The organism is Pseudonocardia sp. 2-7, from assembly GCF_056341085.1.
The window spans coordinates 113770-226439 of sequence record NZ_CP094507.1 but is presented as its reverse complement, the minus strand read 5'-3'; the positions used below and the strand labels follow the sequence as shown (position 1 = coordinate 226439).

108 protein-coding genes, 3 tRNA genes and 2 pseudogenes (2 of these 113 only partly in view) are annotated in these 112670 nt (G+C 74.4%); 61 read left to right on the top strand and 52 right to left on the bottom strand.

Translation table 11 applies throughout. The features are described from left to right. Together MTO91_RS01130 and MTO91_RS01125 are read left to right on the top strand one after the other, a co-directional pair. Positions 1–4165, top strand: partial view of a Pls/PosA family non-ribosomal peptide synthetase gene (locus tag MTO91_RS01130; RefSeq protein ID WP_476653389.1) — the 3' portion only. It extends 296 nt beyond the left edge of the window; only the last 4165 of its 4461 coding nucleotides appear in the window; its start codon lies off the left edge, out of view; the stop codon is at positions 4163–4165. A gap of 92 nt (positions 4166–4257) precedes the next feature. Further along, on the top strand, positions 4258–4659 hold the full coding sequence (locus tag MTO91_RS01125; RefSeq protein WP_062399423.1) for a group I truncated hemoglobin: 402 nt from the start codon (positions 4258–4260) through the stop codon (positions 4657–4659). 43 nt (positions 4660–4702) lie between these two features. Here MTO91_RS01125 and MTO91_RS01120 read toward each other — a convergent pair whose 3' ends face one another. The 3 genes from MTO91_RS01120 to MTO91_RS01110 form a co-directional block, all read right to left on the bottom strand. Beyond that, positions 4703–6160: an MBL fold metallo-hydrolase gene (locus MTO91_RS01120; protein WP_476653387.1), complete on the bottom strand. Its 1458-nt coding sequence runs from the start codon at positions 6158–6160 to the stop codon at positions 4703–4705. A gap of 77 nt (positions 6161–6237) precedes the next feature. Continuing rightward, positions 6238–6405: a hypothetical protein gene (locus MTO91_RS01115; protein WP_476653385.1), complete on the bottom strand. Its 168-nt coding sequence runs from the start codon at positions 6403–6405 to the stop codon at positions 6238–6240. Positions 6406–6489: 84 nt separating this feature from the next. Beyond that, positions 6490–7380 carry a LysR family transcriptional regulator gene (locus MTO91_RS01110; protein WP_476653383.1) on the bottom strand — a complete coding sequence of 297 codons (891 nt, stop codon included), beginning with the start codon at positions 7378–7380 and terminating at the stop codon, positions 6490–6492. Positions 7381–7451: 71 nt separating this feature from the next. Between MTO91_RS01110 and MTO91_RS01105 the strand changes: the two genes are divergently transcribed. Continuing rightward, the gene (locus tag MTO91_RS01105; RefSeq protein WP_476653382.1) at positions 7452–8621 is read left to right on the top strand and encodes a TDT family transporter; all 1170 of its coding nucleotides are present in this window, start codon (positions 7452–7454) and stop codon (positions 8619–8621) included. Between the two features lie 99 nt (positions 8622–8720). Here MTO91_RS01105 and MTO91_RS01100 read toward each other — a convergent pair whose 3' ends face one another. The 4 genes from MTO91_RS01100 to MTO91_RS01085 all read right to left on the bottom strand — a co-directional run bounded on the left by MTO91_RS01100 (position 8721) and on the right by MTO91_RS01085 (position 11136). After that, complete coding sequence (locus MTO91_RS01100; protein WP_476653380.1) at positions 8721–9584, bottom strand: sulfite exporter TauE/SafE family protein; 864 nt, start codon at positions 9582–9584, stop codon at positions 8721–8723. Then, positions 9581–9922, bottom strand: coding sequence for a rhodanese-like domain-containing protein (locus MTO91_RS01095; RefSeq protein ID WP_476653378.1), 342 nt, complete (start codon positions 9920–9922; stop codon positions 9581–9583). Before MTO91_RS01095 ends, MTO91_RS01100 begins: the two co-directional genes overlap by 4 nt. Further along, positions 9919–10728: a GntR family transcriptional regulator gene (locus tag MTO91_RS01090; protein WP_476653376.1), complete on the bottom strand. Its 810-nt coding sequence runs from the start codon at positions 10726–10728 to the stop codon at positions 9919–9921. The genes MTO91_RS01095 and MTO91_RS01090 overlap by 4 nt, the downstream gene beginning before the upstream one ends. A 186-nt stretch (positions 10729–10914) precedes the next feature. After that, on the bottom strand, positions 10915–11136 hold the full coding sequence (locus MTO91_RS01085) for a hypothetical protein (protein ID WP_476653374.1): 222 nt from the start codon (positions 11134–11136) through the stop codon (positions 10915–10917). A 665-nt stretch (positions 11137–11801) separates the two neighbouring features. Between MTO91_RS01085 and MTO91_RS01080 the strand changes: the two genes are divergently transcribed. Together MTO91_RS01080 and MTO91_RS01075 are read left to right on the top strand one after the other, a co-directional pair. Continuing rightward, entirely contained in the window at positions 11802–13172 is a 1371-nt protein-coding gene (locus tag MTO91_RS01080; protein ID WP_476653372.1) for an MBL fold metallo-hydrolase, read from the top strand. A gap of 9 nt (positions 13173–13181) precedes the next feature. Continuing rightward, complete coding sequence (locus MTO91_RS01075) at positions 13182–13799, top strand: class I SAM-dependent methyltransferase (protein ID WP_476653371.1); 618 nt, start codon at positions 13182–13184, stop codon at positions 13797–13799. A 6-nt stretch (positions 13800–13805) separates the two neighbouring features. Here the strand turns inward: MTO91_RS01075 and MTO91_RS01070 are convergent, their stop codons facing one another. Further along, a complete protein-coding gene (locus MTO91_RS01070) occupies positions 13806–14954 on the bottom strand; it encodes a cysteine--tRNA ligase (protein ID WP_476653370.1) in 1149 nt (382 codons plus the stop codon). Positions 14955–15100: 146 nt separating this feature from the next. Then, complete coding sequence (locus MTO91_RS01065) at positions 15101–15502, bottom strand: hypothetical protein (RefSeq protein WP_476653368.1); 402 nt, start codon at positions 15500–15502, stop codon at positions 15101–15103. 133 nt (positions 15503–15635) lie between these two features. On the opposite strand from MTO91_RS01065, the gene MTO91_RS01060 reads away from it, so the two are divergent. The 7 genes from MTO91_RS01060 (at position 15636) to MTO91_RS01030 (ending at position 21180) form a co-directional block, all read left to right on the top strand. Further along, a complete protein-coding gene (locus MTO91_RS01060; RefSeq protein ID WP_251783176.1) occupies positions 15636–15902 on the top strand; it encodes a metal-sensitive transcriptional regulator in 267 nt (88 codons plus the stop codon). Between the two features lie 30 nt (positions 15903–15932). After that, positions 15933–16532, top strand: a complete 600-nt coding sequence (locus MTO91_RS01055) for a rhodanese-like domain-containing protein (RefSeq protein ID WP_476653367.1) — start codon at positions 15933–15935, stop codon at positions 16530–16532. A gap of 72 nt (positions 16533–16604) precedes the next feature. Next, a complete protein-coding gene (locus MTO91_RS01050; RefSeq protein ID WP_476653365.1) occupies positions 16605–16946 on the top strand; it encodes a hypothetical protein in 342 nt (113 codons plus the stop codon). Between the two features lie 190 nt (positions 16947–17136). Continuing rightward, positions 17137–17760: a TetR/AcrR family transcriptional regulator gene (locus tag MTO91_RS01045; RefSeq protein ID WP_476653364.1), complete on the top strand. Its 624-nt coding sequence runs from the start codon at positions 17137–17139 to the stop codon at positions 17758–17760. A gap of 78 nt (positions 17761–17838) precedes the next feature. Then, positions 17839–18678, top strand: coding sequence for an SDR family NAD(P)-dependent oxidoreductase (locus MTO91_RS01040; protein ID WP_476653362.1), 840 nt, complete (start codon positions 17839–17841; stop codon positions 18676–18678). 70 nt (positions 18679–18748) lie between these two features. After that, a complete protein-coding gene (locus tag MTO91_RS01035) occupies positions 18749–20410 on the top strand; it encodes a flavin monoamine oxidase family protein (protein ID WP_476653360.1) in 1662 nt (553 codons plus the stop codon). Next, entirely contained in the window at positions 20410–21180 is a 771-nt protein-coding gene (locus MTO91_RS01030; protein ID WP_405420390.1) for a carbon-nitrogen hydrolase family protein, read from the top strand. The genes MTO91_RS01035 and MTO91_RS01030 overlap by 1 nt, the downstream gene beginning before the upstream one ends. Here the strand turns inward: MTO91_RS01030 and MTO91_RS01025 are convergent. Next, the gene (locus MTO91_RS01025) at positions 21171–21542 is read right to left on the bottom strand and encodes a cupin domain-containing protein (RefSeq protein ID WP_346102483.1); all 372 of its coding nucleotides are present in this window, start codon (positions 21540–21542) and stop codon (positions 21171–21173) included. The two genes, MTO91_RS01030 and MTO91_RS01025, sit on opposite strands and share 10 nt — an antisense overlap. 102 nt (positions 21543–21644) lie before the next feature. Here MTO91_RS01025 and MTO91_RS01020 point away from each other — a divergent pair, with 102 nt between their 5' ends. Then, positions 21645–22607 (top strand): sugar-binding transcriptional regulator, encoded by a 963-nt coding sequence (locus MTO91_RS01020; protein ID WP_405420391.1) that lies wholly within the window; start codon positions 21645–21647, stop codon positions 22605–22607. 22 nt (positions 22608–22629) lie between these two features. Here MTO91_RS01020 and MTO91_RS01015 read toward each other — a convergent pair whose 3' ends face one another. Then, on the bottom strand, positions 22630–23076 hold the full coding sequence (locus MTO91_RS01015; protein ID WP_405420393.1) for a winged helix-turn-helix transcriptional regulator: 447 nt from the start codon (positions 23074–23076) through the stop codon (positions 22630–22632). 102 nt (positions 23077–23178) lie between these two features. On the opposite strand from MTO91_RS01015, the gene MTO91_RS01010 reads away from it, so the two are divergent. Beyond that, entirely contained in the window at positions 23179–23571 is a 393-nt protein-coding gene (locus MTO91_RS01010) for a tautomerase family protein (protein WP_476653359.1), read from the top strand. Between the two features lie 48 nt (positions 23572–23619). Here the strand turns inward: MTO91_RS01010 and MTO91_RS01005 are convergent, their stop codons facing one another. The 5 genes and pseudogenes from MTO91_RS01005 to MTO91_RS00985 all read right to left on the bottom strand — a co-directional run bounded on the left by MTO91_RS01005 (position 23620) and on the right by MTO91_RS00985 (position 28514). After that, a complete protein-coding gene (locus MTO91_RS01005) occupies positions 23620–24879 on the bottom strand; it encodes an acyl-CoA dehydrogenase family protein (RefSeq protein ID WP_476654985.1) in 1260 nt (419 codons plus the stop codon). Between the two features lie 41 nt (positions 24880–24920). Continuing rightward, complete coding sequence (locus MTO91_RS01000) at positions 24921–25178, bottom strand: helix-turn-helix domain-containing protein (RefSeq protein ID WP_476654983.1); 258 nt, start codon at positions 25176–25178, stop codon at positions 24921–24923. Between the two features lie 208 nt (positions 25179–25386). Further along, positions 25387–25923: pseudogene (locus MTO91_RS00995) on the bottom strand (AraC-like ligand-binding domain-containing protein); the annotation flags it as partial. Positions 25924–26169: 246 nt separating this feature from the next. Next, positions 26170–27588, bottom strand: coding sequence for a serine/threonine-protein kinase (locus MTO91_RS00990; RefSeq protein ID WP_476653358.1), 1419 nt, complete (start codon positions 27586–27588; stop codon positions 26170–26172). A gap of 65 nt (positions 27589–27653) precedes the next feature. After that, positions 27654–28514: an endonuclease/exonuclease/phosphatase family protein gene (locus MTO91_RS00985; RefSeq protein WP_405420403.1), complete on the bottom strand. Its 861-nt coding sequence runs from the start codon at positions 28512–28514 to the stop codon at positions 27654–27656. 84 nt (positions 28515–28598) lie between these two features. Here MTO91_RS00985 and MTO91_RS00980 point away from each other — a divergent pair, with 84 nt between their 5' ends. Then, positions 28599–28835: a CsbD family protein gene (locus MTO91_RS00980; protein WP_476653356.1), complete on the top strand. Its 237-nt coding sequence runs from the start codon at positions 28599–28601 to the stop codon at positions 28833–28835. A 136-nt stretch (positions 28836–28971) separates the two neighbouring features. Here MTO91_RS00980 and MTO91_RS00975 read toward each other — a convergent pair. From MTO91_RS00975 to MTO91_RS00960, 4 genes are all read right to left on the bottom strand, one after another. Further along, positions 28972–29044: transfer RNA gene (locus MTO91_RS00975), tRNA-Arg, on the bottom strand. 69 nt (positions 29045–29113) lie between these two features. Then, positions 29114–29203, bottom strand: a tRNA-Ser gene (locus MTO91_RS00970). 99 nt (positions 29204–29302) lie between these two features. Further along, entirely contained in the window at positions 29303–31309 is a 2007-nt protein-coding gene (locus MTO91_RS00965) for an acetoacetate--CoA ligase (protein WP_476653355.1), read from the bottom strand. A 91-nt stretch (positions 31310–31400) separates the two neighbouring features. After that, complete coding sequence (locus MTO91_RS00960) at positions 31401–32447, bottom strand: aldo/keto reductase (RefSeq protein WP_476653353.1); 1047 nt, start codon at positions 32445–32447, stop codon at positions 31401–31403. 89 nt (positions 32448–32536) lie between these two features. Between MTO91_RS00960 and MTO91_RS00955 the strand changes: the two genes are divergently transcribed. Next, complete coding sequence (locus MTO91_RS00955) at positions 32537–33154, top strand: TetR/AcrR family transcriptional regulator (RefSeq protein ID WP_405420408.1); 618 nt, start codon at positions 32537–32539, stop codon at positions 33152–33154. On the opposite strand, the gene MTO91_RS00950 is transcribed toward MTO91_RS00955, so the two are convergent. After that, positions 33126–33827 carry a dienelactone hydrolase family protein gene (locus MTO91_RS00950; protein ID WP_208818646.1) on the bottom strand — a complete coding sequence of 234 codons (702 nt, stop codon included), beginning with the start codon at positions 33825–33827 and terminating at the stop codon, positions 33126–33128. The genes MTO91_RS00955 and MTO91_RS00950 overlap by 29 nt on opposite strands. A gap of 59 nt (positions 33828–33886) precedes the next feature. Between MTO91_RS00950 and hisC the strand changes: the two genes are divergently transcribed. Further along, positions 33887–34939, top strand: a complete 1053-nt coding sequence (gene hisC / locus MTO91_RS00945; protein WP_405420409.1) for a histidinol-phosphate transaminase — start codon at positions 33887–33889, stop codon at positions 34937–34939. Positions 34940–34948: 9 nt separating this feature from the next. Here the strand turns inward: hisC and MTO91_RS00940 are convergent, their stop codons facing one another. Beyond that, positions 34949–35623: a response regulator transcription factor gene (locus MTO91_RS00940; RefSeq protein WP_218899298.1), complete on the bottom strand. Its 675-nt coding sequence runs from the start codon at positions 35621–35623 to the stop codon at positions 34949–34951. 544 nt (positions 35624–36167) lie between these two features. Between MTO91_RS00940 and MTO91_RS00935 the strand changes: the two genes are divergently transcribed. Further along, positions 36168–37745 (top strand): glycoside hydrolase family 16 protein, encoded by a 1578-nt coding sequence (locus MTO91_RS00935; RefSeq protein WP_476653350.1) that lies wholly within the window; start codon positions 36168–36170, stop codon positions 37743–37745. Between the two features lie 69 nt (positions 37746–37814). Here MTO91_RS00935 and MTO91_RS00930 read toward each other — a convergent pair whose 3' ends face one another. Genes MTO91_RS00930 through MTO91_RS00915 form a run of 4 tightly spaced genes read right to left on the bottom strand, consistent with a single transcriptional unit; the run spans position 37815 to position 42418 of the window. Further along, positions 37815–39845, bottom strand: coding sequence for a M3 family metallopeptidase (locus MTO91_RS00930; protein ID WP_476653349.1), 2031 nt, complete (start codon positions 39843–39845; stop codon positions 37815–37817). Between the two features lie 26 nt (positions 39846–39871). Beyond that, positions 39872–40447, bottom strand: a complete 576-nt coding sequence (locus MTO91_RS00925; protein ID WP_476653347.1) for a GNAT family N-acetyltransferase — start codon at positions 40445–40447, stop codon at positions 39872–39874. Further along, positions 40444–40923 carry an SRPBCC family protein gene (locus MTO91_RS00920; RefSeq protein ID WP_251783200.1) on the bottom strand — a complete coding sequence of 160 codons (480 nt, stop codon included), beginning with the start codon at positions 40921–40923 and terminating at the stop codon, positions 40444–40446. The genes MTO91_RS00925 and MTO91_RS00920 overlap by 4 nt, the downstream gene beginning before the upstream one ends. Then, the gene (locus tag MTO91_RS00915; protein ID WP_476653346.1) at positions 40916–42418 is read right to left on the bottom strand and encodes a GMC family oxidoreductase; all 1503 of its coding nucleotides are present in this window, start codon (positions 42416–42418) and stop codon (positions 40916–40918) included. The genes MTO91_RS00920 and MTO91_RS00915 overlap by 8 nt, the downstream gene beginning before the upstream one ends. 19 nt (positions 42419–42437) lie before the next feature. Here MTO91_RS00915 and MTO91_RS00910 point away from each other — a divergent pair, with 19 nt between their 5' ends. Further along, complete coding sequence (locus MTO91_RS00910; RefSeq protein WP_476653344.1) at positions 42438–43694, top strand: M18 family aminopeptidase; 1257 nt, start codon at positions 42438–42440, stop codon at positions 43692–43694. A gap of 9 nt (positions 43695–43703) precedes the next feature. On the opposite strand, the gene MTO91_RS00905 is transcribed toward MTO91_RS00910, so the two are convergent. Beyond that, positions 43704–44111, bottom strand: coding sequence for a YccF domain-containing protein (locus MTO91_RS00905; RefSeq protein WP_476653343.1), 408 nt, complete (start codon positions 44109–44111; stop codon positions 43704–43706). Between the two features lie 111 nt (positions 44112–44222). Between MTO91_RS00905 and MTO91_RS00900 the strand changes: the two genes are divergently transcribed. From MTO91_RS00900 to MTO91_RS00890, 3 genes are read left to right on the top strand one after another with little or no spacing between them, the layout of a single operon-like run. Next, a complete protein-coding gene (locus MTO91_RS00900; RefSeq protein ID WP_476653342.1) occupies positions 44223–45053 on the top strand; it encodes an oxygenase MpaB family protein in 831 nt (276 codons plus the stop codon). 60 nt (positions 45054–45113) lie between these two features. Further along, the gene (locus MTO91_RS00895) at positions 45114–45581 is read left to right on the top strand and encodes a DUF2975 domain-containing protein (protein ID WP_208818653.1); all 468 of its coding nucleotides are present in this window, start codon (positions 45114–45116) and stop codon (positions 45579–45581) included. After that, a complete protein-coding gene (locus tag MTO91_RS00890; RefSeq protein WP_208818654.1) occupies positions 45581–45850 on the top strand; it encodes a helix-turn-helix domain-containing protein in 270 nt (89 codons plus the stop codon). Before MTO91_RS00895 ends, MTO91_RS00890 begins: the two co-directional genes overlap by 1 nt. On the opposite strand, the gene MTO91_RS00885 is transcribed toward MTO91_RS00890, so the two are convergent. Then, positions 45834–45983 (bottom strand): hypothetical protein, encoded by a 150-nt coding sequence (locus MTO91_RS00885; RefSeq protein WP_405420432.1) that lies wholly within the window; start codon positions 45981–45983, stop codon positions 45834–45836. The two genes, MTO91_RS00890 and MTO91_RS00885, sit on opposite strands and share 17 nt — an antisense overlap. A 30-nt stretch (positions 45984–46013) precedes the next feature. On the opposite strand from MTO91_RS00885, the gene MTO91_RS00880 reads away from it, so the two are divergent. Next, positions 46014–46415, top strand: a complete 402-nt coding sequence (locus MTO91_RS00880; RefSeq protein WP_208818656.1) for a DUF6924 domain-containing protein — start codon at positions 46014–46016, stop codon at positions 46413–46415. Between the two features lie 62 nt (positions 46416–46477). Here MTO91_RS00880 and MTO91_RS00875 read toward each other — a convergent pair whose 3' ends face one another. Then, complete coding sequence (locus tag MTO91_RS00875) at positions 46478–46978, bottom strand: DinB family protein (RefSeq protein ID WP_208818657.1); 501 nt, start codon at positions 46976–46978, stop codon at positions 46478–46480. A 94-nt stretch (positions 46979–47072) separates the two neighbouring features. On the opposite strand from MTO91_RS00875, the gene MTO91_RS00870 reads away from it, so the two are divergent. After that, positions 47073–47510, top strand: a complete 438-nt coding sequence (locus MTO91_RS00870) for an SRPBCC family protein (protein WP_405420436.1) — start codon at positions 47073–47075, stop codon at positions 47508–47510. 53 nt (positions 47511–47563) lie between these two features. Continuing rightward, positions 47564–47986: a DUF6194 family protein gene (locus MTO91_RS00865; RefSeq protein ID WP_405421630.1), complete on the top strand. Its 423-nt coding sequence runs from the start codon at positions 47564–47566 to the stop codon at positions 47984–47986. Positions 47987–48041: 55 nt separating this feature from the next. On the opposite strand, the pseudogene MTO91_RS00860 reads toward MTO91_RS00865, so the two are convergent. Together MTO91_RS00860 and MTO91_RS00855 are read right to left on the bottom strand one after the other, a co-directional pair. Further along, a pseudogene (locus tag MTO91_RS00860) lies at positions 48042–49368 on the bottom strand (ISL3-like element ISPfr2 family transposase). Between the two features lie 284 nt (positions 49369–49652). Then, positions 49653–49964, bottom strand: coding sequence for a putative quinol monooxygenase (locus MTO91_RS00855; protein ID WP_476653338.1), 312 nt, complete (start codon positions 49962–49964; stop codon positions 49653–49655). Positions 49965–50071: 107 nt separating this feature from the next. On the opposite strand from MTO91_RS00855, the gene MTO91_RS00850 reads away from it, so the two are divergent. Together MTO91_RS00850 and MTO91_RS00845 are read left to right on the top strand one after the other, a co-directional pair. Continuing rightward, positions 50072–51013, top strand: a complete 942-nt coding sequence (locus MTO91_RS00850; RefSeq protein ID WP_476653337.1) for a GlxA family transcriptional regulator — start codon at positions 50072–50074, stop codon at positions 51011–51013. A gap of 343 nt (positions 51014–51356) precedes the next feature. Beyond that, the gene (locus tag MTO91_RS00845; RefSeq protein WP_476654982.1) at positions 51357–51944 is read left to right on the top strand and encodes a tyrosine-type recombinase/integrase; all 588 of its coding nucleotides are present in this window, start codon (positions 51357–51359) and stop codon (positions 51942–51944) included. Positions 51945–52031: 87 nt separating this feature from the next. On the opposite strand, the gene MTO91_RS00840 is transcribed toward MTO91_RS00845, so the two are convergent. Beyond that, a tRNA-Ser gene (locus MTO91_RS00840) sits at positions 52032–52117 on the bottom strand. Positions 52118–52140: 23 nt separating this feature from the next. Next, on the bottom strand, positions 52141–52857 hold the full coding sequence (locus MTO91_RS00835; RefSeq protein WP_476653336.1) for a class I SAM-dependent methyltransferase: 717 nt from the start codon (positions 52855–52857) through the stop codon (positions 52141–52143). Between the two features lie 81 nt (positions 52858–52938). Between MTO91_RS00835 and MTO91_RS00830 the strand changes: the two genes are divergently transcribed. Together MTO91_RS00830 and ypfJ are read left to right on the top strand one after the other, a co-directional pair. After that, entirely contained in the window at positions 52939–53805 is an 867-nt protein-coding gene (locus tag MTO91_RS00830) for an AraC family transcriptional regulator (RefSeq protein ID WP_476653334.1), read from the top strand. A gap of 80 nt (positions 53806–53885) precedes the next feature. Beyond that, a complete protein-coding gene (ypfJ, locus tag MTO91_RS00825; RefSeq protein WP_251783211.1) occupies positions 53886–54821 on the top strand; it encodes a KPN_02809 family neutral zinc metallopeptidase in 936 nt (311 codons plus the stop codon). On the opposite strand, the gene MTO91_RS00820 is transcribed toward ypfJ, so the two are convergent. Further along, on the bottom strand, positions 54818–55510 hold the full coding sequence (locus MTO91_RS00820) for a GNAT family N-acetyltransferase (protein ID WP_476653331.1): 693 nt from the start codon (positions 55508–55510) through the stop codon (positions 54818–54820). The two genes, ypfJ and MTO91_RS00820, sit on opposite strands and share 4 nt — an antisense overlap. Positions 55511–55564: 54 nt before the next feature. On the opposite strand from MTO91_RS00820, the gene MTO91_RS00815 reads away from it, so the two are divergent. From MTO91_RS00815 to MTO91_RS00790, 6 genes are all read left to right on the top strand, one after another. Continuing rightward, positions 55565–56551: an NAD(P)H-quinone oxidoreductase gene (locus tag MTO91_RS00815; RefSeq protein WP_346102419.1), complete on the top strand. Its 987-nt coding sequence runs from the start codon at positions 55565–55567 to the stop codon at positions 56549–56551. Positions 56552–56566: 15 nt separating this feature from the next. Then, the gene (locus tag MTO91_RS00810) at positions 56567–57115 is read left to right on the top strand and encodes a bacterial proteasome activator family protein (RefSeq protein ID WP_224403916.1); all 549 of its coding nucleotides are present in this window, start codon (positions 56567–56569) and stop codon (positions 57113–57115) included. Positions 57116–57202: 87 nt separating this feature from the next. Continuing rightward, on the top strand, positions 57203–58069 hold the full coding sequence (wzm, locus tag MTO91_RS00805; protein WP_083657999.1) for a galactan export ABC transporter permease subunit Wzm/RfbD: 867 nt from the start codon (positions 57203–57205) through the stop codon (positions 58067–58069). A 6-nt stretch (positions 58070–58075) separates the two neighbouring features. Continuing rightward, positions 58076–58828, top strand: coding sequence for a galactan export ABC transporter ATP-binding subunit Wzt/RfbE (wzt, locus tag MTO91_RS00800; protein WP_083657998.1), 753 nt, complete (start codon positions 58076–58078; stop codon positions 58826–58828). Then, positions 58825–59730, top strand: a complete 906-nt coding sequence (gene glfT1 / locus MTO91_RS00795) for a galactofuranosyltransferase GlfT1 (protein WP_073573814.1) — start codon at positions 58825–58827, stop codon at positions 59728–59730. The genes wzt and glfT1 overlap by 4 nt, the downstream gene beginning before the upstream one ends. Before the next feature lie 177 nt (positions 59731–59907). Continuing rightward, positions 59908–60921: a hypothetical protein gene (locus MTO91_RS00790; protein ID WP_405420445.1), complete on the top strand. Its 1014-nt coding sequence runs from the start codon at positions 59908–59910 to the stop codon at positions 60919–60921. 24 nt (positions 60922–60945) lie between these two features. Here the strand turns inward: MTO91_RS00790 and MTO91_RS00785 are convergent, their stop codons facing one another. Beyond that, positions 60946–61401, bottom strand: a complete 456-nt coding sequence (locus tag MTO91_RS00785; protein ID WP_308215814.1) for a GtrA family protein — start codon at positions 61399–61401, stop codon at positions 60946–60948. Between the two features lie 160 nt (positions 61402–61561). Here MTO91_RS00785 and MTO91_RS00780 point away from each other — a divergent pair, with 160 nt between their 5' ends. Genes MTO91_RS00780 through MTO91_RS00765 form a run of 4 tightly spaced genes read left to right on the top strand, consistent with a single transcriptional unit; the run spans position 61562 to position 64093 of the window. Continuing rightward, positions 61562–62173: a hypothetical protein gene (locus MTO91_RS00780; protein WP_476653329.1), complete on the top strand. Its 612-nt coding sequence runs from the start codon at positions 61562–61564 to the stop codon at positions 62171–62173. Continuing rightward, entirely contained in the window at positions 62170–62487 is a 318-nt protein-coding gene (locus MTO91_RS00775) for a transcriptional regulator (RefSeq protein WP_073573850.1), read from the top strand. The genes MTO91_RS00780 and MTO91_RS00775 overlap by 4 nt, the downstream gene beginning before the upstream one ends. Beyond that, complete coding sequence (locus MTO91_RS00770) at positions 62484–63356, top strand: ABC transporter ATP-binding protein (RefSeq protein ID WP_100879196.1); 873 nt, start codon at positions 62484–62486, stop codon at positions 63354–63356. The genes MTO91_RS00775 and MTO91_RS00770 overlap by 4 nt, the downstream gene beginning before the upstream one ends. Further along, positions 63353–64093: an ABC transporter permease gene (locus MTO91_RS00765; protein WP_476653327.1), complete on the top strand. Its 741-nt coding sequence runs from the start codon at positions 63353–63355 to the stop codon at positions 64091–64093. The genes MTO91_RS00770 and MTO91_RS00765 overlap by 4 nt, the downstream gene beginning before the upstream one ends. A 15-nt stretch (positions 64094–64108) precedes the next feature. Here MTO91_RS00765 and MTO91_RS00760 read toward each other — a convergent pair whose 3' ends face one another. Next, on the bottom strand, positions 64109–64711 hold the full coding sequence (locus tag MTO91_RS00760) for a DUF1707 SHOCT-like domain-containing protein (RefSeq protein ID WP_062399264.1): 603 nt from the start codon (positions 64709–64711) through the stop codon (positions 64109–64111). Positions 64712–64728: 17 nt separating this feature from the next. Next, positions 64729–66525, bottom strand: a complete 1797-nt coding sequence (locus MTO91_RS00755; protein ID WP_476653326.1) for a hypothetical protein — start codon at positions 66523–66525, stop codon at positions 64729–64731. A 52-nt stretch (positions 66526–66577) separates the two neighbouring features. On the opposite strand from MTO91_RS00755, the gene MTO91_RS00750 reads away from it, so the two are divergent. Both MTO91_RS00750 and MTO91_RS00745 read left to right on the top strand, forming a co-directional pair. After that, positions 66578–67984: an FAD-binding protein gene (locus MTO91_RS00750; protein WP_476653325.1), complete on the top strand. Its 1407-nt coding sequence runs from the start codon at positions 66578–66580 to the stop codon at positions 67982–67984. Between the two features lie 20 nt (positions 67985–68004). Beyond that, complete coding sequence (locus MTO91_RS00745) at positions 68005–68760, top strand: decaprenylphospho-beta-D-erythro-pentofuranosid-2-ulose 2-reductase (protein ID WP_476653323.1); 756 nt, start codon at positions 68005–68007, stop codon at positions 68758–68760. Positions 68761–68773: 13 nt separating this feature from the next. Here the strand turns inward: MTO91_RS00745 and MTO91_RS00740 are convergent, their stop codons facing one another. The 3 genes from MTO91_RS00740 to MTO91_RS00730 all read right to left on the bottom strand — a co-directional run bounded on the left by MTO91_RS00740 (position 68774) and on the right by MTO91_RS00730 (position 72532). Beyond that, complete coding sequence (locus tag MTO91_RS00740; RefSeq protein ID WP_476653322.1) at positions 68774–69424, bottom strand: nitroreductase family protein; 651 nt, start codon at positions 69422–69424, stop codon at positions 68774–68776. Positions 69425–69434: 10 nt separating this feature from the next. After that, positions 69435–70121 (bottom strand): class I SAM-dependent methyltransferase, encoded by a 687-nt coding sequence (locus MTO91_RS00735; RefSeq protein ID WP_405420461.1) that lies wholly within the window; start codon positions 70119–70121, stop codon positions 69435–69437. Positions 70122–70384: 263 nt separating this feature from the next. Next, on the bottom strand, positions 70385–72532 hold the full coding sequence (locus tag MTO91_RS00730; RefSeq protein ID WP_476653321.1) for an acyltransferase family protein: 2148 nt from the start codon (positions 72530–72532) through the stop codon (positions 70385–70387). 330 nt (positions 72533–72862) lie between these two features. Here MTO91_RS00730 and MTO91_RS00725 point away from each other — a divergent pair, with 330 nt between their 5' ends. Both MTO91_RS00725 and MTO91_RS00720 read left to right on the top strand, forming a co-directional pair. Further along, the gene (locus tag MTO91_RS00725; protein ID WP_476653319.1) at positions 72863–76087 is read left to right on the top strand and encodes an arabinosyltransferase domain-containing protein; all 3225 of its coding nucleotides are present in this window, start codon (positions 72863–72865) and stop codon (positions 76085–76087) included. Positions 76088–76142: 55 nt separating this feature from the next. Continuing rightward, the gene (locus MTO91_RS00720; RefSeq protein WP_476653317.1) at positions 76143–78047 is read left to right on the top strand and encodes a glycosyltransferase; all 1905 of its coding nucleotides are present in this window, start codon (positions 76143–76145) and stop codon (positions 78045–78047) included. Here the strand turns inward: MTO91_RS00720 and MTO91_RS00715 are convergent. The 5 genes from MTO91_RS00715 to MTO91_RS00695 form a co-directional block, all read right to left on the bottom strand. After that, positions 78004–78663, bottom strand: a complete 660-nt coding sequence (locus tag MTO91_RS00715) for a hypothetical protein (protein ID WP_405420469.1) — start codon at positions 78661–78663, stop codon at positions 78004–78006. The genes MTO91_RS00720 and MTO91_RS00715 overlap by 44 nt on opposite strands. A gap of 62 nt (positions 78664–78725) precedes the next feature. Then, positions 78726–81653 carry an arabinosyltransferase domain-containing protein gene (locus MTO91_RS00710; RefSeq protein ID WP_476653315.1) on the bottom strand — a complete coding sequence of 976 codons (2928 nt, stop codon included), beginning with the start codon at positions 81651–81653 and terminating at the stop codon, positions 78726–78728. Continuing rightward, positions 81650–83653: a glycosyltransferase gene (locus MTO91_RS00705; RefSeq protein WP_476653314.1), complete on the bottom strand. Its 2004-nt coding sequence runs from the start codon at positions 83651–83653 to the stop codon at positions 81650–81652. The genes MTO91_RS00710 and MTO91_RS00705 overlap by 4 nt, the downstream gene beginning before the upstream one ends. A 181-nt stretch (positions 83654–83834) precedes the next feature. After that, positions 83835–84950 (bottom strand): iron-containing alcohol dehydrogenase family protein, encoded by a 1116-nt coding sequence (locus MTO91_RS00700; protein WP_476653313.1) that lies wholly within the window; start codon positions 84948–84950, stop codon positions 83835–83837. Beyond that, positions 84947–86059 carry a mandelate racemase/muconate lactonizing enzyme family protein gene (locus MTO91_RS00695; RefSeq protein WP_476653312.1) on the bottom strand — a complete coding sequence of 371 codons (1113 nt, stop codon included), beginning with the start codon at positions 86057–86059 and terminating at the stop codon, positions 84947–84949. The genes MTO91_RS00700 and MTO91_RS00695 overlap by 4 nt, the downstream gene beginning before the upstream one ends. Positions 86060–86228: 169 nt before the next feature. Between MTO91_RS00695 and MTO91_RS00690 the strand changes: the two genes are divergently transcribed. Further along, on the top strand, positions 86229–87011 hold the full coding sequence (locus tag MTO91_RS00690) for an IclR family transcriptional regulator (RefSeq protein ID WP_251783230.1): 783 nt from the start codon (positions 86229–86231) through the stop codon (positions 87009–87011). Here the strand turns inward: MTO91_RS00690 and glf are convergent, their stop codons facing one another. Next, entirely contained in the window at positions 87012–88238 is a 1227-nt protein-coding gene (glf, locus tag MTO91_RS00685; protein ID WP_476653310.1) for a UDP-galactopyranose mutase, read from the bottom strand. 110 nt (positions 88239–88348) lie between these two features. Here glf and MTO91_RS00680 point away from each other — a divergent pair, with 110 nt between their 5' ends. The 4 genes from MTO91_RS00680 to MTO91_RS00665 all read left to right on the top strand — a co-directional run bounded on the left by MTO91_RS00680 (position 88349) and on the right by MTO91_RS00665 (position 95423). Beyond that, entirely contained in the window at positions 88349–90433 is a 2085-nt protein-coding gene (locus MTO91_RS00680; RefSeq protein WP_476653308.1) for a DUF6541 family protein, read from the top strand. A 134-nt stretch (positions 90434–90567) separates the two neighbouring features. Beyond that, on the top strand, positions 90568–92784 hold the full coding sequence (locus MTO91_RS00675; RefSeq protein WP_476653306.1) for a DUF6541 family protein: 2217 nt from the start codon (positions 90568–90570) through the stop codon (positions 92782–92784). A 27-nt stretch (positions 92785–92811) separates the two neighbouring features. Beyond that, positions 92812–93576, top strand: coding sequence for a class I SAM-dependent methyltransferase (locus tag MTO91_RS00670; protein ID WP_073573795.1), 765 nt, complete (start codon positions 92812–92814; stop codon positions 93574–93576). Positions 93577–93578: 2 nt separating this feature from the next. After that, a complete protein-coding gene (locus MTO91_RS00665; RefSeq protein ID WP_476653304.1) occupies positions 93579–95423 on the top strand; it encodes an arabinofuranosyltransferase in 1845 nt (614 codons plus the stop codon). Between the two features lie 4 nt (positions 95424–95427). Here the strand turns inward: MTO91_RS00665 and MTO91_RS00660 are convergent, their stop codons facing one another. Further along, complete coding sequence (locus MTO91_RS00660) at positions 95428–95826, bottom strand: VOC family protein (RefSeq protein WP_476653302.1); 399 nt, start codon at positions 95824–95826, stop codon at positions 95428–95430. 308 nt (positions 95827–96134) lie between these two features. On the opposite strand from MTO91_RS00660, the gene MTO91_RS00655 reads away from it, so the two are divergent. Next, positions 96135–97187 (top strand): IS110 family RNA-guided transposase, encoded by a 1053-nt coding sequence (locus MTO91_RS00655; protein ID WP_345647661.1) that lies wholly within the window; start codon positions 96135–96137, stop codon positions 97185–97187. Between the two features lie 44 nt (positions 97188–97231). Next, positions 97232–98833 carry a hypothetical protein gene (locus MTO91_RS00650; protein ID WP_476653300.1) on the top strand — a complete coding sequence of 534 codons (1602 nt, stop codon included), beginning with the start codon at positions 97232–97234 and terminating at the stop codon, positions 98831–98833. Here MTO91_RS00650 and MTO91_RS00645 read toward each other — a convergent pair. Further along, on the bottom strand, positions 98826–99713 hold the full coding sequence (locus MTO91_RS00645; RefSeq protein WP_405420499.1) for a glycosyltransferase family 2 protein: 888 nt from the start codon (positions 99711–99713) through the stop codon (positions 98826–98828). The genes MTO91_RS00650 and MTO91_RS00645 overlap by 8 nt on opposite strands. A gap of 72 nt (positions 99714–99785) precedes the next feature. Here MTO91_RS00645 and MTO91_RS00640 point away from each other — a divergent pair, with 72 nt between their 5' ends. Continuing rightward, complete coding sequence (locus MTO91_RS00640) at positions 99786–100853, top strand: hypothetical protein (RefSeq protein ID WP_405420502.1); 1068 nt, start codon at positions 99786–99788, stop codon at positions 100851–100853. Between the two features lie 10 nt (positions 100854–100863). Here the strand turns inward: MTO91_RS00640 and MTO91_RS00635 are convergent, their stop codons facing one another. The 3 genes from MTO91_RS00635 to pseB are packed head-to-tail and all read right to left on the bottom strand — an operon-like array spanning position 100864 to position 104391. Beyond that, positions 100864–102264, bottom strand: a complete 1401-nt coding sequence (locus tag MTO91_RS00635) for a lipopolysaccharide biosynthesis protein (protein WP_405420504.1) — start codon at positions 102262–102264, stop codon at positions 100864–100866. A 13-nt stretch (positions 102265–102277) separates the two neighbouring features. After that, positions 102278–103408, bottom strand: coding sequence for a DegT/DnrJ/EryC1/StrS family aminotransferase (locus MTO91_RS00630; protein ID WP_476653299.1), 1131 nt, complete (start codon positions 103406–103408; stop codon positions 102278–102280). Continuing rightward, a complete protein-coding gene (pseB, locus tag MTO91_RS00625; RefSeq protein ID WP_100879171.1) occupies positions 103408–104391 on the bottom strand; it encodes a UDP-N-acetylglucosamine 4,6-dehydratase (inverting) in 984 nt (327 codons plus the stop codon). The genes MTO91_RS00630 and pseB overlap by 1 nt, the downstream gene beginning before the upstream one ends. Before the next feature lie 78 nt (positions 104392–104469). Here pseB and MTO91_RS00620 point away from each other — a divergent pair, with 78 nt between their 5' ends. The 10 genes from MTO91_RS00620 to MTO91_RS00575 all read left to right on the top strand — a co-directional run bounded on the left by MTO91_RS00620 (position 104470) and on the right by MTO91_RS00575 (position 112645). Then, positions 104470–105195, top strand: a complete 726-nt coding sequence (locus tag MTO91_RS00620; protein WP_476653297.1) for a cytidylyltransferase domain-containing protein — start codon at positions 104470–104472, stop codon at positions 105193–105195. A gap of 2 nt (positions 105196–105197) precedes the next feature. Beyond that, positions 105198–106721: a GNAT family N-acetyltransferase gene (locus MTO91_RS00615; protein ID WP_476653296.1), complete on the top strand. Its 1524-nt coding sequence runs from the start codon at positions 105198–105200 to the stop codon at positions 106719–106721. Between the two features lie 70 nt (positions 106722–106791). Next, positions 106792–107373, top strand: a complete 582-nt coding sequence (locus tag MTO91_RS00610) for a biotin transporter BioY (RefSeq protein ID WP_073573787.1) — start codon at positions 106792–106794, stop codon at positions 107371–107373. Next, positions 107370–108695: an AMP-binding enzyme gene (locus tag MTO91_RS00605; protein ID WP_476653294.1), complete on the top strand. Its 1326-nt coding sequence runs from the start codon at positions 107370–107372 to the stop codon at positions 108693–108695. The genes MTO91_RS00610 and MTO91_RS00605 overlap by 4 nt, the downstream gene beginning before the upstream one ends. Continuing rightward, on the top strand, positions 108692–109819 hold the full coding sequence (locus tag MTO91_RS00600; protein ID WP_476653293.1) for a thiolase family protein: 1128 nt from the start codon (positions 108692–108694) through the stop codon (positions 109817–109819). Before MTO91_RS00605 ends, MTO91_RS00600 begins: the two co-directional genes overlap by 4 nt. Beyond that, on the top strand, positions 109816–110493 hold the full coding sequence (locus MTO91_RS00595; protein WP_476653291.1) for an energy-coupling factor ABC transporter ATP-binding protein: 678 nt from the start codon (positions 109816–109818) through the stop codon (positions 110491–110493). The genes MTO91_RS00600 and MTO91_RS00595 overlap by 4 nt, the downstream gene beginning before the upstream one ends. Beyond that, complete coding sequence (locus MTO91_RS00590) at positions 110490–111131, top strand: energy-coupling factor transporter transmembrane component T family protein (protein ID WP_476653289.1); 642 nt, start codon at positions 110490–110492, stop codon at positions 111129–111131. Before MTO91_RS00595 ends, MTO91_RS00590 begins: the two co-directional genes overlap by 4 nt. A 30-nt stretch (positions 111132–111161) precedes the next feature. Continuing rightward, positions 111162–111410: a type II toxin-antitoxin system Phd/YefM family antitoxin gene (locus tag MTO91_RS00585; protein WP_179761438.1), complete on the top strand. Its 249-nt coding sequence runs from the start codon at positions 111162–111164 to the stop codon at positions 111408–111410. Further along, a complete protein-coding gene (locus MTO91_RS00580; protein WP_476653288.1) occupies positions 111394–111777 on the top strand; it encodes a type II toxin-antitoxin system VapC family toxin in 384 nt (127 codons plus the stop codon). The genes MTO91_RS00585 and MTO91_RS00580 overlap by 17 nt, the downstream gene beginning before the upstream one ends. A gap of 13 nt (positions 111778–111790) precedes the next feature. Further along, positions 111791–112645 carry an alpha/beta fold hydrolase gene (locus MTO91_RS00575; RefSeq protein WP_253068247.1) on the top strand — a complete coding sequence of 285 codons (855 nt, stop codon included), beginning with the start codon at positions 111791–111793 and terminating at the stop codon, positions 112643–112645. On the opposite strand, the gene MTO91_RS00570 is transcribed toward MTO91_RS00575, so the two are convergent. Further along, a protein-coding gene (locus MTO91_RS00570; RefSeq protein ID WP_073573780.1) for an RrF2 family transcriptional regulator crosses the window boundary here: on the bottom strand, positions 112642–112670 show its 3' portion. The gene runs 412 nt beyond the window's last position; the window shows 29 of its 441 coding nt (coding positions 413–441); its start codon lies off the right edge, out of view; its stop codon occupies positions 112642–112644. The genes MTO91_RS00575 and MTO91_RS00570 overlap by 4 nt on opposite strands.

The window sequence follows — 112670 nt, the reverse complement described above, 5'->3', positions numbered from 1 at the left end:
GACCTACCGCGAGCTCGACGGCCGCACCAACCGTCTCGCCCGGCACCTGCGCGGGCGCGGCACCGGGCCCGGCGACGTCGTCGGGCTGCTGCTCGACGACCCGGTGGAGAGCTACACCGCCATGCTCGCGGTGCTCAAGACCGGGGCCACCTTCGTCCCGATGGACGCGGGCTTCCCCGCGGACCGCGTGGCGTTCATCCTCTCCGACTCCGCGGCCGGTCTGCTGCTGGTCACCGACAGCGCGCTGGCGAAGGTCGGCGACCCCGTGCGGGGCGACGTCGAGATCCTCTCGGTCACCGGTGCGGCGGCCGCCGACATCGCCGCCTGTTCCGACGAGCGGCTCGGACCGGACAGCCGTCGCACACCAGGCCGCGAGCACCCCGCCTACCTGATCTACACCTCCGGCTCCACCGGCCGGCCCAAGGGCGTCGTGATCGGGCACCCGGCGATCTGCAACTTCGTGCGGGTCGCCGCCGACGAGTACGGCGTCCGCGCCGACGACCGCATGTACCAGGGCCTGACCCTGGCCTTCGACTTCTCCGTCGAGGAGATCTGGACCTCGTTCCTGACCGGCGCCACCCTCGTCCCCAAGCCGGCCGGGGTGTCGCTGGTCGGCGAGGACCTGCACGACTTCCTGGTCGAGCGCCGCGTCACCGCGATGTGCGTGGTGCCGACGCTGCTCGCCACCGTCGAGGCGGACCTCGACGACCTCCGCTTCCTGCTCGTGTCCGGGGAGGCCTGCCCGCAGGACCTCATCCGTCGCTGGTGGACCCCGCAGCGCCGCTTCCTCAACGTCTACGGCCCCACCGAGGCCACCGTCACCGCGACGATGGCGCAGGTCCACCCGGACCGCCCGGTGACGATCGGGCGGCCGCTGCCGACCTACGCCGCCCTCGTCCTGGACACCACCGACCCGACCCGGGTGCTGCCGTTCGGCGAGACCGGGGAGCTGGCCGTCGCCGGGGTGGGGCTGGCCGACGGCTACCTCAACCGCGACGAGAAGACCGCCGAGGTGTTCGTCCCGGCCCCGATCGACCTGCCGAACAACCCGTCCGGGCTCATCTACCGCACCGGTGACCTCACGCGGATCAACGCCGACGGCGAGATCGAGTACCGGGGCCGCATCGACCTGCAGGTCAAGATCCGCGGCTACCGCATCGAGCTGTCCGAGATCGAGGCCGTGCTGCAGGACCACCCGGCGGTCGCGATGGCGGTGGTGGACACCTTCGAGCCGACGCCCGGCACGAAGGAGCTCGTCGGCTACTACAGCCTGGTCCGCGGCGCGGAGCCGCCGACCGACCTGCGGGCCCGCCTGCAGGACCGGCTGCCGTCCTACATGGTGCCCGCCTACCTCGAGCACCTCGAGCTCATCCCGATGACCACCAGCGACAAGGCGGACCGCAAGAACCTGCCCGCGCCGACCGGCAGCCGTGTGGCCGCGACCGGCCCGGTCGTGGGCCCGGCGACCGACGTCGAGCGCGGCCTGGTCGCCGAGCTCGCCACCGCGCTGCGGGTCCAGCCCGCCGAGATCTCGGTCGAGGCCGACTTCTTCGACGAGCTCGGCGCCACCTCGCTGCTGCTGGCCGGGTTCGCGGCCGCCGTGCGCCGTCGTGACGACCTGCCGTCGGTGTCCGCACGCGACGTCTACCGCCACCCCACCGTGCGCCGGCTCGCCGCCGCGCTCGGCGACGTCGTGCCGACCGTGGCCGCCGAACCGGTCGAGCCGGTGCGCGCCCGCCCGGTGGCGCACGCGCTGACCGGCATCGCGCAGCTGCTGTTCCTGCTCGCGTCCGGCTTCGCCGCTGCCGCGGTGCTGGTCCTCGGCTACCGCTGGGTCTCCGCCGCCCCCGAGGCGGTGTCGCTGACCGGCCGGGCCGCGCTGTGGACCGCGGGGGTGCTCGTCGCCGTCGTGCTGCTGCCGGTGCTCGCGAAGTGGACGCTCGTCGGCCGCTTCCGCGAACGGACCGTGCCCTTGTGGGGCGCCGCCCACCTGCGGTTCTGGGTCGTCTCGACGCTGATCCGGACCAACCCGATGGCGCTGGCCGTCGGCACTCCGCTGTACACCGCGTGGCTGCGGCTGCTCGGCGCGCGGATCGGGCGCGGCAGCGCCCTGTTCGGGGCCGTCCCGGTCGCCACCGACCTCGTCCGGGTCGGCGCCCGCACGATCGTGCACCCGGAGGCGTCGCTGCAGGGCTACCGGGCCGTGCCCGGTGCGCTGGAGTTCGGCCCGGTCGGCGTCGGCGACGACTGTGTGGTCGGCGAGGCCGCTGTGCTCGACATCCGGACCTGGATGCAGGACGGGTCGCAGCTGGGCCACGCCTCGGCGCTGCGCCCCGGTGTCACCGTCCCGTCCGGCCAGGTCTGGCACGGCTCGCCCGCCGGTCCGTCCGACTCGGACTACCGCGGGCCCGACGCCGTCGGCGCGGGGCGGCTGCGCCGGGTCGTCTACTCGACGGTGTTCGCCGGGCTGTCCTGGGCCGTCGCGACGGCGGTGTTCGCCCTCGTCGTGGCCGCGTTCGCCCGCTTCGCCCCGCAGGTGGCCGGTCTGATCGGGCTGACCGGTGCCGACATGGGCGCGCACTGGTGGTTCTTCCTGGTCGGCGCGATCGCGGTCATGGCACTGGTCGTGGCGGCCCTGCTGGTGGGCGTGCTCGCCGTGCTGACGCTGCCGCGGTTGGCCGCGCTGTTCGTGCCGGTCGACCGCACCTTCCCGCTCTACGGCGTGCGCCACGTCGCGCAGCAGATCGTGACCGGCGTGTCGAACGCGCGGTTCCTGGTGCTGCTGCTCGGCGACAGCTCGTTCATCACCGGCTACCTGAAGGGCCTCGGCTACGACCTCGACGACCTGCGGCAGACGGGGTCGAACTTCGGCACCCAGCTCCGCCAGGAGTCGCCGCGGCACGCCCGCGTCGGCACCGGGACGATGGTGTCCGACGGACTGCGGATGATGAACACCGAGCTGTCGCACGACTCGTTCCGGATCCGCCCGGTGCGGCTGGGCCGGGACAACTTCGTCGGCAACGACGTGCACCTGCCGCCGGACGCCCGGATCGGCGACGACGTGCTGCTCGCGACCAAGGTCATGGTCCCGGTGGACGGGCCGGTGCGGACCGGGGTGGGCCTGCTCGGCTCGCCGCCGATGGAGATCCCGCGCACCGGCGCGGGGCCGCACCCGAACCACCCGGCCACCGACGAGGAGCTGGCCCGCCGGCTGCGCTCCAAGAACCGCTACAACGCCTCCACCCTCGTCGTCACGGTGCTGCTGCGGGCCCTCGGTGTCGCGGTCGCGCTGGTCCCGCTCGGGATCTCGGTGGCGCTCTGGCCGGCGTGGGGCCTGTGGGCCCTCGGCCCGGCCGTGTTCCTCGGCCCGCTGCTGCTCATGGTGTGGTCGGCGCTGCTGGAGCGCGCGACGCTCGGCTTCCGCGGCCTGCAGCCGCGCACCGCGTCCATCTACGACCGCTACTTCTGGTTCCACGAACGGCTCTGGAAGCTCTACGTCCGGCCGGTGCTGGCCGGGACCCCGCTGCTCGTGTGGCGCAACCGCCTGGCCGGTCTGCGCGCCGGGAGGCGCGTCTTCGACGACGGCGCCGCCCTGCCGGAGAAGAGCCTGGTCTCCCTCGGCGACGACGTCGTGCTCAACTCCGGGTCGGTCCTGCAGTGCCACTCGCTGGAGGACGGCCGCTTCGAGTCCGGCCGGATCCGGGTCGGCGACGGCGTGGCCGTCGGCGTGCGGGCGTTCGTGCACTACTCCACCGACATCGGCGACGGCGCGACGCTGGCCGCCGACTCGTTCCTGATGAAGGGCGAGCAGGTGGCCCCAGGTGAGCGCTGGGGCGGGAACCCGGCCGAGCCGGAGGCGGACGACGCGCCGGTGCCCGACCACCGCGCGCCTGCGGAGCCCGCGGTCCCGGTGTCGGTCGTGCCCGTGCTGCCCCAGCCGTTCACCGAGGAGGTGTTCCTGTCGCGGGTGCAGCAGTACCTGGAGCTGCACGACGTCGCCTGGGCCACCAACGCCTCGGTCGCGGTGCTCGACACCCTGGCCCGCAGCCTGGGCGCGGACGCCCGTGACGACCTGGCCCGGCACCTGCCGTCCGGGCTGCGGGTCCAGGTCCCGTCGCTGACCGGCTACGGCCCGGGACACGGGCAGCACGCGGTCGACGACTGACCGCACGGCCGGGAACCGGTTGTGCACTATTGACGACACCCGCACCGCACGGGATTGTGATCGGGTCCCGACAACGGAGTGGGAGCGTCGTCATGCCCGAACAGCAGTCCCTGTACGACCGCCTCGGCGGCATCTACGCGATCGCCGGGGCGGTCGACATCCTCGTCGACCGGCTCTTCGCGAACGCCTCGGTCAACGCGAACGAGGGGGTGCACGCCCACCACGGCGACCCGGCCAACGCCCCCGGCTACAAGTTCCTGGTCACGGCGTGGTCGGTGCAGGCCGCGGGCGGTCCGCAGTGCTACCCGGGCATGGACATGGTCACCGCGCACGAGACGCTGAAGATCACCGACGAGCAGTTCGACGCGGTCGCGCTGGAGATCTCCTCGACGCTGAACTTCTGCGGGGTGCCCACGCCGGAGCACACCGAGTTCATGGAGATCATCGAGAGCTACCGGTCCGAGGTCGTGGAGCAGCGACCGAAGGTCGCCTGACGCGCCCGTCCCGCCGGCGCCGACGGGCGCCGGCGGGATCCGCTCACCGCCGGGTGGACAGGTCCGGGTGCCAGTCCGCGGCCATCTCGAGCTCGTGGTGCAGGTGCGCGGCGACGTCGGCGCGACGACGACGCTCCTCCGGCAGGGCCGCCCACGCGGCGTACCCGCCGGCGAGGTCGCGGACGTCGGTGAACCCGGTGCGACGCAGCAGCGAGGCCGCCACCCCCGAGCGGTAGCCGCCCGCGCAGTGCACCACGACCGTCCGGTCCCGGGCGACCTCGTCGAGCCGGCGGGGCAGCTCCGCGAGCGGGATCCGGCGCGCCCCCGGCACCGCCCCCGCCGCGAGCTCACCGCGGTTGCGCACGTCGAGCATCTCCGGTCGGTCGGGTCCCGCGAGCATCTCCGCCAGCGCGGCCGCGTCGAGCCGCTCCGAGCGCTGCGTACGCCCCGGCTCCGCGAGCACGGCGTCCGGGTCGCGCAGATAGCCGAGGACCCGGTCGGCGCCGATCCGGGCCAGCCGGGTCACCACCTCCTCCTCGCGGTCCTGCGGGGCGACCACCACGATGTCGCGGTCCGGGTCGACCACGGTGCCCGCGGTCTCGGCGAAACGGCCGTCGAGCGGCACCGACAGGGAGCCCGGGAGGTGCCCGGCGGCGAAGGCGTCCGCGTCGCGGGCGTCGAGCAGGACCGCGCCCCGGCCGGCCAGGTCGTCGACCTCGGCGACGGCGAGCGGGCGCGCGGGCCGCGCCGGGTCGAACAGCCTGTGCCCGCGACGGTTGGCGATCGCGTCGTGGACGAAGTAGCCGGGCGCGGCCGGCTGACCGGCGGTGACCATCGCGAGGAAGTCCTCGACGTCGGTCGGCCGGCAGGCGGGGTTGTCGCGCCGCTGGTCGCCGATGGTCGACGCACGCTCGGTGGACAGGTTCTTCCCGCAGGCCGACCCCGCGCCGTGGCCGGGCAGCACCCGCACCGCGTCGGGCAGCTCCATGAGGCGGGCCACCGAGGCGTGCAGCCGCCGGCCGAGCTCGTCGGCGGTCACGCCGATCAAGGCCAGCAGGTCCGGCCGGCCGACGTCGCCGACGAACAGGGTGTCTCCGGTGAGGACGGAGTGGGGGACCGCGTCCCCGGCGTGCTCCCACACCAGGACGCTGATCGACTCGGGTGTGTGGCCCGGTGTCGCCAGCACCTCGAGCACGACGTCGCCGAGCTCGATCCGCTCGCCGTCGGCGAGGAGGCGGGCGGGGAACTCCGGGCGTGCCTCGTCGCCGAACCCGATCCACGCCCCGGTCCGCTCGGCGAGCTCCAGGTGGCCCGCCAGGAAGTCGGCGTGGAAGTGGGTGTCGATCACCCCGACGATCGTCAGGCCGTGCGCGGCGGCGTCGGCGAGGTACTCCCCGACGTCGCGGCGGGGGTCCACGACGACGGCACGTCCGGTCGTCTCGTCGCCGACGAGGTAGGAGGCCTGGGACAGGCATTCCAGGTAGTACTGCGTGAGGATCATGGCGCGTCTCCGATCGTGGTCCGGATGCTCCATGGATACCCCCAGGGGTATCTGCCGCCCAGGGCCGGAGGTCCCGCTCAGGACCGGCCGAACAACCTCGCGAGCAGGCCGCCGCCGGAGCGCTCGGCCGGCGTGCAGCGGCAGCACTCGGCCGGCCGCACACCGGCCATGACCTGGTCCACGTGCTGCCCACAGCCCTGCCAGGTGACCTTGCCGCAGTTGCGGCAGGTGGCGCGTCGGCACATCGCGATCGTCTCCTCGCATCGGTCCCGATCGGCTGGATACCCCTGGGGGTATTCCTGAGCATACGTCGTCGCGCATGTCCGGGGTCAGCGTCGTGACGCGATCCGCACCAGCACCAGCGCCGGGCCCGACGGTGCCCGGCCACGGCGCCAGGCCGCCCGCAGCCATCGCTGCAGGTCCGCCCCGCGCACCGGCACCGTCCGCAGCGTCCCCGCCGCGACCTCGGCCGCGACGGCGAGGCCGCTGATCACCGCGGGACCCGCCCCGCCGGCGACGGCGTTCTTGATCGCCGTCGTCGATCCCAGCTCCAGCACCGGCGGGGCCAGGGCACCTAGCGCGCGCTCCAGGAAGTCGCGGGTGCCCGACCCCGGTTCCCGGGCCACCAGCGGGGTCGACGCCAGCCGGGACCCGTCCACCGCCCGGCGGCCCGCCCACGGGTGGTCCGGGGCGACGACGAGCACCAGCCGGTCCCGCGCGACGACCTGGCCGTCGAGGTCGGGGGGCAGCTCGGGCCCCTCGACGAAGCCGAGGTCGGCGTCCCCGGAGCGGACGTCGTCGACCACCTCGGACGTGTTGTGCGAGGTCAGGGTGACGGCGGTACCGGGCAGCTCCGCCCGCAGCGCGACCAGCCAGCGCGGCAGGAGGTACTCGGCGACCGTGACGCTGGCCGCCACCCGCAGCCGGGCCGCGCGGTCCGTCCGCAGGGCGGCGACCCCCTCGTCGAGGGCGTGCGCGGCGTCGAGCGCGGCCCGGGCCCGCTCCACCACCAGCGCGCCGTCCGGGGTGAGCCGGGTGCCCCGCGGGGAGCGCTCCAGCAGGGTCAGACCGAGCGCGCACTCCAGGCTTCTGATCCGGGCGCTGACCGCGGCCTGGGAGACGCCGTGCGCCACGGCGGCCCTACCCATGCTCCCCAGGGTCGCGACGGAGACCAGCAGGTCGTAGGGCACGAGGTCGGCCACACGCGGAGTCAGAGCCACAACCACAGCTTATGACTCCGCAACCAGGCGACGGGTACCCTCCGGCGCCTGCCGCGCGCACCGTGGAGACCATGACGACCCACCTGGACCGCCCCGCAGCCGAGGTCGGGGACCTGCCCCGGCTGCCGCACGCGCTCGCCCGGATCGGGCTGCTGCGCGACCTCGACCGCCCCGGCGACGCCGTCTCGTCGCTGGGGCCCAACTGGTTCGCATCGGTGATGGGCACCGGGATCGTCGGCGGCGCGGTCGCCACGCTGCCGCTGCGCTCGCCGGTCCTGACCGCCTGGGGCACCGCGGTGTGGGGACTGGCCTCGGTCCTGCTCGTCGTGCTGGTCGTGGCGACCGCGGCGCACCGCCTGCGCTTCCCCCGCCGGGCCCGCGGGCACGCGGCCGATCCGGTCGCCGTGCAGTTCTACGGCGCCGTCGCGATGGCCCTGATGACCGTCGGTGCCGGTGCCGTCCAGTTCGGGATCCCGGTCCTCGGTGCCACGGCCGCACTCACCACGAGCTGGACGCTGTGGCTGGCCGGCACCGCGTTCGGCCTGCTCACCGCCGTCGGCGTGCCCTACCTGATGATCACCCGCCACGAGATCGGCCCGGACGCCGCGTTCGGCGGCTGGCTGATGCCGGTCGTGCCGCCGATGGTGTCGGCGGCCGACGGCGCCCTGCTCGTCGCCCACCTCGCCCCGGGGCCGGGCCGGACGACGCTGCTGCTCGCCTGCTACGCGCTGTTCGGGATGAGCCTGTTCGCGACGCTCGCGCTGCTCCCGCAGATCTGGAACCGGCTGGTCGTGCACGGGACCGGCCCGGCCGCGACCGTCCCCACCCTGTGGATCGTCCTCGGCCCGCTCGGTCAGTCGGTCACCGCGGCGGGCCTGCTGGCGAATGTCGCGCCGGGCACGCTGCCGGAGCCGTTCGCGAGCGGCACCGCCGTGTTCGCCGTGCTCTACGGCGTCCCGGCCTGGGGGTTCGCCATGCTGTGGATGGCGCTGGCGGCCGCGGTGACCGTCCGGACGGCCCGCCGCGGGTTGCCGTTCGCGCTGACCTGGTGGAGCTTCACCTTCCCGCTCGGCACCTGCGTGACCGGGACGAACCTGCTCGCGGCCCGCCTCGGGACCCCGGCCCTGGTTGTCGTGGCGGTGGCGCTCTACGGGCTGCTCGTCATGGCGTGGGCGGTCGTCGCGGCCCGGACGGCGCACGGCGCACTGGTCCGCGGGAACCTGCTCGCTCCCGCACCCTGACCACCGCCTCCCTCCCGCCGCCCGCCCCGGCTGCTCCCAGGGGAACCTTCGGGGCTTCTATGGCAACGAGGGTTCCCCTGGGAGCACCCGGAGGGGCGGTCAGAGGGCGAGCAGGCTCTGCACCCCGACGAAAAGCCCGACGGCGCCGAGCAGCCCGGCGAACGCCCGGTTCAGCGCCGCACCGGACATCCGGTCGGCGACGAGCTTGCCGCCGAGTGCGCCGAGCACCGCGACCGCGGCGAACGGCCCGATGACCGCCCAGTCCAGGTCGAGGTGCCCGATCCGGGAGCCCATCGAGCTGATCGAGTTGAAGGTCAGCACCAGCAGCGAGGTGCCGATCGCCGCGGGCATCGGCAGGCCCATGAGCATGGTCAGGGCCGGGACGACGAGGAACCCGCCGCCGACCCCGAGGAACCCGGTCAGGAACCCGACGACCGAGCCGGCCCCGGCGATCTTCGCGACCCGGCGGACGGTCGCCCGGCGCCGGGTGGGGGCCTCGAGGACGGCGGTCGCGCCGGACGCCCCCCCGCCGGCCGCGGGAACCCCGGACCCGCCGTCGGGGCTCCCCGGCGAGGTGTCGGCGTCGTCGGTCCGCCGGGCCGACGACGACCCCCTGACCAGCATCAGCACGGCGATCAGGAGCGTGAGTGCGGCGAAGGACAGCAGCAGCACCGGCTGCGGCACGGCGCGGTTGACCAGCGACCCGGCCCAGGCCGTGGGCACGCCGACGACCCCGAACCCGACACCGGTCCGCCAGTCGATGGTACGACCGCGCAGCCGGACCAGGACGCCGGCGGCGGAGATGATGCCGACGATGACGATGCTGCCGGTCGTGGCCGTGCGGGCGTCCTGACCGAGCGCGTAGACCAGCGCGGGCACGGAGAGCACGCCACCGCCCCCACCGAGGGTCCCGATGACGAGTCCGACCACCAGACCCAGCGCTCCGGCCAGGACGCCGGTCATGTGACGGTCCCGGGTCCGCCGTCGTCGTCGACGAACGGGAGGCCGGCCTCGGACCAGGCCTTCATGCCACCGGCCATGTTCCGGACGTCGATCCCGGCGTCGGCCAGCGCCGCCGCGGCCCGGCCGGACCGGTTCCCGGAACGGCAGACGGCCACGACCATCCGGTCCTGGTCGAACGTCATCGGGTCCAGCTCCCCGAGCGGGGTGTGCACCGCGCCCTCGATGTGCCCGGCGCTCCACTCGGCGGGCTCGCGGACGTCGAGCAGCAGGGCCCCGCCGGCGGCGAGCTCCCGGGCGTCCACCGGGTCGGTCTGCGGGATCTGGTCGGGAGTGGTCATCGCCGTGGGTCCTTCCGGTCGGGGGAGCCGAGCAGGTCGAGCTGGTAGCCGTCCTTGGCGGAGAAGTCCGCGCGCAGGACGAAGCGGTCGCCGCGGACGAGGGTCTGGCGCCACTCCACCGGGCGTCCCTTGGCGCAGCCGAGGCGCCGGATCGAGAACGCGGCGGTGGACGGGCTCCCGCCCAGCAGCCGGCGCTCGGCAGGGGTGGGCAGAATGGGTTGGATGGTCTCCTCGCCGCCGGTGAGGACGACCCCGCAGAGCTCGGCGTAGCGCTCGTAGAGCGCGCCGGTGGTGAAGTCGGCCTTCAGCAGCGGGGCGGCGAGATCGAGCGGGAGCCACACCCGGTCCAGTGCGAGCGGGTCGCCACCGGCGAACCGCAGGCGTTCCAGGTGGACCAGCGGTGTGGACTCCTCCAGCCCGAGCCGGGCCGCGACGACGCCGTCGGCGCGGGTGTCCAGCGCCCGCACCACGCTCTGCTGTTCCAGGCCCATCGCGCGCACCGACGCGTTGAGGCTGTAGAGCGCACCGAGCCGCTGGGCGATCTCGACCGGCTCGGCCTGGCGCGACGGGCGTCCGCGCGTCCCGACGACACGGCCCTCGTCGCGCAGTACCTTGACCGCCTGCCGGACGGTGTGCCGGCTGACGCCGTACTCCTCCACCAGCGCCAGCTCGCCGGGGAACCCGTCGGTGAACGCGTCGAGGTCGAGGCGGCGCCGCAGGTCGTCGAGCAGCTGTTCCCAGAGCAGACGGCCGGGCTCGCGCCGGATCACGGCGGGGCCGGGGGCATCGGTCTCGGTGTCGGACACCCTTTGAATGTACGGTCATTTAGCGTCGGGAGGCAAGCCCCTCGGAGTGCCACGGACCACGCCGGAGCCATGGTCCGACCCACCGGCGGGCGCCGAGCGGTCACCGGCCCGGACGAGAGACGGGCACGGACGGGTCGCCGCCGGGGCGGGTCCGCATCCGAACCGGAGCACCGACCCGGAGGAACGTCAGAACGGCACGCCGGACCGGTGCGCGGCCCGCACGGCCACGGCCACCCGGCCGAGCAGGCCGGATCGGGCACCACCGCCCGGACGGCCGCCGGTGCCGCCGTCGCCCGGGATGTCCGCGGGCGGGGGCGCGTCCGCCGCGGACGGGCGGGCGACAGCCTGCTCCGCGGCGGGGGCGGCGGCCGGGGAGTCGGACAGGTGGGGACGGTCGGACGTGCGCACGGTCGCTCCGGGGATCCGGTGGGTCGGGACGGACGGGAAGCGACTCCGGTACTACCGGGCCGCTCGGACTCCCGGGCGACAGTGGCGGTCGTCGACCGACAGCTGGTCGGTGGCGATCAGGCACACGACGAAGCCGCGATCGACCGACGGAGCTGCGGGACACACGAGAACCACGACACCACGCGGTCCCCCGCCGCGCAACAGCCGGGCCGGTCGCAGGTGACCCGCCGACCCTCGACGGATGCAGGGTAAATGTACGGCTATTTGTTCGGCGCCGGACCCCCAGGAGGACATCGCGGGAGCGGACCCCATCAAGACCGGTGCGGGGCAGCGCAGCGGCGACCTCGTCAGTGAGTTTCCAGGTCGCGGGCGCGAGCTGATACTCCTGACTGCTCGACGCCCGGCGCAACCGGGCCGCGACGCCGGCACCCGCGCTGCCGTCGCCCACGATGACGATCCGGCGCCCCGGCACGTCCGTCGCCCGCTCTAATGTACGTACAAATAGGCTGCTGACCGGCCATCTCCGGCACAATGGTCCGAATCCGACCCATCTTCAGCCGGCGGGGTCGCCGGTTCGTGACCCGAGCCACGAACTTCAGTGGAATGTACGATCATTTCATCGAGTTGCCGCCAGTACCCCGAGGTCACTGCCGAGAGGACCGGACATGATCACCGTTCTGACCGTCGAGACGCCCGGCCTGGGCGACCGCAGCTACCTGGCGCACGACGGCCAGGTCGCCCTCGTCGTCGATCCCCAGCGCGACCACGACCGGGTCCGCGCCGCCGCCGACGAGGCGGGCGTCCGGATCACCCACGTGTTCGAGTCCCACATCCACAACGACTACGTCACCGGCAGCTTCCGGCTGGCCCGCGCGACCGGCGCGCAGTACCTGCTCAACGCCGACGACCCGGTCTCCTTCGAACGCGTCGGCGTCCGCGACGGTCAGGTCGTCGAGGTCGGCACGATGCACGTCCGGGTCCTGCACACCCCGGGACACACCCACACCCACCTGTCGTTCGCCGTCTCCGACGGCTCCGTGCCCGGCGCCGAGCCGGCGGTCGTCTTCACCGGCGGATCGCTCCTGTACGGCTCCACCGGCCGTCCCGACCTGCTGGGACCCGACCACACCGACACGCTCGCCCACGCCCAGTGGCGCTCCGCCCGGCGGCTCGCCGCGGAGCTGCCCGACTCCACCGATATCTTCCCGACCCACGGCTTCGGCAGCTTCTGCTCCGCCACCCAGGCCACCGGCACCGCGAGCACCATCGGGGCGGAGAAGGCGGCCAACCCCGCGCTGACCCGTGAGCAGGACGAGTGGGTCCGCGAGCTGCTGGCCGGGCTCGACGCGTTCCCCGCGTACTACGCGCACATGGGACCCGCCAACGCCGCCGGGCCGGACGAGATCGACCTGTCCGCTCCGGCCGAGGCCGACCCGGCCGAGCTGCGGCGGCGCATCGACGCGGGCGAGTGGGTCGTCGACCTGCGTACCGGGACCGCGTTCGCGGCCGGGCACGTCGCCGGGACGGTCAACATCGGGCTCGGCGGCCAGTTCGTGACCTATCTCGGCTGGCTCATGCCGTGGGGGACACCGGTGACACTGCTCGGGGAGACCGCGGCGGACGTCGCCGAGGCGCAGCGCGAGCTCGTCCGGATCGGGATCGACCGGCCGGCCGCGGCCGCGACCGGCAAGCCCGAGGAGTGGGCCGGCGACGCGCCGCTGCACAGCTTCCGCCAGGCCACGTTCGCCGATCTCGCCGCCGAGTACGACCGTGGCGCGCACCCGTCGGTCCTCGACGTCCGCCGGAACCCCGAGCGGGCCGGCGGGTGGGTGCGCGGCTCGGTCGGGATCCCGGTCCACGAGGTCCTGGACCGGCTCGACGAGGTCCCGGCCGGACCGGTCTGGGTGCACTGCGCCGGGGGCTACCGCGCCGCCGTCGTGGCCGGACTGCTCGACGCCCGCGGGATCGAGGTCGTGGCGATCGACGACGTGTTCGGCAACGCCGCGGCGGCGGGCCTGCCGGTCGTCGCCGGGTAGCGTGCCGCCGTGTCCACCGGTGAGCACCGCATCTTCGCCGCGCTGTACGACCGCGTCCTCGACCCCGTCGAGCGCCGGGTCCTCGGCCCGCGCCGGGCGGCGCTGGTCGGCGACCTGACCGGCCGCGTCCTCGACGTCGGCGCGGGCACCGGCGCCAACCTGCCGTACTACCGCGCCGCCGACGAGGTGATCGCCCTCGAACCGGACCCGGCCATGCGCCGCAGGCTCGACGACCGCGCCGCGGCCTGCGCCGTCCCGCTGACCGTGAGCGGGGCGGGCGCCGACGCACTGCCCGCCGCCGACGGCTCGGTCGACGCGGTGGTGTTCACCCTCGTCCTCTGCACCGTCCCCGATCCGGCGCGGGCACTGGCCGAGGCGCACCGGGTGCTGCGCCCGGGCGGGCGGCTGGTGGCGATCGAGCACGTCGTCGGGCACGGCCGGCCCGCGGCCTGGCGACGGCGGCTGGCCCCGCTGTGGGAGCGGATCGCGGCGGGCTGCCGGCTCGACCGCGACACCGAGGCAGCGGTCACCGCCGCCGGGTTCGTGCCCGGCGCCGTCGAGCGGTTCCCGGCCGCACCGTCGTGGGGGCCGATCGGCGCGATGGTGGCGCTGACCGCGACCCGCTGACCGGGGTCACTGCAGGGCGAGGGTCCGGATGACCGTGCGCGCCGCCTCGCCGCCCGACTCCAGCGCCGTCGCCACCGCGCGGGGGATGTCGAGGTCGTCGAGCAGCGCGTCGCGCACCGCGTCCACCGCGGCGGCCGAGCCGGGCTTGCGCCCGGCCGCGACGTAGAGCTCCTCCAGCCGCCCGGTCGCGAGCGCGAGGTCCTCGGGCCGGTACTCCCACGGCTGCGCCCACGGCCGGTCCAGCAGGAACAGGCGCACCGCGGCCCCCGGGGTGCCGGCGAGCAGGTCCTGCACCAGCACGAGGTTGCCGGTGGACTTGGCCATCTTGGCGCCGTCGACGGACACGATCCCGGCCTGGAACCCGCGCCGGGCGAACAGACCCGCGCCGGTCGCGGCCGCGGCCATCGCCGACTGGTACGCGTGGTGCGGGAACGCCAGGTCGGCGCCGCCCGCGAGCACGTCGACGACACCGCCGAGGGTCGCCAGGGCCATCGCGGCGCACTCGGCGTGCCAGCCCGGGCGTCCCGGCCCCCAGGGGCTCGGCCACGCCGGGTGGTCGCCGGCGGCGGGCTTCCACAGCGGCACGTCGAACGGGTCGTCCCGGTGCGGGTCACCGGGGTCGTCGCCGTACTCGGCGGACAGGGCCAGCGCGGTGTCACGGTCCAGGCCCGCCGCCCCCGGGACGCCGGCGCCGCGGAAGTACACCGCGCCGTCGCGCTGGTAGGCGGTGCCGGTCGCCAGCAGCGCCGCGGCCAGCGCGATCACGTGCTTCACGTGGTGGCGCGCGTGCGGGGCGTGGTCGGGCGGGGCCACCTGCAGGTCGGTCATGGTGCGGTCGAACCAGAACTCCTGGCGCAGACCGAACTCGTCGTAGTCGACACGGCGCTCGGCCGCGGTACGGGTGAGGACGTCGTCGACGTCGGTCACGTTGCGGGTCACCCGGGTCGGTGTGCCGGTCGACCGCACGACCCGGGCCAGCACATCGGCCCAGACGAACGTCGCGGCGTGCCCCAGATGGGTGACGTCGTAGGGGGTGATCCCGCAGACGTACACCCGCGCCGGCGCCGACAGCGGCAGCGGCGTCCCCGCCAGCACGAACGCGGCCCCTCCGCCCTCGTCGCCCCCGGCCGTGCCGTCCGAATCCAGCTGATCCATGTCGGCCATCCTCACCGGTCACCCGACGCCCGGGGAAGCCCTCCGCACCACCTGGTGTCCGTACATGTGGGACACCATGGTCGGCGTGTCCACGAGCGTGATGCCGCCGGCCGGGACCGGTCCGTCGACGTGCCGGGCCGACTCCGTCAGCGGGCGGTCCAGGTGCAGCCCCCGGTGAGGACGACCGACTCCCCCTCCAGAAACCGTGCGGCGGCCGCGCCGTGCAGCCGGGCGCTGGCGACCTCGACGCCGTCGGCCGTGGTCCGCGTGTAGCCGCACTCGGCGCCGGGCCCCGGACCGTCCGTGGTCCAGGTGCCGGGCTCGACGTCGACGCCGGCCCGGTGCACGCCCTGCTCCGCCTCACGCGCGGGCGGCGGTGCGACCTGGCGGGTCGCCGTCGCCTCGGCGGGCTCGTCGGTCACCACGAACGACCGGACCAGCAGCAGCGGCACGACGAGTGCGAGCAGCACCCACGGCCACAGCACTGTGCGCTGACCTGACGCCGCGCGCTCCGCGTAGTACCGCTCGTACGGCCCGTTCCCGTCCATGCGCCCGCCTCACCTTCCGACCTTGCTCTGCAGATCGAAGCGGCCCCCGGGATGCGTTACCGGCGTCCCGCCATGTGGTAGCGGAAGTACCCCGGGGGGTATACTGGAAGTGTCATCGAGGGAGGGGGACACCGTGCAGGTCCGACCCACGGAGCTGAGCGACGTCGTGACCCGGCTGCGCCGGGTCGAGGGCCAGATCGCCGGGATCATCCGCATGATCGAGGACGGCAGGGAGTGCCGCGACGTCATCACCCAGCTCGCCGCCGCCTCGAAGGCGCTCGACCGCGCCGGATTCAAAATCATCTCGACGGGTCTGCGGCACTGCATGACCGAGAACGCCGACGGCGAACGCGAGGTCGACGTGGCCCAGCTCGAGAAGCTGTTCCTCTCTCTCGCCTGAGTCCCGTCCCACTCCTCCGAAAGGGTTTCCGTGACCGCACAGCCCGCCACCCGCACCGTGACCCCCGCCGCCCTGCGCGAGTGGTCCGAGCCGCTGGTCGTCGACGTGCGCAGCGCCGCCGAGTTCGAGGCGCAGCACATCCGCGGCTCGTACCACGTTCCGCTGAACACCCTCGCCGAGCACACGGCCGAGCTCGCCCGCCACCTCGACGACCCGTCGTCGCCGCTGGTGCTGGTCTGCCAGTCGGGCGTGCGCGCCGAGCAGGGCCGCCGGCACCTGGCCGCCGCCGGACTGGACCGCGCCCACGTGCTCGACGGCGGGGTCGCCGCCTGGGTCGCGGCGGGCCACGAGGTCGTGCGCGGCCGCACCGCGTGGGCGCTCGAGCGCCAGGTCCGGCTCGTCGCGGGGTCCCTGGTGCTGACCGGGATCCTCGGCGGCCGCCTCGTCACACCGAAGCTGCGACTGCTCGCGGGCGGCATCGGCGCCGGACTCACCTTCTCCGCGCTGAGCAACACCTGCGCTATGGGGTCGGCGCTGGCGCGGCTGCCGTTCAACCGCGACGTCACCGAGCCCGCGGCCGAGGCCGTCGTCGAGCAGGTCCGGCGCCGGGAGCCCGGCCCCGTCCGCTGATCCGTCCCGGACGGCCGGGACGGATCAGATCGCCGGGTTCGCCGACATGCCCGAGCCGAGGACGGCGACAGCATGTCCGGCATCACCCACGGCACCCCCATGAGCAGCCACGCCTCGCCGAGCCCCTACCGCCGGGCCCGCCGCGCGAACGCCGCCTGCTCGGCCGCGGAGGCCGCCGGCAGCGACCCCGGGACCGGTACGTCGTCGATCATCGACACCCCCTCGGGTGACGAACCCCAGGGTCGGGTGGAGCAGCGTGTACAGACATCGGCGGGGGCTACCCTGCCCCGCATGGTCTCCCCCGCGGACGGACCGCGTCCGCACCGGCCCCGTCGCACGCAGGGCGAACGCCGAGCCAGCAGTCGGGTGATCATCCTCGCCGCCGCCCTCGATGAGCTGTTCGCGAACGGCTAGGTGTAGTGCCCATGACCGTGCAGCGCCGCGCCGGGGGTCACGGCGAGCCCGGGAGACAGAGCACGCGGACTGTTTGTCGGAGCGTCGCGCGCAAGGCCGGTCGTACACAGCAGGTTCACCCGGTCGGAACAGACGTGGCGCCGTACCGGGGAAGCCCGGGGGTGCGATCCGCCCGTGCTGGAATGGCGGGATGAGCACCGGCCGGACCTACGCGGGCGCGTCCGCGTCGGACCGCGCCGAGGACCGTCGCCGCCGGCTGCTCGACGCGGGACTGCAGGTGCTCGGGACCGACGGCTACCGGGCGGCCACCGTGCGCCGGATCTGCCGGGAGGCACGCGTCGCCGACCGGTACTTCTACGAGTGCTTCGACGGCACCGAGGCGCTGCTGCTCGCCGTCTACGCCGAGTGCACCGCCCGCCTCCGGGACGCGGTGCCCCCCGCACTGGCCGCGGCGCCCGGCACCGACCCGCTCACGCTGGCCCGGGCCGGTCTCGACGCGTTCCTGCGCGTGGTGGAGGACGACCCGCGGCTCGCCCGGGTGGTCTGGTTCGAGGTGCTCGGCGTGAGCCCCGAGGTCGAGCGGACCTCGCTGGAGACCATGTCCGGTTTCGGACGGCTGCTCCTGGCGCTCACCGCGGACCACGCCGCCCCCTCTCCCGCCGACGCCATCGCCACCCGGCTGCGCGCCGACGCCGTCATCGGCGGGATCAGCCACGTCGTCATGACCTGGACGGTGAGCGGGTTCGACCCGCCCCGCGACCGGGTCACGGACGCGCTCGCCCTCTTCCTCGTGGGCGGTACCGGCCTGGGATGACGCCGGTCACCCCGCTATGTGGAATCACGCGTCATCAGATTAGGGTCGCCCACCACACCCGCTCGTGAGGAGCCGACGATGAAGTCCTTCACCGGTCGTACCGCCGCCATCACCGGAGCCGCATCCGGCATCGGGCGCGCGCTGGCCCTGCGCCTCGCCGGCGACGGCTGCCACCTCGCCCTGGCCGACCGGGACGCCGCGGGCCTCGCCGAGACCGCCGCGCTCGCCGGGCCGCAGGTACGGGTCACCACCGCCGAGCTCGACGTCGCCGACGAGAAGGCCGTCTACGGCTGGGCCGACGCCGTCGTCGCCGACCACGGTGCCGTCCACATGATCGTCAACAACGCCGGCGTCGCGCTGTCGGGCACCACCGGGGCACTGTCCCTGGAGGACTACCGCTGGATCATGGACATCAACTTCTGGGGTGTGGTCCACGGGACCAAGGCGTTCCTGCCGCACATGGAGACCGCGGGCGCCGGCCACGTGGTCAATCTGTCGAGCATCTTCGGCGTCGCCGCGCAGCCCCTGATGAGCGGCTACAACGCGAGCAAGTACGCGGTCCGCGGGTTCACCGAGTCGCTGCGCCAGGACCTCGAGCTCACCGGGTCCCCGGTGTCCGCGACCTGCGTGCACCCCGGCGGGATCCGCACCAACATCGCGAAGGCCGCCCGGGTCGACGACAGCGTCGCCGCCGCCACCGGCCGCCCGGCCGCCGACGCCACCGCCGAGTTCGAGCGGATGCTCACCACCACCCCGGACCGGGCCGCGAAGACCATCCTGGACGGCGTGCGGCGCAACCAGCGCCGTGTCCTCATCGGACCGGACGCGTGGGCCATCGACTCGATGGTGCGGCTGCTGCCGACCACCTACCAGCGGATCGTCACCGGCGTCGTGCGCTCGCGGCGCGGAAAGGGCTGATCCGGGGCGGAGTCCTCGATAGGGTCGCGGGGCCGGGTGATCCCCGGCACACGACCCGAGGAGCCCACCCATGAGCCCCGAGCAGCCACCCGTCACCGCGTTCGGCCCGGACTTCCCCTTCCCCTACGACGACTGGCTGACCCACCCGGCCGGGCTCGGCCAGGTCCCACCGGACCGGCTGGGGACCGAGGTCGTGGTCGTCGGGGCCGGGATCGCCGGGCTCGTCGCCGCCTACGAGCTGATGCGCATCGGGCTGCGGCCGGTCGTGTACGAGTCCTCCCACCTGGGCGGACGGCTGCGCTCGCAGCCCTTCGAGGGTGCCGACGGGATCGTCGCCGAGCTGGGCGGGATGCGCTTCCCCCGCTCCTCGACGGCGTTCCACCACTACGTCGACCTGCTCGGGCTGCCCACCGCGCCGTTCCCGAACCCGCTGACGGAGGCGGCCGGCAGCACGGTGATCGACCTGCACGGGCGGACGTACTACGGCCGGACCCTGGCCGACCTGCCCCCGTTCTTCACCGAGGTCGCCGACGCCTGGGCGAGCGCGCTGGAGGAGGGCGCGGGCTTCACCGACCTGCAGCAGGCGATCCGCGAGCGCGACGTCGGGCGCATCCGGGCGCTCTGGGCGGAGCTCGTCGAGGTCTGGGACGACCGCACCTTCTACGACTTCGTGTCCACCTCGAAGGCGTTCTCCGACCTGTCCTTCGCCCACCGCGAGGCGTTCGGGCAGGTCGGCTTCGGGACCGGCGGCTGGGACTCGGACTTCCCGAACTCGATGCTGGAGATCCTGCGGGTGGTGCTGACCGGCTGCGACGAGGACCAGCTGCTCGTCGTCGGCGGGGTGGAGCAGGTGCCGCAGGGGCTGTGGACGCGCACCCCCGACGACCCGGTGCACTGGCCCGCCGGAACCAGCCTGTCGTCGCTGCACGGGGGCGGGACCCGGCCGGGTGTCGCGCGGCTGCACCGCCTCGACGCGGACACGATCCGTGTCACCGACGTCTACGGCGGCACCCGCGACGTGCCCGCGGTGCTCACCACCTGCCAGAGCTGGCTGCTGTCCACCCAGATCGACACCGACGAGTCGCTGTTCGGCCAGGAGGTGTGGATGGCCCTGGACCGCACCCGCTACATGCAGTCGACCAAGACGTTCGTGATGGTGGACCGGCCGTTCTGGCACGACGTCGACCCGGCGACCGGGCGCGAGGTCATGTCCACGACGCTGACCGACCGGCTCACCCGCAGCACGTACCTGTTCGACAACGGGCCGGACCGGCCCGGGGTGATCTGCCTGTCGTACTCGTGGATGAGCGACTCGCTGAAGATGCTGCCGTACCCGGTCGAGAAGCGGGTCGAGCTGGCGCTGGGCGCGCTGCGCAAGATCTACCCGACCGTCGACGTCGGGGCGCACGTCATCGGCGACCCGATCACCGTGACCTGGGAGTCCGACCCGCACAGCCTCGGTGCGTTCAAGGGCGCCCTGCCCGGGCACTACCGCTACAACCGGCGGATGTACTGCCACTTCGTGCAGGACGACCTGCCCGCCGCCGAGCGCGGGATCTTCGTGGCGGGCGACGACGTGTCGTGGACCCCGGCCTGGGCGGAGGGCGCGGTGCAGACCGCGCTGAACGCGGTCTGGGGGATCGTCGCGCACCTGGGCGGGTCCACCCCGCCGGACAACCCCGGCCCCGGGGACCGGTTCGCCGAGCTCGCGCCGCCCGCGCTCCCGGACTGATGCGCGTCGGGCTGCTGCAGACCGTCTCCCGGCCGCACGACGTGGCCGGGAACCTCGCCCGGCTCGCCGAGGCGTGCGCCGCCGCGGACGCGGACCTGCTCGTCACCCCGGAGATGTTCCTGACCGGTTACGACATCGGCGCCGATGCGGTCGCCGCGCTCGCCGAGCCGGCCGACGGGCCGTCGGCGGACGCCGTCGCCGCGATCGCCAGGACGTCGGGGACGGCGGTGCTCTACGGCTACCCGGAGCGCCACGGCGGACGGGTCGCCAACGCCGTCGCACTGGTCGGGCCGGACGGGACCCGGCTCGCCGGGTACCGCAAGACGCACCTGTTCGGCGCGCTCGACCGGGCCTGCTTCACCGCCTCGGACACCCCGCCCGCCGTCGCGACCTGGAACGGCTGGGGGCTGGGCCTGCTGGTCTGCTACGACGTCGAGTTCCCCGAGACCGTCCGCGCGCTGGCGCTGGCCGGCGCCGACGCGGTGCTGGTCCCGACCGCGAACATGCTCCCCTACGACCACGTGCCCCGGGTGCTCGTCCCGGCCCGGGCGTGGGAGAGCCAGGTGTACGTGGCCTACGCCAACTGGTGCGGCACCGAGGGGTCGCTGACCTACGGCGGGCTGTCCTGCGTCGCCGGGCCGGACGGCGCCGTGGTGCGGGCGGGCCGCGACCCGGAGCTGCTGGTGGCCGAGCTCGACCGGTCCGCGCTGGCGGTGTCGCGGCGGGCGAACCCCTACCTGGCCGACCGCCGTCCCGACCTCTACGGCTGAGGGGCCGGCCGGGGACCCGCCAGCAGGATCCACTCCAGGCACCCGCCGGGCCCGGGGGCGAGCACCTCGACCCGGTGGGCGTGCCCGCCCGCCACGTGCACGACCTCGTCCGCAGCGAGCTCCACCGACGGCCCGCCGGCCTCGACGCCCACCCGGGCCCGGCCGGCGAGGACGACGAGCAGCCGGTCGCACGGCGCGGCCGGGGCGTGCCACGCCCCGGCACCGGGGGCGAGCGCGAACCGTTCCAGGGCGAGATCGCCGTAGCCGTCGTCGCGGCCGACGAGCAGCTGGCGCGCCACCGGGGCCGGTTCCGGCGCCGGGTGGTGCGCGGCTGCCGGGGTCGTGCCGATCGTCGCGGTCATGGCCTGCCTCCACTCATCTGAGCGGTCCCAACACCGTCGAGTACACGGCCGCGGGCACGGAAGGTCAACATCACCGGCCGATGCGCACGCTACGGTGCTCAGATGAGCGGTGACGACGCACCGGCCTGGGGCCCGGCCCGCCGGGTGCTCGCGGCCGAGGTGGCCGAGCAGGTACTGCTGCACGGGCGGTCCCGGATCGCGGTCGGCACCGAACTGGGGCTCAGCCGGTTCCAGGTGGCCCGGCTGCTGGACGCGGCCCGCGAGCGGGGACTGGTCCGGGTCGACATCGACCCGGGCGCGGACGTCGACGCGCGGCGCTCGTCCGCCGTCCGCGCCGCCCACGGGCTGCGCCGCGCCCTGGTCGCCCGGGACGACGGCGGGGTGCCCGCGCTCGCCGCCGCGCTGCTCGCCGAGACCGTCGGCACCGGCGACGTCCTGGGCCTGGCCTGGTCCCGGACGGTCAACGACGTCGTCGGGCTCCTCCCCCGGCTCGCGCGCTGCACGGTCGTGCAGCTGTGCGGCGCCTACTCGCTGCCGTGGCGGCGCGACGGCTCGGCCACCGCGGTGTTCCGGGCCGCCGCGCTGTGCGGCGGCGACGCCTACCCGGTCTACGCGCCCCTGCTGCTGCCCGACGCCGACACCGCCCGCGCGGTGCGGGCCCAGCCGGGCGTCGCCGACGCGCTGGCCCGCTGCGCCGCACTGGACACCGCCGTCGTCGGGATCGGGGCGTGGCGGGCCGGGCACTCCACCGTGCACGACGTCCTGACCGCCCCCGAGCGACGGCGACTGGCCGCGGGCGGCGCGGTCGGCGAGGTCGTCGGGCTGCTGGTCGACCGCGCCGGCCGGGTCCTCGACAGCGGACCGGCGCACCAGCTCGTCGCCGCCGGGGAGGCGGACCTGCGCGCCGCGGGCGACGTGATCGCCCTGGTCAGGGATCCGGAGCGGGCCGACGCCACCCGCGCCGTGCTGCGCTCGGGCCTGGTCCACACCCTGGTCTGCGACGCGGCGACGGCCGACACCCTGCTCGCCCCGGGCGATGGGCGGCACCCGCCGGGCGGCGCCTGAGGTACCGGCCCCGCCGTGGTGCTCACCAGGCGTCGGGCTCGACCTCGGCGGTCATGTCCCGCCACGCCACCGGCTCGGCGCAGTGCGTGCAGGTGAGCCGGGGCTCGGCGGGGTGGCCGCAGCCGCGGTGCACCAGCCGGACCGGCGGGACGTCGACGGCGTACCGGTCGCCCCAGTTCATCAGCGCCACCAGCACCGGGTAGAGGTCGGCGCCCTTGGGCGTGAGCCGGTACTCGTGCCGGACCGGGCGCTCCTGGTAGGGCACGCGGTCGAGCACGCCCTCCTCCACCAGCACGCGCAGCCGGTCGTTGAGGACGTTGCTGCCGAGGCCGAGCTTGTCGCGGAAGTGGTCGTAGCGGCGCTCGCCGCGGAAGCACTCGCGCAGGATCATCATCGTCCACCGCTCGCCGAGGACCGCCCAGGTGCGGGCCACCGAGCAGTACGCGGCACCGAGCTCGTCGTGCTTCACGGCGCCCGATACTAGGACACGTTTCGAGTCCTACGAGCTTGCAGACCCACAGGTGCCCCGTTACCGTCGAACTCGATTCGAGTCCCACCACGGAGGTCGACGATGCCCTACTACCGTTTCACCGTGCCCACCGGGAACGCGACGCTGGCCCGCCGCGCCGAGGTCGCCGCGGCGGTGACGAGGGTCCACGGCGAGGTCACCGGTGCCCCCGCCCGCTACGTGCACTGCACCTTCACCGAGGTCCCGCCCGGCAGCGTCTTCGTGGCCGGGGAGCCGGTGGAGGGCCCGCGGATGGTCGGGCTGATCCGCGAGGGCCGCTCCCCCGAGGTCCGGGCCCGGCTGCTGCACGGGATCGCCGACGCGTGGTGCGCGGTCACCGGGGACGCGAAGTCCGACGTGGCGATCTTCCTGCACGAGGTGCCGGGCGCCAACGTGCTGGAGGACGGCGAGATCCTGCCCGAGGCCGCCGACGACCCGGTCGCCGCGCACCCCTGAGCCCGGGAGCGGGCCGGCCCCCTCGGGACGGGGGCCGGCCCGGGGCGGTCAGGTCCCGGTGGCGAGCCGGTTCTCGGCCGAGGCGAGCGGGTCGTAGCTCGGCTCCATCAGCATCTCGTGCAGGTGCCGCCGCCAGACGCCCATGTTGCCGCCGTCGTAGACGGGGAAGCAGAGGACGTCCTGCATGATCCCCGCGATCGGCGTCTCGGTCGTGTAGGCATCCACCCCGACCAGGCGCATCGCGTCGTAGACGACGTCGACCGACCGCTCCGAGGCGTAGATCTTCGTGATGTTCGCGAGCTCACGGTCCTTGCCGCCGGTCCGGTCGAAGTGGTCGGCCGCCTTCCAGGCCAGGTACCGGGTCGCCTCGATGCGGATCTTGATGTCGGCGAGCATGTACCCGGCGTTCTGGTACTCGATGACCGGGTGCGGGCCCGACCGGTTGTCGGTCCGGGCGAACTCGTAGGCGTAGTCGAAGGCCGCCCGCATCCGCCCGACGCAGGCCGCGCCGATCGGAGCGCAGGTCCAGGTGAAGGCGCTCTTCACGATCTCCATGCCGTCACCCGGCCCGCCAGTCATGTTGGCGATCGGCACGCGGACGTCGTGGAACTCGACGCGCGGGGAGTTCGTGGCACGGTGGCCGATGGTGTCGAGCATGCCGGTGATCTCCACCCCGGGCGTGCCCCGCTCGACGACGACGATCGCGAGCGACTCCTGCGGCGGCAGCGCCGGGTCCGTACGGCAGACGACCGCGATGAGGTCGGCGCCCTGGCCGTCGAAGCCCGAGGCGTTGGTGGTGTAGTGCTTGGACCCGTTGAGGACGATCTCGTCGCCCTCGATCCGGGCGAAGGTCTGCACCCCGACCTTCGGGTCCGGCGAGTCGTAGTTCGCGCCGCCGGTGACCTCGGTGTAGGCGATCGCGGCGAGCTTCGGCTCCGAACCGCAGAACGCCGGCAGCCACCGCTGCTTCTGCTCCTCGGTGCCGAAGTGGACGATCGGGTAGAGCCCCAGGCCGGTGCCGAGGATCGCGGAGGCGACGTTGACGTCGACCCGGGCGATCTCCTCGACGGCGAGCACGAACTGCAGCGAGGTGAACCTCCCGCCGCCGTACTCGGCCGGGATGAGGGCCTTCACGAACCCGGCCTCGGCCATCTGCCGGTAGAACGGCTGGATGGCGTAGAACCGCTCGGCGGGCTGCGGGTGCGGTGCGATCGCCGCCTCGACGCCGGTCAGGACGGTGTCGGCGAACTGCCGGGCCTGCTCGCGCAGGGCCAGCTGCTCGGCGTCGAGGGAGAAGTCCAGTGTCATCGTCGGATACCTTCCGGTCGGGCCCCGACCGGACCCTGGGGTCAGGGACGCGACGCGATGGTCGCCGTCGCACCCCGTCCCGGGATCGAACCGGTGTGCACGGCGGCCGGTACCGGCGTGCACGGTCCGTCCGGGCCGCGGTCGCCGTACTCCGACGGCAGGCAGCCGTGGTGGGTGCGGAAGACCCGGTTGAGGTGGGACAGGTCCGCGAAGCCCCAGCGGGCGGCGAGCTCGGTGAGGGTGCCGGTCCGCGCCGGACCGGTGAGCTCGCGGGTGCACCCGTCGAGGCGGAGCGCCATGACGGTGCGGGAGAAGCTGCGGTCGGTGCCCTCGTAGAGCTGGTGCACCTTGGCCGAAGCGGGCCGCGACCGCGCCGGCCGAGGTGTCTCCGGTCCGCAGGTGGGCCGCCAGGTAGCGGTTGACCGCGGCCCGCAGGCCCGCGTCGAGCTCCGCGCGCCCGGTGTCGCGCAGCTCGTCGGTGCCGCCGGCCGCGGCGGCGAGCAGCGTGGTGAAGGCGGTGTCGGCGGCGTCCGCGCCGGCCGGGTCGAGCGCGTCGAGGCCGTTCCAGGTGGACAGCATGGTGGAGGCGACGATGCGGGCCATTCCGGGCGCGGCGCCGTCGTGGGTCGTCGCGGTGGCGCCGTCGAGGTCGGCCACCAGCGGCAGCAGCCGGGCGCGCGGCACCCGGAACGAGACGCAGCGCCATTCCTCGCTCCGGTCGTCGGCGACGAAGTCCAGCGCGTACTCGCGGGTGGTGTCGAACAACGCGAAGCCGCCCGGTCCGACGACACAGCGGCGCCCGGCCTGGGTCCCCACGCAGTGGCCGCTGATCTGCAGGTTCACGAACACGTGGTCGGTGACGGTGCGCCGCACCTCGGCCGCGCCGTGGGTGATGAGCTGCGTCGCCGACGACACCTCGGCGCAGTTGGTGGCGGTGAGCCTGCTGGAGCGCACCCAGCTGCGGATCTCGCGCGCGTGGGCCCGGCCGGTCCGCCGCGCGCCGGGCAGCTCCGCGGCGAGCGGGGTGAACGCCTCGCAGATCACCTCGCGCCAGTAGCTGAACTGCTCACCGGCCGGGCGGTCCTCAGTGGTCCAGTAGCGCACTCGGGGCCTCCTCGACAGCTCGCATCGGCTCCGCCGGCGTCGGCGCCGTGAGCCAGGACACTATCCCGCAGCCGCCTCGGAACCCAGGTCCCGTCGGGGGTGCGCGGGGTGAGCGCGAAGCATGACCGCTCCGGGGCACATCGGTGTTTCCGCCGGTGAACTCCGGGTCACGACCCGGCTCGCGGGTCAGCAGGGCCGCGGACCCGCCGATCCGACCGGGCCGGTGACCGGGCGCAGGTAGGCGTCGCCGCCGGCCCGGGCCAGCGCCGCGCAGGCGTCGCCTCGGTCGGCGAACGGTCCCAGGTAGGAGACGTAGATCGGGTTGCCCGCGTCGGTCCGGGACCGGAAGGGGACGCAGCTGCCGTCGGCGAGCAGGTAGTTCGCGCCGGGGTGGGCGCGCAGGTGCTCGGACACGTCCTCGCGGTAGCGCGCGGGGTCGACGGCCGCGCCGACGACGACCAGGTCCGCCGGCGCCGCGCAGGACACCGGTGCGAGCGAGCGGCCGAGGCCCAGGTCGGCGGCGGGCAGGGTGGTCGTGGCCTCGGCGGGCTGCACCGGTCCGGTCGTCGCCGTGGCACCCTGCCCGGCGGGCGGCGCGCCGGACGGAACGGTCAGCAGCGCCCAGGTCGCGCCGAGCGCGACCACCGCCCCCGCAAGGCAGGCGCCGACCAGGACCGGCAACCGCCGCCCGCCGCCACGGGGCGCGAGATCGGTCCCGGGGAGGACGGGGGCGGTCGCCCGGAGGGTCGGGTCCGACACGGGACGGTCCCCGGCGAGGGCGTCGACCGCGGCCGCGAGTGCACCGGCCGTCGGGAACCGGTCGGCGGGGTCCTTCGCCATCCCGCGGGCGACGACGTCGTCCCAGCCGGGGGCGAGGCCGGGCCGGCGCCCGGTCACCCGGGGCGGCGGGGCCATCAGGTGCGCGGTGAGCACGGCGGCCGGGTCCGCCTCCGGGAACGGCGTGCGTCCGGTCAGCATCTCGACGAGCACGCAGGTCAGGGAGTAGACGTCGGCACGCCCGTCGACCGGCGTGCGGCCCGCGAGCCGCTCCGGGGCGAGGTAGGCGAGCGTGCCGACGGTGGCGCCGGTCTCGGTGAGTGCGGTGTCCGGGTCCGGGCCGACCGCGCGGGCGATGCCGAAGTCGGTGAGCGCGGTGAAGTCGTCCCGGTCCTCGACGACGAGCAGGTTCGCCGGTTTCACGTCCCGGTGCACCAGGCCCGCCGCGTGCGCGGCGTCGAGGGCGTGCGCGGCCTGGCGGACGATCCGGGCGGCCCGGCGGGGCTCCAGCGGCGCGCGCCGGGCGAGGACACGGGCCAGGTCCTCGCCGTCGACCAGGCGCATCGAGAGGTAGAGCCGGCCGTCGACCTCACCGAACCCGTGGACCGGTACGACGTGCGGGTCGCGCAGCTCGAACGCGGCGCGGGCCTCCCGCCGGAACCGTTCCACGACGACCGGGTCCCCGGCGAGACGGGCGGGCAGCACCTTCAGCGCGACCTCGCCGCCGTGGCGGCGGTCGTGGGCCCGCAGCACGACCCCCATCCCCCCGGCCCCGAGCCGTCCCCGGATCTCGAAGTCGCCCAGCACCGCACCGACGGCCAGGTCCATGACCCCACCCCTCCCGCGTCGTGTGACCGTTCTACCGGCCGGCGGGGTCCCGTCGATCCGCAGCGCTACGCAGATCCGGCCTCGGGGCGCACCGCGACCAGCAGCGCCGGATGGTCGGTGGTGCCGCCCAGGTCGATCACCCGGGTCCGTGCCGCGGCAGCCGCGGGGATGACGACGACGTGCTGGACCCCGTCGTCGGCGGCCGGTGCCGACCCCGGGGGCAGACAGGACCGCAGGTCGGGGTCGTCGGCCGCCCCCAGGTTGAGGTCGGCCCCCACGACGACCGGTCCGGCGTCGGCGCGGGACCGCAGGCCCGCGACGACGGTGTCGAACAGGTACCCGCACTGGGCACGGGTGACGGCGCGGTCGGTGTAGGCCAGGTGCGAGGTGCAGACCCCGAGCCGGCCACCCGTGGTCGTCGTGTCCAGGCAGAGCCAGGCACGCTCCTCGGGGTCACGCGGGTCCTGCGCCGGGTGGATCCCGGCACTCGCGACGCTCGACGGGGCACGCGAGACCACGCCGATGCCGTACTCGTCACCGTTCGCGCAGCGGTACGGCGCGCCGGTGTCGCGCTCGCGGGCAGGCTGGAACGCCGAGGACGTCGACGACCCCGGCGCGGCCCCGGCGAGCGCCCGCTCGATCCGCTCGACGCCCGCGCGGCACACCTCGTTGAGGGTGACCGCGTCCGGCACCTCGGTCCGCACGAGATCGGCCGCGGCCTCGACGGCTCGCCCGGTGTAGCAACCGGCGATCCCGCTGTCGCACAGGTTCATCTGGACGACCGTCACCTCCGGGGTGTCCGGCGGGCCGGGCGACGCGGGAGCCGCGGCCCCGGGCGCGCAGGCGACCAGGAGCGGGAGCGCACCGGCGACGCCCGCCATCCGCAGGCGACGGGACCACGCAGCGGGGGAACGGCGGCCGGGCACTCCTGCATGATCCGCCTGAACCGGACGAACCGCACACGGACCCGCAGTTTCCCGCGCCCGCGGCGTGGTATCCGGTCCCACGCCGTGCGCGACACCCCCGCGGTGGCGCAGGACAGCGGTGACGACCGAGCCGAGGAGGCACCCACGGGAGCGGACGACAAGGTCGACAACAAGACCGAGGAACTCGCCGGCAAGGCCAAGGAGACCGTCGGCAAGGTCACCGACGACAAGGAGCTCGAGGCCCAGGGCCAGGGTGACCAGGCGAAGAGCAACCTGAAGCAGGCCGGCGAGAAGGTCAAGGACGCGTTCACGAAGGACTGACCCGGCTCCCGCCGGCACGACGCCTCGGCCCCGGTCACGACGTGGCCGGGGCCGAGAGTCGTGAGTGCGAGTCGGCCGATCCGGACACGAGAACGGCCCCGACCATAGGTGCTGGTCGGGGCCGGATCCTGATGTGTGCGCCCGAAGGGATTCGAACCCCTAACCTTCTGATCCGTAGTCAGATGCTCTATCCGTTGAGCTACGGGCGCGTTGCTGTCTCCAGCGTAGCAATCTTCAGTTGTCGGCCGGCGACCGGTGTCCCCACCGCCGTGCCGGTGCGGAGGCTCCGGGATTTGAACCCGGGATGGGGGGTTACCCCAAACCGCATTAGCAGTGCGGCGCCATAGACCAGACTAGGCGAAGCCTCCCCGGTGCCTGACGGCCACCAGCGAGCGCAACACTACACGGGCATTCCGGCCGTCCGGAACCGGGGTCCCCCTGGCCGGGGGACCCCGGTCCGGCGCAGGTCAGGACCCTGCGAGGGCCACGAACGGGGTCAGCGCGTCGGGATTCTGGAGTGCGCCGGCCGACACCGCCTTCTCCGGCGCGGTGCCCGCGAGGATCTTCTTCACGGGCACCTCGCACTTCTTGCCGTTCAGGGTGCGCGGCACCGCGTCGACGACGACGAACCGGTCCGGCACGTGCCGCGGCGAGAGCTCCTTGCGCAGCAGCGAGCGCAGGGTCGGCTCGACGTCGTCGAGCGCGACGCCGTCGTCGAGGACGAGGAAGCAGAGCAGGGCCCCCTCCTCTCGCTCGCCGAGCGCGGTCGTGTCGATCACCAGCGAGTCCGCGACCCCGCCGACGTTCTCGACGACGGCGTAGAAGTCGGCGGTGCCCATCCGGACCCCACCGCGGTTGAGTGTGGAGTCCGAGCGGCCGTAGATGACGTAGGAGCCGCGCGGGGTGCGGCGGACCCAGTCGCCGTGCCGCCAGTTGCCGGGGAAGTCCTCGTAGTAGGACTCGCGCAGGCGGGTGCCGTCCGGGTCGTTCCAGAACATGACCGGCATCGACGGGGTCGGCGTCGTGATGATCAGCTCGCCGACGTCGTCGAGCAGGTCGGTGCCGTCCTCGGCCCACGAGCGGACGTCGGAGCCGAGCGCCGCGCAGGACAGCTCACCCAGCCACACCGGCACCGTGGGGGCGCTGGTGAGGAAGGCCGCACAGACGTCGGTGCCGCCGGAGACCGAGCAGATCTGGATGTGCGACCCGGCGGCCTCGCCGATCCAGCGGAACCCGTCGACCGACAGCGGCGCGCCGGTGGAGCCGAGCGCGCGCATCGCGGAGAGGTCGTGGTCGTCGCCGGGGCGCAGGCCGGCCTTCATGCAGGACTGCACGTAGGGCGCGGAGACCCCGAACAGCGACACCCGGTGCCGCGCGGCGAGCGCCCACAGCGCGCCGAGGTCGGGGTGGCCGGGGCTGCCGTCGAACATCACGATGGTCGCGCCCACGAGCAGGCCGCCGACCAGGAAGTTCCACATCATCCAGCCGGTGGTGGTGAACCAGAAGAACCGCTCCCCCGGCCCGAGCCCGTGCTGGAGACGCATCGCCTTCAGGTGCTCCACGACGATGCCGCCGTGGCCGTGCACGATGCCCTTGGGCAGGCCGGTGGTGCCCGAGGAGTAGAGCACCCACAGGGGGTGGTCGAACGGGACGGGCGTGAACTCCAGCGGGCCGGGCTCGGCGGTGAACCCGGCCCAGGTCGTCGTGCCGTCGAGGGTCGCGTCGGGGTCGAGGTAGGGCACGAGGACGGTCGCGCGCAGCGTCGGCAGCTGTCGCTGCAGGTCGGCGACCTTGTCGCGGATGTCGAAGCCCTTGCCGTTGTAGCGGTACCCGTCGACGGCGACGAGCACGGCGGGCTCGATCTGGGCGAAGCGGTCGTGCACGGCGCGGGCGCCGAAGTCCGGCGAGCAGGACGACCAGATCGCGCCGAGGCTCGCCGCCGCCAGGAACGCGACCAGGGTCTCGACGGAGTTCGGGGCGAGCGCGACGACCCGGTCCCCCTGTCCGACGCCGGCCCGGACCAGCCCGGCGCGGGCGCGGGCGACCTGGTCGCGCAGCTCGGCGTGGGTGACGGTGCGCTCCAGGCCGTCCTCGCGGACGAACTCGACGGCGATGTCGTCGTCGGCGCGGCCCGGGCCGGGGGTCAGGGCGTGCTCGGCGTAGTTGAGGGTCGCGCCCGGGAACCACTGCGCGCCGGGCATGTCACGGGAGCCGAGTGTGGCCGTCGGGCGGTCGTGGAACAGCACGCCGGAGTACTCGGCGACCGCCGACCAGAAGCCCTCCAGGTCGGTCACCGACCAGGTGTGCAGCTGCGCGTAGTCGGTGACGTCGGACAGCGGGGCGCCCCGCTCGTCACGCGCCCAGGTCGCGAACCGGACGATCTCGGTGTCCGCCACCCGGTCCGGGTCCGGGCTCCACAGGAGCTCGGGGGTGTCCGGATCGGTGACGGTCTGCGGCGACGACACGGGCGGCATGCCCCGAGCATCCCCGACGGCCCCGGCCGCGCACCAGTGGCCGGACCCCACTCCGGCCCGCCGCGACAGGGTGCCCGTCACAGGGGGACGGTCAGGCCGGGGCGCCGACGAGCGGCGGCGCGAGCCGGGCGAAGGCCTCCTGCCGCTCGTACGGGAAGTACGGGTACGGCGCAGGACGGTGCGAGGCCGCGTCCAGCCGGGCGACCTGGTCGTCGTCCAGGCGCCAGCCGACCGCGCCGAGGTTGTCCTCCAGCTGCGCCAGGTCGCGGGCGCCGACGATGACCGAGCTGACGGTCGGGCGGGTCGTGAGCCAGTTCAGCGCGATCTGCGGCACCGTGCGGCCGGTCTCGGCGGCGATCGCGTCGAGCACGTCGACGACGTCGAACAGCAGGTCGTCGGGGACGGGTGGGCCCGCCTCGGCGGTGGTGTGCAGCCGGCTGCCCGCGGGCAGCGGGGCGCCCCGCCGGACCCGGCCGGTGAGCCGTCCCCAGCCCAGCGGGCTCCAGACCAGGGCGCCGACGCCCTCCTCGTGGCCCAGCGGCATGAGGTCCCACTCGTAGTCGAGGCCGACCAGCGAGTAGTACACCTGGTGCGCGACGGGCCGCGGCCACCCGTGCCGGTCGGCCAGGTCCAGGGTCCGCACCAGCCGTCGCCCGGGGTGGTTGGAGACGCCGGTGTAGCGCACCTTGCCCGACCGGACGAGCACGTCCAGCGTCGCGAGCACCTCCTCGGGCGGGGTGCCCGCGTCGTAGGCGTGCAGCTGGAACAGGTCGATCCGGTCGGTGCCGAGCCGGCGCAGGGCGTCCTCGACGGCGCGGACCAGGTGGAGGCGCCCGGCGCCCGCGTCGTTCGGGCCGGGGCCGGTCGGCAGGCCGGCCTTGGTCGAGATCAGGACCTCGTCGCGGCGCTGCCGCAGCGCCGCTCCGAGGACCTCCTCCGACCCGCCGTCGGAGTAGACGTCGGCGGTGTCGAACAGGGTCACCCCCGCGTCGAGGCACCGGTCCACCATCCGGCGCGCTCCGGCGACGTCGACCGACCCCCACGCGCCGAACAGCTCGCCGCGCCCGGCGAACGTGCCCGCGCCGAAGCTCAGGACCGGGACCTGCAACCCGCTGCGACCCAACCGTCGGTACTCCATGCCCGTCCTCCTCTAAAGGAACTGTGGTTCCGTTAGAACGCAGCACGCCAAACGGGACTCCGGTTCCGTCACGGGTTAGGGTGGGCGCCGTGGTACCGGAGATGAGCAGGCCGGGCGGCCGGACCGCGCGGGTCCGGTCCGCCGTGCTGGCCGCGGCGGGCGACGCCCTGATCGAGCTCGGGCTGCCGGGCCTGGACCTCGCCGAACTCGCGCGCCGGGCGGGTGTCGGCAAGACGACGGTCTACCGCCGCTGGGGCAGCGTGCCCGCGGTGCTGGAGGACCTGGTCACCGACATGATCGAGACCTCCGCCCCGCGCGCCGACACCGGCTCGCTCGACGGCGACCTGCTCGCCAACGCCGAGCTGGTCCGATCCACACTGGCCGACCCGCGACAGGGGCCGCTGCTCACCGCGCTGGTCTGCGCCGCCGTCGACGACGCCGGGACCGCACGCGCGCTGCGCGGCTTCTACGACGCCCGGACCGCCGTCTGGGAGCCGTGCGTCACCGACGCCGTGGCCCGCGGCGAGCTACCGGCGGGCACCGACCCGGCCGGCGTCGTCCGCGCGGTCTCCGCCCCGCTCTACCACCAGCTCCTCACCCGCGGGACGCGTCCGGACACCGCGGACGCCCACCGTGCGGCCGCGGCGACCGCGGCCGCCGCGCGCGCCGGGGTCTTCGTCAGCGCAGGTGCGCGTCGAACCAGTTGAGGACCCGCTGCCAGGCCTCGGCGGCCGAGTCCGGGTCGTCGTCGAAGCGGTAGCCGGTGCTCGGGTAGATCACGACGTCGGTCGCCTTCCCGGAGGACGCCGCGGCGTCGCGCAGGCGGGCGACGGCGTCGGTGTCGGACGCCTCCGAGTAGATGCCCAGCCAGGGGCAGGTCAGCTCGGGTGCGGTCTCGACCAGGGCGGGCAGGCTGGACCACGGGGACGACTCGATCCCGCCACCCGCGACCGTGATCGCCGCGCCGAGGGTGCGGTTGGCCGCGACGTGCAGCGCGACCGTGCCCCCGAGGTCGAACCCGAGCACACCCATCCGGTCGGCCTCGATGCCGACGTCGCCCAGCCAGCCGAACGCGGTGTCGCAGTCGTCCATGACCTGGCGCGGCTCGAGGCTGCCGACGTGCTCGGCGACCGCGGCCTCGGAGCCGTCGGCGAGGTCGCCGCCCGCGCCGGCGTCGCGGTAGAGGTGCGGGGCGACGGCGAGCCAGCCGTCCGCGGCGAGGCCGGTGACGAGCAGCCGGATGGAGTCGGTGACCCCCCGGGCCTCCTGCAGGACGACGACACCGCCGCGGACCGGACCGTCGGGTTCGGCCACGGTCAGGCGCAGCTCGCCCCCGTCGGTCAGCGGCACGCCCTCGGTCCGGACAGCGGTCGTCGTCATGACGTCACTCAACCAGAGCACGGGCCCGGGTTCGACCCCCGGCGGATACCGTTGCCGTCATGACGCTGATCCGTCCCGATCTGGACACCCTGCCCGCCTACGTGCCGGGTCGCACCGTCCCCGGGGCGATCAAGCTCGCGAGCAACGAGGTCGCCGCGCCGCCCGCTCCCGCGGTGCTGGAGGCCATCGCCCGCGCCGCCGCAGGTGGCAACCGGTATCCGGACCTCGGCGTCGTCGAGCTGACCGGACGCATCGCGGACCTGTACGCCCTGGAGCCCGGGCGGGTCGCGGTCGGCTGCGGGTCGGTGACGCTGTGCCAGCAGCTCGTACAGATCAGCTGCCTGGGCCCCGGTGACGAGGTGCTGTTCGCCTGGCGCTCGTTCGAGGCGTACCCGATCGTGACCCGGATCGGCGGGGCGGAGATCCGCACCGTGCCGCTGGACGCCGACTTCCGGCACGACCTCGTCGCGATGGCCGCCGCGGTCACCGAGCGGACCCGGGTGGTGTTCGTGTGCAGCCCGAACAACCCGACCGGCCCGGCCGTGCACCGCGACGAGTTCGCCCGCTTCCTGGACGCCGTGCCGTCGGACGTGCTGGTGGTGCTCGACGAGGCCTACGCCGAGTACGTCACCGACCCCGACGCCGTCAGCGGCCGGCCGCTGCTCGACGCCCACCCGAACCTGGTCGTGCTGCGCACCTTCTCCAAGGCCTACCGGCTGGCGGGACTGCGGGTCGGCTACGCCCTGACCTCCGAGGAGGTCGCGACCGCGCTGCGCAAGGTGGCGCCGCCGTTCGGGGTCAGCTCGGTCGCCCAGGCGGGTGCCGTCGCCGCGCTGGAGCACCGGGAGGAGATCCTCGCCGACTGCGCCGCCGTCGTCGCGGAGCGGGACCGGGTGGCCGCCGGGCTGCGCGGGTCCGGGTTCACCGTGCCGGAGACCCAGGCGAACTTCGTGTGGCTGCCGCTCGGGGACCGGGCCGCGGCGTTCGCGACGCACTGCGGCGAGCGGAAGGTGATCGTGCGCCCGTTCGCCACCGACGGGGTGCGGGTCACCGTGTCCACGCCGGAGGAGAACGACCTGCTGCTCGACGTCGCGTCGTCCTTCGGATCCTGAGAGCCCGGCTCAGCCGTCCAGTTGGTAGCCCAGCCCCCGGATGGTCCTGATCCGCTCGGGACCGATCTTGCGCCGCAGGTAGGACACGTAGACCTGCACCAGGTTGGCCGACACCGGTTCGGTCCAGGCGCGGCGGCCCAGGTCGTCGAGCGCGACCGGCTCGCCCGCCTGCTCGGCCAGCGCGAGCAGCAGCGCGTACTCGGTCGGGGACAGCGCGACCCGGCGGCCGTCGACGAACACCTGGCCGGCGTCGACGTCGACGGACAGGCCGCCGTGCCCGAGCACCGTCGGCGCGGGCAGCCCCGCGGCGGCACGCAGCCGGAGCCGGATCCGGGACGCGAGCTCGTCCGGGACGAACGGCCGGATCAGGAAGTCGTCGCGGTCGCCGCGCAGCATGCCGATCACCCCGGCCCGCCGTTCGCGCGGCACGACGGTGATCACCGGGGTCGGCGGGGACTCGGACTGCACGGCTCCGAGCAGCACCGACGGCTCCGGGCCCGGCAGCTCCATGTCGAGCACGAGCAGGTCGGCGCCGCGGGAGCGCAGGGTGTCCAGCAACTCGATGCCGTCGGCGACGACGACGAGGTCCACGCCTTCGGCGGCGAGGTCCTGGCGCAGCCCGCGGCCGAGCGAGGCGGTGCCGGCCGACGGCGGCAGGGCCAGCAACACGCTGAGCGCGCGCATCTCGGCACGGGGCGCGGGGATCGGGAGGGACGGCGAGACGGGGGGAGCGTGATCGTTCACAGATCCTGCGGAGGTCGGGGAGCGGGGAGCTCGTGAGGTCGTGCGGGGAGCACCGGGGAGGCACGGTCACTGTTCCTCGACCGGCAGCCCGTCACAATCGGCTAACGGTGCGACGTACCGTGACCGCTTAGCCTGAACGGGTGACTCTGAGAGTTCCGTTGCTCTGTTCGGCCCAGCATTACTGCCGAAATGGCGGGATCTTGCTCTTCGGCGCTCTCCGTCGACCTGTCGGCGCGAAGACGCAACCACCCTTCTCAGCGAGGGTGTTCACACTCGGTCACTCTACCTAGAGTCCCTCCTCATGCGACGGAAGAGTTCCGCTGCGGCTGATCAGGTCGACCCCCGCGACCTGATCGCGCGACTCGCCGCCGAGCACAGCTCCCCCTCTGTGCCGTCTCCCCGGGGCAGGCATGCCGTGTCCTCCGCCCCGACGGACGACACGGCCCGATCCGCCGTACCCGCGGCCACCCTGCTCGAGGACCGGGTGAGCGCCTCCGGGCGGCACCGCGTCCTCGACGCCGGGTACGACGACACCGACCCCGACGACACCGGTGCCGCCGTCACGGCGGACTCCCCCACCGATGCCACGACGGCGGACGCCGGGCGGATCACCTGGGCCGACACGGCCGACCCCGGCCCGTGGGCGCCGGGCGGCCACGCGACCGGCAGCGGCTCCCGCGCCGTCACCGGCACCGGGGCGCACGCCGCCGCGGTGGACACCGCGGCCGCCGGGGACGAGACCGTCGCCGGGGACACCGCGGTGACCGGGACGGGCGCGCACGCCGCGCCCACCACCCGGACCCCGGGCCGTCGCGCGCGGCGGTCCGCGCCGTCGTCGGCGGCCGGACTGTCCGGTGTGGAGCTGTTCGGCGGGTCGTCGGGGACCGGGGAGCCCGCGTCCCCGCAGGCCGAGGTGCCCGCACCGCGCACCGAGGTCACCGGCGGGGCCATCGCCGGCCTGCACGAACCCGAGGTGTCGGGGACGGGCTCGGTCGTCGCGATCGACCGGTCACGACCCGCCCGCTCCCGTGTCCGCCGGTTCGCCCCGCTGGGCGTCGGCGCCGCCGCGGTGCTCGCCGCGACGATGGTGCTGACGCTGCTGCAGCCCGGCACCGAGGACCCGTCGCTGTCCGCGGCGATGGTGAACGACTCCTCGCGCCGGTCGGCGTCGGACACCGCGTTGTCCGCCGGCCCGGTGCTGGCCAACGGGGGCGGCTCCGCACTCGGCGATGCCGCGCAGGGCGCGTCCGGCCAGATCGGCCAGGCCCTGGCCGCGCAGGAGGCCGCCGAGCGGCGCGCCGAACAGCGCCGCCGCGAGGCTGCCGAGCGGGCACGGGCCGCCGCGAACTCCGGTGGTTCCGGGAGCTCCGGGAACTCGGGCGGAGCCCCCGCCGCCGGTCCGGTCGGTGGCGCCGTCCAGGTCGCCGGCGACGGCATCCAGGCCGCGCTGAAGATGGGCTGGCAGGCCATCGGCGGCGACGAGTTCCTCGGCAACACCCTCGGCAGCAACTGGTCGCCCTACAACGGCGAGGGCCACGACGGCCAGGGCCGCCGCACCTCCGACGCGATCTCGGTGGAGAACGGCAACCTCGTCATCCGCGGCGACTCGCAGGGCAACACCGGCGGCATGGCCTGGGGCACCTCCCAGAAGTACGGCAAGTGGGAGATGCGAGCGCAGTTCCCCAAGGGCGACAAGCAGTACCACCCGGTGCTGCTGCTGTGGCCGAGCGAGGTGTCCTGGCCGGAGGGCGGCGAGATCGACTTCGCCGAGACCACCAGCGCCAGCGACGACGTGTCCTTCTTCCTGCACTACGGCAGCTCGAACTCGCAGAAGGACGCCAAGAAGCAGCTCGACATCACCCAGTGGCACAACTACGCCGTGGAGTGGACCCCGGACGCGATCGTCGGCTACGTCGACGGCGTCGAGTGGTTCCGCTCCGAGGACCCGAACACGTTCCCCCCGGGTCCGATGCACGCCACGATCCAGCTCGACTACTTCCCCGACGGCGGCTCGCCGGAGCCGTCGGAGATGCGGGTCGCCTGGATGCGCCAGTACGAGTAGCACTCCGCACACACGACCGCCCGCCGCCCGGCGCTCCCCACCGGACGGCGGGCGGTCGTGTGTGCCGGGTCAGCCGGCCAGACCGCGCCGCGCCAGCAGCGGCGCGATCTCCGGGTCGCGGCCGCGGAACGCGCGATAGGCCTCCATCGCGTCGACGGCGCCGCCGCGGGACAGCACCTCGCGGCGGAACCGGTCGCCGTTCTCCCGGCGCAGTCCGCCGTGCTCGCCGAACCAGGCGACGGTGTCGGCGTCGAGCACCTCGGCCCAGATGTAGGAGTAGTACGCCGCCGCGTACCCGCTGCCGCCGAACACGTGGTTGAAGTAGGTGCTGCGGTAGCGCGGCGGGACCAGCGGGTGCGCGACCCCGGCCGCCTCCAGCGCCTGCTGCTCGAACGCGAGCACGTCGGTGATCCCGGCGGCCTCGGCCGGGGACAGCCGGTGCCACGCCTGGTCCAGCAGCGACGCGGCCAGGTACTCCGTCGTCGCGAAGCCCTCGCCGTACCCGCGGGCGGCCTGCGACGCGGCCAGCAGCTCGTCCGGCAGCGGCTCGCCGGTCACGTGGTGGCGGGCGAACGAGGTGAGGACCTGCGGGTCCTTCAGCCACATCTCGTTGACCTGGCTCGGGAACTCGACGAAGTCGCGCGGCACCGACGTCCCGGCGAACGTCGGGTACTCCACCTCGGAGAACAGCCCGTGCAGGGCGTGCCCGAACTCGTGGAACAGGGTGCGGACCTCGTCGAGGGTGAGCAGCGCGGGCTCCCCGGCCGGGGGCTTGTTCAGGTTCAGCGTGTTCAGCACGACAGGCCGCGTCCCCAGCAGCGACGACTGGTCGACCAGCGAGTTCATCCATGCCCCGCCGCGCTTCGACGGCCGCGCCCACAGGTCGGCGCCGAACAGCCCGAGCGGCTCGCCGTCGCTGTCACGGACCTCCCACCAGCGCACGTCCGGGTGGTAGGCGGGCAGGTCGGTGCGCTCGGTGAAGGTGATCCCGTACAGCCCGGACGCGGCGCGGAACACGCCGTCGGTGATCACCCGGTCGAGCTCCAGGTACGGGCGCAGCGCGGCGTCGTCGACGGCGTAGCGCTCGCGGCGCATCCGCTCCGCCTCGAACGCCCAGTCCCACGGCTCCAGGTCGCCCTCGACACCGCCGGCCAGCTCCGCTGCCTCCCGGTCGGCGTTGGCGACGGCGGCGGGGACCAGCGACTCCAGCATCGCGACGGCGGCCTCCGCCGTCCCCGCGGTCGCGTCGTCGATCACGTACGACGCGTGGTCGGGGTACCCGAGCAGCACGGCCCGCTCGGCGCGCAGCCGCACGATCGCGAGGACGGTGTCACGGGTGTCGTGCTCGCCGCCCTGACCGCGCCCGGTGGACGCACGGAACAGCTCCTCGCGCAGCGACCGGTCGGTGAGCACCGCCAGTGCGGGCTGCGCGGTCGGCAGGACCAGGGTGATCAGCCAGCCGTCGTCGTGACCGCGTTCGGCCGCGGCGGTCGCGGCGGCGGCGACCGCGTCGTCGGACAGGCCACCGAGCCGGTCGCGGTCGGTGACGTGCACGGCCGCGGCGTTCGCCCCGGCCAGCAGCGCCGCACCGAACCGGGTGGTCAGCCCGGACAGCTCGGCGTTCAGCTCCCGCAGCCGGACCTGCTCCTCGGGGCCGAGCCGGGCCCCGGCGCGCACCATGTCGCGGTGGTGGCGCTCGAGCAGCCGCAGCGACTCGGCATCGAGACCGAGGTCGTGGCGACGGGCGTGCAGCGCGTCGATCCGGGCGAACAGGCCCGGATCCAGCGCGATCGCGTCGGCGTGGGCGGCGAGCATCGGCGCGACCTGCGCCTCGATCTCGCGCACCGCGGGTGAGGAGTCCGCCGAGACGCGCGTGTAGAACAGCCGCGCCACCCGGTCCAGCGTGGCACCGGAGCGCTCCAGGGCGACGACGGTGTCGTCGAAGGTCGGCCCGCCCTCCTGCGCGACGATCGCCGCCACCTCGGCGCGCTGCTCGGCCGTCCCGGCCTCGAACGCGGGCAGGTAGTGCTCGTCGGTGATCCGGGAGGTGTCGGGCAGCCCCCACGGCAGCGCGCTCGGGGCGAGGAACGGGTTGCTCATGGGCCCGACCCTACGGCCGGGGACCGTCAGGATCCGGCCAGTTCACGGCGCATCGCGAGCCGCGGCCACACGTCGAGACCGCGCGCGGCCTCGTGCTCCCGGATCGCGCGCAGCCCCGGGCCGGGCGCGATCAGCTCACGGAAGCCGAGCCGCACCCAGTACGGGCCGTTCCACGGCACGTCCCGGTAGGTGGTGAGGGTCAGCGCGGGCAGGCCGCGGTCCCGGGCCCAGCCCGCGAGGTGCTCGACCAGGCCCTCCCCGATCCGCCGTCCGCGTTGCGACGGCAGCACCGACACCTGCTCGACGTGCGCACAGCCGTCGACGAGGTCGGCGATCAGGTACCCGACGAGCCCGGTGCCGGCGCTCCTCTCGGCACCGATGCTCGTTCCGCCTGCGCTCCTCTCGGCACCGATGCTCGTTCCGCCTGCGCTCCTCTCGGCCACCCACGCCCGCCCCGCCACCACGTACGCGGCCAGTACCGCGGCCGGTGGCGGCTCCTCCTCGGCGACGACGTCGAGCCCGATCTCCCGGAACGTCTCCCCCGCGGCGCGCTCGATCTCACGCAGGGCGGGGACGTCGGCGACGCGAGCGGGACGGATCACACCGCGGGATCCTCCACCACCGCACGGATGCGTTCCAGGGTCGTTCGCATCCCCTCGCGATTGGTGCGCCCGCGGGCCCACCCCAGCAGCGTCCAGTAGAGCCGGGTGGCGGCCGAGGGCTCCAGCCGGAAGGACTCGGTGACGTCGGTGCCCGCGGTGCCGTCCGGCGCGGGGGCCGGGGTGAACCGGTAGTGCCAGTGGTTGATCCGCCGGCCGCCGGGCAGGAGCACGACGAAGCCGAACTCGCGGCCCGGCTCGCACGCGGTGATCTCGCACTCCGACCAGTAGGTCGGGCCGCGTCCGTTGCGGACGACCTTGCCGCGGAACCGGACACCGACGGCCGGACCGGTCGCGCCGCCCAGCCACTGCGCGTCGACGGTCTCGGGTGAGAACCGGCCGGTGTTGCGGATGTCGGAGACCAGCTCCCAGATCCGCTCGGCCGGCGCCGCCATGTGGACGGTGACCTCGTCATGCACGGTGTTCCCCCTCGATGCCGCACACCAGGTCGGCGGCGCGCTCCCCGATCATGATCGCGGTCGCGGCCGGTCCGCGCCGCGGCGCGCGGGGCAGGACCGAGGTGTCCGCCACCCGGAGCCCGGCCAGGCCGTGCACCCGCAGGCCGGCGTCGACGACGGCGTCCGGCCCGGAGCCCATCGCGGCGCTGCCCGACAGGTGCACCGAGGTCGTCAGGTGGTCGCGGATCCAGCCGTCGAGCCGGGTGTCGTTGCCGAGCTCCCAGCCGGCGGGGCCACCGTCGTCGGGGCCCGCGCGGTCCCAGTCCGCGGCGCGCAGGATCTCCGCGGCGATCCGCACCGCGGCCCGCATCCGGTGCCGGTCGGAGGTGGTGCGCAGGTAGCGGAAGTCCAGCCGGGGCGGGTCGTCGTGGTCCGGGGAGGTGATGGCGAGCATCCCGAGGCTGTCCGGGCGCTGCACCGCGCACATCAGATGCGCGGGACCGCCGGGTGCGAACGGGTGCGCGAACAGCAGGATCTCCAGGTCACCGGCCGGGTCGGTCCCGGAGTCGAGGTTGAGCGCGGCCTGCGCGGCGACGGCGTCGGCGGGCGGGTCCGGCAGCCCGCTGCGCAGCGGGAGGAACACCGCGGGGTGGTCCGACCAGCCACGCCCGACCCCGGGCAGCTCGTGCGCCACCGCGACGCCCGCGGCCCGCAGGGTGTCCTCCGGCCCGATCCCGGAGCGCTGCAGCAGCGCCGGAGTGCCGACCGCGCCCGCCGTCACGACGGTCTCGGCCGCGTGCAGGGTGCGACCACCGACGCGCACGCCGGTGACCCGGTCACCGTCGAGCACCAGGGTCTCGACCGGGGCCCCCCCGAACACGGTCAGCGCGTCCTTCCACTCCGCGTTCCCCCACGGCGGCGGCAGGTAGGCGGTGGCGGCGCTGACCCGGCGCCCGTCGACGGCGTTGGTCGGGATCGGACCCGCTCCCGGTGAGCCACCGGCGTTCTTGTCCGGCTCCTCGGGGTGGCCGAGCGCGAGGCAGGCGGCCAGGAACGGGTCGGTCGTCGCGGCCCGCAGCCGGCCCGAGGGCCGTGAGATGCGCAGCGGACCGGCGTCGCCGTGCCGGTCGGAGGTGCAGAAGTCGAGGTCGCGCTCCAGCCGCCGGTAGTACGGCAGGACGTCGTCGTAGGACCAGCCCGGGACGCCCCAGTCCGCGAAGTCCGCCGGGACGGCGCGCACGAAGTAGCCGCCGTTGATCGCGCCGGAGCCGCCCAGCACGCGTCCGCGCGGCACGGTGCACTCCCGGCCCTGGCACAGCGTCGCCCGGTAGGCCCAGTTCAGGACGTGGCCGGGGGCGGTCGCGGCGAGCGAGGCGATCGGCGTCGAGTCCGGTGGGACGACGACGGCGCCCGCCTCGACCAGGGCCGTGCGCACACCGCGCCCGGCCAGCCGGCCCGCAAGGGTGCACCCCGCGGACCCCGCGCCCACCACCACCACGTCGAAGCTGTCGGTCATTGCTGCCAGGATGCCCCACGTGACCGACGCTGCACGTGATCTCGCCTCGTTCCTCACCGCGAGCCCGTCGCCGTACCACGCGGTGGCCGAGGCGGTGCGCCGGTTGTCCGCGGCGGGCTTCACCGAGCAGCGCGAGGACGAGCCGTGGGCGGACGGGCCGGGCGGGCGCTACCTGGTCCGCGACGGCACGATCCTGGCCTGGTGGCAGCCCGCGTCCGGGCCGGGCGCCCCGCTGCGGATCTTCGCCGCGCACACCGACTCCCCCGGGTTCAAGGTCAAGCCGAACCCCGACGTCGGTGTGGCCGGGTGGCGCCAGGTCGGGGTGGAGGTCTACGGCGGCGCGCTGTGGAACTCCTGGCTGGACCGCGACCTCGGCCTCGCCGGGCGCCTCGCGCTCTACGACGGCCGGGTCGTCCCGGTCCGTGTGGACCGGCCGCTGCTGCGCATCCCGCAGTTGGCGATCCACCTCGACCGCGGCGTGAACCAGGGCCTGACCCTGGACCCGCAGCGGCACCTGCTCCCGATCTGGGGGCTCGGCGACCCGGACGGCGGCGACCTGGTGGAGTTCCTCGCCGTGCGCGTCGGCGAGGACCCCGAGGACGTCGCGGCGCACGACCTGTTCACCTACGACCTGACGCCGCCGGCCACCCTCGGCCGCGACGACGAGCTGCTCGCCGCCCCGCGGCTGGACAACCTGGCCTCGGTGCACGCCGGGATCGGCGCGCTGCTCACCGCCGTCGAGCGCGACCCGGGCACCGTTCCGGTGTTCGTCGGCTTCGACCACGAGGAGATCGGCTCGGCCAGCGCGACCGGCGCGGCCGGGCCGCTGCTGGAGACGGTGCTGACCCGGCTGGCCGGCGGTTTCGACTCCCGGCACGCGGTGTTCGCCCGCTCGCGCTGCCTGTCGGTGGACGTCACGCACGCCGCGCACCCCAACCACCTGGACAAGCACGACCCGGACCACCTGTCGGTGCCGAACCGGGGGCCGTCGCTGAAGGTCAACGCGGTGCAGCGCTACGCCACCGACGCGCCGGGTGCGGCCGCCTGGAAGCGGGCCTGCCGCACCGCGGACGTGCCGAACCAGGTGTTCGTCTCGAAGAACACCGTGCCGTGCGGATCCACCGTCGGGCCGATCATGGCGACCCGGCTGGGCATCCGGACGGTCGACGTCGGCATCCCGGTGCTGTCGATGCACTCGGCGCGTGAGCTGTGCGGGGTGCACGACCCGGGCCTGCTGGCCCGGGCGGGTGTGGAGTTCCTGACCGACGCCGGCTGAGGCCCGCGGTCAGCGCAGCACGGGCCGCCCCGGCATGGAGGTGTCGCTGTCCACGATCCGCGACCCCAGCGGCAGCAGCGACACCGGGATGAGCTTCAGGTTCGCCCAGGCCAGCGGCAGGCCGACGATCGTGACCGCCAGCGCGATCGCCGTGCCGATGTGGCCGATGACCAGCCACCAGCCGAACAGCACGATCCACAGCACGTTGCCGATGGTCGACGCCGCCCCCGCGGTGGGGAGGCGCACGACGTCGCGGCCGAACGGCCACAGCGCGTAGAGCCCGATCCGGAACGAGGCGATCCCGAACGGGATGGTCACGACCAGCACGCAGGCGACGATCCCGGCGAGCATGTAGCCGAGGAACAGCCAGAAGCCGGAGAGGACCAGCCAGACCACGTTCAGGATGAGGCGGAGCATGGCTCCAGCATGCCCGAGCTGTCCGGTTCCCCCTCCGGGATGTCCCGGAGGCCGACCCCGGATCCGGTGATCGACGTGCGCTCCCGCCCCGCGCGGGGTGTCCTGGAACACATGGTGGATCACGGTCTGTTCGGCCCCCGCTCGGTGACGTGGCGGGTGCACCTCGAACCCGTGATGTGGGTCGCCGGGATGCGCGCGCTGCTGCTGCAGTCACTCGACCCGCGGGTGATGCGCGGGACGTACCAGAACTCGGCGCTGTTCGACCCGAAGAAGTCCTACGCGCGGTTCCGGCGGACCGTCGAGTTCGTCGGGACCCGCACGTTCGGACCGCGGGCCGACGTCGACCGGGCCGGCGCCCGCGTCCGCCGACTGCACGCCGGGCTGCGCGGGCACGACCCCGACAGCGGCGAGAGCTACCGGATCGACGCCCCGGAGGGCCTGCTCTGGGTGCACGCCGCAGAGATCGAGTCCTACACCGACGTCGCCCGCCGGTCGGGTCTGCTCGACGACGACTCGGCGGACGCCTACGTCGCCGAGAGCGTCCGGGCCGCCGAGGTGGTCGGCATCGACCCGGCGACCGTGCCGTCGTCGGTGGCCGAGATGGCCGAGTACATGGCCGCGGTGCGTCCCCGGCTGCGGATGACCGACGAGGCCCGTCGCGCGGCCGGGAACCTGTTCGCCCCGCAGGGCGCGGCGCCGCTGCAGGTCCGGCTCGGGATCGCCGGCCTGTCCACCCTCGCCCTGGCGACGCTGCCGCGCTGGGCCCGGCGCCTCTACGGACTGCCCGGCCTGCCGACGACCGACTGGTCCACGACGCTCACGCTGCGCGGGCTCCGCACCGCCACCGGGGTGCTGCCGGACGTGCCGGGGCCGCCGGAGATCGAGGAGGCACGACGGCTGGTGCGCGCCGCCCGCCGGACGGAGGCCGACCGCGCCGGGTGACCGCCGTCGGCGCCGACGAAATCTCTTGACTCTCGATCGATACCTGTCGATACTCGATAGATGTCACCGGCGCTGATCCAGACGTTGCGCGTCGCCCTCGTCCTCACCGGGCTCGGCACGCTCGCCACCCAGGTCATCCTCACGGCCACCGCGTGGAACGCGGGCCTGGCGGGGGCACCGCCCGTCCCCGGACTGCTGCACGTCGTCGCCGTCGTCCTGGCGATCGGCTGTGTGCAGGTGGGGCTGGTCGCGATCTGGGTACTGCTGTCGATGGTGCGCCGCGACGCGATCTTCGACGAACGGGCCTTCCGCTGGGTGCCGGTCCTCGCGCTGTCCGGACTGCTGGCCGGGGTGCTGACCGGGGCCGTCTGCGCGCACATCGGAGAGCTCGACGACGCCCCCGGCCTGATCCTCGTCGGCGGCGGTCTCGGCGCCGCGGGGATCGCGTTCGCCCTGCTCATGGTGGTGATGCTCGGTCTGCTGCGCAACGCCACCGCGCTGCGTCGCGAGCTGGAGCAGGTGGTCTGATGGCGATCGTCGTCGACATCGACCTGATGCTCGCCCGCCGGAAGATGGGGGTCGGGGAGTTCGCCGTCGCCGTCGGGATCAGCCCGGCCAACGTCGCCGTCCTGAAGAACGGCCGGGCCAAGGCCGTCCGGTTCGCGACGCTCGACGCGATCTGCCGGGTGCTCGACTGCCAACCCGGTGACGTGCTGCGCCACGTCCCCGACGACCTGCCGGACGCCGCGCCGGGCCGCACCCACCGCGGCGCGCACGAGGTCACGTCCGACCCGTGACCTCCTCGACGACGCTCGCCCCGATGCCCGGCCGCGACTCCCACGCCCAGGTCTCGTGCGAGCGCATCCCACCGTCGCCGGAGTTGCTCACGCCGGCGAACCGGCGGCCGTCCACGCCGGGTGCGCTGCTCACCCGGTCACCCTGTCACGGAGGATGACGGCCGTGGAGTTCCCCGAGACGCGCCGCACGCCGCTGGTCCGGACGTGCACCGACACCGGCGAGGGCCCGTGGAACGAGCTGCTGGGGATCCTGCGGGCGACCGGTACCTCGTTCGACGTCGTCCTGGAGGACCTGTTCACCGACTGGCCGGTGGAGCGGGTGGTGACGTCCGCACTGGAGGACGGGCTGGCCGGGCGGCACCCGCTGCTGCTGGTCGTGGACGAGCGTGCGCTGGCCGACCACGACTTCCCGGTGGTCGTCGCCGACCTGCGGGGTGAGCCGGGCCGGACCTTCCGGATCGCCGCCGCTGTGCTCTCCGGCTTCCCCTCGCCGCGCGCCGGGTTCGCCGACCACGCCGACCACGCGGAGCTGCAGCCCGACCGGACGTTCCGCGGGTTCTGCTGACGATCACGACCGTCGGTCCGGCGCGCCGGTGACGCCGCGTTCCGCGGAACGCGGCCGGGACCTCAGACGCCGGTGGCCCCGTCGATCCGCTCCCGGACCAGGTCGGCGTGCCCGGTGTGGCGGGCGTACTCGGCGATGACGTGGGTCAGGACCCACGTCACCGACACCGCGTGCCCGTCGAGCGTCCCGGTGCCGTCGGGCCCGGTCGCCGCGACGACCCGGCGGGCATGGGCGACCTCGTCCTCCCAGACGGCACGGGCCCCGGCGATACCGGCGTCGCCGGGCTCGAAGCCGCCGTCGTGGCCGGTCCCGGGCTCGCGCGGGTACAGCGGCGGCACGTCCGCACCGCCCAGGACCTGGCGGAACCAGTTCCGCTCGACCGCGGCCAGGTGCTGGACCAGGCCCAGCAGCGTCAGCGACGACGGCGGCACCGACGCCGACCGCAGCTGCTCGTCGGTCAGTCCCTCGCACTTCCCGACGAGGGTGACGCGGTAGAAGTCGAGCCAGGCGGTGAGCGTGGTGAGGGCGTCGGCCTGCATCGGGGGGAAGGCGCGGTCGGTCATGCCCGCGATCGTGTCAGCGGGGTCCGACACCGGGCCGCTTCCCCCGGCGCGGCGCCGGTGCTTCACTCCGCTCGTGACCGACACTTCGCCGACCGTGGTACGCAGCAGCCGCGAGATCGCCGCCGCGCCCGGGACGATCTTCGAGCTCGTCGCCGACCCCGCCCGCCAGCCCGAGTGGGACGGCAACGACAACCTCGCCGAGGCCGCCCCCGGCCAGCGGGTACGCGCCGTCGGCGACGTCTTCTCGATGCTCCTGACGCAGGGCACCGTCCGGGACAACCGGGTGGTCGAGTTCACGGAGGGACGACGGGTGGCCTGGCTGCCGTCGGAGCCGGGCAGCCCGCCGCCCGGACACCTGTGGCGGTGGGAGCTGGAGCCGGTCGACGCCGGCAGGACCCGCGTGACGTGCACCTACGACTGGACGGGCCTCGACCCGGACGACGCCTTCCGGCAGCGGCGGGCCCGGGCCACGACCGCCGACCGGCTGCGCGCCTCGCTGGACCGGCTCGCCGTCGTCGCCGAGAGGATGTGATCTGCAGCACACACACCGGACGAGCGATCATGGAGAAGTGCTGCCCTGGCGGCATGGATGCTGAACAGGTGATCGCCGTTCTCGCCGGGTTCCCCGGCACTCGGATCGTGGAGGGCAACGGGGACGCGTTCGCGATCCACGACCCGGACCACGACTACGAGCAGCGCCCCCGGCAGGGCTGGGCGACCGTCGTGCGGTCCGACGTCAACGACGCCGCGTCCGAGCTCGACCGGCCGGGCGCGTTCCGGCTCAACATCGGGCTGCCCACCGCGCGCTACCGGGAGCTGTTCCCGACCGATCCGGGCATCGACCCGGCCACCCGCGACGTGCTGTTCCCACATCCCGTCTACGCGGCATACCAGTGGGTGGCGGTGGTGGAGCCGGACACGACCTGGCCGCGGGTGCGGGAGCTGCTCGACGACGCGAACGACTTCGCCGTGCGCAAGCACGGGAACGCGGTCCGGCGGCGGGGGTGATCGGCGACGGCCGTGGCGGAAGCGGGGGGATTCGAACCCCCGGTCCTTTCGGGGCTCATCCCAATCGGGGGTGTAGGAGTTGGGGTCTGAAGCCGCCGGTCTCGAGCAGGCTTCGGGCGATGTAGTTGGTCAGGTTGCGGAACCCGAGTGCGGAGCCGCGCAGGTGTTCGAGCCGTCCGTTGAGCGCCTCGGTCGGCCCGTTGCTGGTGCCGGGTCGTTCGAAGTAGGCGAGCACGTCGGCGGCTCGCTTCTTCAGGGTCCGGCCCAGGGTGGTGAGCTCGGTGAGCACCTTGGGGACGCCGGCGCTGAGGTCGGTGATCAGCTTCTCCATGAGCTCGCGGCCACGTTGCCGGTCCTCGTGGCGATAGGCGGCGATCATGCGCTGGTAGACACCCCAGGTCGCCTCGACCTCGACGTGAGCGTCATCAACGAACAGCGCGCGTAGCCTGTCGCTCTGCTTGTCGGTGAGCAGGTCCGCGCCGGTGTGCAGCGTGCGCCGCGACTTGTAGAGCGGGTCGTCCCTGAACCCACGGTGCCCGTGGATCGCGAGTTGGACCCGGCGCCGGCACCTGTCGAGGGCGTCACCGGCCAGGCGCACGACGTGGAAGGGATCCATCACCGTGACCGCGTCCGGGATCTCCTCCGCAGCGGCGGTCTTGAACCCGGTGAAGCCGTCCATCGCGACCACCTCGACCGCGTCACGGAAGGCGTCGTCGCGGTCGGCGAGCCAGGTCTTGAACGCCGCCTTCGAACCGGCCCTCGACCATGTCCAGCAGCCTTGCTGGGCCGGCGCCATCGCGGACCGGGGTGAGGTCGATGATCACGGTGACGTACTTGTCGCCACGCCTGGTGTGGCGCCAGACGTGCTCATCGACGCCAATGACCTTCACGCCCTCGAACCGCGTGGGGTCGTTGATCAGCAGCCGATTGCCTTCGGCCAGGACCGCGTTGTTGGCGGTGTCCCACGCGACCCCGAGTCCCTCGGCGACACGGGCGACGGTGAGGTGTGCGACCACGATCCCTTCCAGCGCCCACCGCAACCCGGTGCGCGAGAGCTTCGCGCGTGGCTCCGCCGCGGCGCTGGTGTCTTGGCGCCACACGTGTCCGCAGTCGGCACAGCGGTAGCGGCGCACTACAACTTCCAGCACGGTCGGTCGCCAGCCCAGCGGCTCGTGGGCCAACCGCCGGATCACGGTGTCACGAGCAGCGCCTTCGCTGCCGCACCGTCGGCAAGACTGATCTGGTTCCACCACGCGGCACGCGAGGACCGCACGATCCGGTTCAAGTCGTTGCCCGGTCACGCTCAGACCGAGGCCGTCGAGTCGAGCGAAGGCGGTCAGGTCAGGGCGGCCGAACCCGGCCGGCGGGGTAGCGTCGGACACGTCGAGGTCTTTCGGATGGATGGCGTAGGAACCTCCGTCGTCGGGAGACCTCGACGTCTATCTGCGGACCGACGCGCCCGGCCGACCTACACCCTCATCTGGGAAGAGCCCGCAAAGCCGACGTGATTAGGTCGTCGGTTCGATTCCGACAGGCGACTCCGGCGAACAGCCCCTGACCTGCGCAAACGCAGGGCAGGGGCGGTTCGGTTCTGGTGGTGGTGCGGATGTCGAGGCGGTCGGGTCCGACGGCTCGGCGGGGCGCGATCGTCTCGTGCGTTGGCGGACTACGGGAGCTTGGACGCGAGGACGTCGGCCGGCAGGATCTCGGGTGCTGCGCCGAGGAGGTGCTGGTTGGCCATCAGGGCTGCGACGATGGCGCCGTTGGCGTGGGCGTCGCGAGCGGCCTCGTCGGGGAATGCATCGAAGATCCAGAAGGTGTCGGCGTGGGTCCTAGCCGCGAACCAGACAATCGTTCCTGCTTCTTCGTTGGCGAGTGCGACAGCGCCGGCGAGCAGATCGGCGAGCGCGTCGTGCTGTCCATCGGCCGCGACGATCTTGGCGACGAAGGCATACGGAAGTGATGCGGGTGTGGACATGAGGGGTTCTCCTTGAAGTCGGGGTTCTTCGTGGGGCGAGTTCAGCGTATGACGAGCGAGGGCCGGTGGGGAGTGGCGTATACGGCAGTATTGCTATCGTTCGCGTCATGCGTATCGGACTGATCGCGATCGACGGCTGCTTCGGTTCGGCGGTCGCGTCGGTCGTCGACATCGTGCGGGTGGCCGACGGAGCCCGCGGCGATGTCGACCCGCGGATCGACCCGATCGAACTCGCCATCCTCGGACCGAAACGGCGAGTGACCACGACGGCATCGATGACCCTGTCGGTGGACCACCCGCTGTCGGAGTCCGGAGAGTTCGACGTGGTCGTCGTCCCTGCGCTTGGAACCCTCACGGCCGCCGCGACCCACGACGCCCTCCAGAGCCGAGATGCTCGTTCGGTCATCGCCTCACTCGGGCGCCTCGACGACGCGACCACCCGGATCGCCGCGGCGTGCACCGGCGTGTTCGCCGTCGCCGAGACCGGACGGATGCATCATCGGCGGGCGACGACCAGCTGGTTCCTGGGGCCGGAGTTCCTGAAGCGCTATCCGACCGTCGCCCTCGATCTCGACACCATGGTCGTGGTCGACGGGAACCTCGTCACCGCCGGCGCCGCCTTCGCCCACATCGACCTCGCGCTCTCACTCGTGCGATCGATCAGCCCCGACCTGGCCCAACATGTCGCCAAGCTCCTCATCATCGACGAGCGCCCGTCGCAGGCGGCCTTCGTCGCCTACGAACATCTCCGGCACGAGGACCCGATCGTCGTCGAGTTCGAACGCTTCGTGCGCGTCCGTCTGGACGAACCGTTCAACGTCGCCGTCGTCGCGCAGTCGCTCGGCACCAGCCGGCGCACCCTCGAACGACGAGTCCGTGCGGCGCTCAACCTCACTCCGCTCGGCTTCGTCCAACGGCTTCGCATCGAACGAGCTCGGCACCTCTCAGCAACCACGGACCTCACCTCCGCCGAGATCGCGCGACGGGTCGGCTACGCGAACGCCGAGACTCTGCGCTCCCTCCTGCGCAGGGAGCGACGCCGTTCCTGACCTATCGCCATGCCTGTAGCCGGTGTCCTAGCGCTCGGTTGGAACCACCTCTCAGCACGTCGCGTCGACGCTCCTGCGTCGCCCCTGGACGACCCACTCGACACGCCCGCAGCACAGGCCATGTGACGTGCCCCGGCTTCCCGGACGGTCGGGGTTGGGTGGCTGTGATGTCGCTGCGTTCTCGTCGAGGGGGTCAGCAGACCCGATCAGGGTCGATTGGGATGAGCCGCGAAGGCGGTCAGGTCAGGGCGGCCGAAGCCGGCCGGCGGGGTAGCGTCGGACACGTCGAGGTCTTTCGGATGGATGGCGTAGGAACCTCCGTCGTCGGGAGACCTCGACGTCTATCTGCGGACCGACGCGCCCGGCCGACCTACACCCTCATCTGGGAAGAGCCCGCAATCGCCTACGCCCGAAATGGGCTCACGGCTGCGACGGGACATGCGGACGGAAGCAGGCCGGCCGCTGTCCTCACCGACTCGCTCTGCGGCCCGAGACCGCGGAGACGAAATCGGAGGCCGGCCGCCGGGGAATCGGTCTGCCCGATCCGCTCGTCAAGCTGCTCCGGGAACACGCCAACGAGCAGTACGACGAGCGTGTGCGGGCTGCCGACCTGTGGGTGGACACCGACTACGTCTTCACGACCGAATTCGGCACCGTCCTGCACCCTCGAACCGACAACAAGAACTGGAAGCAGCTCCTCGTCTCGGCGGAAGTCCCGGAACGGCGGCTGCACGACGCTCGACACACCGCCGCGACAGTCCTGCTTCTGCTGGGGGTGACCGAGCGGGCCGTCATGGGCGTGATGGGCTGGTCGAACACCGCGATGGCTGCGCGGTACCAGCACCTCACGTCAGCGGTGCGGCAGGACGTCGCCTCACGGATCGGTGGGCTGCTCTGGCAGACGTCCGACGGGCTGCCGACGACCGTCTGAGAAGGCGGAATGCCACCACAACTGCAACCGCCGCGGGTTCCCGGAGGTCCGGGAGCGCGCGGCGGTTGCGTCTTTGCAGGTCAGAGATGGCGGAAGCGGGGGGATTCGAACCCCCGGTCCTTTCGGACGCCCGCTTTCAAGGCGGGTGCATTCGGCCGCTCTGCCACGCTTCCGCACGGAAGGGTAACGGGACCGCTCAGCGCTCCGCGCGGTAGTAGGTGACCGGCCCCATCCTGGTCGTCCCGTGGCCGACCACCGTCGCGTCGGTGAACCCCGCGGCCGCGAGCAGCTCCGGCACCGGCTGCTGCGCCCCGTGACCGTGGCCGTGGCCGCCGTGGCCGTGGCCGCCGTGATCCCTGCGGGCGCCGTGCCGGGAGCGGCGGTGGGCCGGGTCAAGGCGGGCCAGCAGCGACAGCACCCTGTTCACGGTGCGCATCCGTCCGCCGGTGCGCGGGTCGTGGTCGAGGTCGACCAGGTGCAGGCTCCCGCCCGGCGCCAGGACGCGGTGCGCCTCCCGCAGTGCCGCGACCCGGGCGTCGGCGGCGATGTGGTGCAGCATCAGCGAGGAGAGGACCCGGTCGACGCTGCCGTCGTCGAGGGGCAGGTCCTCGGCCACACCGACCTGCAGCTCCAGCTCGACGCCGGCCTCGGCGGCCTTGCGGCGGGCCATGGCGACCGCCTCCGGGTCGGGGTCGACGCCGCGCACGGTGGCCGTCGGAACGGCCTCCGTGGCGCGCAGCAGGACGTTCCCGGTCCCGCAGCCGATCTCCAGCACGCGGTCCCGCGGGCCGATGCCGGCCTGGGCCAGCAGACGCCAGTACATCGGGACGGCGCCACCGAGCCGGGCCACGGTGTCGTAGCCGGGCAGCAGCCGCGAGCTGACGAGCGCGGGCGTGTGGGCGTGCGTGGTCATCGCTCCCCCTGGGGACGAAGTTCGTGTTCACGATCGACTCTGCTTGCCATCTGAGCTGCCCACAAGGCACGATCCGTGGTCGTGGTGGGACGAAGTTCGGACGTTCCGCTGGTCGGTTTCGTCCACTCACCGGTGCCGATCGCGGTGCAGCACACGGCCCGGCCCTCGGCGCTGCCGCGGGTGCGTGGACCGCACACGCACGACTTCCTGACGCTGGTGCACGTCGTCCGCGGCGCCGGCACGTACCGGATCGACGGGCACACCTGGCCCCTCGGCGAGGGCGACGCGCTCGTCATCGCGCCCGGCGCGGTGGTCGAGCACCCCGAGGAGCCCGAGTCGCCACCCGGTGAGATGTGGTCGGTCGTGTTCCCGGCCGAGGCGGTCGCGTCCACGTCCTGGCGGGACCACCCGCTGCTGGCACCGTTCGTGGGGCGTCACCGGGGTGGCGGGCAGCGGCTGAGCGTCCCGCCCGCGGACCGCGCGGCCTGGCGGACCCGCTTCACCGACCTCGACGACGAGCTGACCCGCCGGCGCGACGGTCACGCCGAGGCCGCCCGCGCCCACCTCACCCTGCTGCTGGTGGCACTCGGCCGGCTCGTCGACGACGTACCCGCCGAGTCGGGCGACCCGCTGCTCGCGGCGGTGTTCGCCGTCGTCGAGGAGCGGTTCGCCGGCCGGCTGTCGCTGCGCGACGTCGCCGCGGCGGTCGGGCTCACCCCCGGGCACCTGACGACCGTCGTCCGGCGCGGGACCGGGCGGACCGTCCAACAGTGGATCACCGAGCGCCGGATGCGGGAGGCACGGCGACTGCTCGCCTCCACCGACCTCCCGGTCGCCGAGGTGGGCGCCCGGGTCGGCTACCCCGACCCCGGCTACTTCGCCCGCCGCTTCCGGGCCGCGCACGGAATCGGCGCCGCGACCTGGCGGGCCGGCTCCGGGGCCCCCTGACGGGTGGCGGGGGACGTCCGCGCCGGTGCGGTCCGGCGCGGTGTGGTGGGATTCCCCCGGTCTCATCTCGGGAGGACGACGTGCGGTTCGACGAGAACGCCCGGCTCGACACGTCCGGTGTGGACGACCTGCGCGGATCCGGCGGTGGCCGGGGCGGCGGGGTCGGCGGCCGGGTGGCAGGCGCGGGCGGCGGCCTGGGCCTCGTCGGCGTCATCCTGTACCTGCTGCTGTCGAACTTCGCGGGCGTCGACATGTCCGGCATGGGCGCGGGCGGCGGCTACCCGGGGCTCGACCAGGTCGGCTCCGGCCAGACCGCGGACAACTCGTCACTGCAGCAGAACTGCGCCACCGGCGCCTCGGCGAACACCTCGACGGACTGCCGCGTCGTCGCCGTCGTCAACTCCCTCGACGACTTCTGGGCCACCCAGTTCTCCTCCGGCTTCACGACGCCGCGGACGAACTTCTTCTCCGGTGGAGTGAGCACCGACGGCTGCGGCTCGGCCTCGTCGGACAGCGGGCCGTTCTACTGCCCGGCCGACTCCGAGATCTACATCGACCTCACCTTCTTCCAGGAGCTGCAGACCCGCTTCGGTGCGCAGGGCGGACCGTTCTCGCAGGCCTACGTGATGGCCCACGAGTACGGCCACCACATCCAGAACCTGCTCGGCACCAACCGCAGGGCCGGCAACGACACCGGCCCCACCTCCGGCTCGGTGCGCCTGGAGCTGCAGGCCGACTGCTACGCGGGCGTCTGGGCGAACCACGCCACGACGACGCCCGGCCCGTCGGGGCGGCCGCTGATCAGCGAGCTGAACCAGTCCGACATCGACGCCGCCCTCGACACCGCGTCCCGGATCGGCGACGACTACATCCAGTCCAACCTGGGTGGCGGCCGGGTCGACGAGTCGCAGTTCTCGCACGGCAGCTCCGCGCAGCGCGAGAAGTGGTTCACCACCGGCCTGCAGAGCGGCAACCCCGACTCCTGCGACACCTTCGCCGCGCGCAGCCTCGACTAGGGCCGCCCGGCCGGCGGATCGGCGGCCAGGAACCCCGCGAGATCGTCGGTGTAGCCGGCGACGCACAGCTCCCACCCGGGCCGCACGAACGCCTCCCGCGTGAGCAGCACCCGGTACTCGGTGACCCGGGCGTCGCCGTGGTCGATCGTGGCGGTGCCGTCGTCGCGGTACCCGAGCCGGGCCGACACGGCCGCCGACCTCGGGTTGCCCTCGACGTACTCCGAGCGCGCCACGAGCGCGCCGAGGTGGTCGAAGGCGAAGGCCAGCACCGCGGCCCGCATCTCCGTGCCGTAGCCGCGCCCCTGCGCCCGTCGCACCAGGTACGAGCCGGTCGCGACCTCGCGACGCACGCCGAACCGGTCCCCCACGACGTCCTGCAGGCCGACCACCCGGCCCTCGGCGCGCACGACGAACTGCAGCGTCCACCAGTCCGGCGACGCCTTCGCGCGGTTCGACCAGACGTACTGCGCGATGCCGCGCCCCAGGTGCCGCGGGTCGGCCCGGGTCCACGGGACGCGGAACGGCATCTCCGACGACGGGTGGATCCCGCTCTCGTGCACGGCCGCGATCAGCTCCCGGACCGACGCGTCGTCCTCGACGCGCAGCTCCAGGCGCGGGGTCCGCAGGGTCAGCCCGGACATCGGCCACGGGTCGGGCACCGGGTCGATCGGCGCGGGGAGCACGTCCATCGGTCGACCGTGCCGGATCGCCGACGGGCGCGCCACGGAATACCGTCGGCTCCCATGTGGGCGATCACCCTGACCGAGTACGGCGGACCCGAGCAGATGACGTGGGCGGAGGTGCCCGACCCCGAGCCCGGCCCGGGCGAGGTCGTACTCGACGTCGTCTCCTCGGCCGTCAACCGGGCCGACCTCCTGCAGGTCCAGGGGAACTACCCGGTCCCGCCCGGCGCGTCGGAGATCCTCGGCCTGGAGTGCGCGGGCCGGATCGCCGCGCTCGGTGACGGCGTGACCGGCTGGTCGGTCGGCGACGAGGTGTGCGCCCTGCTCGCCGGCGGCGGCTACGCGACGAAGGTCGCCGTCCCGGCCCCGCAGCTGCTTCCCGTTCCCGCGGGCGTCTCCCTGGAGGAGGCGGGCGGCCTCCCCGAGGTCGCCTGCACCGTCTGGTCGAACGTGTTCCTGGAGGGCCGGCTCGCCGAGGGCGAGACGTTCCTGGTCCAGGGCGGCTCGTCGGGTATCGGAACGCACGCGATCCAGGTCGCGAAGGCGCTCGGCGCGCGCGTCGCCGCCACCGCGGGCCACGCCGACCGGCTGCAGTTCTGCCGCGACCTGGGCGCCGACATCGTCATCGACTACCACGACGACATCGCCGAGGAGCTGAAGAAGGCCACCGACGGCCACGGCGCCGACGTCATCCTCGACAACATGGGCGCCAAGGGCCTGGCGAACAACCTGTCCGCGCTGGCCCGCGACGGCCGGCTGATGATCATCGGGATGCAGGGCGGGGTGAAGGCCGAGCTGAACATCGGCGCGCTGCTGGCCAAGCGCGGCCACGTCTCGGCGATGGGCCTGCGCGGCCGCCCGGTCGACGGTCCGCACTCGAAGGCCGAGATCGTCGACGGGGTCCGCGAGAACGTGTGGCCGCTGTTCGCCGACGGCCGGGTGAAGCCGGTGATCTTCGAGCGGTTCGCGATGTCCGACGCCGCCGACGCGCACCGCAGGCTGGACGCCGGTGGGGTGACCGGCAAGCTCCTGCTCGTGAACTCCTGAGCGGGCGGGTCCAGAATGGCGGGCATGAGCGACGAGCAGGAGACCCCCGGGGACCGGGTCGTGGTGGTCGGCGCCGACGGGCGTCCGGTGGGCATGGCCTCGGTTCCGCAGGACGACGAGGGTCAGAGCCCCGCGTCGATGGTGGAGCAGCCCGCGAAGGTCATGCGGATCGGCACCATGATCAAGCAGCTGCTCGAGGAGGTGAAGGCCGCACCGCTGGACGAGGCGTCCCGCGAGCGGCTCAAGGAGATCCACGAGAACTCCGTCAAGGAGCTCGAGGAGGGCCTGGCGCCGGAGCTGCGCGAGGAGCTGCAGCGGCTCAGCCTGCCGTTCACGGCGGACACGATCCCGTCGGAGGGTGAGCTGCGGATCGCCCAGGCCCAGCTGGTCGGCTGGCTGGAGGGCCTGTTCCACGGCATCCAGACCGCGTTGTTCGCCCAGCAGATGGCCGCGCGGGCGCAGCTGGAGCAGATGCGTCGCGGGCTGCCCCCGGGCGTCGGCGGTGGGCCGGAGCAGGGCGGCGTCCCCGAGGGCATGGGTCGCGGGACCGGGCAGTACCTCTGACGCACGACGACGACCTGCGGTTTCGCGGTGTCCCGGCCGGGGCCTCCCCTGCCGGGCCCGCGGACGGCGTCTGAGTACCCTCACCGGGTGGCCGTGACCGTGACCGACGAGCCGGGTGACGTCGTCGACCCGTCCGAGGTGTCGAGCCCGCGCAGCTGGCGGCGGGCCTTCGCGGACCTCGCCCAGGGCTGGCGGCAACGGCCGCTGTGGGGCTACCTCGGCTGGCAGGACATCAAGCAGCGCTACCGCCGCTCCGTCCTGGGACCGCTGTGGATCTCGATCAGCATGGGCGTCATCGCCCTCGGCCTGGGGATCCTCTACTCGGCGCTGTTCCAGATCTCGCTGGCGACGTTCCTGCCGCACGTCGCCGTCGGGCTGCTGATCTGGAACTTCGTGTCCGGCTGCATCCTCGAGGGCAGCGAGGTCTTCATCGCCAACGAGGGCCTGATCAAGTTCCTGCCCGCCCCGCTCAGCCTGCACATCTACCGGCTCGTGTGGCGGCAGACGCTGTTCTTCCTGCACAACCTGGTCGTCTGGGTCGTGCTGATGATCGTGTTCCCGCATCCGCTGGGGCTGTCGACGCTGCTGGCGATCCCGGCGTTCGCGCTGCTGGCGATCAACGGCGCCTGGGTCGCGATCCTCGCCGGGATCCTCGCGACCCGGTTCCGGGACATCCCCCCGATCATCGCCAGCGTCACCCAGCTGGTCTTCTACCTGACCCCGATCGTCTGGTCGGTCGACATCCTGAGCGACAACCCGGCCGCGCGCGAGCGCGCCCAGCTGGTCGAGCTGAACCCGGTCTTCCACTTCGTCGAGATCGTGCGCCAGCCGCTGCTCGGCCAGGAGATCGTCGGCCGGTACTGGCTGGTCACGGGCGTGATCACGATCGTCGGCTGGGCCGCGGCCCTGATCTGCCTGCGCAACTACCGCTCCCGCGTCGCGTACTGGGTGTGAACCTCTGTGACTGAACCCCGCATCCGGATCGACCGCGCCGCCGTCGACTTCCCGATCTTCGACGCCAAGACGCGGTCGCTGAAGAAGGCCGTCCTCGGCAAGGCGGGCGGCCGGATCGGCACCGACGCCAAGGTGCCGATCATCGAGGCGCTGCGCGACATCACCGTCAGCCTGGACAAGGGCGCCCGCGTCGCGCTCGTCGGGCACAACGGCGCCGGCAAGTCCACGCTCCTGCGGCTGATGGCCGGCATCTACGAGCCCACCCGCGGTCGCTCGCTGGTCCGCGGCAAGGTCGCGCCCGTGTTCGACCTCGCCGTCGGGATGGACCCGGAGATCTCCGGTTACGAGAACATCCTGATCCGCGGCCTGTTCCTGGGCATGACGCGCAAGCAGATGGAGGCGCGGATCGACGACATCGCCGCCTTCACCGAGCTGGGCGACTACCTGGAGATGCCGCTGCGGGCCTACTCGACGGGTATGCGGGTGCGGCTCGCCCTCGGCGTCGTCACCTCGATCGACCCCGAGATCCTGCTGCTCGACGAGGGCATCGGCGCCGTCGACGCGGAGTTCCTGAACAAGGCCCGCAACCGGCTCCACGAGCTCGTCGACCGCTCCGGGATCCTGGTCTTCGCCTCGCACTCCGACGAGTTCCTCGCCGACCTGTGCGACACCGCGCTGTGGATGGAGCACGGGACGATCAAGGAGTACGGCCCGCTGCACGAGGTCCTCGACCACTACAAGGGGCGGACCCCGTCGTGACCGGACCGCTCCCGCCCGGCTCGGTCGTCGGCGTCGTCGTCACGCGGCACCGGGCCGAGCTGCTCGTCGACTCGCTCGCGGCGATGGCGAAGCAGACCCACCCGCTGGCGCACCTGATCGTCGTCGACAACGGGCCTGACCTGCCCGCGCGTGACGCGGTCGAGGCCTGTCCGCTGCCGACGACGTGGCTCCCCTCGTGGTCCAACCTCGGCGGCGCGGGCGGTTTCGCCCTGGGGATGCTGCACGCACTCGCCATGGGCGCGGAGTGGATCTTCCTGGCCGACGACGACGGCCACGCCGCCGACGAGTCCACCCTCGCCACGCTGCTCGACGTCGCGTCGCGGCACGGGCTCGCCGCGGTGTCACCGGTGGTCGCCGACAAGGCCGACCCGGACCGCCTCGCCTTCCCGCTGCGCCGCGGCGTCACCTGGCACCGGTCCCGCTCGGCGCTGGGCCCCGACGACCTGCTCCCCGGGATCGCCTCGTTCTTCAACGGCGCCCTCTTCCGGGCCTCCACGCTGGAGGTCATCGGGGTGCCGGACCTGCGCCTGTTCGTCCGCGGCGACGAGGTGGAGATGCACCGCCGGATGGTCCGGTCCGGGCTGCCCTTCGGCACCGCCCTGCAGGCCACCTACCTGCACCCCTACGGCTCCGACGAGTTCAAGCCGATGCTGGGCGGGCGGCTGCACGCCCAGGACCCGGGCGACGAGGTCAAGCGCTACTACACCTACCGCAACCGCGGCTACCTGATGTCCCAGCCCGGGATGCGGAGGATCGGCCTCCTGGAGCTGCCGAGGTTCGCCTGGTACTTCCTGGTGACGAAACGCGACCCGCGCGCCTTCCGCGACTGGCTGACCCTGCTCCGCCAGGGCCGCCGCGAGCAGTTCCACCGCGCCCCCTGACCGTCGCCCCCACAGCCCACGATCTGGCGTGGCGACCGGTGACGTCGTGCGGCGACCACCGCGGCGGGTGCCGCGGGATGTGACGGGTCGCCACGAACCTGTCCACAACCGGCAGGTTCATCCACAGGGCGGTGGGGATGTCGGTGGCCGGCGCCGGGCGGCGGCAGTGTCGGGGGCATGGATCGCCTCGACCACGTGCCTCCGGATCCGGCCGGGCTCCTGCACCGGTCGGCGTTGCTGGGCGCAGGCCTCGCCGTCGACGAGATCGACCGCCTCGTCCGCGCCCGCGTGCTCGTCCCGGTCCGGCGGGGCTCCTACCGGCTCGGTGACGACCAACCGCGCTCGCCGGTGCAGGCCCACCTGCTCCGAGCCCGGGCCACCGCGCCGCACCTCGCTCCCGGCTCGGTCCTCGGCCATGTCACCGCGGCCCTCGTCCTCGGGCTCCCGGTCTGGAACCTGCCTCTCGATCGGGTGCACGCCGTACGGGAACGCAGCACCGGTGGCGGCCGGAACCGCCATGGCACCTCCGTGCACCGGGCTCCGCTACCGGCCGACGACGTCCGCGAGCTCGACGGCCTGCTGGTCACCTCGCCGGCCCGGACACTCGTCGACCTGGCTCGGACGGTACCTGCCGAGCAGACGCTGGTGACGGTCGATGCGGCCCTGCACCAGTACGTCCGGCCGCGACCACGGTCCGAGCCCCGGCCGGCCGGCGCGACAACGGTCGACGAGCTGTCCGAGGTGCTCTCCCGGTTCGGCGGACGCGTCGGTACGCCCGCGGCACGGCGTGTCATCGCGCTGGCGGACGCCCGCTCCGAGAGCCCCGGTGAATCGCGTAGCCGGTTCCGGATGCACCTCGCGAGCCTCCCGGCCCCGGCGACCCAGTGGGAGGTCCCCGGTCTGCCGTTCCGCACCGACTTCGCCTGGCCGGAGCACGGAGTGGTCGGGGAGTTCGACGGCCGGGTCAAGTACGGCCGCTCGCTGCGGTCCGGTCAGGATCTCGGTGAGGTGCTCTGGGAGGAGAAGCGGCGGGAGGACCTCATCCGTTCCGCGGGCCTGACCGTCGTGCGATGGGTCTGGTCCGACCTCGCCGACGGCAGCATGGTCGCCCGCCTCGCCCACGGTCTCGGGACCACACGGCACCCCGTCACGTCGCGTGGCACCCCACGCGGCGGTCGCCGCGCGACGTGACCGGTCGCCACGCTCGATGCGGGGTCAGTTCTTGAAGATGACCCAGCGCAGCATGACGAAGTTGATCGCGGTGGCGGTGCCCTGCGCGACGAGCCAGGCGAGGCTGGTGTCGTAGGTCAGCGGCGGCAGCAGGTGCAGGACCAGCGAGTTCACCCCGACGTTCACGGCGAAGGTCGTGCCGTAGAGGGCCACGAAGCCGGCGAACCTCGCGCGGCCGCCGGTGTTCGCGCCGGTGAAGGTGAAGCGCTTGTTGAGCAGGTACGCCGTCGTCGTACCGAGGATGAAGCTGATGCCCTTCGCGAACGGCACCCACAGGCCCGCGCTCAGGAGCAGGTGGTAGACGCCGAAGTCGACGATCGCGGAGAGCACACCGATCGCGACGAAGCTGCCCAGCTGGCGGACGAGGCCGAGGCGCGGGGCCGGGGCGTCGGCCGGACCGGTGGCCGGGGGCTCGGCCCGGGTGGGCTCGGTGGCGGTCACCCATCGAGGGTAGCGGCGCGCGCCGCAACGACCGCGTCGACCCACCGGAGCGCAGGTCGCGTCCCTCCGACCTGCCGATCCGTCCGCGACCGTGGACAAGGCAAGGTACTTTGCCGTACAAAGTGAGTGACAGAGCAAACCAGTTGGCAGTGGGGGAAGCATGCAGGACCGGACGGACACCGACGTCGACGACCAGCCGCCGCGATCACCGGCCGACGCGCTCGCGATCATCGAGCGTGAGCAGGCCCGGCAGATCCCGCCGTACTGGATCTTCTATCTGATCTGGGGCGCGGCCTGGGCGGTCATCGGGCTCGCCTGGTTCGCGAACGGGACCGGCGCGGTCACCGCGACCACCGCGGGCGTCCTCACGGGGCTGGCGATCGCCGGGGGGTCGATCGCCAGCGGCCTGGTCGGCGCCCGGATGGGACGCGGCGTCACCGGGCCGAGCCAGCTGCACGGCGCCCTCTACGGCTGGGTGTGGCCGGTGGCGATGATCGGGGTCGTCGCGCTGACGGTCGGTCTGGGCCGGCTCGGGGCGCCGGTCGGGTTCGCCATGCCCGCGCTGTTCGTGTTCGTCACCGGCGGCCTGTTCGCGGTCGGGGCCGCGGTCTGGCGCAACATCCCGGACTACGCGCTCGGGCTCGGCCTGCTGGTGCTCGGCGCGGCGCTGCCGTTCGTCCCGGCGCCGTGGCACGCGCTGACACTGGCGGTCGTCGGCGGTGGCGCCCTGGTCGCCACCGGGCTGTGGACACGGGCGCGGGCGGTCCGGTGACCGAGCTCGACCCCGTCATCCACGCCCAGGCCCGGCTGCGGGTCACCGCCACCCTCGCCGCCCTCGACGACGGCGACCGCATGACCTTCCCGCGGCTGCAGGAGCTGCTCGGCATGACCGCGGGCAACCTGTCCACCCACCTGCGCAAGCTGGAGGACGCGGGCTACGTCGCGATCACCAAGACCCACCAGCGGCGCACCCCGGTGACCTTTGTCGAACTGACGAGAACGGGCAGGCGGGCCTTCGAGGACTACACGGCCGCGCTGCGGGCGCTGCTCGACCCGGCGGCCGACCCGTCGGAGGTGCCGTCGTGACCGCACCGGTGGAGCTGCACGGGGTGACCCGCCGCTACGGCGACACCGTCGCCCTCGACGACGTCGACCTCGTCCTGGAGCCCGGCAGCCTGACCGGCCTGCTCGGACCGAACGGGGCGGGCAAGTCGACGCTTGTCAACCTCGTGTCCGGGCTGCGCCGACCGGACACCGGCACGGTGCGGCTGTTCGGCGGGGACCCGCGTGACGCGGCGAACCGGGTCGCGCTGGGCACCACCCCGCAGCAGACCGGGCTGCCCGACACACTGCGCGTCGGGGAGATCGTCCGGTTCGTCGGCGCCCACTTCCCCGACCCGGTCGGGGCCGGTGAGCTGCTGGGGCGCTTCGGCCTCGACGGGCTGGAACGACGCCAGGCGGGCGGGCTGTCCGGCGGCCAGAAGCGTCGCCTCGCGCTCGCGCTCGCGTTCATCGGCCGCCCTCGGCTGGTGCTGCTCGACGAGCCGACGACCGGCCTGGACGTCGAGGGCCGCCGCGCCCTGTGGGACACCGTGCGCGCGTTCCACGCCGGCGGCGGGACGGTGCTGCTGACCACCCACTACCTCGACGAGATCGAGTCGCTGGCCGAGCGCGTCGTCGTCCTGGCGGGCGGGCGGATCCGCGCCGACGGCGACGTCGACGCCGTCCGCGGAGCCGTCCGGGTGGGGCGGGTGTCCTTCCGCGCGGCGACCCTTCCCGACCTGCCCGGCGTCGAGCGGACCGAGCGCGACGGCGACCACGTCACCCTGCACACCGCCGACGCCGACGAGCTGGTCCGCACCCTCGTCCGGCACGACGTGCCCTTCACCGGCCTGTCGGTGTCCCGGGCGTCGCTGGAGGACGCGTTCCTGACCCTGACCGGAGGCCCGTCGTGAGCATCGCCGCAGCGCACGCCCGCTACCTGATCCTGGAGCAGCTGCGGATCCCCGTCGCGGTGCTGTCCACCGCGCTGTTCCCGGCCCTGACCCTGTGCTTCTTCGTGCTGCCGTTCGACTGGGGCGACGACCCGGTCGCGGTGACCCGCTCGGTCGCCCAGCTCGCACTGTTCGGCGTGCTCAGCGGGTTCCTGTTCACCTTCGGTGTGGGCGTCGCCGACGACCGCGAGAAGCCGTGGGATCCCTACCTGCGCACGCTGCCCGCCCCCGCGTCGGCGCGGGTGGTCGGCAGGCTCGCGGTCGGGGTGCTGTTCGCGCTGCTCGGGATGCTGCCGGTGGTCGTGCTGGGGGCCCTGCTCACGCCGGCGTACGTGGAACCGGCGCGGCTGCCGTTCGCGTTCGTGACGCTCCTGGTGGCCGGGCTGCCGTTCCTGTTCGGTGGGCTCGCGATCGGCTACTCGCTGCCGACCAAGGCCGCGCTGCCGGTGACCCAGCTGGCGTTCTTCCCGATGGCGTTCGGTGGCGGCCTGCTGCTGCCGCCGGAGCTGTTCCCCGGCTGGCTGGCCCGCGCGACCGAGGTGCTGCCCACCCGCGGGGCCCGTGACCTGCTGCTCTGGTCGCTCGGCGGGCCGGTCCCGAGTAGTCTGGCGCTGGGCGCGTTCGCGGTGTGGACGGTCGGGCTGGCGCTGCTGGTGGGCTGGGCGTACCGCCGCGACGAGGGGCGCCGCTTCCGGTGAGCCCCGGGCCGGCACTCAGAAGTGGCGGCCGGCGAAGGTGTAGCGGGTCCGCACCGTGACCGAACCGGCGGCCGTCCGGCCGTAGACGCGGAAGTGCGGGCGGCCGTGGACGGCGCGGCTGGGCATCTTCGAGCGGACCGAGCCGTACTGGGAGACGAGGCCGTCGACGTCGGCGGTGGCGTTCTCCGGGACCAGCAGCCGGGCCGACCCGGCGCCGAGCTCCAGCTCCACCTCGACGACGGGCATGGGCAGCTGCGCGTCGCAGAAGTCCAGCAGGACCGCGCCGAGCGAGGTCTGCACCCGCAGCCGGGCCGGGACCGCCCAGTCGCCGCGGCGCTTGACCCCGCCGACGCCGCCGCGCAGCACCGTGGGCGGGCCGACCGGGGTGGCCAGGACGTCCGCGGACAGGTCCAGCGGGTCCCCGGGCAGGTCGGACAGCACGGGGAGCAGCTCGGAGCCGAACCGGGCGCCGTAGACGACCGACAGCCGCTCCTGCAACTCCTCGACCGAGATCCGGCCCTCGGCCATCGCACGGTTGAGCCGCGTCGCGGCGCGCTCGCGGTCGGCGTCGGAGATCCTGATCTCCCGACCCTCTCCGGGTAGCCGCGCACCGGTCACCCCACCAGGGTAAACACCTATCCGACGGGTGCGGCGTCCGGCAGCCGGAACAGCCACACCCCGCCGTCGAACCGGCCGGGGTCGCCGGTGACCCGCCGGGTCCAGGCCAGCGCACGGGCCTCGTCGCCGCCGGCGAACCCGGGGACGAACGCGACCGCGGTGATCCCCAGGTCGCGCAGCTCGCGGTGGGCGGCGGCGGTGTAGTCGTCGCTGGGGTCGTTCTTGCCGTCGGCGACCCACTGCGCCCCGATCTGGTACCGGTTCCAGCGGGACTGGATGGCGACGTCGTCCTCGGGATCGGAGGCGATGAAGTAGCCGCCGCGGATGCGGAACGACGGGCCGGAGGCGGCCTGCCAGCGCAGGCCCTGCGCGCCGTCGTCCCAGGCCGCGGTGATCCGCGGGTAGATCTCGACGACGTCGGCCGGGCCCAGCGGCGCCGCCCCGGCCGCGAAGAAGGCGGGCACCGGCGCGGGCCGGACCTCCTGGGCGTCGGCGGGCAGCCAGGACACCACCGCCAGCGCGGCCAGGGCGACGGCACCGACCGCCGTCGCCGGGGTGTCGAGCGGCATCCGGTCCACCCACAGCGCGACCACGACGGCGACGCACAGCGCCGTCACCACCTGGATCCGGACCGGCTCGACCTCCGACAGCAACGGGACCTCGGCGAACCCGAGCCAGGGCAGCGGGATCCCCGTGTAGTCGCCCAGCAGCACGACACTCGTGCCGAGCGAGGCGACCCAGGACAGGAACCCGACCGCGGCGACGACCCGCAGCGTCGTCGACCGGACGACCAGCACCGCGACGACGACCAGCGCCAGCACGGCGACGCCGACGTAGCCGCCCTGTTCGCCGATGTGGCCGCCGAGTTCGGTGCCCGCGCCGTCGGGCACCGCCCGGACGGCGGTCAGCCGCGTCGGGACGAGCAGGTTCGCCAGGTCCGCGCCGGTGGCGTGCACGTTGCGGATCGCGCCGCGCGGGCGGTTCGGCCCGGCCAGCACCAGGTACAGCGGATAGGCGCCGAGCACCACGAACACCCCGACGCAGGCCAGGCCGGCCCGGACCAGCCCCGGCAGGTGCGCGCGGACCCGGCGGGGGAACCGCAGCGCGAGCACCACCGCGGTGACGACCAGGAAGATCACGCCGATGGCGAGGGTCTGGGTGTAGAGGACGAGCTGCCCGACCAGCGCGAGTCCGGTCAGCGCCCCCACGAGCCACGGGCGACGCAGCGGGCCGCGCGCGAACAGGTGGTGCGCGACGAGCAGCAGCAGCGGCGGCAGCAGCGACCACGTGAGGTTGAGGTGCCCGGCGATCGCGTGCGCCAGATGGAACGGGGAGAACGCGTACAGCGCGCCGGCGATCCCGCGGGCGACCCAGCCGCGGGTGCCCGCGCCGACGTACGGGCCGAGCGCGGCGACCAGGACCAGTCCGGACACGACCGGGCCGAGGACCAGCCCGACGTTGAACGCGGTCACCGAGCCCGCGACCAGGGTCACCGGGGCGAGCGCCAGCGCCAGCAGCGGCACCGCGGTGTTCCACAGCGCGTTGAGCCCGTACGGCCAGTGCATCCAGTCGGTGACCAGCGGGTTCTCCCCGTGCGTCACGGCGAACGGGAACCAGTGGAGCCACCAGGCGAACATGTCGGCGTCGGCGGTGACGTGCCCGATCAGCAGACCGCCCGGGGCGGCGAGCACCCGGCGCTGCAGCCACAGCGAGACCAGCAGGTAGCCGAGCCCGAGCAGCACGTACAGCCCCGCGGTCGCGCCCCGGCGCCGTGCCGGGGGCAGCGGGAGGCGGACCTGCCGCTCGTCGAGCACCCGCCCAGGGTCGCACCCGTCGTCGTCGGTGGCCCTCGCTACCCTGGCGACGATGACGGACACGACCGTTCCCAGCAGCACCAGGACCGACGCCCCGGCGCGGCGGACCGCCTCCCTGCACGGCTGGGGACGGACCGCGCCGACGGTCGCCCAGCTCCTCACCCCGCGCGACGCCGAGGACGTGGCCGAGGCCGTCCGCACTGCGGGCGAGCGCGGCGTGATCGCCCGCGGGCTCGGCCGGTCCTACGGCGACCCGGCGCAGAACGCGGGCGGTGTCGTCCTCGACATGCCGGGCCTGAGCCGGATCCACGCCATCGACCCGGACACCGGCGTCGCGGACGTGGACGCGGGCGTCAGCCTGGACCAGCTCATGCGCGCCGCGCTGCCGCTCGGGCTGTGGGTCCCGGTGCTGCCGGGCACCCGCCAGGTCACGATCGGCGGGGCGATCGGCGCCGACGTGCACGGCAAGAACCACCACACCAAGGGCAGCTTCGGCAACCACGTCGAGTGGTTGGCGCTGGTGACCGCGGACGGCTCGGTCCGCGAGCTGACCCCGTCCGGGCCGGACTCGGAGCTGTTCTGGGCGACCGTCGGCGGGATGGGCCTGACCGGCGTCATCGTGCGGGCCAGGGTGCGGCTGCACCGGACCGAGTCGGCGTACTTCGTGGTCGACACCGATCGCACCGACGACCTCGACGGCCTGCTGGAGCTGCTCACCGACGGCTCCGACGACACCTACGGCTACTCGGCCGCCTGGTTCGACACCACCGCGACCGGCGCCCGGACGGGCCGGTCGGTACTGACCCGCGGCTCGCTCGCGACCGTCGACCAGCTCCCCGCGAAGCTGCGCTCCGAGCCGCTGAAGTTCGACGCGCCGCAGCTGCTGACCTTCCCGGACGTCTTCCCGAACGGGCTGGCCAACAAGCTGTCGCTGACCGCGTTCTCCGAGCTGTGGTTCCGCAAGGCACCGAAGCGCCAGCGCGGCTCGGTGCAGAACATCACGGCCTTCTACCAGGTGCTCGACGTGTTCGGGGACTGGAACCGGGTCTACGGCTCGAAGGGCTTCCTGCAGTACCAGTTCGTCGTCCCGATGGGGGCGGAGACCGAGCTGCGCCGCATCGTGTCCACGATCGCGGCCTCGCCGCACAAGTCCGGGCTGAACGTGTTCAAGCGCTTCGGCGCGGGCAACGACGCACCGCTGTCGTTCCCGACGGAGGGCTGGACGATCACCGTCGACTTCCCGATCGCGAACGGGCTGTCCCGGTTCTGCACGGAGCTCGACGAGATGGTGCTGGCCGCCGGCGGGCGGCTGTACCTGGCGAAGGAGTCGCGCACGTCGCCGGAGGCCTTCGCCGCCGGCTACCCGCGGTTCGCCGAGTGGAAGGCGATCCGCGACGGCGTCGACCCGGCCGGCGTCTTCGCCTCCGACATGTCCCGCCGCCTCGCACTGACCCTCTGACGTCCGGAGCCAGCACCATCATGATCGACGCAGTCGGCAATCCGCAGAGCATCCTGCTCCTCGGCGGCACCTCCGAGATCGGCCTGGCCACCGTGCGCGCGTTCGCCGCGGACCGCCCGTTGCGGGTCGTGCTCGCCGCCCGCCCCGGCCCCCGGCTCGACGTCGCCCGCGCCGAGCTCGAGGCGCTCGGGTGCGGCGTGGAGACCATCGAGTTCGACGCCAGAAGCATCGAGACCCACCCCGAGGTCGTGAAGAAGGCCTTCGCGGGCGGGGACATCGACGTCGCCGTCGTCGCGTTCGGGCTGCTCGGCGACAACGAGAAGGCCTGGACCGACGTCGACCACGCCGTCGAGCTGGCGCAGGTCAACTACACCGCGACCGTCTCCACCGGGGTCGCGCTGGCCGAGCGGTTCCGCGAGCAGGGCCACGGCTCGCTCGTCGCGATCTCCTCGGTCGCCGGGGAGCGGGCCCGCCGCTCGAACTTCGTCTACGGCTCCACCAAGGCCGGGATGGACGCGTTCTACACCGGGCTGACCGAGGCGCTGCGCGAGTTCGGCGTGACCGTGACGATCGTCCGGCCCGGCTTCGTGCACTCGAAGATGACCGAGGGCCTCGACGCCGCACCGCTCGCGACGACCCCGCAGGCCGTCGCCGACGTCATCGTCGACGCGGTGCGGACGGGCAAGGAGCTGGTGTGGGCACCGGCGCCGATGCGCTTCGTGATGAGCGCCCTGCGCCACGTGCCCCGGCCGCTCTTCCGCAGGCTCCCGATCTGATCCGGGGGGCGGCCTACCAGCCGTCGACGTGCAGGACGGTGTCGAGCGGCTGGCGCTTCGCGGGCTTGAACGTGTCGCCGGTGTAGTACGCGACCGGCAGCAGGACGCCCTGCCGCACGTTCTCCGAGATGCCCAGCAGCTCGGCGATCTCCTTCTCGTACTGCAGGTGCAGCGTCGTCCAGGCGCTGCCCAGGCCGCGCGCACGCAGCGCGAGCTGCAGGCTCCACGCGGCCGGGAGGAGCGACCCCCACATCCCGGCCTGGTTCGACGCCGGCAGCTCGGCCTTCGCGTTCATCGCGCCGATGACCAGCACCGGGACCTCCCCCATCCGGTCCGCGAGGTACTGCGCGCTGTCCGCGACGCGGAGCTGGGTGGCGTCGCGGTCGGCGTCGCCGTGGGAGCGGGTCGTCGGGTACTGCGAGGAGTTCCGGTAGGCGGTGAACGCCTTCCGGTAGTACTCGCCGACGGCCTTGCGCTTCTCGGCGTCGGTGAGCACCAGCCAGTGCCATCCCTGCTGGTTGGAGCCGCTCGGGGCCTGCAACGCGACCTCGAGGCTCTCCCGGACCACCTCCAGCGGCACCGGACGCTCCAGGTCCAGGCGCTTGCGGACCGATCGGGTGGTGGTGAGCAGCTCGTCGGGCCCGAGTGGCAGCACATCGCTCATGCCCTGCACGCTACGGCGCCGCCGGCCTCCTCGCGATGATCACCGCGCGCTCCCCTGCGCCCACCTCGCACGTGAGGCGCCCCGCGGACCGCTGCGCACGGGTCGCGGCCAGACGCGGGTCAGCCCAGGTGGGGACACCGCCGTAGGGGCCGCGGGTCAGCCCGTCGGAGCCCTCCCGGACGATCTCGAACCCGGCGTCGACGAGGATCTCCCGGATCCGCAGGTGCCCGCGCGGGACGCGGGGCGGCACCCAGCGGGCACCGGCCAGCTCCCGGCCGCGGCCCTCGGCGTCGGCGGCGACGACGAGTGCGCACCCGCCCGGCTCGAGCGCCCGGAACCAGCCGCCCGGGCCGAGGTCACCGGCCAGCGCCGCGTCCGGGAGCCGGTCGAGCACCTCCACCGCGGTCAGCGACGCGACCGGCCCCGGCAGGGCATCCGGGGTCAGGTGCACGGGGCATCCCGGCGCGCCCGCACGCATCGCCCCGGCCTCGGCCTCCGAGCCGGCCAGCCCCGAGACCGGGCCGAGCCGGGCCAGCCCGGCGAGCAGGACCCCGCCGGCACCCGCGACGTCGAGGTAGGGGCCGCGGCCCAGGTGGTGGCGGGCCAGGCGCAGGTACCAGTGCAGCGCGGCCCGCTCCGGCGGTGCGGCACCGGCGGGCTCGGGCAGGTCGGCGAGGGGCGGGGTCGTGGGGATCATCGGTCCATCGCGTCGGTGGGCGGGGCCCGTCCTGGTCGCGACGGGCGGGCCCGTCCATTGTCGCCGACGCGGCGTGCCGCGGTGTCCGGGCACCGGCGTCACGTCCCGGGCACCGGGATGCGGCGGCACCGGACCGCTCCCCCGGTGCGTGGACCACCGCCGGTCTTCCTGTCCCGCGGGACAGGATCGGCGGACGCGGCCGTGCCCCGGACCACGGTGGTGGTCCGGGGGCAAGGCCGTGTCACCCGCTCCCCAGCGGAGTCTCAGGCCCCGTGCGCCGGCTTCTTCCGGCGGCGACGGGCCGCGGCGGCACCGGAGGCGGCGACGATCGGTGTCGCGGCGCTGGCGTGTGCGTCGTCGCGACGACGGCCGGCCCGCCCGCAGTTCTCGGCGCCGGTCCGCGTGCCGGGCAGCGCCGACGCGGAGCGCATCGCCCGCGGTGCCGGGACGACACCGCGGTCGTCGGCGAGCCCGCGGGCCGCGATGTGCAGCGACCGCAGCCGCTCCATCCGGTCGACGCCGGTGGTGGTGCCCGTGCCCTCGACGACCGGGGTGAACAGGTCCCCGCCGGTGCCGGCGCCGCCGCTGCGCATCCGCGCGACGGCGACGAGGTCGGCGGACAGGTCGCTGTGCCCGGCGCCGTCGAAGTCGGCGTCGCGGGCCGCGGCCAGGCGCTCCAGCACCCAGCGGGCCGAACCGGCCGGGGCCGGGACGTCGATCTCGGCCGCGGCGGGCACGTCGGCGGGATCGGCCTCGGGGCGTCGCGGTGCCCGGGTGGGCAGCGCGGGCGCCGGGACGACGATCGGGTCGGCCGGGGCCGGCTCGGACGCCGGGGCGGTGGGCTCGGGCTCGGCGACCGGCGCGGACGGGGCCGCGACGGGCGGGACGACCGGCATGGCGGCGGTCCGCGCGTCGTCGGCCGGGGCCTGCTCCGGCGCCGTGGTGGGGGTCCAGCCCGACGTCGTGGCGACCGCCGGGCCCGCCGAGCGGCGGCGGACCACCGGCAGCGCCTCCGTCACCGAGGGCACGTCGCCCTGCTGGGCCGGCGCGAACGGCTGTGCCGGGGCCGACGGCTGCGACGGCACGGACCGCCGCGCCACCCGCCGGGCGGACACGGCCGCAGCCGCTGCGGCGGGATCGGCGGTGGCCGGGGCGGCGGACACGACCGGCAGCACCGAGGTCACCGGCTCGTCGGTGATCATCGGCAGCACGGAGGTCTCCGGGTCACGGCGCGCCTCGTCGTTGGCCACGACGCGGCGGGCGGCCGGGACCGGGTCGGGGGCGACGACCGCCTCGACGGCCTCGGGGGCGGGCCGGGTCCGGCCCCGCATCCACCGGCGCGCGGGACGTTCGACGAGCGAGTACAGCAGGTGTGCCACGGGCAGAGTCCCCACGAAGACGGTGAGCGCGATCAGGTGCCCCGTCTCCCCGCCGCGGGGGAGGACACCGGAGTCGCTCAGGAACCAGAAGATCTCGAACATCGGGATGTGGACCAGGTAGAGGGCGTAGGAGATCCGCCCTCCGTGCACCATCGGGCCACGGGTCAGCAGGTGGTGCACCGGTCCGCGGTCGGCGAGCGCGAGGGCTCCGACCAGGACCGGGAAGGCGACGACGGCCAGGCCGTGCAGCCCGCCGCCGACGACGGACCCCGCCAGGAGGACGAACGGCACCGCGGCGACGGTCGCCGTCGCCGAGGCCGCGGAGCGGACCCGTTCGGTGGTGCGCAGCCGCCGCACGGCCAGCATCGCCAGGACACCGGCGGAGAACCCGCCGAGGATCCGGACCAGCCAGCTGTAGGGGTAGTACGGCGACCCGACCACGAGGAACGCGGCCGCCATCGGCGCGGTGCACAGCAGCGACCCCGCCGCCAGCACCCCGAACGGCAGGTTCCGCAGCCGGAAGAACCCGAGCGCCAGCAGCGGGAACAGCAGGTAGGCCAGCCACTCGGCGCTGATCGACCACGTCGGGCCGACCCAGGACGCGCCGTCGAGGTACTGCTCGTCCCACATCTGCACCAGGAACAGCTGCTCGAGCCACGCGCCGACGCCGATCGACGGCTGCACCGCCTGGTAGGCGACGTCGGTCGTCGACCCGAACAGCAGTCGCGCCACCAGCCACACGCCGAAGAGGTGGAACACCACCGCGTAGGCGGGCCACATCCGCGCCGCGCGGGCCCACACGAACCCGCCCGCGTCCCGGGGTCGGAGCCGCGGACCGAGCTGGTCGAGGTAGGTCCAGGCGATGACGAAGCCGCTGAGGACGAAGAACAGGTCGACGCCCAGCGCACCCTGTGTGATCAGCGGTCCGAGCCAGCCGTTCACCGTCTCCACACCCGCCATCGGGGTGAAGTGGAAGTGGAACGCGACGACCCAGAGCGCGGCGACGATACGCAGCCCCGTCAGCGCGAGCACCTCACCGCCACCGTCTCCTCTACATCGGACAGACGAACCCCCCTGTCCGGGAGTGGTTCCGCCGGCGGCGGACGCGGCGGTGGCCGGGTCGTCGGCCGTCGCTCGCGAATCGGTGCAGATGCTCACACCGGGGCCAACGAGGCGAGATCACCACCGTCACCGGTGACACCCGAACAGTGCCCGAATGTCGCAGCTGATCACTCACCGTGATCGAAACCCGGAGTGGCCGACCTTGAGGCCCCGGGTGGGTGGACTACGCCGGACGGGTGGACGGCCGGGGGTCACGGGGGGATCACAGTTGATCACCGGGTGGCGTCTAGCCTCGGGCGTGTGCTGACCGCCGACACGGAGGCGGATCCCCGTCCGGGATCCGGCCCCACCGACCGCCGGTCGCGTCCGACCGACCGCCTGCTCGCCGCCGTGCTGGGCCTGCTCTCGGCGGTGCTGGCGCTGGCGATCCCGTTCCTGCCGGTCGTGCAGAACACGGCGACCGTCAGCTGGCCGAACGCCTCGACCGGCACCGCGCCGCTGAACGCCCCCCTGGTCGCGTACCGGCCGGAGAGCCTGACGGCGACGATCGGCTGCGACGCGATCCGCAGCCTCGACGACCGCGGGCCCGGCCGCGCGACCGTGCTGTCCACGACGCCCACCGGCGCCCCGGACGGCGACACGGTCGGGCTGCGCATCGCCGTCGCCGACGGGGTGGTCACCCTCGACAACCGCGGTCAGCGCATCGCCACCGCGCCGCTGCCCCCGCCGGGCGCGCCCTGCGCGCTCACGTTCACCTCGGACTTCGACGCGACGACGGCGACCCTGGGCGGGGCCACGCTCTACGAGTTCGCCGGCGACGGCCGTCCGCAGCTCACCGGGATCCACTCCGACCTCGACGCGGCCCGCGACCCGATGGGCGGCACGAGCGTCCGGTTCGACACCGACAACCGCTACGACACCGACGCCTCGACGCTCAAGCTCGTCGCGGGCGGTGTCGCGATCGTCGCGCTGTTCGGCTCGCTGTTCTTCCTGCGCCGGATCGACGACGCAGACGCCCGCCGCGTCGTGCACGGCCGCCGGCTGGCGCGCCGGCTGCGCGGGCAGGACGACCTGCGCGACGCCGTCGTCGTCGGCGTGCTGGTCGTGTGGGCCCTCATCGGGTCGATGACCAGCGACGACGGCTACATCCTCGACATATCCCGGGGCAACGACACCGCCGGCTACATCGGCAACTACCACCGCTGGTTCGACGTCCCCGAGGCGCCGTTCGGCTGGTTCTACCAGCTGTACTCGCTGTGGAGCGGGGTCTCGGAGTCGGTGCTGTGGCTGCGCGTCCCGGCGCTGGCGATGGGCGTCGCGTCGTGGTTCCTGATCAGCAGGGCGCTGCTGCCGCGCCTCGGCACCCGGGTCCGGCGCAGCCGCTCCGCGGGCTGGGCCGCAGCCGGGGTGTTCCTGTGCTTCTGGCTGCCGTTCAACAACGGGCTCCGCCCGGAGACCGTCGTCGTGATCGCGGCGCTGGTGTCGTTCGTGATGCTGGAGCGCGCCCTGGCCACCCGGCGGCTGCTGCCGGTCGCGGGGGCACTCGTCGCGGGGGCGTTCGCCGTCGCGGCGACGCCGACCGGTCTCATCGCGCTGGCCCCGTTCCTGGCCGCGGCCCGGCCGCTGCTGCGGCTGTTCACCGAGCGGATCCGCACCACCGGGTGGGCGGCCACCCTCGGCCCGCTGCTCGCGGCCGGTCTGATCGTGCTCACCGCCGTCTTCGGCGACCAGACCCTCGCCACCGTCGCCGAGGCCACCCGGGTCCGCCAGGACATCGGCCCGAACCTGCCCTGGTACCAGGAGCTCGCGCGCTACGACCTGCTGTTCAGCGACAGCCGCGACGGCTCGCTGCAACGCCGATTCCCCGTCCTGCTGCTGTGGCTGTGCATGATCGTCTCGACGATCGTGCTGCTGCGCCGCGGCCGCATCCCGGGCGCCGCGCTCGGGTTCTCCCGGCGACTGCTCACGAGCACCGCGCTGTCGTTCGCGGTGCTGGCCCTGACCCCCACGAAGTGGACGCACCACTTCGGCGCGTTCGCCGCGCTCGCCTCGGGCGTCGCGGCGCTGGCCGCGCTGGCGACGAGCACCGGTGTGCTGCGCTCGCGACGCAACCAGGCGCTGTTCCTCGGCGCGGTGCTCGCGGTGACCGGTCTGGCGTTCCGCGGCCCGAACACCTGGTGGTACGTCTCGAACTGGGGCGTGCCGTGGTTCGACAAGCCGGTGTCGGTCAGCGGGATCCAGGCGACGACGGTGCTGCTGGTCCTGGCGTTCCTGTCGCTCGTCGTCGCCGGGGTGGAGCACCTGCGCTCGACCTCGGGGGTGCCGCGCCCGGTCCGGCGGACCCTCGGGCGTCGGCGCGGCCGGATCGGCACCGTCCAGGCCGTCCGGCTCGGGTCGGCGCCGCTCGCGGTGATCTGCGCGTTCATGGTGCTGTTCCAGGTCGCCTCCCTGGCCAAGGGCATGGAGAAGCAGGAGGGCTCCTACTCCCTGGGCGCCGACGTCCTGACCGACCCGACCGGGTCGCGCTGCGGGCTCGCCGGGCGCATCCAGGTCGAGACCGACCCGGCCGCGAACGTGCTGCCCGTCGCGCCGGAACCGGCCGGCGTCACCGACCCCGGTCCCCTGGCCGAGGGCTTCACGCCCGACGGCCTGCCCCCGACCGGACCGGGGTCGCTGCGCGACAACAGCGGCGACGGCGACGACCGGCCCGGCGTCACCGGTACCGGCCCGCTGGGTGGGCCGGTCACGGGCAGCTGGTCGCCGAACCCGGAGAACGTCGGCGACTACCGCTCGGTGTGGCACACGCTGCCCGCCGCGGCCCGCGACGGCTCCGCGCCGCTGGTGCTCGGCGTCGCCGGGACGATCGGCGGCGGCAACACCGTGACCCTGCAGTTCGCCCGCGACGGCGCGGTCGTCGACGAGATCGAGCCCGGTGGGGCCGTCAGCAGCACGTCGGACTACTCCGGCGGCGCCTCGGGCGGCCAGGCGTGGCGGGACCTGCGCGTCGACCTGGCGGGCCGCCCGGCCGCCGACGCCGACCGCGTGCGGGTGGTCGTGTCCGACCGCGGCATCGGGGCCGGGTCGTGGGTCGCCGTCGCCCAGCCCCGGGTCCCGCGGCTGACCCCGCTGAGCACGATCGCCGCCCGCGGCACCGCGTACCTGGACTGGGCGACATCGTTCGTGCACCCCTGCGTGCAGCGCTTCGGCGTGCACCGGGGCATCGCCGACGTGCCGGTGTTCCGGATGCTCGCCGACCCGCAGCAGCGCACCGTCGCCGACGAGTGGGGCCGCAGCCGGTTCGGCGGCCCCCAGGGCTGGCTGCTCCGGACCGCCGCCCAGCGCTACGTCCCGACCTACCTGCCCGGTGCCTGGGACTTCGACTGGGGCCAGGTCCGGCTCGTCGAGCCCTACGACCCGCGGGCGGTCCCGGCCCCGGTGCAGGAGGGCGACCGGACCCTGTGGGGCTGGCAGCAGGTCGGGCAGGCCGGGGCCCCGTCGCCGGACCCGACGCCGCTGCCGGGCTGAGGCCCCGGCAGACTCCGTGATGTCCGATCCGAGAAGTGAGGCGAGAGCGAGAGCCATGCTGGACACCGCCCGGCCCCTCCGCGGGGGCGAGCCCGCCCCGGCCGACGACCCCGCCGGCGGGACCCGCCCCGGACGGCTGGTCGTGCAGCGTGGCCCCTTCACCGGGCCGACGCACCTGGTGCCCGAGGACCTCTACGCCGAGGTCCTGCGCGGCGCCGCCCGCCGTGAACGGGACCTGATCGAGCTGGTCCCGGCCACCCACGTCACCACCAACACCTACTGGGGGCGGTTGCACGCCACCTACTGGCAGCGCTGGACCGCGGTGCCCGAGGTCCGGGTGACGCTGCGCGCCACGGGCCGCGGCCGGGTGTGGCTGATGGCCTCGGACACGAACAAGGTCGCCCGTGCCGTCGCCACCACCGGGGTCGACGCCACCGGGAGCACCACGGTCGAGCTGACCGGGGCGATCGACCGCTTCGTCGACGGCGGCGGGCTCTGGCTGGAGTTCGCGACCGACACCGGCACGCTGACCGTGTCCGACGTCGAGTGGACCGTCGCGGTGCCCCGCCCGCCGCGGCCCACCTCGATCACGATCTGCACCTACAACCGCGTCGAGGACTGCCTGAACACGCTGCAGGCGCTGCTCGACGACCCGGCCGCACTGGCCCGCGTCGGATGCGTCCGCGTGGTCGACCAGGGCAGCGACCCGTTGGAGTCGCGCGACCGGTTCGCGCAGCTGGCGGCCGCGTTCGGCGACCGGCTCGCCTACCAGCGCCAGCCGAACCTGGGCGGCGCGGGCGGCTTCACCCGCGGCCTGTACGAGGCGACCGCGGGCGACCCGGCCGACGACCACGACGTCCTGCTCATGGACGACGACGTGCTGCTCGACCCGGAGATCGTCGTCCGGCTGACCGGGTTCGCCGCCTGCACCACCGCGCCGACGATCGTCGGTGGGCAGATGCTGAACCTGCTGCACCCGGGCCACGTCCACATCACCGCCGAGTACGCCGAGCCCGAGAGGCTCCGCGTCGGCAAGCCCGTGCCCGGTGCCCTGGAGGAGGGCTTCCTCCTCGGCCGCGACGAGCGGCTGCTGCCGATCGTGCAGGAGCAGCGGGTCGACACCGAGTACAACGGCTGGTGGTCCTGCCTGATCCCCGCACCGATCGTGCGGGCCATCGGCTACCCGCTGCCGCTGTTCTTCCAGTGGGACGACGTCGAGTTCGGCTACCGCGCCCGCGAGCGCGGCTTCGCCACGGTGTCGCTGCCCGGGGCCGGCGTGTGGCACGCCGACTTCGGCTGGAAGGACTGGGACGAGTGGCACCGCTACTTCAACCAGCGCAACGGCCTGATCACCGCCGCCCTGCGGACCGGCTTCGACCGGCGCACGGTGTCCGCGACGGTCGTCGAGCTGCTGGCCCAGTACCTGGTCGCGATGCAGTACGGGCTGGCCGCGACGCTGCTGACGGCGGTCGAGGACTTCCTGCGCGGCCCGTCGGTGCTCGACGACGGCTCCGCCTCCGCGGCGGCGGAGATCCGCCGGATCCGCGCCGCCTACCCCGAGACGACGGCCGTGCCGCTGGCGGAGGCCGGGCTCGACGTGCGCGAGTCCGTGGTGCACCTCGCCGGGGGCAAGCCGTCGAAGATCGTGCGGACCTGGGTGAAGCGCGCCCTGCTGCAGGCCACCGGGCGGGTGCCGTTCCGTTCCGGGATGGTCCCGGCCGGTGAGGCGCACTGGTGGCACGTGTCGCTGTTCGAGCGCGCGATCGTCACCGACATGGCCGAGAACGGCGTCCGCATCCGGACCCGCGACCAGGAGCGGCTGCGCGAGCTCACCACCCGCGGGGTGCACACGGTGCGCCGGCTGTGGAACGAGGGGCCGCAGGTCGCCCGGGAGTGGAAGGCCGCGGAGCCGCGGCTCACGTCGCGGGAGACGTGGGCGCGGCTCTACGACGCGGTCTGATCTGTCCGCGCGGGCGTCCGAGGAGCACCGCGATCAGCACCACGACCGAGGCGACCGGGGCCGGGTGCCCGAGCAGGAACCCGGCCACCAGGTCGACGACGACGGCCGCGCTCGCCGCCGCGAACATCCACCGTGGACCGGTCACCGGCCGGGGCCTGTCCGCCGACCAGCGGGTCCGGCCCCACGGCTTCGCGACCGACAGCCACGCCTGGAACGCGATCGCGGCGACCATGAGCAGCGTCAGCGGGAGCAGCTCGGGCGGCGGCGACCCGGTCGGGTCGGCGTGGGCCGCGTCGAGCCGCGTCGAGATCACCCCGATCCCCAGGTAGAGCTGGGCCAGGGTGATCCCGAACTTCGTCGCGACCCAGCGGTGGTGGAAGAAGCCGTAGGGCGTCGCGGCGGCGAGCACCGTCCCGGTCAGCGCGGAGCCGACGGCGAGCGGGGCGAGCAGCACGGCGTCGAGGTGGTGGGCCCCGAGCAGCGCCGCCGGGCGGGCGGCCGGGTCGCCGCCCAGGACCTGCAGGACGGCGAGCGAGGCGGCCAGGGCAGCCCAGCCGACCGAGGTGAGCACGTGCAGCCAGACGGTCGTCCGCCGCCAGGTCGTCGTCGAGAACATCGGGTGAGCACACCGGATCCGGCGGCCGAGCGGCTCCGGGGTCGCCCGGAGCCACCCCCGGGTCAGCCCAGGAAGTCCCGTCCGGTGTAGTCCTTGTCGGCCAGGGTCGGCAGCCGCTCCCAGCCCCACCGTCGCTGCGTCCCGACGGTGAGGTCGTAGCCGTCGGTCGGGTGCTCGTAGCGCACCCGCTCGACGTGCGCGGGCGCGAACATCGCGCGCCCGCCGGGCGGATCGAGCCGCGAGGGCAGCTCGTCGAAGGTCGCGGTGCGACCGATCCCGGCGAGGGTCCCGCCGTTCGCCGGGAAGAACGCGGTGGCCTCGGTCGCGCCCTCCAGGTCGTCGCCGGTGCGCAGCCGCCACTGGGGGGCCTGCGCGATGCCGTGGCGCACCGCGATCTGGTCCTGGCAGGGCCACAGCACCGCCGAGGCCTGGTCGGCGAACACCGGGGCGTCGCCGAGCACCGTGCGGGCGGGCAGGTCGCGGGCGGGCCGCGGGGCGCCGACGGCGAGCCAGGTGTCCGGCCCGTCGATCCGGTCGTCCACGACGACCCGGACCCGGTCGGCGGGGCCGGGCAGGGTCACCGCCACGTCCCGCCAGTCGGCGACCTTCGTCCCCGGCAGGTCGACCGTGGCCGTGCCGGCGCCGGACTCGACCCGCACGGCCTGGTCGCCGCGCAGGTCCCCGGTGAGGGGCAGGATCAGCCGGGTGGTCCCGGCCGGGACGGGGAACCAGCCGGCGTCGAGGGTGCCGGTGCCGGCGTCCTCGGTGTGCCAGACGGGGCCGGGGATCGACGGGCGGTCGGGCGGCGGGCCGTCCCGCATCACCCCGGTGAGACGGGGCGGGTCACTCGGGAGCGCGGGCGTCGCGTCACCGGGGACGGTGACGGTCAGCGCGTCGGCCAGCCCGCAGCCGTCGCCGGTCAGCATGGCGAGGTTCATCGAGGCCACCGACGTGCCGGGGGCCTGTTGCACCGGGGCGACGACGAACACGGCGAGCATCAGCGCGACGCCGCCGGCCGTGGCGACGCGCAGCACCGCCCGGTCCGGCCGGGGCGTGCTCCCCCGCCGCCGGGCCCACCACAGCGCGGCGGCGACCACGAGCAGCCACAGCAGCGGGCTGCGCAGGTACAGCGGTCCGAGGTGCGGTGCGAGGACCTGCTGGTGGATCGGCGCGTCGACGACCGAGTGGTTCCCGAACGGCTGCCCCCAGTCGGAGAACGGTCGCCACAGGTTCGGGCCGGCGTAGATCACCGCGGCGACGACGCCGAGCACGGCCGTCCCCACCGCGACGAGCCGGGCCGGGGCGCGCCGCGGCAGCGGACCGCGGGCGAGCGCGATGCCGAGCAGCAGCGTCGCGGGGGCGGCGACGGCGCCGAAGTGGTTGACCCACTTCGTCGGGCTGACGGCGACGGCGACGAGGCCGAGGGCGGTGGCGGCGAGCGCGAACCCGAGCGCCGAGCCCAGCGGGCCGCCGGTGCCGCGGCGCGTCGCGAGCCGCACCGCGCCCAGCGCGACGACGGCGACGGTCAGCAGGACCGGCAGACGTCGTCCCCAGGTGCCCTGGTCGTCGGGGCCGAGGAGGTTGGCGTAGTGGACGTACTCCGAGTACCACTGGTACTGGAAGTAGTACCAGCGGTGCACGGCGACGGACTCGCGCACGTCGGCGAGGGTCTGGTCGGCCAGTCCGAGCGGCACGACCACGCTCGCGGCGGCGAACGCGACGGCGGCCGTCGCGAGCCGGGTGGCCCACGGCGCGTGCGCGAGGTGCCACCACACCAGCGGCAGGGCGAGCAGCAGCGGCATCGCGGCGACCAGCGCGGTCGGCGCGGTCGTCACCCCCACCACCGCGACGACGACGGCCGGCGCGAGCAGCCCGACCGCCCCGGTGCGGCGGGCGGCGGCGACGAGCAGCAGCGCCCCGGCGGCGGCCGCGGTCCCGGCGGGCTCGGGGCGCAGCGCGATGCCGTAGGGCAGGAACCAGGCCAGGTGCGCGACGGCGAGCGCGGCGACCACCCCGGGCCGGACGCCGGCCCGGCCCGCGAGCGCGGCGAGGGTGTAGCGCAGCAGCACCCAGGTCAGCAGACCCAGCACGACCGGCACCACGCGCAGCGGCCCGAGGCCCCAGCCGACGAGGCTCCCCCACCACTGCAGCAGGTACTGGCTGGTCGCGAACGGCGCCTCGGTGACGTCGAGCTGGTAGATCGCGTTGCCGATCGTCCCCGTCCGCGCGCCCTGGCGGGCCATCAGCGCGTACCAGGAGTCGTCGATGTTGAGCGGCCCGAGCACCGCCCAGGCACAGCTCACGACCAGCACCACGAGGTCGGCCGGACCGGGGCGGACGGGCGCGTCGAACACCCGGCGGGTGCCGGTCCAGGTCCGCACGGCGACGGCGAGGGTGGCGGCCAGCGCGAGCAGGTGCGCGACGAGCAGCGCGACCTTCAGCGGCGACGGCGACGACGCGTAGCGCGCGTCGGTGTGCAGGGTGACCGCGAGCCCGGCCGCGGCGGGCCCGGTGACGTCGGTGGCGAGCTCGGCGACCTGCGGCGGTGCGATGTCGAGGCGCTCGGCGAGGATCGCGCCGTCGCGGGCGACGACGGTGCCCCCGTCCGCGGAGGTCACCTCGAACACGCAGCCCGACCCGGCGGGCGCGGTGGCGAGCACCCGGTCGCCGGTGCGCAGCGTGAGCGTCCCGCCGGCCACGCTCGCGACGAAGCCCGGCGCGGTCACCGGGTTCTCCTCGGCGGCGGGCATCGTCCGCAGCACGTCGCCCTCGCCCAGGGCGGCCGCCGCGGCGCACGGGACGGTCGCGGAGAACTCCAGCGGCCGGTACGGCGAGAGCGGCAGCACCGTGCTCGCCGGTGCCTGTCCCGCCCGGGGCCAGGTCACGACCGGGTCCTCGGCGTCGACGGGGGCGAGCGCGGCGGCCAGGCCGAGCAGGCAGGTGACGACGCCGAGCAGGAGCAGCAGCGGCCCCCGGCGGGCGGGGCTCACTCGAAGATCTGCTTCCAACCGTCCTTGCCGGTCAGCACGGGCGCCGCCGCCCGGTAGCGGGCACGCAGTCCGTCCCAGTCCGCCGCGACGGCGCGGTGCAGCCGGAACGACTCCGCGACCATCTCCTTGAACATCGCCGGGTCACGACGGCGGAAGGTCACTCCGCGGCCGTCCGGGGTGGACACCGTCGCGGAGTCCAGGCCGGCCAGCACGAACCACTGGGCGTTCTTCCACGGCACGTTGCGCTGCGGGCGCTCGCGCAGCGCCGGGTCCGGGGTGCGCAGGTTGCGCAGCACCCCGCGGGCGAGCCCGACCGCGGCCTTCGCCCGGCCCACCGGGGGCTTCGGGAACAGCTGGGCGCCCAGCGCGTCGAGGTCGGCGAGCGGCACCTCGGTCGCCGAGTCGAGCGGGCGGCCGTCGTCGTACTGGGCCCGCAGGGCCCGGATCTCGTCGAGCACCACGGGCAGCTTCGGGAACAGCGCCTCGGGCCCCGCCAGGAAGTCGGTGAAGCCCTTGATCTGCAGCGCGACCGCCGAGTACTCCATGAGCATCAGGTGGCGCAGGGTCCGCTTGAAGGTCTCCTTCAGCATCGCGCGCGGGTCGTCCGGGCCGTGCAGGGCCGCGGCGACGAGCCGGTTGCGGTAGTGGAAGTAGGCCTGCCAGTCCGAGGAGTCGTCCTTCTCGATGAAGGACATGTGCCAGATCGCGACGCCCGGGACGGTCGCGGTGCGGAACCCGGCGGCGCGGGCGCGCAGGCCGTACTCGGCGTCGTCCCACTTGATGAACAGCGGCAGCGGCAGCCCGAGCTGCTCCGCGGCCCGGCGCGGGATCAGGCACATCCACCAGGCGTTGTAGTCGACGTCCACGCGGCGGTGCAGCCAGCGGGTCTGGCGCAGGGTGCGGGCGGCGAGGTCGTGGTGGGCCTCGGTGTCCGGGGCGGGGCGCCACAGGAACTGGTTGCGGTCGACGACCTCGCCCATGGTGGACAGCTGCGAGCGCGCCTGCAGCGACAGCATCTGCCCGCCGACGAGCATCGGCTCGCGGGAGAACCGGCTGAACGCGATCGCGCGGAGCACCGACTCGGGCTCGAGCAGGATGTCGTCGTCCATGTAGAGGACCTGCTCGCAGTCGATCCCGCCCGCGTGCGGGCCGGTGCCGTGCAGGACCTCGTACATGATCCGGGCGTAGCCGCCGGAGCCGCCCAGGTTGGGCTGGTCGATGATCCGCAGCCGGTCCCCGAGCGCGGCCGCGGCCTGCTCGTAGCCGGCCTCGTCGCGGACCTTGCGGGTGCCCTGGTCGGGGAGGATCACCGCGGTGATCGCCTCGAGGACCTGCGGGTCGGAGCCGAGCGCGGTGAGCGTGGCGACGCAGTCGGCGGGCCGGTTGAACGTCGGCATCCCGACGACGACGGCCGCGCGGCCCGGCGCGTCGTGCGGGGCGTGCCAGCCGCCGCCGTGCAGGGTCAGGTCGGCGTCGTCGGTGGACAGGTCGAACCAGTACCAGCCGCCGTCCTCGAAGGGGCGCAGGTCCAGTTCCAGGGTGACCCGGCGGCGCCCGGAGACCACCTCACCGGCGACGACGATCTGCGACCCGTCGGCCTTGGTGCGGTAGACGTCGACGCGGCCGGAGCCCTCCAGGTCCAGGCGCAGCTCGATGCTGGTCAGCGTGGACCAGGCCCGCCAGTAGCCGGCGGCGAAGGCGTTGAAGTAGGAGCCGAAGGAGACCTCGGTGGCCGCGGGGACGGTGGCGCTGGTGCGGTCGAGGATCCGGGTGCGGCGGCCGCCGATGGTCGACACGGTCAGCGAGAGCGGACGCGCGTCCTCGTCGGCCAGCGGCTCGACCGGGGCGAGCGTGGTGCCGGGGCACTCGTCGAGGTAGAGCGCGCGGACGGCGGTCGGGTCGGCGGGCCGGGGCAGGACCACCCGCTGCAGCAGCGTCTCGCCGCTGGTCGTCGCCGGAGTGGTGGGGGACACCTGACCTCGCTGGTCCGTCGTGGTCATCGCAGGAGCTGCCTCTGTCGTCGCGGGGGCGCGGGGGTCCCGGGCGGCGGCGCTGCCGGTCCGCCCGGGTCCGGGTGGAGTCGTGCGCGAGCGTAGCCGCGGGCGGTGCGGGAGCCGGGAGGCGGGCGGGTGCGGCGGGGAAGCGGTGTGGATCGTCCGGTTCCCGCCCCGGCTCTGCGCCCTACCAGGCCGCGTCGAGGATCTCCCGCACGTCGTCCTCGGTGGGAGTGCGCGGCGCGTTGGCCGTCACCGGGTCGGCCACGGCGGCGGCCGCCAGCACCGGCAGCAGCCCCCGGTCCACGCCGAGCTCGTGCAGCGGGCGCCGGACGCGGATGCCCTCGACGAGCGCGGCGATCCCGGCGACGGCGTCGGCGGTCCCCAGCGCGGCCCCGGCGCGGGCGTACGCCTCCGCCGCCGCGTCGGCGCTCCAGTGCATGACCTGCTCGTTGACCGACGCGAGCGCGACACCGTGCGGGGTGCCCGTGTGCGCGGTGACCGCATGCGCGATGCCGTGGACCAGGCCCAGCCCGGACACGGTCAGCGCCTGGCCCGCCAGGTGCGCGCCCAGCAGCAGCTGCGCGCGGGCCTCCAGGTCGGTGCCGTCGTCGACGGCGACCGGCAGCCACCGGCCCACCAGCGCGACGGCCTGGGTGGCGGCGGCGTCGGAGACCGGGTTCGCGCTGCGGGAGGCGAGCGACTCGACGCCGTGGACGAGCGCGTCGAAGCCGGTGGCGGCCGTCGCCGCGGGCGGCAGGCCGACGGTCAGCTCCGGGTCGAGGACGGCGACGCGCGGCCGGACCGAGGCGTGGCCCAGGTAGACCTTCCGCTTGGCGCAGGTGTCCTCGACGACGCCGAACCCGTTGGTCTCCGCGCCGGTCCCGGCGGTGGTGGGGACCGCGATCAGCGGCAGCCCCGCGACGGGGGAGGACCACAGGTCGTCGGTCGCGCGGGCGCCGTGGTGGGTGGCGAGCAGCGCGATGCCCTTGGCCGCGTCGAGCACCGAGCCGCCGCCGATCGCGACGACCACGCAGGAGCCGAACGCGCGCAGCGCCGTCGCGCCGTGCTCGACGGCCGTCGTCGACGGGTTGGGGCCGATGCCGTCGAACACCTCGGTCCACAGCCCGGCGGCGGTGAGGTCGCCGACGACCCGGTCGACGATGCCGGTGGCGCGCAGCCCGGCGTCGGTGACGACGAACGCCGCCGCCCGACCGAGGCCGTCGACCAGCGCGGGGACCCGGGCGACCGCGCCGGGACCGAACTCCAGGGCGCAGGTCGCCTCGACCGTGAACCCGTTCACCGGACCCGCCACCGTGCGATCGCCTCCTCGTCGAGGGTGAACCCGAGGCCGGGGGCGCTCGGGACCGCCAGCATGCCGTCGTCGCCGACGGTCAGGGGTTCGGCCAGCGGGAAGTCGCGACGCGCCGGGGTCCAGTCCGGCGGGTCGTAGGGGAACTCGAAGAACGGGCCGCCGCCGACGCCGGCACAGACGTGCAGGTTCGCGAGCACGCCGATGCCGTTCGTCCAGCTGTGCGGGGTGAACGCGCGGTGGCGCAGCAGGGCGAGCTCGGCGAGGGTGCGGACCCGGCTCATCCCGGCCGCGAGGACGACGTCGGGCTGGTGGACGTCGAGGACGTCGTCGTCGAGCAGGCGCAGCAGCTCACCGAACGAGCGCTGCATCTCCCCCGCGGCGATCCGCAACCCGGGGTTGTCGGCACGCAGGGTGCGCATGCCGTCGGCGTCGGCGTAGGGCAGCGGCTCCTCGACCCAGAAGACCCCCAGGTCGGCGAGTCGCCGGACGAGGCGCCGTGTCGCGGCGAGGTCGGTGGCGGGGGCGACGTCGCCGGCCATCCGCCACGCCTGGTTGAGATCCACCATGATCGCGAAGTCCTCGCCGAGCGCCTCCCGGACGGCCGCGACGGCGCCGATCCCCTCCTCGACCCGGTCCCGGTCGATCCGGATCTTGACCGCACGGAAGCCCTCCTCCGCGACCCGGTGCGCCACCTCGGCGCGCTCCGCGGGCGGGCGCAGCACGCAGAACGACGCGTAGGCGGGCACGGCGTCGTAGGTACCGCCGAACAGGGTCGCGACGGGCAGGCCGGCGACCTTGCCCGCGAGGTCCCACAACGCCGCCTCCAGCGGCCAGTAGTGGCCGCCGTGCAGCGCGCAGGTCTCGATCGCGCGGACGTGCCGGGCGATCGCGAGCGGGTCGGTGCCGACGAACAGGTGCCGGTAGGCGTCGAAGCCGTCCATGGTGTCACCGGAGCCGATGCCGACGACGCCGTCGTCGGTGTGGACGCGCACGATCGTCGCGTCGAACACGGTGCGGGGCTCGGGGTCCCAGGCGGCGCGCAGCGGCGGGTCGAGCGGGAGGCGCACCCGGTCCAGCGTGATGTCGGTGATCTTCATCGGGTCCGGGTGGTGTCGGGAGCTGGTTCCGGCTCGGGGCGCGATCGGGGGCGGTGCACCCCGAGCCGGTTGGTCCCCGAATGTAGGAAGTCGGCACGGCCGCGGCCAGGGGCCACCGGGAATCGAGATCATCGTTGCGCTGAGGGCAACCGGGACTAGCGTCACCGGTGTGCACAACGGCTACGGGCTCGGCCGCGACGTCGCGCTGCTGGAGGCGCTCGCCTCGGACGAGGCCGTGCGCACCGACGGGTTGGGCGTCGCCGCCGTCGCCCGGCTGACCGGGCGGGAGAAGAGCCAGGTCTCGCGCGCGCTGCGGGCCCTCGCCGACGCCGGGCTCGTCGAGCGCGACGAGGACACGCTCGTCTACCGCCTGGGGTGGCGGCTGTTCTCGCTGGCCGCGCGGGGCACCGACAGCCGGCTGACCGCCGTGGCCGAGCCGGTGCTGCACCGGCTGGCCGCCGAGACCGAGGAGACCGTGCACCTGTGCGTGCTCCGCGACGACGCGCTGCTGACCGCGCGGACGGTGTCCGGGCACTCGTTCCGCACGACCGGCTGGGAGGGCAGGCGCGCGCCGCTGCCGTGCACGTCGGCGGGCCGGGTGCTGCTCTCCGACGCGACGCCCGACGAGCTGTTCGTGCGGTTCGGCGCCGTCGAGGACCTGGTGCCGGACTACCCGCACTCCCGGGTCCGGACGGTCCCGCAGCTGTGGCAGGCGATCCAGGAGGCCGCCGAACGCGGCTGGGCGGTGTCCCACGAGGAGTTCGAGCCCGGCGTGGCCGGGGTCTCCGCACCGGTGCGCGACTTCCGCGGCCGGGTCGTCGCGGCGCTCAACGTCTCGGGCCCGACCGCCCGGCTGGACGGCCGGTTCGACGAGACGGGCCGGGCGACGGCGGCCGCCGCGGCCGCGGTGTCGGCGGAGCTGGGGTGGACGCCGGGGCGTTCCGCCCCGTGATCAGTCCCCGGCCTCGGTGCCCGACAGCGGGCGCCCCTCGGTGAAGTGCGGGACGAGGCGGTTCTCGTACATCGTCAGCGCCGACCCGATGGCCATGTGCATGTCGAGGTACTTGTAGGTCCCCAGCCGCCCGCCGAACAGCACGCCCCGGTTCGCGGTCTCCTTGCGGGCCAGCTCGCGGTAGCGGTCCAGCTTCGCCCGGTCATCGGGGGTGTTGATCGGGTAGTACGGCTCGTCCCCGGACTCGGCGAAGCGCGAGTACTCCCGCACGATGACCGTCCTGTCCTTCGGGTAGTCCCGCTCGGGGTGCATGTGGCGGAACTCGAGGATCCGGGTGAAGGGGACCTCGGCGTCGTTGTAGTTGATCACCGAGGTGCCCTGGAAGTCGCCGGTCGGCTCGACCGACATCTCGAAGTCCAGGGTGCGCCAGCCCAGCTCGCCCTCGGCGTGGTCGAAGTAGCGGTCCAGCGGTCCGGTGTAGACGACCGGCACGTCGGAGGGCAGCTGCTCGCGCACCGCGAAGTAGTCGGTGTCGAGCACGACGTCGATGTTCCCGTGGTCCGCCATCCGCTCCAGCCAGGCGGTGTAGCCGTCGGTCGGCAGGCCCTCGTGGGTGTCGTTGAAGTAGCGGTTGTCGTAGGTGTAGCGGACCGGGAGCCGGGTGATGATCGAGGCGTCCAGCTCGGTGGGGTCGGTCTGCCACTGCTTGGCGGTGTAGCCCTTGACGAAGGCCTCGTAGAGCGGGCGCCCGACCAGCGAGATCGCCTTCTCCTCGAGGTTCGCGGCCCGCCCGGTCTCGACCTCCGCGGACTGCTCGGCGATCAGCGAGCGCGCCTCGTCGGGGGTGTGGGCCTTCCCGAAGAACTGGTTGATCAGCGCGAGGTTCATCGGGAACGCGTAGACCTGCTCGCCGACCCGAGCGAAGACGCGGTGCTGGTAGTTCGTGAAGCTCGTGAACCGGTTGACGTAGGCCCACACGCGCTCGTTCGAGGTGTGGAACAGGTGCGCGCCGTACCGGTGGATCTCGATCCCGGTCTCCGGCTCGGCCTCGGAGTAGGCGTTGCCGCCGATGTGGTTCCGGCGCTCCAGGACCAGGACGCGCTTCCCGAGGCCGTCGGCGACGCGCTCGGCCACGGTGAGTCCGAAGAACCCGGACCCGACGACGATCAGGTCGTAGCTGCTCAGGTCGTAACCGTTCAGGTCGGCACTGTCGACGCTCACGGCCATCGAGGGTAGGGCAGGCGTGATCCGGGGCACCCGGCGGCTTCGGTACCCTCGCGGGCAGGTCGGAGAAGCGGACGTATCCGGCACCGTCGTGGGCCCGAGGAGAAGATGGCGTGAGCTGGCTGTCCGCCGTCCCCCTCGTGGTGCTCGCCGCTGCCTGGGTCACGCTCCCGGGGCTGGTCGTCGGCCTCGCCGCCGGCCTGCGCGGGATCGCCGTCTGGGGCGCCGCCCCGATGCTGTCGGTCGGTGTGATCGCCGGGTCCGCCGTCGGCGCGAGCATGCTCGGCGTGCCCTGGAGCGGAGCCGCACCGGTCACCGCGGCGGCCACGTTCGCGCTGCTCGTGGTGGGTGTGCGACGGCTGGTGCTGCGCCGCCCGCTGCTGCCGCGGCCCACCGTGGTGCGGGCCGCCGCCGGGGAGTCGGTCCGGACACTGCTCCGCGGCGGACCCGACCGGCGCTGGACCGGGCTCGCCGCGCTCGGTGGGCTGACGATCGCCGCGGTGCTGGGCCTGCGGGCCGTGCTGCGCGGGATGGACCGTCCCGACGCGCTGTCCCAGACCTTCGACGCGAACTTCCACTACAACGCCGTCGCCCGGATCCTCGGGACGCACGACGCGTCGTCGCTCACCGTCGGCGGCCTGGTCAACTCCCCCGGTTTCTACCCCGCGGCCTGGCACGACGTCGTCTCGCTGGTGGCGCCGCTGGCCACCGGGCCGGGCGGGATCGTCGTCGCGTCGAACGTGGTCGCGCTGGTCACCACGCTGCTGGTGTGGCCGCTGTCGGTGCTCTTCCTGGTCCGCACCCTGGTCGGGCGCTCGGCCGGTGCCGCGCTGGCCGCGCCGGTGCTCGCGCTCGGGTTCGTCGCGTTCCCGTGGACGCTGGTCACCTACGGCGCGCTGTGGCCGAACCTGCTGGGCGTCTCGCTGGTGCCGGCCGCGCTGGCCGCGACAGCGCTCGCCGCGCGGCCGGGTCTCGGGCCGGACCCGGTGTCGCCCGCCCGGCCGGGCCCGTACCCCCCGGGACGGGTGGCGCGCTGGTTCCCGGCGGGGGCCGCCGTCGTCGCGCTGGGGTTCGCGCACCCGAACGCGCTGTTCGGCGCCGTGGTCGTCGCGGTACCGCCGATCCTGTGGGGCCTCGCGGGCACGGTGCGCCGCGGGCTGCGCGGCGGCGTGTGGCCCACGGTGCGCGCGGTCGTCGCGGTACCGGTCGTGCTCGCCGCGCTCGGCGGCGTCGCCTGGTTCATGTTCGTCTCCCCCGCCCTGGACGGGATCCGCGGCTACTACTGGGAGCCGGAGGTCTCGGTCACCGACGCCGTGTGGAACGCGGTGCTGCACAACCCCGAGGACAACGCCCCGGCCTGGTCGATCGCGGTCCTCACGGTGGCCGGGGCGGTGTGGGCGCTGCGCCGGGCCCGCACGTCCTGGCTGGTCCCGGCGCACCTGCTCGTCTGCACGCTCTACGTCGTCGGCGCCACCACGTGGTCCTCGGTGTGGACCGGGGTCTGGTACAACGACTCGCCCCGGATCGCCGCGCTCGTCCCGGTGACCGCGGCCCCGCTGGCCGCGCTCGGCCTGGTGGCGCTGTGCTCCCTGGCCCGCACCCTCGCCTGCCTGGTCCGCGACCGCCTCACCCGGGCCGCGCCCGCCGTCGCCGGGCTGCCCCGGCCCCGGGCCGCGGTGCTCGTCGCGATCGGGGTGATCGCCGTCGTCGTCACCTCGGGCGGGCTCTACCAGCGCTCGCACATCGACTCGCTCGCCGCGATCTACCAGACCCCGGAGGAGGTGCTGGTCGGCCCGGAGCAGGCCCGGTTCCTGCGCGAGGCGGGCGACCTGCTGCCGTCGGACGCGGTGGTGGCGCAGAACCCGTGGGCCGGCACCGCGATGCTGTGGCCGCTCACCGACCGGCAGGTGCTGTTCCCGCACCTCACCGGGGTGTGGTCGCCGGACCAGCGGATCATCGCCGAGCGGCTGCGGGACGCCTCGAACGACCCGGCGGTCTGTGCGGCCGTCGCCGAGACCGGCACCGGCTACGTGATCACGGCGCCGCCCACGTTCTGGCAGCCCGACCCGCTGGCCACGCAGTGGCCGGGGCTCGACGACCTCGCCGACGCCGACGGGTTCGAGCTGCTCGCCCGCGACGGCGACAACGCGTTGTGGCGCATCACCGCCTGCGACGCGGGCCGGGTCGTCGGGTCCTGATCACCCGGTCGGGCACGTGACCGGCGGGGCCGTACGACCGCCGGTAGTCTCCGAGACCGGCCAGCGCCGGGGAATCGGGTCCGGTGGGTCGTCGACGGCTCCGGGTTCGGCGCCGGGAGAGGAGCGCGACCTCGATGGCCGGACCCACCTGGCTGTCCGCGCTGCCCACCGCACTCGTCGCGGTGTTCTGGGTGGTCGGGCCCGGTCTGCTCGTGCTGCGGGCGTGCGGGGTCCGCGGGATCACCGCCGGGGGCCTGTCCCCGCTGGTGTCGACCGCGGTCGTCTCGTCCTCGGCCGTGCTCGCGCCGCTCGTGGGGGTGCGCTGGGGGCCGTGGGTGCCGCTCGGCGTCGCGGTCGTGCTCGCGCTGCTCGGCGGGCTGTTCCGGGCCTTCGTCGCCCGCCGCCCGGCCGGCAGCGCGCTGCACCGGGGCTGGCGGACGGCGCTGCGGTCGTGGACCCCGGGCCGGCGGATCCGGGCCTCGCTGGCCCGCGTCCGCGCCCCGAGGGGCCGGTTCGCGAAGCGCCCCGAACCGATGACGACCGCGATGCCCCAGGTGTGGCGGACCTCCGCCCAGCGCGCGGGCACCGACGGCCGCCGGGCCGGGGTGGCCGCCGCGGCCGGTGTCGTCGTCGCCGCCGGGCTGGCGTGGTGGACGGTGGTGCTGGGGTTCGGCCCGGTGGACGCCCTGTCCTCGACCTACGACGGCGTCTTCCACTACAACGCCGTCGCCCACATCCTGCAGTCCGGCGACGCGTCGTCGCTGACGCTGGGGTCGCTGACGAACCCGTCCTCGGCGGTCGCGCTGTACCCGGCGGGCTGGCACGACCTCGTGTCGCTGGTCGCGATGCTGTCCGGCAGCGGGGTCCCGGTCGCCACCAATCTGACGGCCTGGGTCGTGGCGGGGGTGGTGTTCCCGCTGTCCGTGGCGGCGCTGAGCCGCCAGGTCATGGGCCCGTCGCCCGGTGCCGCCCTGGTCGCGCCGGTGCTGGCCACCGGGTTCACCGCCCTGCCGTGGGCGCTCATGTCGTTCGGGGTGCTGTGGCCGAACCTGCTCGGGGTGGCACTGCTGCCCGGGTACCTGACGTTGCTGCTGGCCGTCGTCGGGGTGGCCGAGCGCAGCGTCATCGGCGCGGCCGGCGCGGCGACCACCCTGGTCCTGACCCTGCCCGCGCTCGGTCTCGCCCACCCGAACGCGCTGTTCAGCCTCGCGGTGCTCGGCCTGTTCCCGGTGCTGTGGGGCATCGGCGTGCTGGCCCGGCGCCGGCTGCTCACCCGCCGGTTCTGGCAGCCGGTGGTGGCCGTGGTCGGCGTCGCCGGGATCGTCGCCGCCGTCCTGTGGTTCATGACGGCCTCACCGCTGACCGCCGGGGTCCGCAGCTTCGACTGGCCCGCGTTCACCGACGTGCCGACGGCGATCGGTCAGGTGCTGTTCCACTCCTCCAACGGCCGTCCCGACCTCGTCGTGCTGTCGGTGCTGGTCGTGATCGGCGCGGTGGCCGCGCTGCGGCACGTCGCGACGTCGTGGCTGGTGCCCGCGCACGTCGCCTCCGGCGCGCTGTACGTGCTGGCCGCGGCCGACGACGGCACGACCTCCGCCGCCCTCACCGGTGCCTGGTACAACGACTCCTACCGGCTGGCGGCGATGGTGCCCGTCACCGGGGCCGTGCTGGCCGTGGTCGGGCTGTGCGCCGTCGCGTCGGTCGTGCGCCACGTGCTGCTGCGGATCCCGCCCACCGCGGCCCTGGCCCGTCGGCGGGTGGTCGCGCCCGCGCTCGCGGCGGTGCTGCTCGCGGTGGTCGTCGCCACGACCGGCGGGATGTCGGTGGCGACACACGCCGACGTCCTGGCCGGGCCGTACCAGCGGCCGTCGGACGCCATCCTCGAACCGGGGCAGCGCGAGTTCCTCGACGAGGTCGGGCGGATCGTCGGCCCCGACGACGTCGTGGCCGCGGACCCGTTCACCGGCAACTCCCTGCTGTTCCCGCTCACCGGGCGCCGGGTGCTGTTCCCGCACCTGATCGGGAACTGGACCCCGGAGCAGATCCTGCTGGCCACCCGGTTCCGCGACGTCGGGACCGACCCGACGATCTGCACGGCGGCCGCCGACCTCGGCGTCGACTGGCTCCTGACGGGGCCGATCACGTTCTGGCCGAGCCACGGGGGCGCCCGCTGGTACCCGGGGCTGCACGACATCGCGCCGGTGCCCGGGTTCGAGCTCGTCGCGACGGGCGGGGGCCAGGAGCTGTGGCGGCTCACCGCCTGCGCCCCGGGCGCGCCGGCGACCCCCGGGGCGCAGGCGTTCGCCCCGCCCGGTCCGGACGGTGCGCCCCCGTCCCCGTACGGTGGGTGACCCCCCGACGCCCTCGACGGAGACCACGTGACCGACCTCCCCGAGTACGAACGCTCCCTGCGCATGGTGGAGCGGCGGACGCTCGCCACCGGGTTCGCCCGGCAGATCGCGATCACCACCGAACCCTTCCTCGACCTGCCGTTCCGTGACGCACGGGTGGTCGATCTCGGCTGCGGCTACGGCTACACCGCACTGGAGCTCGCGGGGCTGTGCCGGGAGGTCGTCGGCATCGAGCCGAACGGCGCGCTGGCCGCCGAGGCGACCCGGCTGGCCGCCGAGGGCGGGGCCGACAACTTCACGTTCCGTGTCCAGGGCATCGGCGAGTTCGGCCACGGCGACGACGCCGGCTCCTTCGACGTCGCCGTGCTCGACAACGTCCTGGAGCACCTCGACGACCAGCCCGACGCGCTGGAACGGATCGCGTCCTGCCTGCGGCCCGGCGGAGTCGCCTACATCCTGGTGCCGAACCGGTGGTGGCCGATCGAGGCGCACTACGCGCTGCCGTTCCTGGCGTGGCTGCCGCTGCCGCTCGCGACCCGCTACCTGCGCTGGTCCGGGCGCGGCAGCGACTACACCGACGCCAGCTACGCCCCGAGCTACCTGCGGATGCGCCGGCTCCTCGCGCGCCGCCCCGACCTCGACGCCCGCTTCACCGTGCCCGGCGACGTCAGCCTGGCCGAGGGCGGCGGGTCGCGGCTGTACTCGCTGGGCGTCTCGGCGCTGCGCCGCTTCCCGGCGTTGTGGGCGATCTCGAAGGCGTTCCTCGTCGTCGCTGTGAAGAAGCAGCCCTGACCGTGGCGCGACGGCTCCTCGCCGCGGCCGACCTGGTCGTCGGCCCGGTCGTCGCCGTCGGGGTCGTCGCCGCGGGGCTGCTGCTCGCAGACCGGATCACGGTCCCGGCCGGGTCGAACGTCGGGCTGGCCCTCACCGCGACCGGTGGTGCGCTCGTCGCCGCGGTGCTGGCCGCCGCCGCGTGGAGCCGGTCGCCGCTCGTCGCCGCGCCGCTGTCGTGGGTGGGGCTGGCGGCCCTGCCCGCGCTGCCGCTCACGCTGTTCCTGGCGAACACCCCGCACTACCTGTTCGGGGTCGGCGGGGACCAGCAGTTCCGGGTCGCGTTCCTGACCCGGTTCGCGGACTCGGCGCGCCTCGCGGACTTCGCCTACGCCGACATGCCGCCGTACTACCCGGCCGCGTGGTTCTGGCTCGGCGGGCGGGCCGCGGCGCTGCTGGGTGTCGACGCCTGGGCGTTCCACAAGCCGTTCTCGATCGCGACGCTGGCGGTCACCGCCGTCCTGACCTACGCCCTGTGGGCACTGGTGACGTCCCGCCCGCGGGCGGTCGGGGCAGCCGTGGCGACCACCCTCGCCGGCTTCGTGACGCTGGCCGCGTACTCGCCGTACTCGTGGCTGACCGCGGCGCTCGTCCCGCCGCTGGCCGTGCTCGGGCTGCGGCTGGTGCGCCGGGACGGGGGCTCGTGGGTCCGGACGGCGCTGCTCACCGGTCTCGTCCTCGGGCTGGCCGCGGTCACCCACACCCAGATCCTGGTGTTCGCCGGGTTCGTGCTCACGGTGCTGGCCGTCGACGGCCTGGTGACGCGGACGACGCGGCCCGCGACGCTCGGGGTGACGATCGTCGTGGTCGTCGCCGCGGCGCTGCCGCCGGCCCTGGTGCACTGGCTGCCGTACCTGCTGGCCTCGGCCGGGCAGCCCACCTACAGCGCGGGCCAGCACTTCCTCGCCGAGGCGGGGTCGCGCTGGCCGCTGCCGATGCTGGAGGCGACCCCGGTCGGGGCGCTGTGCCTGCTGGGCACGGTCTGGATCGTGGCGCGGTTCCGCTCCTCGCCGGTCGCCCGCGGCCTCGGGATCACCGTGGCCTGCGGCTACGCCTGGTACCTGCTGTCGACGGCGGCGCTGGCGTTCGGCAGCACGCTGCTGGCGTTCCGCATCCAGCCGATCCTCACCGCGGCACTGGCCTGTGGTGCGGTCTGGGCGGTCGCCTCACTGGCCGGCGTCCTGCGCGACCGGGGCGTCCGTGCCGGGACCTGCGCGGCCGTGGCGACGGCGCTGGCCGCGGCGGTCGTCGTCGGGCAGGTGCAGTCCGTCCCGCAGGACTACGGGTGGGCCGGGACGGCCCAGGACTACCGGCCCGACGGGACGCGGCCCGACGGCTCGCGGGACCCGGCGGAGGCGAACGCCTGGCTCGGGGACCTGCGCAGCACGATCGACGGTCTGACCGGCCGTCCGCCGCGGGAGGTCGTCGTCGCGAGCGCGAACGCGACCCTGCTCAGCTACGTGCCGTACTTCGCGTTCCAGGCGTCGCAGCCGCAGTACGCGAACCCGCTCGCGGACTACCCGGCCCGCACCGACGAGGCCCGCCGCTGGGCGGCCGCGGCCGACCCGGGCCGGCTGCTCGACGCGCTGGACCGGGCCCCGGAACGGGCACCGTCGGTGTTCGTGCTGGACCGGGCCGCGGACGGGACCCTGCGGCTGCCGCTGTCGCAGGACCGGTTCCCCGACCCGCGCCAGGGCGCCGAGCCCGCGGTGTTCGCCCCGCAGCTGTTCGACGACCCGGCCTGGCAGCGCCGCGACGTCGGCCCCTACGCGGTGCTGGTCCGGGCCGGGGTTCCCCCGGTGCCCTGACGCCTCAGGCTTCGACGACGGTGATCACGTTGCCGTCCGGGTCGCGGAGCATGAACAGCCGCGGCGCGCCGGGGGTGTCCTCGGTGGGCAGCGGCTCCAGGTCGGCGACGCCGATCTCGGTCAGCCGGGCGTGCTCGGCGGCCAGGTCGGAGGTCTCGACGCCGATCGCGCTGCCGCCGGGCTCGTCGAACATCGGCGGGTTGAGCGCGAGCCGCGCGGTCGAGCCGGGCGGCGCGACCTCCAGCCAGCGGTGCTCGCCGTTCTCGCCGAACCGGGTGTCGCCGCGGACCTCGAACCCGAGCACGCGGGTGTAGAAGTCCAGCGCGGTGTCCTGGTCGGCGACGGTGAACATGACGACGCCGATGTTGTTCAGAGTGGTGGGGCGCTGTGTGGGTGTGCTCATGTCCGGTACGACCGCGGCGCGGGCGCTAACTCATCTGTGAGTGTCGTATCGGTGCTCCTGGGAGGAGGACCACCAGGATCGGTGCCGGTGACCCAGCGTGACTCCGAACTCATCTGGCCGCTTCGGTGTGCCTTCGTGCCGACGTGTCCGCTGTGGTTGCCGGCACCGGCCTGGCCCACCAGGTTGGCCTGATCAGAAGCCTGTCCGCCCTGCGGCGTGACCCGTCACAGATGTGCCACTCGGTGACTCCACCCAGGCCGGTGCCGACCCGTGACCCGCTCCCTGCAGGAAGGACCGAGCCGGTGCCCATGCTGGCAGAAATGGTCGACGCCGTCGTCGGTGTCGACACCCACCGCGACACCCACGAGGTGGAGATCGCCCTCCCGACCGGGACCCCGGTCGCCACCTGCCAGATCAGCAACGACAGCACCGGCTACGCCGAGCTGCTCGCCTGGATCGTCGACCACTCGCCCGGCCCACGACTGGCCGTGTCGATCGAAGGAACCCGCAGCTACGGACTCGGACTGGCCCGCGCTGTGGCCGCAGCCGGACTGACAGTCATCGAGTGCGAACAGCCCAACCGCAAAGCCCGCCGGGGCAAAGGCAAATCCGACCCGATCGACGCGCACCTGGCGGTGCTGACCGCGCTACAGCTCAACGCCGACCAGCTCCCGACCCCGCGCGCCGACGGCGATCGCGAGGCGCTGCGGATCCTGCTCGGCGCCCGCCACGACCTCACCAGCAGCCACACCGCGCAGACCAACCGGCTCCGCGCGCTGCTGCTCGGCGGTGACGACACCGACCGACGCGCCGCCCGCGCCAGGCTCACCGACACCGTTCTGGCCGGGCTGGCCAGGCGCAGGAGCCCCCGAGATGCCGACCGGGCCCAGGCCGTGCGCCACGGTGAGCTGCGCCGTCTCGCGGTCGCGGTCCGCGAGGGCGCCCGCGCGCTCAACGCCAACCGCGCCCAGCTCCACGCCATCGTCGATGACCTCGTCCCCGGGCTGACCGAGCGCCGCGGTGTCGGCCCGGTCAGCGCCGCCCAGGCGATCGTGTCCTTCTCCCACCCCGGCCGGTGCCGCAACGACGCCGCGTTCGCCGCGCTCGCCGGCACCAGCCCACTCGAGGCCAGCAGCGGACGCACCAAGCGACACCGGCTCAACCGCGGCGGTGACCGGGCGCTCAACCGCGCCGTCCACACCATCGCCCTCACCAGGATGCGCTGCTGCGAGCGCACCCGCGCCTACGTCGAGCGGCGCACCGCCGAAGGCAAGTCCCCCCGCGAGATCCGCCGCTGCCTCAAGCGCTACATCACCCGTGAGCTCTACAGAACCCTCGCCGCAACCATGATCCCTACCTGAGGTCTTGACAGACATAGAAGCGTCGGTGCGCGAGAATCGCGCGCATGTCGACCGCGACCGACGACCGCGACACCGCGGACCCCACGGACGAGGGGTGGCCGAGGGGGCGCCGTCGCGACCCGGCCACGCGCACCCGACGGTGGGCGACCGACCGGCCGGTGCTGCTCGCCGCCGCGCTCGCCGCGCTCGCGGTCGGGGTGTGGGCCTGCTGGTCGGTGACCGTCGACGACGCCTACATCACCTACCGGTACAGCGCGAACCTCGCGCACGGCTCCGGGCCGACCTGGAACCCCGGCCAGGACCCGGTGGAGGGGTTCACGAACTTCACCTGGATGGTGTGGCACGCGCCGTGGGTGTGGCTCGGGGTGCCGCTGCCGGTGGTGTCGAAGCTGACCGCGGCCGCCTGTGCGGCGGCGGTCGTGTGGGTGCTGGTCACCGAGCCGCGGACCCGCTCCGGTGCGGTGCTCGCAGCCGGGTCGTTCGTGCTGTTCCTGCCGACCTGGGGGCACGTCGACTCCGGTCTGGAGACCGCGCCGTTCGCGCTGGTGGTGCTGCGCGCGACGGTCCTCGCCGCCCGGCTGCTGCGCGACCGGGACGCGGCGGTACGGAGCTGGGAGATCCCGGCCCTGCTGCTGCTCGCGGGGACGCTGCGCCCGGACGGCGTGCTCGGTGTGCTGCCCGCCCTGGCCGTGTTCCTGTGGGTGCGGCGCACGGACCGGTCGGTGTGGGTCGCGACCGGGGTCGCCGCGGTCCTCGGTGGTGTGTACCTGGCCGCACGCCGGGCGTACTTCGGTCACCTGCTGCCGAACACGTTCTACGTGAAGGTCGGCGTGGAGGCGGCCACCGACGGCCGCTGGATCCAGACGACGGCGGCCACCCTGCTGCCGCTGCTGGCACTCGCCGTCGCCGCGCTGCTGCGGCCGCGCACCGCCGCCCCGGCCGCACTGGTGCTGGCGAGCTGCACCGCGCTGTGGATCATCCCGGCGTTGTCGGCGCCCGCCATGGACTACCTGTCCCGGTTCGCCTGGCACGGGTTCCCGATGCTGTGCCTGGCCGCGGCGTGGGCGCTCGACACCGTCGAGGTGCGGCGGGTCGCGGCCGGCGCCGCCGCGGTCGCGGTCGGGTGGACGGCGGCGGCGGGCGTCCTCGCCCCGGACGCCCGCACCCTGGTCAACTACGGCGACGACCTGCGCCGCTCCCACATCGCGATCGGTCTCGCGCTCGCCGACACCGATCTCCCCGCAGGCGAGCGGACCCTCGCGGTGACCGACGCCGGCGCGATGCCGTACTTCTCCGGCTGGCGGACCACCGACTACATCGGCCTCAACGACGAGCGGATCGCGCACGGCGCGAACCCCGTCGACGTGCTGCTGGCCGACGACCCGCAGGTCGTGGTGGTCACCAGCTCCTCGCCGGTGCCGGGGTCGTGGCGGAGCGACCTGCCGCGGGTGCTCGCCGGCCGCGAGCTCGTCGGTGTCGCGCAGATGCGCCCGGAGTACTTCCAGCTCGTGTTCGCGAAGCCGGACGTCGCCCCCCAGGTCCGGGCGGCGCTGGACCGGCGCCTCGCCGAGGGCCGCGCGGTCACCGACGCCCGTCTCGACCCCGGCTACTCCCGCTGGCTGGAGCGGATCCTCGGGCTCAGCTGAGGCGCCCCAGCACGTGCCCGCCGAGGGCGCGCAGAGCGGCGGCGTCGCGACGCAGGACCGCGCCGGGCAGCTGGACGGCGGCGTTGAGCCGCGACGACACGTGCGCCCGGGCGGCGCGGGCGGCCCGGGGCAGCCCCCGGGCGTCCATCCGGTCCGCCTCCGCCGCGAAGTAGCGGCGCTCCTCGGCGAAGCGGTTCCCGGCGACGGCGCCCGACCCCGAGTCGCTGGAGCGGTGGCGCCGGTAGCGGAAGCAGACGTGGTCGTCGACGACCATCGTGCCGCCGTCGGCGATCACCGCGACCGGCAGCGCCAGGTCGAACACATCCGCGGACTGCGGCATCGCGACGCGCGCCACCGCGTCGGTCCGCCAGCACAGCGACGGGTTGTACAGCCAGTTCCCCCGCAGCAGGCTCACCACCAGGTCCTCGCCGCCGACCGGGCGCGGGCCCGACCCGGACGGCGCGAGCAGCGCCTTGACCCGGTCGGCGAGCGGGCGGACCGGGCGGTCGTCGGCGTCCATCACGGCGACGCCCGGCTGCACCACCGCGGCGTCCGGCCAGCGCTCGTGCAGCGCGAGGACGGTGTCGAGGTAGTCGGGCTCCATGAGGTCGTCGGCGCCCATCATCACGAAGTACGGCAGCTCGACCGCCTCGATGCAGTACCGATTGTTCGGCTGCGCGCCGAGCCGCTCGGGATTGCGGCGGTACCGGATCCGGTCGTCGCCCAGTGCCGCGAACCAGGGGCCGATCGTGTCGTCGGGGTAGCCGTCGTCGACGACGGTGAGCCGCCAGTCGGTACGGCGCTGGTCCTGCACGCTGCGGACCGCGCGGCGCAGGAGCTCCGGGTCGCCGTAGAAGGGGAGCATCACGTCGACGGGCACGCACCCGACGGTAGCGAGGCGCCCCCTGGCTAGGATCACCCGGCCTCACCAGCGACGACCCGGAGCACGGCGATGGACATCCAGAACCACTACTACGGCCACTCGGCCGTCCTCGCCGCCTACGCCGGACTGTCCCGGCCCCGGCACATCGCCGGTCTGCTGCAGCACGGCTGGACCGCGGTCTCGCCCGTCGCCGCGCACTTCGCGGACTTCCCGAAGGTCGGCACCGACCCCCGGCAGCGACGTCTGCTGGTGTGGTCGCACGGCTGCCGCGGCTGGTCCCCCGCCGACGAGGACCGCACGACCACCCCGGTCGGCGCCCCGGTGCTCTACCTGGAGGCGCTGCTGCGCTCGCAGGGGTGGACGCCGTCGGAGCGGCTCGGGCCGGTGTTCGTCCCGTTCCACGGCACCCGGCTGGTCCGGGTGACCGGCGCGCACGCCGACCTGGCCCGCCAGGTCGCGAAGGTCGACGGCCCGTCGACGGTGTGCCTGCACCACGAGGACATGACCGCCCCGGAGATCACCACGGCCTGGCGCGACGCCGGGCACACGCTGGTCACCGCCGGTCGGCGCGACGACCCGCACTTCCTGCTGCGGATCATGCACCTGGTCGGGAACGCGAGCCGGGTCTCGTCGAACCGGCTGTCGACGGCCGTGCTGTACGCGGCCGCCGTCGGTACCCCCGCCGCGGTGTGGGGAGATCCGCTGACGTTCGGGGCCCAGTCGTCATCGGCGGTGGACGAGCTGCGCGCGACCTGGCCGGAGTTCCACACGGTGGACCCCGCGGACGGGGCCCGCCCGGAGGTGGGCGCTGCGGAGTCGGACGCCGCCGCGACCGCGCTCGCCCGCCGCGAGCTCGGCGCCGAGCACCTGCTCGCCCCCGATGCACTGCGCACCGCGCTCGGCTGGGGCCGCACCCCGGGCGTCGGGCCCGGTCTGCAGTACTACGCGGCGTCGCCGTTGGCGAAGGCCGCGATGGTGCTCGGGCTGACCAAGCGCTCCGAGGCCAGCACGCAGGCGCTGTCGGCAGGCAGCTCGAACCCGCTGCTGTGGCTGCGCCACCCGCTGGCCGCCCTGCCGAGGCCGCTCCCGCACGGTCTGCCCACGCCGATCATGACCGAGGAGCCCCTCGACGCCTGACCACGCCGGGTCAGGTCGGTCGGAAGATCCGGCGCACCAGCAGCAGCAGCGCCACCCCGAGCAGCGCGGCCAGCCCGAACCGCACCGACAGCCACAGCACGCCCTCGGCGGGCAGCAGCACGCCGGCCCCGCACACGACGACGCCGACGGCCAGCGGCCCGGCCAGCACGGCCTCCCGCCAGCGGGTCGGCGACACCCGGCGGCGCAGCAGCGACGTCCCGGCCGCCAGGGCCAGGTAGATCAGCGGGAACCCGGCGGCGACCGCGGTCAGCGACCCGGTCCGGGCGAGCAGCACCGCCGCGACCACGCCGAGCACCAGGCTGACCGGGCTCACGAAGGCCAGCCCGCCGCTGCGGCCGGACGCGAACACCAGGTGCACGTTGGCCAGGTAGACGACGCTGACCACGGCGCCGAGCGTCGCGACCGCGGTGACCGGGACCAGCTGTCCGGGGGCGAACGAGGCCGGGGCGAGGATGCGCAGCAGGAACGGCGCGAGCAGCCCGACCCCACCGGCCAGGGCGGCGGTGACGACGCCGACGTCACGGGCGGTGCGTTCCAGGGCGGCGCCGCGGGCCTCGGGCGGCGTCCGGTAGATCACCGGTGCCCAGGCGTTGTTCAGCGCCGAAACGATCATGGCGGGTGCCGAGCCGAGCAGCAGCGCGATCTGCATGCGGCCGCCGTCGGCGACGCCGAAGTACCGGTTCACGATCAGGACCAGCGCGTTCTGCACCAGCAGCAGCGCGACCAGGTGCGGGACGGCCGGCAGCCCGATCCGCAGCGCCCGGCCGAAGTCACCCCGCGCGGTGCGCGGACGGCCACCGCGCAGGGCCAGCGCCAGCCCGATGACCGCGGCGGCGAGGTAGCCGAGCAGCAGCCCGAACAGGTAGTCGTCGGCGTCGCTCGCCCGCCAGGAGACGAGCGCGAGCCCGGCGAGCGGGCCGCCGAGCGTCGCCACCCCGGACATGACCACGAACGGCACCGGCCGGTCCTGCACCCGCAGGAACGCCTGGGCGTTGAGCACCACGACGAAACCGGCCGCGGCCAGCCCGGCGAAGACCAGCCCGGCCCGCCAGGGCACCGACAGCACCGGTCCGCTCCACCACGGCCCGGCCAGCACCGCGAGCACGACCACGACCAGTGACAGCGCGCTGCCCTGCAGCACCAGCGCCCGCGCGCCGTCGGTGCCGGAGCTCTCCAGGATCCCGTGCCGGGTGATCGACGACGCGAGGCCGAACCCGACGACCATCGCGCCGACCTGCACCAGGATCAGCCCGACCGCGACGACGCCGTACTCGGCGTCGCCCAGCAGCCGGGTGACGAACGGCGTGACGACGACGTTCGCCAGGATCGGGGCGACGCTGCCCAGGGTGTAGAGCGAGCCGCGCCCGAGTACCTCCCGGCTGGCGTCCACGCTCACGTCTCCCTCACGCGGAGTGCCCGAAGAACTCCCGGACCAGGGCGGAGACCCGGTCCACGTCGGTGTCGGCGAGATCGGGGAACAGCGGCAGCGAGAGCTGCTGCGAGTAGTACTCCTCGGCGTTCGGGCACAGGCCGCGGCGGTAGCCGAGGTCGGCGAACACCGGGTGCCAGTAGGCGGGGATGTAGTTGACCTGCACCCCGATGCCCCGCTCGCGCAGGTGGTCGAACAGCGCGCGACGGCGGCCGTCGAGCACGCGCAGCGGGTAGAGGTGCCAGGCGGGCTCGGCGCCGTCGCGGCGGACCGGGGTGCGGACCTCGGGCACGTCGGCGAGCGCGGCGTCGTAGCGGGCGTGGATCTCCCTGCGCCGCGCGGTGAACGCGGCCAGCCGCGTGAGCTGCGACGATCCGAGCGCGGCGAGCAGGTCGGGCAGCCGGTAGTTCAGCCCGAACGCGTGCACCTCCTGGTGCCACGGCCCCTCGTCGGGGAACCGCTGCGCGCCCTTGTCGCGGACGAGGCCGTGGTTGCGGAACGACCGGGCGCCCGCGACGAGGTCGGACCGCGGGGACACGACCGCGCCGCCCTCCGCGGTGGTGAGGTTCTTGGTCGGGAAGAAGCTCAGCGTCGTCAGGTCGGCCAGGTCACCGACCGGGCGGCCGTGCCAGGTGCCGCCCACGGAGTGCGCGGCGTCCTCCAGCAGCAGGGCACCGGCCCCGTGCGCGACCGCGCGCAGCGCCTCGGCGTCGATCGGGTGGCCCGCGTAGTCGACCCCGGCCACGACGGTGGTGTCCGGGGTGAGCGCGGCCTTCGCCGCGTCCGGGTCGAGGTTGCCGGTGTCGGGGCTGACGTCGGCGAACACGACGTTCGCGCCCAGCAGCGCCGCGGCGCTCGCCGTCGCCACGAACGTCAGCGGGGCGACCACGACGTCCTGGCCGGGGCCGACCCCGGCCGCGGCGTAGGCGACGTGCAGCGCCGCGGTCCCGCTGGTCACGGCCACCGCGGGGTTCCCGCAGACCGCGGCGAGGTCGTCCTCGAACCGGGTCACGGCCGGGCCGGTGGTCAACCAGTCGGTCCCGAGGACCGCCGTGACCGCCTCGACGTCGGACGACGAGATCGACTGCCGGCCGTAGGGGAGCATCAGTCGAGCGCCTCGACCATCGCGCGCAGCTGCTCGGGCGAGAGCCACAGGTCGTTGGTGTCCGACCGGTACGCCTGCCCGTCCGGGACCGGCTCGCCGTCGGCCGGGGAGGTGTAGCCCCATCCGGCGATGTAGGGCTCGACGACGTAGCGGTCGGCCAGCTTGAGGGTCCGCCGCGAGTCGTCGGCGGCGATCATCTCCTCGTGCAGCTTCTCCCCCGGCCGGATCCCGATCTCGTGGGTCGCGGCGCCGGGGGCGATGGCCTCGGCGAGGTCGGTCATCCGCATCGACGGGATGCGCGGCACGTAGAGCTCGCCGCCCTGCATCGCGTCGAAGGAGTCGATGACGAACTGCACCGCGTCCGGCAGGGTGATCCAGAACCGGGTCATCCGCTTGTCGGTGATCGGCAGCGACTGGCCCTCGGCGGCGAGGCGCTTGAACAGCGGCACCACCGAGCCGCGGCTGCCGAGCACGTTGCCGTAGCGGACCACGGCGAACCGGGTCTCGTAGGCGGCGGCGTAGTGGTTCGCGCTCACGAACAGCCGGTCGGCGCACAGCTTGGTGGCGCCGTAGAGGTTGATCGGGCTCGACGCCTTGTCCGTCGACAGCGCGACGACCTTCTTCACCCCGGCGTCGATCGCGGCCTCGACGACGTTCTGCGAGCCCTCGACGTTGGTCCGGATGAACTCGAACGGGTTGTACTCGGCGGTGTCCACCTGCTTGAGCGCGGCGGCGTGCACGACGTAGTCGACACCGTGCATCGCGCGGCGCAGGCGCGGCTGGTCCCGGACGTCGCCGAGGAACCAGCGCAGCCGCGGGTCGTTCTCGAACAGCGAGCGGCACTCGTACTGCTTCAGCTCGTCACGCGAGAGGATCACCAGCCGCCGCGGCTCGTAGCGGTCGAGCAGGGTGCGGACGAAGGCCTTCCCGAAGGACCCCGTCCCGCCCGTGACCAGGACCGACGAGCCCTTGAGTACCGACATCACGCCTCCAGATCTGCGGAATTTCTTCCGCCCGGCATGATGGCACGCGCTCAACCGGACGAATCGAAGCAGGTACAGGTGCGGGTCAACGCGGTCATCCAGGCGCGGACGGGGTCGACGCGGCTCCCGGGCAAGGTGCTCACCGATCTCGGCGGTACACCGGTGCTCGACCGGGTGGTCGCGGCCGCCCGTGCCGCCGAGGGCGTCGACCGGGTGGTCGTCGCGACCTCGACCGCCGCGGGCGACGACGCCGTGGCCGAGCGGGCCGCGGCGCTCGGCGCCCCGGTGGTGCGCGGCTCCGAGGACGACGTGCTCGCCCGCTTCGTCCAGGCCGCCGACGAGCACCCCTGCGACGCCGTGGTGCGCCTGACCGCGGACTGCCCGCTGCTCGACCCGGCGCTGGTGTCGCTGGTCGCCGCGACCTGGCGGGACGCCCCCGGCCACGACTACGTCGCGACCACCCTGGTGCGCACCCTGCCCCGCGGCCTCGACGTCGAGCTGGCGCGCACCGGTGCGCTGCGCGAGCTGGCCGGCACCGCGACCGGCTACGACCGGATCCACGTGACGTCGGGCCTCTACGGCGCTCCGGAGCGGTTCCGCTGCCTCGGGCTCGTCGTCGCCCCGGCGGCCGACGACCTGCGCGTGACCCTCGACACCGCCGACGACCTGCACGCCCTGCAGGGCCTGGTGGAGGCACTGGGCGGCCGGAGCGACTGGCGGTCGGTGGTCGCGGTGCTGCGGTCGCGACCCGACCTGGTGGAGCGCAACGCGCACGTCCGCCAGAAGTCCCTCGCCGAGGGCTGACCGTGCGTCTGCTGCTGCGTTGCGACGCCGGGCCGTCGACGGGAGTGGGGCACGCCGTCCGGTGTGCCGCGGTCGCCGAGGCCGCGGTGCTCTCCGGGCACGAGGTGTCCTGGTCGGGACGGCTCGACGGGCTGGACTGGCTGTGGTCCGGGCTGGTCCGGGAGCCCGGCCCCGTCCTGCCCCCGGCCGACACCGCCGGCGGACTCGCGGCGCTGGCCCGTGAGCACCGGATCGACGCCGTGCACGTCGACCACTACCTGCTCGGCGACGACCTGCGTCCGGCCCTGCACGACGCCGGGGTCGTGCTGTCCACGGTGGAGGACTTCGCGACCGGCCGGCGTCCCGGCGACGTCGTGGTCGACCCCAACATGGGCGCCGGCGACCACCCCCGCCCCGACGACGGCTCCCCCGTCCTGCTCCGCGGCCCCGGCTACGCCCCGCTGCGGCTGGCGGCCCGCCGTGCCCGCGCCCGGCGGGCCCTGCGCACCGCCGACGCCCCCGGCACCGGGCCGCTCCGCGTGCTGGTCGTCATGGGCGGGACCGACGCCGCCGGGCTGCTGCCCCGGGTGGTCACCGCCCTCGCCGCCGCGGACGCCCCCGCCGCGGTCGACGTCGTCGTCCCCGGCGGGCGGCCCCTCGACCTGCCCGCCGGCGGGCCCGCCACGTTCCGCGCCGTCCCGCCGCTGTCCGACCTGCCCGCCGCGATGGCCGAGGCCGACCTCGTCGTCAGCGCGGCCGGGACGACGGTGTGGGAGCTGTGCTGCGTGGGCGTCCCGATGGCGCTGGTCCGGGCCGCGGACAACCAGACCGAGGGCTACCGGACCGTCGTCGGCGCCGGTGCCGCCGCCGGGCTGGGCGGGCCCGGGGACCTCGCCGACCCGGCCGGAGCCGCGACCGTGTTGCGCGCCCTGCTGACCGGCCCGGACGCCCGCGCCGCGCTCGCCGGCCGGGCCGCGACCGTCGTCGACGGCCAGGGCGCGGGCCGGGTCGTGGACGCCCTGGCCACCGCGGTGGGCACGTCCTCCGGCCGGGAGGCACGCGTCGCCGCCGAGGAGCGGGTGCTCGCCGGGGTGCTCCGCGCCCGCCCCGCCCGGGCGGGCGACGCCGAGCTGCTCCTGGCCTGGCGCAACGACCCCGGCACCCGGCGCTGGTCGCGCAGCCACGACGAGGTCGATCTCGCGACGCACCGCCGCTGGCTCGCCGGGTCGCTGGACAGCGACGACCGGCTGCTCCTGGTCGTCGACGACGCCCGCGGCCCGGTCGGCACCGTCCGCTGGGACCGCGCGGACGCCGCCTGGGAGGTGTCGATCACGGTCGCGCCGGAGCGCCGTGGGGAGGGTCTCGCCGGGCCGCTGCTGCGGGCCGGGGAGGACGCGCTGCGCGCCCGCACCGGCACCGGGGCCCCGGTGACCGCCGTCGTGCACACCGGCGACGACGCCTCGGCCCGGCTGTTCGCCCGGGCGGGCTACGACGACCCCACCGGACCCGACGCGGACGGCTTCCGGACCCTGCACCGCGTGCTGTGACCGGGTCGGGTGTCGTGACGCAACCCGCACGGCACCCCTGCGGCACACCGATGTGACCTACCCTTCGCGCGTGTCCGGATCCCGTCCCGCGCTCCCCGCGGCCGACCTCGCCCGCGTGGTCGTGTTCGCCGCGTTCATCGCCGTCCTCGGGCTGTTCCCCGGCTTCGCCGGAGTGGCCGGGGTCCCGATCGTCCTGCAGAACGTCGGCCCGATCCTGGCCGGTGTGATCCTCGGGTGGCGGCTCGGCACGGCCTCGGTCGCGCTGCTGCTGGTGCTCACCGCGGTCGGGCTACCGCTGCTGTCCGGCGGCCGCAACGGCGCCGCGTTCTTCGGCCCCAGCGGCGGGTTCCTCGTCGGCTGGCTGTTGTCCGCGCTGGTCGCGGGCCTGGTCGTGGCGCGGTTCCGGTCGCGGTCGCTGCCCGTGCTGCTGCTCGCCTGTCTGGCCGGGCTGCTCGCCGACTACGTGATCGGCATGCCGTGGCTGGGCGTCTACATCGGCGACGTCACCGGTGGGATCGTGCAGTCCCTGGTCTTCGTGCCCGGTGACCTGATCAAGATCGTGCTGGCCGCGCTGATCGCGTCGCTGGTGCACCGGGCCCTGCCGGACCTGCTGCCGGTCCGCTCCGCGTCGTCCGAGCCCCGGGTCCGGTGAGCGGGGCGGAACGCGAGACCGCCGACGACGCGGCCGCGCCCGTCGTCCCCGCCCCCTGGCTCCCGCGCGGGCTCGCCGACGCCGTCGCCGCGGCCGGGGAGCGCCTCGCCCGGCTCGGGGTGCGGGCCGGGGAACGCGTCGTGCTCGACACCCCCACCCGGGCCCGCTGGGCGGTGCTGCCCTACCTGCTCGCCGCGGACCGGCTGGGTGCGGCGTCGCTGCTGGCCGACGCCGGCTGGACCGGCCGCGAACGCGACGCGGTGCTCGCCGACGCCGCGCCGCACCACGTCGTCGGCACCGACGGCCGGGCCGCGACCGCCGACGGCGGAGCGCGGACGCCCGGGCTGTTCCTGCTCCCGACGACCTCGGGCAGCACCGGTGCCCCCACCGTGCTGGCCCGTGACCGGCGCTCCTGGCGGATCGGGTTCGACATCCTCGGTGCGCTGCCCGGACCGGTCCTCGTACCGGGGCCGCCGTCCTCGACGCTGTACCTGTTCGGGGCACTGCACGCGCTGCACCACGGTCTGGGCCTGGTCACCCGCGGCCGCCTCGACCCGACCGACCTGCCCGACGGCGGCTCGGTCCACCTCGTCCCCGCCCAGCTCAGCGCCCTGCTCGACGAGCGCGAGCGCCGCCCGGGCGGCGGCCCCGCACCACGGGTCGTGGTGTGCGGTGGCGCGCACGTCGCGCCGGGGATGCGGGAGCGGGTCGCGCGGCTGCTGCCCGGCACAACGCTGCTCGAGTACTACGGCTCGGCCGAGCACTCGCTGATCGCCACCCGCCGCGACGACGGCCCGCTGCGCCCGGTCGAGGACGTGCACCTCACCGTGCGCGACGACGTGCTGTGGGTGGACAGCCCGCAGTCGGTGCACGGCCGGTTCACCCGTGGCGCACTCGTCCCGGCCGGCCCCGGTCCGACGACCGTCGGCGACCGCGCCGAGCTCACCGACGACGGCGGTCTGACCGTCCTCGGGCGCGCCGCCACCACCATCTCCTCCGGCGGCACGCTGGTCGCCGCCGAGGAGGTCGAGCAGGTGCTGCGCGGCGTCGCGGGCGTCGGGGACGTCGTCGTCGCCGGGACCCCGCACGCGTCGCTGGGGATGGTGGTCACGGCGGTCGTCGAGGCCCGCGACCGTGTCCCGGACCGGCGGGCGCTGCGTGCCGCGGCGCGGGCCGGGCTGTCCCCGGCGAAGCGGCCGCGCCGCTGGCTGGTCACCCGGGCGTTGCCGCGGCTGGGCTCGGGTAAGCCCGCCCGCGCCGCCGTCGACGCCGCACTGCGCGACGGGACCCTCGACGCCGTCCCGCTCGGGGGGCCCGAGTGACCGGCCCCGGCAGCGGCACCACGGCCGACACCCCGGTCGTCGTCGCCGCGCGGCGCACCCCGATCGGCACCGCGGGCGGCGCGCTGCGCGCGGTGACCGTCGACGCGCTCGCCGCGCCCGTCCTCGCCGCGCTGGCCGGCACCCTCGGCGGCCCGGTCGACGACGTGCTGCTCGGCAACGTCTTCGGCCCCGGTGGCAACCCGGCCCGGGTCGCGGCGCTCGCCGCCGGGCTCGGCGACGACGTGCCCGGCATGACCGTGGACCGGCAGTGCGCGAGCGGGCTGGCCGCGATCCTCACCGCCGCCGCGGGCATCCGCGCCGGGGACGGCGCCGGCTACCTCGCCGGGGGCGCCGAGTCGCCGTCGACCGCACCTGCGCGGACCTGGGCCGACGGCACCGTCTACACCCGCGCGCCCTTCGCCCCGACCGGCGACCCGGACCCGGACATGGGGCCCGCCGCCGACGACGTCGCCGCCCGGGCGGGCCTCTCCCGCCGGCGGCTCGACGCGTTCGCCGCCCGCAGCCACGCCCGCGCCGTCGACGCGCAGCGCTCCGGCCGCTTCGACAACGAGCTGGTCCCGGTCGGTGCCGTGCTCACCGACGAGCGTCCCCGCGACCGCTTCACCCCCGAGCGGCTCGCCCGGTTCCGGCCCGCGTTCACCCCCGGCGGCGTGCACACCGCCGCGAACTCCTGCGGGGTGAACGACGGGGCCGCCGCCGTCGCGCTGGTGCCGGAGTGGCGCCGCCGGGAGCTGGGCGTGCCCGGCCTCGCGCTGGTCTCGGCCGCCACCCGGGGCTGCCCCCCGGCCGACCTCGGGCTCGGCGCCGTCCCCGCCCTCGCCGCGCTCCGCGACCGGCCGCGGTCCCCGGACGCCGTCGAGTTCACCGAGGCGTTCGCCGGACAGGCGCTGGCCTGCCTCGACGCGGCCGGGATCGACGGGCACCGGGTGAGCCCGGACGGCGGCGCGATCGCGCTCGGCCACCCCTGGGGCGCCTCCGGCGCGGTGCTGGTCGTGCGGCTGTTCCACCGGCTCGTCGTACAGGGCCGCGGCGAGACCGGGATCGCGGCGCTGTCCTCCGGCGGCGGCCTCGGCGTCGCGACGAGCTGGCGGGTGGTCCGGTGATCGAGTTCGAGGCGGTCGGGCACCGCTACGGCGAGCGCACCGTCCTCGACGGCGTCACCCTCACCCTCGCCGAGCCCCGGGTCGCGCTGGTCGGCGCGAACGGCTCCGGCAAGTCCACGCTGGCCCGGACCGTGAACGGGCTCGTCGCACCGAGCTCGGGCACCGTCCGCGTCGACGGCCGCGACCCCGCCCGCGACGGTGCCGCCGTCCGCCGCCGGGTCGGGTTCGTCTTCAGCGACCCGGACTCCCAGATCGTCATGCCGACCGCCGGTGAGGACGTCGCGTTCTCGCTGCGCCGGACCGTGCGCGACCGGGCGGAGCGCGCCCGGCTCGCCGCGGAGACGCTCGCCGGGTTCGGGCTGGGCGACCACGTCGAGCACCCCGCGCACCAGCTCTCCGGTGGGCAGAAGCAGCTGCTCGCGCTGGCCGCGGTGCTCGTGCTGGATCCGGACGTGCTGGTCTGCGACGAGCCGACCACCCTGCTCGACCTGCGCAACAAGCGCGCCTTCGCCGACCGGCTCGCCGGGCTGCGCCAGCAGGTCCTGCTCGCCACGCACGACCTGGACCTGCTGACGGGCTTCGACCGCGTCGTCGTCCTCGACGGCGGGCGGGTCGTCGCCGACGACGAGCCCGGTCCGGCCGTCTCCTACTACCGCAGGCTCTGCGGGTCGTGACCCCGCTGGGGCTCTACGCGCCCGGTGACAGCCTGCTGCACCGGGCCCCCGCCGGGCCGTCGCTGCTCGTGGTGCTGGCCCTCGCGGTCGGGGCGGTGCTCACCGAGGACCCGCGGGTGCTCGGCGGGCTGTGCCTGACCGTCGCCGCCGGCTACCTGGTCGCCCGGATCCCGTGGCACCGGGTCCGGCCGGTGCTGCGCACGCTGGTGCTGCTGGCCGTGCTGCTCGGGGCGGTCCAGTGGTGGCTGCTCGGGCCGGAACGGACGCTGGTGATCGTGCTCCGGCTGGTCGCCGCGATGGGCGCGGCGACCCTGTTCACCCTCACCACCCGGGTGGACGACCTGGTCGGCGCCGTGGAGCGGGGGCTCGGCCCGCTGCGCCGGTTCGGCCTCGCACCCGAACGCCTCGGCCTTCTCGTCGGGCTGACGGTGCAGTCGATCGGGACACTGTCCGGCATCGCGGGGCAGGTCCGGGCCGCGGCGAAGGCGCGCGGGGCGGATCGCTCCCCGACGGCGTTCGCGGTGCCGTTCCTGGTGCGGACGCTGCGGCACGCGGACGCGCTCGGGGAGGCACTGGCGGCGCGCGGGTGGGGCGACGACGAACCCGACGACCGACCCGGATCACGAAGGATGGACTAAGCTGGACCAGGTCCGACGGACGGAGGCACCGTGACCGCCGAGTTCAACATCCACGAGGCCAAGACCCACCTGTCCCGACTGCTGGAGCGCGTCGCCGCGGGCGAACACATCGTCATCTCCCGCGCCGGGACGCCCGTGGCGGACCTGGTGCCGCACCAGCGCCGGACCGTGCGCCTGGGCGGGCTGCGCGGCCGCGTCCGCTACGACGACGCCGACTTCGAGGGCGTCGACCAGGACATCCAGGCCATGTTCTACGGCGACGATGCTGCTCCTCGATAGCCAGGCCCTGCTGTGGGTCCTCACCGACAGCGAACGGCTCGGCCCGAAGGCCCGTGAGGTCGTCGGGGCCGCGACCGCGGTCCACGTCTCGGCGGCATCGGTCTGGGAACTCACCATCAAGGCCATGCTGGGGAAGCTCGACGTCCCGGCCGGGCTCCCGGAGCTGCTGGAGGAGCAGGGGTTGGTCGTCCTGGACGTGACGGCCACCCACGCCGAGGGCCTGCGTGCCTTCCCCGAACTCGCCCGCCACGACCCGTTCGACCGGCTCATCACCGCCCAGGCGGACCAGGACGGCATGCGGCTGCTCACCGCGGACCGGGTACTGCTCGGGCTCGGACGGAGCTTCGTCGTCGACGCGACCCGCTGACCGGGAGGACCCGATGACCGCACTGCGCGACCATGTGATCCCCCGCCCCGAGGGCGACCTGCACGTCCACCTCGCGGGCGAGTCCGGCCCACCCGTGCTGCTGCTGTCCGGGGCCGGCCTCGACAACGCGCTGCTCAGCTGGCACCACCTGATCCCCGACCTCGCCCGCGACCACCGCGTCATCGCCCCCGACTGGCCGAAGCAGGGGCGCAGCCGGCCGTGGCGGGGCCGGGCCGGCCACGACGTGCTGCTCCGGACGGTCGTCGACGTGCTGGACGACCTCGGCGTCGAGCGTGCTGCGGTCGTCGGGCTCTCCCAGGGCGGCGCCCTCGCACTGGCCACCGCGATCGAGCACCCGGAGCGGGTGGAACGCGTGGTGGCGCTCGCTCCGGCCGGGACACTGAGCTTCCCGCCGGGGCTGCACCAGCTGTTGTGGCTGACCGCGCGGGTGCCGCTGCTCTCGCGGACCCTGCCGAACCTGGCGTTCCGGAGCCGGGCGGCGGTCACCGCGTTCACCCGGCGCGCGCTCTTCGGCGACGCAGGCCGCGTGGCCGACCTCGACGGGATCGTCGATCAGATCCTGGGCGAGGCCCGGGCCCGGAACGCGGGCAGCTCCGACTGGCAGAACGACTCGATCGGGTTCCGCCGGATGCGGGTCGACCTGCGCCCCCGGCTCCCGGAGATCCGCTGCCCCGCCCTGTTCGTGCAGGGCGACCGGGATGCGGGCGTCCCCGTCGCGACGACGCGCGCGGCGGCCGCGGCCGTCCCGGGCGCCCGGTTCGTGGTGCTGCCCGGCCGTGGCCACTGGTCCAACCGGGAGTCCCCGGACGAAGTGAACGCGCTGGTCAGGGAGTTCCTCGACGGTTAGGGCGCCGCGCGGTCCAGGCCCCGCA

Excerpts from the sequence above, each read along its gene's own strand:
- MTO91_RS00715 (WP_405420469.1), bottom strand. The coding sequence starts at position 78,663 with ATGTTCTCGACGACGACCTGGCGGCGGACGACCGTCTGGCTGCACGTG.
- MTO91_RS01020 (WP_405420391.1), top strand. The coding sequence starts at position 21,645 with ATGAGCGGTGACGACGCACCGGCCTGGGGCCCGGCCCGCCGGGTGCTC.
- MTO91_RS00720 (WP_476653317.1), top strand. The coding sequence starts at position 76,143 with ATGCTGGACACCGCCCGGCCCCTCCGCGGGGGCGAGCCCGCCCCGGCC.
- MTO91_RS01005 (WP_476654985.1), bottom strand. The coding sequence starts at position 24,879 with ATGACACTGGACTTCTCCCTCGACGCCGAGCAGCTGGCCCTGCGCGAG.
- MTO91_RS00815 (WP_346102419.1), top strand. The coding sequence starts at position 55,565 with ATGTGGGCGATCACCCTGACCGAGTACGGCGGACCCGAGCAGATGACG.
- MTO91_RS00750 (WP_476653325.1), top strand. The coding sequence starts at position 66,578 with ATGACGGACACGACCGTTCCCAGCAGCACCAGGACCGACGCCCCGGCG.
- MTO91_RS00905 (WP_476653343.1), bottom strand. The coding sequence starts at position 44,111 with ATGCTCCGCCTCATCCTGAACGTGGTCTGGCTGGTCCTCTCCGGCTTC.
- MTO91_RS01025 (WP_346102483.1), bottom strand. The coding sequence starts at position 21,542 with ATGACCGCGACGATCGGCACGACCCCGGCAGCCGCGCACCACCCGGCG.
- pseB (WP_100879171.1), bottom strand. The coding sequence starts at position 104,391 with ATGTCGGTACTCAAGGGCTCGTCGGTCCTGGTCACGGGCGGGACGGGG.
- MTO91_RS00780 (WP_476653329.1), top strand. The coding sequence starts at position 61,562 with ATGCAGGACCGGACGGACACCGACGTCGACGACCAGCCGCCGCGATCA.
- hisC (WP_405420409.1), top strand. The coding sequence starts at position 33,887 with ATGACGCTGATCCGTCCCGATCTGGACACCCTGCCCGCCTACGTGCCG.
- MTO91_RS00695 (WP_476653312.1), bottom strand. The coding sequence starts at position 86,059 with ATGAAGATCACCGACATCACGCTGGACCGGGTGCGCCTCCCGCTCGAC.
- MTO91_RS00895 (WP_208818653.1), top strand. The coding sequence starts at position 45,114 with ATGTCACCGGCGCTGATCCAGACGTTGCGCGTCGCCCTCGTCCTCACC.
- MTO91_RS01045 (WP_476653364.1), top strand. The coding sequence starts at position 17,137 with ATGAGCACCGGCCGGACCTACGCGGGCGCGTCCGCGTCGGACCGCGCC.
- MTO91_RS01105 (WP_476653382.1), top strand. The coding sequence starts at position 7,452 with ATGACGACCCACCTGGACCGCCCCGCAGCCGAGGTCGGGGACCTGCCC.
- MTO91_RS00655 (WP_345647661.1), top strand. The coding sequence starts at position 96,135 with ATGCTGGCAGAAATGGTCGACGCCGTCGTCGGTGTCGACACCCACCGC.
- MTO91_RS01100 (WP_476653380.1), bottom strand. The coding sequence starts at position 9,584 with ATGACCGGCGTCCTGGCCGGAGCGCTGGGTCTGGTGGTCGGACTCGTC.
- MTO91_RS00950 (WP_208818646.1), bottom strand. The coding sequence starts at position 33,827 with ATGACGACGACCGCTGTCCGGACCGAGGGCGTGCCGCTGACCGACGGG.
- MTO91_RS00940 (WP_218899298.1), bottom strand. The coding sequence starts at position 35,623 with ATGCGCGCGCTCAGCGTGTTGCTGGCCCTGCCGCCGTCGGCCGGCACC.
- MTO91_RS00640 (WP_405420502.1), top strand. The coding sequence starts at position 99,786 with ATGGACATCCAGAACCACTACTACGGCCACTCGGCCGTCCTCGCCGCC.
- MTO91_RS01035 (WP_476653360.1), top strand. The coding sequence starts at position 18,749 with ATGAGCCCCGAGCAGCCACCCGTCACCGCGTTCGGCCCGGACTTCCCC.
- MTO91_RS00735 (WP_405420461.1), bottom strand. The coding sequence starts at position 70,121 with ATGATCCCCACGACCCCGCCCCTCGCCGACCTGCCCGAGCCCGCCGGT.
- MTO91_RS01050 (WP_476653365.1), top strand. The coding sequence starts at position 16,605 with ATGTCCGGCATCACCCACGGCACCCCCATGAGCAGCCACGCCTCGCCG.
- MTO91_RS00740 (WP_476653322.1), bottom strand. The coding sequence starts at position 69,424 with ATGAGCGATGTGCTGCCACTCGGGCCCGACGAGCTGCTCACCACCACC.
- MTO91_RS00675 (WP_476653306.1), top strand. The coding sequence starts at position 90,568 with ATGGCCGGACCCACCTGGCTGTCCGCGCTGCCCACCGCACTCGTCGCG.
- MTO91_RS00575 (WP_253068247.1), top strand. The coding sequence starts at position 111,791 with ATGACCGCACTGCGCGACCATGTGATCCCCCGCCCCGAGGGCGACCTG.
- MTO91_RS00810 (WP_224403916.1), top strand. The coding sequence starts at position 56,567 with ATGGCGGGCATGAGCGACGAGCAGGAGACCCCCGGGGACCGGGTCGTG.
- MTO91_RS00820 (WP_476653331.1), bottom strand. The coding sequence starts at position 55,510 with ATGGACGTGCTCCCCGCGCCGATCGACCCGGTGCCCGACCCGTGGCCG.
- MTO91_RS00660 (WP_476653302.1), bottom strand. The coding sequence starts at position 95,826 with ATGAGCACACCCACACAGCGCCCCACCACTCTGAACAACATCGGCGTC.
- MTO91_RS01125 (WP_062399423.1), top strand. The coding sequence starts at position 4,258 with ATGCCCGAACAGCAGTCCCTGTACGACCGCCTCGGCGGCATCTACGCG.
- glf (WP_476653310.1), bottom strand. The coding sequence starts at position 88,238 with ATGGCCGTGAGCGTCGACAGTGCCGACCTGAACGGTTACGACCTGAGC.
- MTO91_RS01065 (WP_476653368.1), bottom strand. The coding sequence starts at position 15,502 with ATGGACGGGAACGGGCCGTACGAGCGGTACTACGCGGAGCGCGCGGCG.
- MTO91_RS00990 (WP_476653358.1), bottom strand. The coding sequence starts at position 27,588 with ATGGACCTGGCCGTCGGTGCGGTGCTGGGCGACTTCGAGATCCGGGGA.
- MTO91_RS00900 (WP_476653342.1), top strand. The coding sequence starts at position 44,223 with ATGGTGGATCACGGTCTGTTCGGCCCCCGCTCGGTGACGTGGCGGGTG.
- MTO91_RS01030 (WP_405420390.1), top strand. The coding sequence starts at position 20,410 with ATGCGCGTCGGGCTGCTGCAGACCGTCTCCCGGCCGCACGACGTGGCC.
- MTO91_RS01080 (WP_476653372.1), top strand. The coding sequence starts at position 11,802 with ATGATCACCGTTCTGACCGTCGAGACGCCCGGCCTGGGCGACCGCAGC.
- MTO91_RS00650 (WP_476653300.1), top strand. The coding sequence starts at position 97,232 with ATGTCGACCGCGACCGACGACCGCGACACCGCGGACCCCACGGACGAG.
- MTO91_RS00855 (WP_476653338.1), bottom strand. The coding sequence starts at position 49,964 with ATGTCCACACCCGCATCACTTCCGTATGCCTTCGTCGCCAAGATCGTC.
- MTO91_RS01115 (WP_476653385.1), bottom strand. The coding sequence starts at position 6,405 with ATGTGCCGACGCGCCACCTGCCGCAACTGCGGCAAGGTCACCTGGCAG.
- MTO91_RS01070 (WP_476653370.1), bottom strand. The coding sequence starts at position 14,954 with ATGGATCAGCTGGATTCGGACGGCACGGCCGGGGGCGACGAGGGCGGA.
- MTO91_RS00580 (WP_476653288.1), top strand. The coding sequence starts at position 111,394 with ATGCTGCTCCTCGATAGCCAGGCCCTGCTGTGGGTCCTCACCGACAGC.
- MTO91_RS00835 (WP_476653336.1), bottom strand. The coding sequence starts at position 52,857 with ATGACCACGCACGCCCACACGCCCGCGCTCGTCAGCTCGCGGCTGCTG.
- MTO91_RS00790 (WP_405420445.1), top strand. The coding sequence starts at position 59,908 with ATGGATCGCCTCGACCACGTGCCTCCGGATCCGGCCGGGCTCCTGCAC.
- MTO91_RS00865 (WP_405421630.1), top strand. The coding sequence starts at position 47,564 with ATGGATGCTGAACAGGTGATCGCCGTTCTCGCCGGGTTCCCCGGCACT.
- MTO91_RS00850 (WP_476653337.1), top strand. The coding sequence starts at position 50,072 with ATGCGTATCGGACTGATCGCGATCGACGGCTGCTTCGGTTCGGCGGTC.
- MTO91_RS01095 (WP_476653378.1), bottom strand. The coding sequence starts at position 9,922 with ATGACCACTCCCGACCAGATCCCGCAGACCGACCCGGTGGACGCCCGG.
- MTO91_RS00705 (WP_476653314.1), bottom strand. The coding sequence starts at position 83,653 with ATGACCACGACGGACCAGCGAGGTCAGGTGTCCCCCACCACTCCGGCG.
- MTO91_RS00960 (WP_476653353.1), bottom strand. The coding sequence starts at position 32,447 with ATGGAGTACCGACGGTTGGGTCGCAGCGGGTTGCAGGTCCCGGTCCTG.
- MTO91_RS00630 (WP_476653299.1), bottom strand. The coding sequence starts at position 103,408 with ATGCTCCCCTACGGCCGGCAGTCGATCTCGTCGTCCGACGTCGAGGCG.
- MTO91_RS00890 (WP_208818654.1), top strand. The coding sequence starts at position 45,581 with ATGGCGATCGTCGTCGACATCGACCTGATGCTCGCCCGCCGGAAGATG.
- MTO91_RS01120 (WP_476653387.1), bottom strand. The coding sequence starts at position 6,160 with ATGATCCTCACGCAGTACTACCTGGAATGCCTGTCCCAGGCCTCCTAC.
- MTO91_RS00930 (WP_476653349.1), bottom strand. The coding sequence starts at position 39,845 with ATGAGCAACCCGTTCCTCGCCCCGAGCGCGCTGCCGTGGGGGCTGCCC.
- MTO91_RS00965 (WP_476653355.1), bottom strand. The coding sequence starts at position 31,309 with ATGCCGCCCGTGTCGTCGCCGCAGACCGTCACCGATCCGGACACCCCC.
- MTO91_RS00915 (WP_476653346.1), bottom strand. The coding sequence starts at position 42,418 with ATGACCGACAGCTTCGACGTGGTGGTGGTGGGCGCGGGGTCCGCGGGG.
- MTO91_RS01040 (WP_476653362.1), top strand. The coding sequence starts at position 17,839 with ATGAAGTCCTTCACCGGTCGTACCGCCGCCATCACCGGAGCCGCATCC.
- MTO91_RS01010 (WP_476653359.1), top strand. The coding sequence starts at position 23,179 with ATGCCCTACTACCGTTTCACCGTGCCCACCGGGAACGCGACGCTGGCC.
- MTO91_RS01000 (WP_476654983.1), bottom strand. The coding sequence starts at position 25,178 with ATGGCGCTCCGCCTCGACGGGTGCACCCGCGAGCTCACCGGTCCGGCG.
- MTO91_RS00875 (WP_208818657.1), bottom strand. The coding sequence starts at position 46,978 with ATGACCGACCGCGCCTTCCCCCCGATGCAGGCCGACGCCCTCACCACG.
- MTO91_RS00745 (WP_476653323.1), top strand. The coding sequence starts at position 68,005 with ATGATCGACGCAGTCGGCAATCCGCAGAGCATCCTGCTCCTCGGCGGC.